This is a genomic window from Kitasatospora sp. NPDC001527, assembly GCF_040298605.1.
Lineage (GTDB): Bacteria > Actinomycetota > Actinomycetes > Streptomycetales > Streptomycetaceae > Kitasatospora.
Genome location: NZ_JBEPAM010000010.1, coordinates 111,481 through 226,309, shown reverse-complemented (window position 1 = coordinate 226,309; position 114,829 = coordinate 111,481). Strand labels below are relative to the sequence as shown.

Sequence of the window (114,829 nt, the reverse complement as noted above, 5' to 3'; positions counted from 1 at the left end):
TGGGCGACGGCCGGGACGGGTAGGCCGAGCGCGGCCCGTACGACCGGATCATCGCCACCTGCTCCGTGCTGGAGATTCCTCCGGCTTGGCTGGAGCAGGCAGCCCCGGGCGCGGTGATCGTCGCCCCGTTCGGCACCGAGTACGGCGGCGAGCAGATCGTCCGTGACGACGTGCGGGGGCAGGCCGAGCCGGATCTGCGTAGGAAGTCGGCCAGGCCGACTTCCTGCTCCGGTGTTCCTCCGCCCTTTCCTGTAGTGGAAAGCGGATGCCCTTGCCTGCCGGCGGGGCGAGCCTGAAGTATCGACCTCGACAACGGAACGAGGAGGACCAGTGGCTCTGCGCAAACTGTCCGGTGACTCGAACTGCAAGAGCGGCACCTGCCCGACGCTGTGGGGAACGGAGGACGAGACCGCCTTTCTCGTGCAGGGCTACGTGGTCACCGACCCCGAACAGCTCGCCCAGATCGGCCTGCCCGAAGGTGAGACCGTCGTCCGTGTGCCCGTGAACATCCTGGAGGACTACTTCCGTGCTCGACGGAACTGAATTCGGCCGACTCTTCGAGAGCTTCCAGCACACCGCGTTCCGACTGGAGACGCTGGACCTCTACGACGTCGAGGAGGAGCGGGAGGAGTTCGAGGCCTTCCTCGCCGGCGACCCCACGCCGCCCGAGTGGACCGACAACCCGTGGGTCCGGTCCATGACGGACCACGGCAAGACGGTGGCCCGTGTCCACGTCCTCACCTCGCCGCTGAAGTTCATCGGAGCCGCGAAGCTCCCCGCAGAGGCCACCCCCGAGTACCTCCGCTACCGGGAGATCGCCGAGTTCCATGCCGTCCCCTTTGCCGAGTACTGGCAGCAGCCACGGCTGTGACCCTGCCTCGACCCGATTTCGCGTTGTCGCAACAGCAGCCCCTTGCCGCACCATGGTTGGGATCGGGAAGATTGACGCCGTCCGCAAACGAGGGAGCTTCAGTGAAACTGACACTGCTCGACAGCTCGTGCGACCACGGGCCGTGCCCCACTGTCTATTCCACCGACACCGGCGAGCTCGTGGTGCAGGGGTTCAAGGTGGACGATCCCGAGGCGCTGGCCGCCATGAGCCTGCCGGAGACCGAGACGGCGGTTCGCATTCCGATCGACCTGCTGGTGAGGGTTGCCCGTGACCATCTCTCCTGACGCCTTCGGCGCCTTGTTCGACAGCTTCCAGCGGGAGGCCTTCCGCCTCGAAATGCTGGACGACTACAGCGGCTCCGGCAACTTCGACGCCTACCGCGCCTTTCTCGCGGGCGAACCTCAGCCGCAGGACTACAACGCCCCCTGGCTGGAGCAGGTCCGGCGGAACACGTCCGCCGGACGGCGCATGTACCGCGTGCACGTCCTCTCGCGGCCGCTCACTCCGTACCTCCGGTTCGAACTCGGGTGGGGCTACCGGAAGAACGCCACCGCCGGCGAGGAGTTCTTCATCCTGGATGTCACCGACAAGCCGAACCCGCTGGCCGGTACGCCGGACTTCTGGATGTTCGACGAGTCGTCCGTCGTCTCGATGGCGTACGCCGACGGCGGTGTGTTCACCGGGGCCGAGGAGGAGCCCGGCCCTGAGAAGTGGATCGCCCTCAGGGATACGGCTCTGAGCCATGCCGAGCCGTTCGAGTCCTGGTGGGAGCGGCACGGGAGCGCGTGAGAAGCGACATCGGCAGCACGCTGCGGGAACTGCGACAGGCCGCCGGAAAGGAGGCCAAAGCAGTCGCCCGCAGCGCAGCCATGTCTCCCTCCAAACTGAGCAGGATCGAGACGGGCAAGGCCAAGCCGACCACCATCGACGTCGACCGGATCCTCACCGCCATCGGCGTTCCCGACGCCGTGCGGTCCGACCTGGTCGAGATAGCCCGCCGCGAGGCGACTGAGGTCGTGGCCTGGCGCTTCCTCCGGCGAACGGGACTTCACCATCACCAGGACAGCATCCGGGCCGTCGAGGCGGAGACGGCGATCCAGCGTGTCTTCCAGCCGTCCTGCGTCCCCGGGCTCTGTCAGACTCCGGAATACGTGCGGGCCGTCCTGAGCCCCAAGGGGCTCACCCCCGATGTCCTGTCGCGCACGATAGCCGCGCGGCTCGAACGGCAGGCGGTGCTGTTCGATCCCGAGAAGCGCTTTCACTACCTGATCACGGAGTCGGTCCTTCGTTGGCTGATCGTCTCGCCCGTGGAAATGGCACTCCAGATCGACAGGATCGTCACGCTGTCCCGACTTCCGAACGTGCGCATCGGAATCGTCCCACTGTCGGCGCGGATGACCGAGGTCAGCTCGTCATCCTTCATCGTCTATGACAACCGGCTGGTCATCGTGGAGATCCCACACGCCGAGGTCTCCACCACGGACCCCAAGGATCTGGACCTCTACCTGGCGCGGTTCGGGAGATTTGAGCAGCTTTCCCTTGAAGGCGAGCCCATGCGGGAGATGCTCGCCACCATCCGGGACGAGTTCTTGCGGCAACGTGAAACCTCCTGACTTCCCATCGGATTCGGCTCTACCTTGAATCCCGCTCGCCCTGTGCGGTGAGCAGAAGGTGAGGGAGATCCATGTCCACCGCGACATTGCCGGTGCTGGACGAAGTGGGCGGGGCGGAGAGGCTGTTCGCGTTCCGTTTCCTGAGCGGGGTCACGGGGAGCGGGGGCGTCCTGGCCTCCGAGGTCGTGTACGACGAGGAGACGCAGACGTGCAGCTATGCCGGCATGCCGCCCGGCGTCTACATGACCAGCAATCCGCCCAAGACGTACGGGCCGACGCAGCCGTCCGGGCAGATGGACGCGCCGGACGACCCCGGAAGCAGCAACGACTGACATGCCCGACTCCGGCACCGTCCTCGTCGTCACGGGGACGTTCGATCCGACCGCCGATCTGGTGATCGAGGAACTCAACCGGCGTGCGGTGCCGGTCTTCCGGGCGGACACGGCATGGTTCCCGTCGAGGCTCGCCGTGGCGGCGAGCCTCGACGGCGGGTCCGGCTGGCGCGGGGCGCTCGCCACCGACCGGCGTTCTCTCGACCTGGCCGCCGTCCGCTCGGTCTACTACCGCCGCCCCACGCCGAGCGAGTTCCCGCCCGAACTTGTCCCGGAGGCCCGGGCGGTGGCGGCCGCCGAAGCCCGACGGGGCTTCGGCGGCCTGCTGTCGGCGCTCCCGGCCCGCTGGCTGCCGCCGCCGGGCCGGGCCGCAGACGCCGAGTCCAAGCCGCTCCAGCTCCGGGTAGCGGCCGAGTGCGGGCTGCGGGTCCCGCGGACGCTGATCACCAACCGGCCCGGGGCCGCGCGGGAGTTCGCGAACCGGATCCGCGGGCCCGTCGTCTACAAGCCGTTCACGCCGATCCGGGGGACGGTCGGCGGCGAGTCCGCGGCGGTCTACGCGAGCGTCCTCCGGCCGGAGGACGTCGGGCACCCGTCCATCGCCGCCACGGCGCACCTGTTCCAGGAGTGGGTGCCCAAGGCGTACGAGGTCCGGCTCACGGCGGTGGGCGGGCGGCTGTTCGCCGCCGAGATCCACGCGGAGTCGGACGCCGCGAGGACGGACTGGCGCAGCGACTACGACAGCCTCCGCTACCGCGTGTGCGAGCCCCCGGCCGAGGTGTCCGCCGGCGTGCACCGCGTGCTCGCGCGACTCGGCCTGCCCTACGGGGCGTTCGACTTCGTCGTGACGCCGTCCGGGACCTGGGTGTTCCTGGAGGTCAACCCCAACGGGCAGTACGGGTTCGTCGAACAGGCGACGGGGCTGCCCATCACCGCCGCCATCTGTGACTACTTGGAAGAGGACGAGGGATGACCACGGAACTCGACGCGAGGATCCGGCTGGCGCGGGACATCGAGCGGGGGGCCTCCGTGCTGTCCTCGCGGGTGGTCGAGGCTTTCCTGAACGTGCCGAGGCATCCGTTCGTACCGGCCTTCTACCGGCCCGAGGGCACGGTCCACCGGCCCTGGCGGAGCGGTGACGAGGCGTGGATGCGGGCTGTGTACGCGGACGAGGTGCTGGTCACCGAAGTGGACGGGGTGCACGCGGAGGACGCCCCGGGTGCCGGGGTGGGCGGGGTGGCGACGTCGTCGTCCACCGCGCCCGGGCTGATGGCGGAGATGCTGGACGCGCTCGATGTCCGGCCCGGGGACCGGGTGTTGGAGGTCGGTACGGGGAGCGGGTACAACGCCGCGCTGCTCTGCCACCTGGCCGGCGCCGGAAACGTCACCACGGTCGACCGCACCGGGCGCCTGGCGGACGCGGCGCGGGAACGGCTGGGCGCGGCGGGGTTCGGGGCGGCCGTCGTCGTGCGGGCGGACGGCGCGGTCGGCTGCCCGGGCGGCGGGCCGTTCGACCGGATCATCGCGACCTGTTCCGTCCGCCGCCTCCCACCGGCCTGGCTGGACCAGTGCGTGACCGGTGGGCTGATCGTCGCGCCGATCGGCAACGCCCTCGGCGGCGGCGCGGTCGTCTGCCTCACCAAGCTGCCCGACGGCGGTGCGGCGGGCCGGTTCCTGCACCGACCCGCCGCGTTCATGCCCCTGCGGTCGGACGGCGGCGCGGCCGCGGTCCGCGAGGTTCCCGCCACTGGCCGGCGGCGGACGAGCGTCGTCGGCGCCCGCGTGTTGGACGACCACGGCTTCTCCTTCTGGGCGGGCCTGCAGCTGCCCCTGGCCGTCGTCAGGGTCGGCGGCGGCACACTCCACGACCCGGCGGACGGCTCGACCGCCCAGGCCGAGGACCACCCGGGCCGCCCGTCCACCGTGACCACCAGCGGGCCGCGCGACCTCTGGAAGATCGTCGAATCCGCCTACACCACCTGGCGCCGCCACCACCGCCCCCGCCGCGAGTGGTTCACCCTCACCGCCGTCCCGGGCGGCCCCCAACTGGTCACCTACACCACCCCGGGCGGCGGGACGACGTCCTGGACCCTCTGACGTGTGGGGGCCCACCGGCACGGGAACGCGGCAGCCACCGTGCGTCCTTGCCTGCCGCGGCATTCGGAAGCGTCACGTCGTCCCCGAACCGGATGCAGTCGGTCACGGGCCCGGACATCAGGTCGCCCGCCCGGCCCCGCGGTTCGGGGCCGGGCGGGCCGGACCCCGAGGAACCCCGGATGGCCGACCTCTGGAAGCACCTACCGGATGCCTTGCGCATCGGCATCGAAGGGCTGACCGGTGCGGTGACCGCCGCCGTTCCCCCAGCGGGGGGAACGGTGTCCGACTTCGCCGCCACGCTGGAGACGGCCGGCGGGCCGGTGTTCTGCAAGGCCGTGCGCGAGGACAACCCGAAGGCGTGGATGCACCGCCTGGAGTCCGTCGTGAACCCCGTGCTCCCGCCGGGCATCGCTCCCCGCCTGCTCTGGAAGGTCGAGGCCGGCGGGTGGTTCGCCCTGGGGTTCGAGCACGCTCCCGGCAAGCACGCGGACCTTTCCCCGGGGTCCGCCGATCTGCCGTTGGTCGCGCGGACCTTGGAGGAGCTCGCCGGAGCGCTGACCCCGCCGCCGCCGCTGCGTGCCTTCAGCCTGGCCGATCGATGGTCGGGGCAGGACTTCTGGCACGACCTCGGGAGCCGGCACCGGGAGCGGCTCGACCCGTGGACCGTGGCACGGCTGGAGACGCTGGTCCTGGCCGAACGGGCAGCACCCGAGCTGATCGACGGCAGGACCCTGGTCCACACCGACCTGACCGGCCCGAACCTGCTGGTGGACGGCGAGACGGTCCGCGTCGTCGACTGGGCGTTCCCCGCCCCGGGTGCTGCCTGGGCCGATACTGCTTACATGGTCGTCCGGCTGATCGGGGCCGGACACAGTCCCGAGCGCGCGGAGCGCTGGGCCGAGAGCGTGTCCCTGTGGCGCGCCGCGCCCGACCGCTCCGTCACGGCCTTCGGCGCGATCCTGACCGGTCTGTGGACCCTCCGCGCCGCCGAGACACCCGGCCGTTACTGGGACGGGCTGAGTGCCCATGGAATCGCCTGGCTTCGTCACCGGCTCGGGTAGCGGCGCGGGCTGCGGTCCACGACCTCACCTGCGCCACCGTCCCCAGGACGAGCGGCAGCGCGACGGGGACGGCCAACACGCCCTGAGCGGTCGCGGCGACGGGCAGTCGGAGGCGAAGCAGGGCCACACCCGTTCCGGCGAGGAAGGCCACGAAGGCCACCGGCCAAGCGCCGACGAGGCGCGGCGGCACGGGCCTGCGCTCGCCGCGCATCACCTCCCAGCCGCCCCGGAAGAACCACACCACGGCGGCCACCCCCTCGGCCACCACGAGCGGCACCGTCAGCATCAGGTCGAGCGACCACGTCGGCATCCGGGCATCCTCCCAAGGCCGCCCGTGGCCGGTCATGAGTACGCGACCTCATCTGGGGCGCCGATTCCGTCCGGTCCCGAAATCCCTTGGTCCCGACGGGCGGTGCGGGTGATACTCCGGCCATGGACGAGGTCTTCCTGCGCACCGCCGAGCCCGGCGAGGCCGGCGTGCTCACGGCGCTGACGCGGCGGTCGAAGGGGTACTGGGGCTATCCGCGGGCGATGCTGGACCGGATGGCGGAGGTGCTGTCGATCAGCTCCGCCGCCATCCGGGACGGGCACGTCGTCGTCGCGGAGCGGGGCGGTGCGGTGGTGGGGTACTACCGGCTCACGGGCGAACCGCCGCACGGCGAGCTGGCGGACCTGTTCCTCGACCCCGAGGTGATCGGCACCGGCCTGGGGCGGACGCTCTGGGAGCACGCCGTCGCCGCCGCCCGCGGCGCCGGCTTCCGCACCCTGACCCTGGAGTCCGACCCGCACGCCGAGGGCTTCTACCGGCGCATGGGCGCCGTGCGCGTCGCCGAACGCGAGGTCGCCCCGGGCCGCTCGCTCCCGGTGCTGCGGGTCACCCTCGATCGTGGTCTCCGGCCGTCCGGGAACGCCTCGCGGATCAGGGGTGGACGAGCTTGAACCTGACGAACTCCTCGTTGACGACGAAGATCTCCTCCTCGGCCGACAGCCACCGCTTGCGGTCCGCCAGCTTGCTGGTCTCGATCTTCTTCTTCGTCCCCGCCAGCTTGAGGTAGAACTCGTCGCCGCCCAGGTCCTCGACCTGCCAGCGGGTGCGGCAACTGCTCTTCTCCAGCCTGATGTCGGCCCCGTAGAGGCACCAGGTCCGGTACTCGCCCCAGTTGCCGGACGTCGACTCGATGCTGTAGGTGAGGTCGTCGGCGTGCAGGGTGAAGACCACGGCGGTGCCGTTGCCCGGCTGGTTCGTCAGGAGCGCGTAGTCCCAGCCCGCGTAGACCTCGAACGTCGCTCCCCGGCCCGAGTCGGCCTGGACGAGGTAGACGGGGTCATAGACGGTTTCCCGCTTCGAGGGCGCGGGGTGGGCGAGGTTCGCGGGGAGCCGGTGACCGGCGCCGTCCGTGGCGGCCTGCGCGGTCGACGCCGGGGTGGCGCCCGCCAGCAGGGCGAGGCAGCCGGCGGCGGCGACCGCCGTCCGTCGCAGCGATCGGCGTAGCGGTAGTGACTTCCACACGGGAGTGCTCCTCGGCGTTCGGTCCGGCCGGTGTCCGGCTCGGCGGCCATCCTCGCCGTCCGGGTCACGGACTTCCACGGACGGTTCCGGGCGGCCGGGGAGTTCACACGGACGAGGGGGAAGCGGGGCGCGGATTCCCGAAAGCCCGGGCGATCGGGCTCCATGAGGTCGACGGTCGAGGGCAGCCGCGCGTGCGTCCCACCGGGTCCGCTGTGGGGAGTTGACGGATCGTCGCCGGTTGCCGACTCGGGCCCGTCGATCTAGTATCCATTCATTATGAATGACGTACATAACTCTCGGGAGTTGTCCCGCGACAGCGACGGCTCCCTCTACGACCCCGGCGTCCGGGCCTCCATGCGGGCCTTCGCCGCAGGTGACACCACCCTCACCCTGGAAGCGGCCGCGGCCGTCCGCTCGGCCGCGCAGGCGCTCGACCGGCTGCGCTCGCTCGGGGCCGGCGGGCGCGGTCTCAGCGCGGGGGCGCTCGACCTCCTCGCGCGGCTGGGCACCGCCTCGGAGGACGGGCTCAGCATCGGCGAACTGGCCCGCGCGGCCGGCGTCAGCTCGCGCAACGTCACGGGCCTGGTCGACACCCTGGAGCGTGACGACCTGGTCGAGCGGGTGCAGGACCCCCGTGACCGCCGCTCGGTCCGGGCCCGGATCACCCCGGCCGGGCAGGACTGGCTGGAGGCCTTCCGGGAGCCGACGCAGCGCGCCCTGTCCGCCGTCTTCCAGGGCTTCGGCGAGGCCGAGCTCGCCCGACTCCGCCACCTCTGCCTGCGCCTGATCGACAACCAGCGCCGGATCGAGCAGCACCTGAACGCCGGCGCCGGTCCGGATCCGCGGCGCACCCCATGACCACGCGGGCCCGGCGCGGGCCCGCGGGACACGGCGCCCGGCCGTCCCCCGATCGGCGGACGGCCGTGGGGTGTGCGGGTGTCCTCCCCGTCCGGGGCGGGGCGCGCTGGTAGCTGTACCGCCATGTCCCATCACCTCAGCGGACCGAACCTCCGCTCACCGCGCGGCGACGCCCGGCTCGACCTCACCGACCTGTTCGTCTTCCCGTCCGCCGACGCCCCCGGCCGGACCGTCCTCATCATGAACGTGAACCCGTACGCCCCCACCGGCGGTGCGGAGTTCCACCCGGACGCCGTCTACCGGATCAACATCGACAACGACGGCGACAACCGCGCCGACGTCGCCTACTCGTTCACCTTCTCCGACCCCACCGGCGGGGCGCAGAGCGTCACCGTCCGCCGGGCGACCGGCGAGGCGGCGCAGAAGCACGAGGCCTCGGGCGACGTCCTTTTCGCCGACGCGCCGGTGGCCTTCGGCGCCGCGCCGGCCGTCGTCCCGTCCCCCTACGGCGGGTACCGGCTCTCGGTCGGGCTGCGCAGTGACCCCTTCTTCGCCGACCTCGAAGGGATCGTCGACAACTTCACCTGGACCGGCAAGGACGCGATGGCGCAGGCGAACGTCTTCGGCATCGCCCTGGAGGTGCCGGACGCCGACCTCGGCGCGGAGCCGGCGATCGGCGTGTGGGCGCGGGTCAGCCTCCACGTGGACGGGCAGCTCGTCTCCGTCGACCGCGGCGCCCATCCCTCCCTCACCGCGTACTTCAACGCGGAGGAGGTCAAGGACGCGTACAACGCGGGGGAGCCGGCCGACGACTGGGAGAAGTACCGCGAGCCGTGGACGGCCGTCCTCCAGCACACCGGCGACTACACCAACGACGCCGCCACCGAGACGCTGAAGCTCGTCCTGCCCGACATCCTGCGCTACGACCGCTCCCGCCCCGCCGCCTACCCCAACGGCCGCACCCTCACCGACGACGTGACCTCGGCCCGGCTCGCCATGGTCTCCGGCGGCAAGATCCCCACCGACCACATCCCCCCGCACACCGACCTCCTCCCCACCTTCCCCCACCTCGGCCACCCCCACTAGGGTCCGTCCCGGCCCGCGCGGGAGCAGGAAGTCGGCCCCGCCGACTTCCTGCTCCCGGGGTCAGCCCGGCAGGAGGCACTGGGACTGCGGGTCGTAGCAATTGAGGCCCATCGAGGCGGCGACCTGGGCGGCGTACACGGCGGCCTCCTGCGCCATGCTCCAGCGGATGGGGAAGTGGATCAGCGGGCCGCTCGCCTCGTCGATCAGCGGGCCCGTCGACCACGGCGAGGTGTCGTCCACGTCCTCGGTCAGATCGGGCCACCGGGCCAGGAGCGCGGCGACGTACGCGGCGATCCGTTCGGTCGGCGGGACCTCCGGCCCGTCGGCGTCCATGTACTGCTCGTACAACTCGTCGAAGCGCAGGGCCGCGGCGGCGTCGTCCGCGGGGCGCTCGCCCTCCCAGACAGCAAGGTCGAAACTCATGGGGTGCAGCCTGCCATCCGGCACCGACACCCGGGCCCGTCGGGTGCGCCGCGCACGCCACGGGCCCGGGCGGTCAGTGGCGGGGCATCGGGCGGCGTTCGCCGTAGCGGGCGGTGAACTCGTCGTCGGTGAGGGCGGCCAGCTGCTCGCCGGTGACCCGGCCGGCCATCAGGTCGGCGAGGAAGGCGGGCAGGGGGGTGGCGCGCAGGGCGTCGGTCATGGCGCCCGGGACGATGTGGACCTCGGTGTCGACGCGGCCGTCGGGGTGGAGCCGGTAGGTGCGGTAGCCCGGGCCCTCCAGGGCCTGGTTGGGCTGGTCGATGCTCATGAAGGTGGACGGGCAGACGTAGACCGGGCGGCCCTCGAACTCGCCGGAGAGGTCGCCGTGCAGGTGGCCCGCGCCGATGGCCCGGATCTTGGGGAAGTCGCGCACCAGCAGCGCGAGTTCGCTGTCGCCCTGGGCGACCGGGGCGGTCGCGGCCAGCGGCGGCTGGTGGAGCCAGAGGAACACGTGCTCGGCCCGGGTGGCGGTCAGGATCGCGCGGGCGCGCCGCTCCTCGACCGGGGTGAGGCCCGGCTGGGCGGCGGCGTGCACCCGGTCGTCCCGGTCGCGGTAGGTGCCGTCGCCCACGGCTTCGCGCCCGCGGGCGTTGCTGTCGACGAACAGCATCAGCCAGTTGCCGACCTGCACGGCCGGTTCGAGGTGCACGGTGGGGCGGGGCAGGCAGGCCTCCAGCGCGTCCTGCTTGTCGTGGTTGCCGGCCAGGCAGTAGACGGGGGCGGGAACCGCCTCCAGGGCCTCGGCCAGCCGCTCGTACGCCTCGGGCTCGCCGAGGTCCGCCAGGTCGCCGGTGGCGACCACCAGCGCGGCGTCCCCGACCGGGCCCGCCGCGTGGGCGAGCGCGGCCGCGAGGCCTTCGTCGGGCTGGTGGCCGACGAACGAGCGGGCGGCGGAGCCGGTGCGGAAGTGCAGGTCGGAGATCTGGACGATGCCGATGGTGTCGTGCGTCATGGGTGGCCCTCACGCTCGGTGCGGCCCGGCCGCGGGTCCGCGGCCGGGCCCCACCGACATTAGGAAAGTGGCAGAACTGCCATATGGCAGTTGTGTGAATTCCCGCCGACCACTTCCTTGCGGTCAGGCTTGGGCCAGGCTTGGGTCGGGCTCGCGGTCGGGCGGCCCGGCCGGCCGGCTCAGCCCATGGAGGGCGCCGTCTCCCACGGCACTTCGGCGGCGAAGCTCGTGCCGAGCAGCCGTACCAGGTTCCAGTAGTCGTCCTCGCCCGCCTCCAGCCCGTCGACCAGCAGCCGGGCGGGAGGGAACGGCCGGCCGGTCCGCAGCCGCGACAGCTCGACCAGCCGGGCGCGGCCCGCGGCCGCCTCCGCCCCGCCGTCCAGGCAGGCCAGCGCGGTGCGCAGGGCGGGCTGGAAGGTGTCCTCCTCCTCCCACACCGCCTCGATCTCGTCGAGCTCGATCGTCACGAAGCCGCCCGGCGCCCGCTCGACGGCCTGCCGCAGCAGGGCGGCGTGGGCGTCCAGCGCGCCCTCGGCGGCGAAGAGCGCGTTCAGCGCCGGCAGCGCCGCGTCGAGCTGCGCGAGCGCCCGCTCCTTCGCCACCAGCGGCGCGGTGGCCTCCACCGCCCCGTCCTCGTCGTCCTCGTCCTCGTCCTCGACGGTGAACACCCCGGTCACGAGGTCCGCCGGACGGAACAGGGCGAGCCAGAGCAGCGGGACGCCGGAGACGTCGTGCGCGACGACCCCGCCCTGCGGATCGAAGCCCTCCACCTGGCTGGAGGGGTAGAGGGACGCGACGTCCGTGGAACACAGATACGAAGAATTCGCCATGCCCGGAGGCTAGCCGCCCCGACCGACGGCGGTCCTTCAGCTCGGGGCTCCCTCGTGGCAGGAGGCGATGAACCCCAGCAGGCGGTCGTTGACCAGGTCGGGGCGTTCCAGGGTGAGGCCGTGGCCCGCCCGGTCCACGATCTCGGCGTGGACGCCCGGGATCAGCGCGGTGATCCGCCGCAGGGCCTGGCGGGGGCGGAGCAGGGCGCTGCGCCGGCCGACCAGGGCGAGGACGGGCAGGCGGATCGAGCGCAGTTCCTCGTCGGTGAACGGCCGGGCCGGCGGGCGGGTGGCGGGCTTGTAGGCCCGCATGGCGAGCAGCATCGGCGCGATCATCTCGGGCGGGGAGCTGAGCGCGGGGTTGGCGAGCAGCCGGCCGATCGCGGGGCGCAGGCGGCGTGGCGCGAGCATGCCGAGCAGGCCGCCGACCATGTGGAGGTAGAAGCGCGCGGGGACCTTCTCGATGCCGCCCGGGTCCAGCGGGGCGACGGAGGCGAGGCGTTCGGGCGCGTGGATCGCCTGGTTGAGGGCCAGCCAGCCGCCGTAGGAGAGGCCGGCCAGGTGGATGCGGTCGAGGTCGAGCGCGGCGAAGACCTCGCCGAGCCAGGCGGCGTTCTCCCGCGAGCCGGCCGCGACGACGCGCTGCACGCTGCGGCCGGGGTCGTCGAGGGTGTCGATCGCGTAGACCGGGTGGTGCGCGCCCAGGGCGGCGACCTGCGGGTACCAGTTGGACGCGTGCCCGGCGTGGCCGTGCAGCAGGACGATCGGCTCGCCGGCGCGGGGGCCGTAGCGGTGGACGCGGACGGTCCCGTAGGAGGTCTCGACGTCCAGGTCCTCACGCGGCTCCGGCCACAGCTCCATCGCGCGGTCGTATGCCGCCATGAACGTGGTGCGGGCCTCGTCGCTGACGAAGTGGCCGACGGCGGTTCTGGTCATGGTCCCTCCCGGAGTGCGGACGCGTAGCAGCAGCACTTGATGGTATGTTTGTACCATAAAAGAATCCGAGAGGAACCGGAACCCGATGCCCAAGCTGGTGGACCACGAGGAACGACGCGCCCACATCATCGACGCGCTGCTGCGCGCGGCGGCGAGCGACGGCCTGCACGCCGTCACCATGCGGTCGGTGGCGATCGGGGCGGGCGTCTCGGTGCGGCTCGTGCAGTACTACTTCGACACCAAGGAGCAGCTGCTGCTCGCGGCGATGGAGCGGCTGGCCGTGCGCATGGGCGAGCGGGTGCGCCGGCGCGTCGGCGAGCGCGTCGGCGCGGCCGGCTCCTCGACGGCGCCGCGCCCGCGCGACGTCGTCGAGGCGGTCCTGCTCGAAGCCGTGCCGACGGACGAGGAGAGCCGCACCTTCCACCTCGTCTACACCGAGTACGCGGTGCTCTCCGTCACCGACCCGGCGCTCGCCGGGCAGCGGTTCCTCGCGGCGCCCGACGAGATGGAGGCCTTCCTGGTCGCCCAGCTGACCGCCGCCCGGGAGGCCGGCGACACCGACCCGCGGATGGACGCCCGCCAGGAGGCCGTCGTCCTGCTGGCCGCCTCCGCCGGCCTCGGCCTGAGCGTCCTGCTGGGCCAGCGCACGGCGGACGACGCGACGGCCGCCGTGCGCTACCACCTCGGCCGGCTCTTCCACCCGGCGCGGTGACCCGCCGGGGCCGGGCCGATCCGCCGGGGCGGGCGCCGCGGATCCCCGGCTGGAGGTCAGGCGCCCGCGAGGGGCTTGGCCATCACGATCTCGCGGCCGGCGCCGTCGGGGAGGAGGTCGCCGGGCTCGCCGGTGTCGGTGAAGCCGGTGCGCTCGTAGAGGGCGCGGGCGTGCGGGTTGTGCGGCATCACGGCGAGGCGCAGGGTGGCGAGGCCCCGCCGGGCCGCCCACCGCTCGATCTCGGCGATCAGGAGCGCGCCCACGCCCCGGCCGCGCGCCCGGGGGCCGACCCACATGGAGATCAGCTCGGCGGAGCCGTCGCCGGGCACACCGGTGGCCATCGCGGCGGGCTCGCCGTCCACGAGGGCGACGAGGTCGAGGGCGCCGGGGATCTCCAGCCGTGAGCGCCAGCGCTCCTCCCGGTCGCCCTCGCCCTGCCAGGCGGCGAGCGTGGAACCGAAGGCGTACGGCGCTTCGGCCAGGGCGGCCAGGCGCAGTTCGCGCCAGAGCGGCCAGTCGTCGGAGGTCAGTTCCCGCAGTTCGATCATGCCGAGACGATGCACCGCCGGGTCCCGCCATGACAAACGGATTATCCCGCGAGCGGGGGGTTGAGACGGGCGAAGGCCTCCTGGCGGCGGTACGGGAAGTAGGGGTACGGCGCGGTGCGCAGGCTCGCGGCGTCCAGGCGCGCGACCTGCTCCGCCGTCAGCTCCCAGCCCACGGCGCCGAGGTTCTGGCGCAGCTGCTCCTCGTTGCGCGCGCCGATGATCACCGAGGAGACGGTGGGGCGGCGCAGCAGCCAGTTGATCGCCACCTGGGGGACGGTGCGGCCGGTCTCCCCGGCGACCGCGTCCAGCGCGTCCACCACGTCGTACAGCAGCTCGTCGTCCACCGGCGGGCCGAAGGAGGCGGTGTCGTGCAGGCGGCTGCCGGCCGGGACCGGGCCGCCGCGGCGGATCCGCCCGGTGAGGCGGCCCCAGCCGAGCGGGCTCCAGACCAGGGCGCCGACGCCCTGGTCCCGGGCGAGCGGCATCAGCTCCCACTCGTAGTCGCGGCCGAGGAGGGAGTAGTAGACCTGGTGGGCGACGTAGCGGGGGCGGGCGTCGCGGTCGGCGGCGGCGAGGGACTTCATCAGCTGCCAGCCGGAGAAGTTGGAGACGCCGGTGTAGCGCACCTTCCCGGCGCGGACCAGGCCGTCGAGGGTGGCGAGCACCTCCTCGACGGGGGTGGCGGCATCGAAGGCGTGCAGCTGGAGGATGTCGATGTGGTCGGTGTCGAGGCGGCGCAGGGCGGCGTCGACCGAGGTGATCAGGCGGGCGCGGGAGGTGCCGGCGTCGGCTGGGCCGTCGCCGGTGGGCAGGCCGACCTTGGTGGAGATCAGCACCTGGTCCCGGCGGCCCTTGACGGCCTGCCCGAGGACCTCCTCGGACGCGCCGTCGGAGTAGACGTCGGCGGTGTCGAACAGGGTGACGCCGGCGTCGATCGCGATGTCGAGCAGGCGGCGGGCTTCCTCGGGGCCCGTGGTGCCCCAGGCGCCGAAGAGCGGGCCCCGGCCGCCGAAGGTGCCGGTGCCGAGGGAGAGGGCGGGGACGGTGAGGCCGGACGCGCCGAGGCGGCGGTGTTCCATGGGAGGTTCCCTTCGCTAACGGGACTGTTGTGCCGTTAAGATGAGTTCGACCCTAGCACTGTCGGCGACGCTAATGGAACAGGAATCCCGTTAATGACTTCACCGGAATCGGGCATGCGGCGGCCGGGCGGCCGGACGGCGCGGGTGCGCGCCGCCGTACTGAAGGCCGCCGAGGACGCCCTGGTCGAGGTCGGGTTCGCCGGGCTCGACCTCGGCGACGTCGCCCGGCGCGCGGAGGTCGGCCGCACCACCGTCTACCGGCGCTGGGGCTCGGTGAGCGCGCTGCTCGCCGACCTGCTCACCGACATGGCGGAGCAGTCCCTCCCGCGCACCCGCACCGGCTCCCTGCACGAGGACCTGCGGGCCGTCGCCCGGCTCATCCGGCGCACCCTCGCCGATCCGCGGCAGGGCGCCCTGTTCCGCGCCGTGCTGGTCGCCGCCACCTGCGACGCGGCGGCCGCCGAGGCCCTGCACCGCTTCTACCGCGTGCGTGTCGCCGAGTGGGCCCCGTGTGTGGCGGAGGCGGTCGAGCGCGGCGAACTCCCGCCCGGCACGGACCCCGAGGAGGTCATCCGCGCCGTCTCCGCGCCCCTCTACTACCGCATGCTCACCACCCCCGACCCGCTCGACGAAGCGACGGCCGACCGCGCCGCCGCGGCGGCGGAGGCGGCGGCGAAGACGGGTGCCTTCGGGTGATGTTCGCGCGGTTTCGGCGTGGCTCCCGGGCGGTGGGGGCGGCACCTCGGTAGATCTTTCCGCGGCCGGGGGCCCGTGGCGGGTCGTCCGCCTGGACCGGCCGTCAATTCCCCTGTGGATAAAAGGATTTGATCACCATGAAGCTGGCTGGACGGATCACTGCTGTCGCCGGCGGCCTCGGCCTCGCCCTGGGCACCGGCGTCGCACTCGCCCCCACGGCGAGCGCGACCGCCCAGGGCTGCTACTACCACGTCCTGGAGGACACGCCCAACGCGGGCAAGGAGATCGTGCAGGACGCCTGCACGATCGGCGCCGGTGGCGGCGAGGAGAACTTCCACACCTGTTACCACCTCCTGCGCGGCGACTACGTCCCCGCCGTCACCGCGGCCGACTCCTGCCGCCGCGCCCCGAAGTAGCGGCCCGCCGAAACCCACCGCGGCGCGGGAGGTCGGCCCGCCCGACTTCCCGCGCCGGCGTGATCCGAAGGAGACGGACCCTAGCGGCCGGCCTGGCCCAGGGGGGTGGTGCGGTGGGTGATGAAGGACTGGGCCTGGTCGGCGGTGAGGGGGTGGGCGAAGAGGTAGCCCTGGCCGAGCGGGCAGCCCATGGCGGCGAGGAGGTCGCGCTGTTCGGGGTGCTCGATGCCCTCGGCGATGACCTGGACGCCCAGGGTGTCGGCGATCCGGGTGATGCCCTCGACCAGGGCGTACTGCTGCTGGGAGAGGCCCAGGCCGTCGATGAAGGACTTGTCGATCTTCAGCACCGAGATCGGGAACTCGCGCAGGTAGGAGAGCGACGAGTAGCCGGTGCCGAAGTCGTCGATGGCGATGCCGACGCCGAGTTCGCCGAGGGTGTGCATGTCGGTGTGGACGCGCTCGTCGCGGCGCATCAGGACGGACTCGGTCAGCTCCAGGACCAGCGACTGCGGGGGGATGCCGGAGGAGCGCAGCGCGCCGCGGACCACGTCGACGAAGCCGGCGTCGCGGAACTGGCGGGCGGAGACGTTGACGTTGACCCGCAGCGGCGGCAGGCCGGCGGCGGCCCGGGCGGAGGTGCTGAGGGCGTGCCAGGCGGCCGCCTCCTGGGCGGCGCGTTCCAGGACCCAGGCGCCCAGCGGCACGATCTGGCCGCTCTCCTCGGCGAGGGCGATGAAGTCGTCGGGCAGTAGCATGCCGCGCCGCTCGGACGGCCACCGCACCAGGGCCTCGAAGGCGACCAGGTCCCCGGTCGCCAGATCGACGATCGGCTGGTAATACAGGCGGAACGCGGACTCGGCGATCGCGCTGTCCAGGTTCTCGTTCAGCTCGTGCCGCGCCATCAGCCCGGCCTGCAGCGCCGGCCGGTAGGGGCACCACTGCCGCTTGCCGGCCGCCTTCGCCGAGTACAGGGCCAGGTCGGCGTGGCTCAGCAGCTCGGTGGCGTCCACGCTGTCCTCCGTCGTCGCCACCCCGATCGACGCCGACACCCGCACCGCGCCCGCGCTCAGCCTGAACGGCTCGGTGAACGCCGTCAGCACGCCCTGCGCGAGCGCCCCGACGTCGGCCTGCTCCAGCGCGTCCTCCACCAGCACCGCGAACTCGTCGCCGCCGAGCCGGGCCGCCGTGTCGGAGGCGCGCAGCGCGGTGGAGATCCGCAGCGAGACGGCGACCAGCAGCTCGTCCCCGACCGCGTGCCCCTGGGTGTCGTTGACCACCTTGAAGTCGTCCAGGTCGATGAAGAGCACCCCGGTGACGGCGCCGCTGCGCTCGCCGCGGGAGAGCGCGTGGCCGACCCGGTCCAGGAAGAGCACCCGGTTGGCCAGGCCGGTGAGCGAGTCGTGGAAGGCCCGGTGGGTGAGTTCGCGCTCCATCTGCCGCTGCTCGGTGACGTCGCGCAGGGTGAGTACCAGCCCGCCGACCGTCGGGTCGTCGCGCAGGTCGTTGCACCGCACCTCGGCCTCGATCGGGGAGCCGTCGGCCCGCAGCAGCCGCCAGTGCTCACGCTGGGTGTCCAGGCCGGAGCGGCCGCCGCCGCCGACGGCGGGGCCGCGCATCCGGGCCAGCGCCTTGCCGACCGCCCGGCTGTCCTCGGTCGGGACGAGGTCGGTGAGCAGCGTGCCGTCCAGGCTGGGGTAGCCGAGGACCCGCTCGGCCGAGGAGGCCGAGGCGTAGCGCACCGAGTCGTCGCCGTTGAGGATGAGGATGACGTCGTTGGCGCTCTGCACCAGGGTGCGGAAGTAGGCCTCGCTGTCGCGCCGGGTGATCTCCTGGCTGAGCATGACGCGCTCGACGGCCAGGGCGGCCTGCGCGGCGAGGATCTCCAGCGAACCCCAGAGGCTGGTCAGCTCCTGTTCGGTGCCGGTGACGATGAGCGCGCCGATCAGCGGGTCGCCGGAGGGGCGCTCGGCGAGGGTGAGCGGGCACAGCAGGGCGTTCGGCATGCCGTCCAGCCGGGCGGCGAGGCCGCTGCCGATGTCCCCGACGGGCAGCAGCCGGGTCTCCCGGTAGGCGGCGAGGGCGAGCACCTCGTCGGAGTCGTGCCCGGCGCCCAGGCGGTGGCGGCCGGCGCCGCGTTCGGCGTGCCGCACGTGCAGCACGCCGCCCTCGGTGACGGCGAGCAGCGCGACGTGGCCGGCCTCGGCCGGCATCAGGGTGGAGGCGGCGGCCTGCACGGCGTCGGCGACCTCCTCGACGGTGACGGCCGCGGAGAGCGAGGAGCCGGCCTCGCGCAGCGCCCGCTCGCGGGCGACGGCCTGCCGGCGGGCGCGCACCACGACCGCGAGCCGGGCGAGCACGAGCAGGTAGAGGACGGCGGAGAAGGCGCCGATGACACCGGCGTTGCTGGTGTTGCCGTTGCTCGCCTCGACCATCAGGATGGTCGGCGCGATCAGCGAGGCGGCGGCCAGCAGGGCGAGCCGGCCGGGGCCGATGTCCGGCTGCTGGCTGGGGATGGGCCTGGTCAGCTCGACCATCGAGGGGTGCAGCGCGGCGGCGCCCCAGGCGGTGTAGAAGGCGGCCCAGCCGAGGTCCACGGGGGTGCCGATGTGCCAGTCGCCGTGCAGCAGGATCAGCCCGTACAGGATGTCGGAGACCAGCAGGCCGACGGTTCCGGCGGCGAGCAGCTGCAGCGAGCGGCTCACCCCTCCGCGTGGCACGATCAGGCGCAGCAGCAGGGCCAGCACGACGACGTCGCCGAGCGGGTAGGCGATCGAGACGGCCTTCTGGAGCCAGTCGAGCTCCGGGTTCCGGGCGTAGGGCAGGATCAGGTAGATCCAGGCGAGCAGCGCCAGGCCCATGGTGAGGATGAGCGCGTCCAGCAGGCTGGCCCGGTCCTGATGCGCCGTCCGCCAGCGGATGAAACCCAGCACGCCCGCCGCGTAGAGCAGGTACTCGGCGAGGTAGAAGCCGTCGGCGACGGACGGGAAGGGACTGCCCAGGTGCAGGAACTGCATCTGGACGACCTGCACCACCTCGCCCGCGGTGAAGCTGAGGTTGGCGAGCGCCAGCAGGTACCAGTAGACGGCGTGGGAGGGCCGGTTGAGGCGGACGCCGGCCACGATGGCGGCGACGCCGCCCAGGCCGATGCCCGTCCACCAGATGATCCGCTGGGAGGGGTTGGCGTAGTAGATGCCGGTGAGCAGCACCATCCACGCCAGGTAACAGACCATCAGGCGTTGGCGCCGACGTGTCAACGAGCTACCTCCTCCTCGGCATCACCACGTTCGCCCGCCGGGGCGGGCGGTGGGGTCCGGGCAGGGGCTCGCGAGCGTCCGGCCCGGGCCGGGAAGGTCCGGTCGGACGTTCGAAATGGGCCTTGAGTGCGTATAGTCGGAAATGTCGCACCTCCCAGCATTCTGCCGCCACAGCACGAGGTCAAGCCGGTGGACGACGCAGCAGAGAGCGCACGGGGAGCACGTCAGGGAGCGCATTCCGGACGTCACGCCGTGCTGGTCAACGAGGACGGTCAGTACACGATCTGGCCGGGGGACTTCACGGTGCCGGGCGGCTGGCGCACGGTGTTCGGTCCCGCCCCGCACCAGGAGTGCCGCCGGTACGTGGACCGCGCCTGGCATCCCCCCGGGCTCGGGCTCGGGGCCGGGGCCGCAGCGGGGGCCGGCGCGGGCCGGTCACCCGGACGGGTCACCCGGGCGGACCCGAACACCGCGGACGGGCGGCCCGGCACCGTGCACGGACTGGTCCGGGAGCGCGCCGCCCGCGACCCGCGCGCCCTCGCCGTGCTCACCGACGGCGAGGCGCTCGACTACGGCGGGCTGGACGCCCGCAGCGACCGGCTCGCCGCCGTCCTGCGCGGCCTGGGCACCGGGCCCGAGCGGATCGTCCCGGTCTGCCTGGAGCGCGGCACCGACCTGGTGACCGCCTGGCTCGCCGTGCTCAAGGCCGGCGGCGCCTTCCTGCCGCTGGACCCGGCCCACCCGCACCGGCGGCTGGCCGGGCTGGTGGCGGACTGCGGGGCGCGGCTGGTCGTGGCGGGGGAGGGGACGCGCTTCCCGGGCGTCCGGGTGGTGGCACCGGGAGAGGGGCCCCCGGGAGCCGTCGAGGTCCCGGACGTCAGCGCGCCGGACGACCTCGCCTACCTGATCTACACCTCGGGGACCACCGGTACCCCGAAAGGCGTACCGGTCACCCACCGCTCCCTGGTCTTCACCCTCGACCGGGTGATCGACGCCTACGGGCTCACCCCGCGCGACCGGGTGCTCCAGCTCGCCGCGCTGGGCTTCGACACCGCGCTGGAGCAGGTCTTCGCGTCCCTGGTCGCCGGGGCCACGCTCGTCCCCGGCGGCGCCCGCACCTGGGCCCCCACCGAGCTGGCCCACCGGATGCGCGAACTGCGGCTGACCGTCGCCGACCTCACCCCCGCGTACTGGCACCACCTGCTCACCCTCCTGCCGCCCGGAGGGCCCGCCCCCGAGGGGCTGCGGCTGATCGTGGTGGGCGGCGACACCGTGCACGAGGACGACTGCCGCGCCTGCCTGGAGCGGCTGCCGGGCGTGCGGCTGGTCAACGCCTACGGCGTCACCGAGGCGGCCGTCACCTCCACCCTCGGCGAGCTCACCGCGGAGGTGCTCGCCGCCCCCGGACCGCACGGACCCGCGGCGCCGGTGCCGATCGGACGGCCGCTGCCGGGGGTGCGGGTGCACGTGCTCGACCGGCGGCTCAGCCCGGTGCCCCCCGGCGAGAAGGGCGAGATCCACCTCGGCGGACCAGGCCTGGCCCGCGGCTACTGGAAGGCACCCGGACTCACCGCCGAGGCGTTCCTGCCCGACCCCTACGCCCCCGACCCCGGCGAGCGGATGTACCGCACCGGCGACGCCGGGCGCTGGCGGGCGGACGGCACCCTGGAGGTCCTCGGCCGCTCGGACGACCAGCTGAAGGTCCGCGGCCACCGCGTCGACCCCGCCGAGGTCGAGTCGGTGCTCGCCGCCCACCCCGACGTCCGGCAGGCCCGGGTCGCGGTGACCGAGGGCGACGACGGCACCCGGGTGTTCACCGCCTATTACACCCTCACCGACCGGGCCGCCTCCGGCCCCCGCGCCCGGCGCGGCCGGATCCGCGGCTACCTCGCCGAACGGCTGCCGGACTTCATGGTCCCGGCCGCGTTCGTGCTGCTCGACAGCATGCCGCTCACCCCGGCCGGGAAGATCGACCGCCGCCGGCTGCCGGACGCCCCGGCCCGGGTGCGCCGGCGCGGCGGCGGGCGGCCGGAGCGGCCGGAGCCTCCGGGACGGGCGGACCCGGGCGCGTCCCCGAACGGCTCCGGAAGCCTCGCCGGCCCCGCCGCCCCCGGCAACGGCTCCGCCGTCGAGGCGGGCGTGGCCCAGCTCTGGTCCGAACTGCTCGGTGTCGAGGAGGCCGGCCCCGGGGACGACTTCTTCGAACTCGGCGGCAACTCCCTGCTCGCCATGGAGATGCTCGCCCGCGCCCGCATCATGTTCGGCATCGACGTCACCCGGATCCGCTTGCTCACCCGCGCACTGCTGAGCGACGCCACCCTGCGCGCCTTCGCCGCCGCCACCCTCGCCGCCCGCACCGGCACCGGCACCACCGACGGCGAGAGCGCCGTCGACTGGACCGCCGAGGCCCGCCTCGACACCCCCCTGCGGCAGTCCTGGAGCCCCGCGCCCTCCCGCGCCGAACCCACCGAGATCCTGCTCACCGGCGCCACCGGCTTCTGCGGAGCCCACCTCCTGGACGCCCTGCTGCACACCACCGACGCCCGGATCCACTGCCTGGTCCGCGCCCCCGACGAGGAACACGCCCTCGAACGGCTGCGGGCCGCCCAGCAGCGCTACCTGCGCCACGACCTCGCCGACCGCCGCGTCGTCCCCCTCGTCGGCGACCTCGCCGAGCCGCTGCTCGGCCTCGGCCGACAGCGCTTCGACCGGCTGGCCGGCAGCCTCGACGCCATCCACCACCTCGGCGGCCAGGTCAACTTCATCTACCCCTACCACCAGCTGCGCGCCGCCAACGTCGCCGGCACCCGCGAGGTGGTCCGCCTCGCCGGACACTCCCGCGGCATCCCCGTCCACTACCTCTCCACCCTCGCCGTGCTGGCCGGCTTCGGCCCGGCGGGCGTGCGCGAGGTGGCCGAACGGACCCCGCTCGCCCACCCCGACCGGCTCGCCGTCGGCTACGTCGAGAGCAAGTGGGTCGCCGAACAGCTGCTCCACAACGCCGCCGCCGGCGGGCTGCCGGTCACCGTGCTGCGCACCAACGACGTCACCGGGGACCTGCGCACCGGCGTGATGAACACCGGTACCGAGATCTGCGCGCTCATCAAGTACATCGCCGAGAGCGGGAGCTGCCCGGACGTCCGGCTGCCGCTGGACTTCGTCCCGGCCGACCGGTTCGGCCGGGCGGTCTGCCACGTCGTCGCCCACGCCCCCGCCATCGGCGAGGTGTACCACCTGACCTCGCCGCACCCGGCCGACCTCGCCGACCTCGCCGGGCGGCTGCGCGCCCGGGGCCACCCCGTCGACCCCGTCCCCTACGCCCGGTGGGTGCGCGAGCTGGTCCGGTTCGCCGCCGGGCACCCGACCCACCCGATGACCCCGTTCGTCCCGCTCTTCGTCGACCGCGTGCCCGGCACCGACCTGTCCATCAGCGAGCTGTACTTCCGCCCCACCTTCCCGCGCTTCGACCGGGCCGACGCCGACCGGGCGCTGGCCGGAAGCGGCGTGGAACTGCCCGCCGTCGACGACGCCCTGCTCGACTTCTACCTCGACCGGCTGACCGCGGAGGGCTTCCTCGCCGCGCCGCGGCGGACCCCGTCGGGGCATACTTCGTCGCGGGGGACCGCGCCGCTGGAGGCACCACGATGACCGCCACCGCCCCCGAGGAGCTCTTCGCGGCGCTCGACGTCGCCCGGGCGCCCGCCGACGGCCCGGCCGCGTTCGGCGCCGACCTCGCCCCCGGCACGCTGCTCGCCGCCTACCGGCGCGGCCTGTTCCCGCTGCCCGCCGCCGACGCCTACGCGAGCGCCTTCAACGAGGCCCGCGCCGAACGGGCGGTGGCGGCCGGCGAGGTCGCCCTGCTGCCGGGCCCCGACCACGGCGCGGACCCGTACGCGCTCGCCTGGTGGTCGCCCGACCCCCGGCCGCTGCTCGCCCCCGACGGCGTCCAGCTCGGGCGCAAGCTCTCCCGGCTGCTGCGCAACCGCCTGGACTGGTGGACCACCGCCGACCAAGCCTTCGGCGCGGTGCTCGCCGCCTGCGCCGAGGGGCGCGAACCCCCGTGGCTCACCCCGGAGCTGCAGGAGGCGCTGACCGGGCTGCACCGGCTCGGCGCGGCCCACAGCGCGGAGGTGTGGGAGGACGGCGAGCTGGTCGGCGGGGTGTTCGGGATCGCCGTCGGGCCGGTGCTCAGCCTGGACTCGATGTTCCACCGCCGCCCGGACGCCGCCCGGGTCGCCGTCGCCGACCTCGCCGCCCGCTTCGCCGCCGCCGGGGGCCGGCTGATGGACGCCCAGTGGGACTCCCCGCACGTGCGCTCGCTCGGCGCCGCCCCGCAGCCCCGGGCCCGCTACCTCGCGGCGCTCGCCGAGGACGCCGCGCCGGTCGCCCCGCTGGACACCACCCGCCGACCCGCCGCCCGGCTCGCCCCCGAGCGGCCACGCGACCCGCGCCCGCACGGCCGCTCGCGCGCCCACCGCCACCCCTACCGCAACACCCGGCGGACCAGCGAAACCTGACGGTCCGTCACCCGATCGGCGCCGGGCCGACGGTGACCCGGGCGGTGGACGTGCGGACCGGGCCGGTCGGGCCGCCGGCGGTGAGCGTCGCGGTGTAGGTGCCGGCGGCCGGGTAGTCGTGGTCGACGAACCCGTACCCGGGGTCGACCGCGCGCGGCGCGCTGCCGTCCCCGAAGTCCAGCGTCGCGGTGCCCGGCGCCCAGCCGGTCGTGTACCCGGCCGCGAACCGCGCGTTGAGCGGGTGGCCCGTCCGGGGGTGGTGGCGGGCGCTCAGGCGCACGCGCAGCGGGTCCTGGAGTTCGATGGCGCCGCGGTCCCGGTAGCCCCAGGCGGTGGAGCCGGGGAAGCGCGGGTGGTCGGCCGGCTCGGCGCCGAGGAGGTCGGTGGCCAGGGTGCCGAGGGCGGTCGGGTCGGCGGCGTCCGTCACGCCCGTCACGGCGGCCGGGGTGTAGTCCTCGCGGTCGGCGGCGAATCCCGGGTCGACGGCGTTGTCGCTCGCGCCCTGCCCGACGGCCCGGAAGGCCTCGGGGGTGGCGAACGGGGTGTCGCCCCAGGAGTAGGCGTACGGGCCCCACGGCACGACGGTGTTGTAGTCGACCCTGGTGCTCCGGACGGATCCGGCCGACACCACCAGCGGGACCGCGGTGGGCGGCGTGCCGCCGCAGCGCGGGGCGGGCCGCTTGGCCAGGATGTTGTTCTCGGCCACCGACCCGGTGGAGTTCCCGGCGAACTCCAGGTCGCTCCCGCAGTTGCGGCCGAAGGTGTTGCCCACCACGATCGTGCCGGGCGCGTCGGTGACCAGCACGCCCCGGCCGGCGCCCCCGGTGATCAGGTTGGTGGTGACCACCACGCCGGAGGTCCCGGCGTCGACCGCGACGCCGCTCACGGGCGCGGCGGAGATCCGGTTGCGGCTCACCGTGACGTACGAGCCCGCTCCGGTGATCCGGACGCTCGGGGTCGCCGCCGGGAAGGCCCGCACGCCGCCGCGGACCGGGTCGCCGGCCTCGACGTCGTTGTGGTCCACGGCGATCCGGGTGGAGTCCTTGACGAGCACGCCCTCCTGCGGGGCGTCCAGGCGCAGGCCGGTGACGGTGACGTCGTGCACGCCCTCGAACACGAAGGCGTGCGGAGCGGGGGCCGACCCCCGGGCCCAGTGGCGCGTCCCCACGGAGGTGTCCGGCGCGTGGACGGTCGGCTCGGCGCCCTGGAAGACGATCGGCCGGCCGGGCTCGCCGGAGCGCCTGACGGTGACCTGGCCGGTGAACCGGCGGCCCGGCGCGAGCTGGACGGTCTGCCCGGGTCCGGCCACGTCGGCGGCGGCCTGGACGGTGCAGAACGGCCGCTCCCGGGTGCCGCTCCCGGAGTCCGAGCAGTTCGAGCGGGGGCCGTTGTCGACGTGGAGCACGGTGCTCTCGGTGGATGCGACGCTCTCGGTGGACGCGGTGCTCTCGGCGTACGCGGTGAACGGGAGCGCGGTCCCGGCGACCGCGGAGCCCGCGATCGCGAGGGCGAGGCCGGCGCGACGGGGTACTGGCATGGGCGGGATCCTCCTGGAGTGGCGCGGCGCGGCGGGATTCGACTGACGTATCGACAGAAACCTTGCGTGAACGGACGGATGCGGGAGTCGCCATGAGTATCCACGGCCCCGCGCGCCACCTCAACCGGAAGCGGTCGGTGCCCCGCATCGGTTTGGGCCGCGGCGTGCGGGGGGACGGGAGCCGACATGTTGTCAGTTGTGGTGGCCCCCTGGGGCGATGAGCCGGTGTTCGAGCGGAACGGGGACGTGGCGCACGACGCCGCGAGCACGATGAAGGTGGCGGTCCTGGCCGCGCTGCACCGCGCGGGGGCGGACCTCGGCGCGCCGGTGCCGGTGGTGAACACCTTCACCTCCCGGGCGGGCGGGGAGTTCGGCAACGATCCGGACCGGGACAGCGATCCGGTGCCGTGGACGCTGCTGGGCGCCACCGTGCCGCTGGGGCTGCTCGCCGAGCGGATGATCACCCACTCCTCCAACCTCGCCACCAACCTGTGCCTGGCCCGGGCCGGGCACGAGGCGGTGGACGAGGTCTGGCACCGGGCGGGGGCCACCCGCAGCGCCAGCCCGCGCGGCATCGAGGACTACCGGGCGCGCGACGCGGGGGTGCACAACCGGGTGACGGCGCGGGACCTGGTCCGGCTGCTGCAGTCCCTGGACGGCGAGCCGCAGGTGCTCGCACTGCTGGAGCGCAACGCCTTCCGGGTCGACCTCGCGGCCGGGCTTCCGCCGGGGACCAGGGTGGCCTTCAAGAACGGCTGGTTCCCCGGCGTGCGGCACTGCGTCGGCCTGGTCACCCCCGAGGACTGCCCCCCGTACCTGCTGGCCGTCTGCTACACCGGCCCGCTCGCCTCGGGCGCCGACGAGGCCGCCGCCGATCCGGCCGCCCGCCTGCTGGCCAGGGTCTCGGCGGCGGTGTGGGAGCGGCGGCACGCGATCAGCGCCGTCGGTGCCGGTTCATCCGTGCTGCCCTAGTTCCTCCAGGCCCGCCAGCGCCGCCTCGTTGAGCAGGTTGATCCGTACGAAGCCCGGGCGGCCGGGGAGTTCGAAGTGGCGGCCGTCGAGGGCGAGCAGCCGTTCGGCCGGGGCGTGCGGGCGGGCGAACAGGAAGTAGCCGGTGTCGATCCGGTCCTGCTCGGCCAGCGCCCCGGCGGCGGTGAGGCGTTGGTGGTTGGCACGGACGTGGTCGAGCAGCCGGTGGTTGCCCTCGATCAGCATCAGGTCGGCGGCCCGGTGGGCGAACAGCCGGTCGGCGAGGGCGACGTCGCCGTGCAGGTTGAGGTGCAGCTCGGCGAGCGGTTCTCGCAGCGGCTCCGGGACCAGCAGGTGGGCGCAGCGGTAGCCGTGGATGGACAGGTACTTGGTGGGGCAGACCATCCGCAGCGTGCGGCCGGCGGGCAGCGCGGCGGAGTCCTCGCGGCGTCCGCCGTCCCAGCGCATGTACTGGAAGGTGCCGTCGACGAACACCAGGGAGCCGGTGGCGCGCTGCCACTCGGCGATCTGCTTGAGCACCAGCTCGGGGACCCGCCGGCCGGTGTACCAGACCGGGTCGGTGAGCAGCAGGACCGTGTCCTCGTCCGGGAGCCGGAGGTCGAAGCCGGACTGGTGGGCGTGCGCCTCGGCGACCTTCACCGGGTCGATGCCGAACCGCCGGAAGAAGTAGGCGAACTTGTAGTGGACCGGCGGCAGGTAGTGGATCCGGGTGCGGCCGGTGAGGTGCAGCCAGGTGCAGAAGGTGCCGAGCAGTGCGCTGGAGCCGCCGGCCGGGACGACCCGGTCCGGGGAGCACGGCTCGGCGTCGTACCCCTCGTGCAGGCGGGCGATCTTGGCGCGCAGGGCGGGGTCCTCGTCGAGCGCCGAGTAGCGGGTGACGTCGCCCAGCCGGTAGGGCGGGGTGTGTGCGAGGTCGCCGAGGTAGTCGGCGACGAAGGGGTGGCCGCCGTTGTAGTCGGAGACGAACAGCCGTCCCTCCGGTCGCTGCCGGGCCCGTTCGACGGCCTCGTGCAGGTCGAGCATGCGGAACAAGGACGGCGTCATCCGTCACTCCTCGGGCGGCTGGCCACTTTGTCGGACGGGCGTCAAGTCTGTCCGGGGCCCGGCGCGGACACAAGTCCGCACCGGGCCCGGGTGGTTCGCGTGCGAGGGGACGGGACGGGTCAGTAGGGCTTGACGAGCACGTGTGCGGCGCCCGGGACGCCGACCTTCAGCAGCTCGTCCTCCTCCGGGGTGGTCGGCGTGCCGGTCTCCTGCTTGAGGACGGCCCGGGACAGCGCCTGCACCCACATGGCGCGCGGCCGGCGGCGCTCCTCCCAGGCGGTCAGCGCCTCGGGCACCGAGGCGGCGGCGTCCAGGCTCTGCGCCAGCACCAGGGCGTCCTCGACGGCCATCGCGGCGCCCTGCGCCAGGTGCGGGGTGGAGGCGTGCGCGGCGTCGCCGGCCAGCACCACCCGGCCGACGTGCCACGGCTCCTCGACGGTGACCTGCGAGATCCGCGAGTACACCACCGCCGCCGGGTCGGTGACCTGGTCCAGCGCCTCGGCGATCGGCCCGCCGAAGCCGGCCAGGCGCTCGCGCAGCTGCTCGTGGGCGCGCCGCGGGTCCGGGCGGAAGTCCTCGGCCTCGGCGAACACCGAGCCCAGGTACATGAGGTCCGCGCTGATCGGGGTCAGCAGCGCCTTCGCCTTCAGGTTGCCGGTGGACATCACCACGCCCTGCACCTCGGGCGAACGCGGCAGGGTGACGCGCCAGTTGGCGAAGCCGGTGTACTCGGGCGCGTACTTCTCGCCGTAGAGCCGCTTGCGCAGCGGCGAGCCGATGCCGTCGAAGCCGACCACCAGGTCGTAGCGGGCGCTGCTGCCGTCGGACAGGGTGACCGCCACCTCCCCGCCCTCGTCGGTGAGGTCGGCGATGGTGGTGCCGAAGCGCAGGGTCGCGCCTTCGGCGGTGGCGGCCTCGCCCAGCACCCGGGCCAGCGCCGGGCGGGGGATGCCGTTGTTGGACGGCGCGTCGTCCATCCGGGGCTGCGGGATCTTGGCGAGGACGCCGCCGGCCGGGTCGCAGATGGTGAGCACCTCCCACTCGAAGCCGACCGTCAGGCACTGCTCCAGCACGCCGATCTCGCGCATCACGTGCAGCGCGTTGGAGGGCTGGATGATGCCGACGCCGAGCGCCTCCAGGGCGTCGCGCAGCTCGACGACGTCGACCCGGTGGCCGCGGCCGGCGAGGGCGGTGGCGGCGGTCAGGCCGCCGATGCCGGCGCCGTGGACGAGGACGCGCAGGGGTGGGGTCATGGTGGTGGTACTCCAAGGGGAGGAGGAAAGGGAAAAACGTTTCAGCGGGCCGGGCCGGACCCCGGCGGACCGGGGCGCCGGCCCGCGGCTCCGTCAGGCGGCCGACAGCTCCATCAGGTGGTCGACCAGCGCGAGCAGCAGGTCCCGCCCGAAGGTCCGCACCCGCACGTCGCCGACCAGCATCGGCACCTGCGGGTCGAGGTCCAGGGCGGCCCGGACCTCCGCCACGCTGCGGGTGTTCTCGCCGTGGAAGCAGTTGATCGCCACCACGAACGGGATGCCCCGGCTCTCGAAGAAGTCGATCGAGGCGAAGCTGCTGTCCAGCCGGCGGGTGTCGGCGATCACGATGCCGCCGAGCGCGCCGTTCACCAGGTCGTTCCACATGAACCAGAAGCGCTCCTGGCCGGGCGTGCCGAACAGGTAGATCACCAGCTCCGGGCTGATGGTGATCCGTCCGAAATCCAGGGCGACCGTGGTGGTCTCCTTGTTGTCCACCCCGGACAGGTCGTCGACGCCCTCGCTGGCGCGGGTCAGGTACTCCTCGGTGCGCAGCGGCGCGACCTCGCTGACCGTGCCGACCAGGGTGGTCTTGCCGACCCCGAAGCCGCCGGCGATCAGGATCTTCAGGGCCGCCGGGGCGACGGGGGCGGTGCCGGAGGAGGGGGACGAGGGGGAGGAGGGGAGAGGTGCGGATCGTGCCATGGTTCAGAGCCTCCGGAGTCCTTCGCGTACGGCCGTCAGCAGCCCGAGGTCCAGGCCGCCGTCCCCCGAGGCCCGGGCCACCGAGATCGGTGCCCGGGCCCGCAGCAACCCCTGGGCGATGAGGTCGCCCAGGAGGATCTTGGTCACCGAGACCGGCAGGTCGAGCCCGGCCGCCACCTCGGCGACGGCGGCCGGCCGGCGGCACCGCTCCAGGATCAGGCGGTGCTCCGGCTGCAGTCCGCGGAGGCCGGACGACCGGGCGGCCAGGACCGGGTCCGCGAGCTCCTCGACCGTGGTCAGCAGCGTGATCAGGGTGAGGTGGTCGTGCTCCGGCGCCGTCCGGCCGCGGGTGATGGTGTACGGGCGCACCATGGTGCCGGCGCCGTACTCGTCGTCCTCGTCCTCGTCGGGCAGCTCGCTCCAGTGCGGCCTCACCGTGGCGTCACCCCCGGTTCCTGGCGGCGAAGGCGTCGAACTCGCTGCGGACCGGCGTGCTGAGCTTCTGGCCGACCTGCTGGACGAGCTGGTGCATGGCCACCGACATCACCTCGGCGTCCACCTCCTGGTCGGCGACCACCGCGAGGTGGGTGCCCCGGGCGGCGGCGATGACGAACAGCCAGAGCTCGGCCAGCTCGATGATCACCTGGTGCACCGGGCCGCCGTCGAACAGCTGGCCGATGCCCCGGGCGAGGCTCTGCTGGCCGGTGGCGACGGCCGCCAGGCGCTCGGCGTCGGCGCGGTCGATGGAGCGCGAGTGGCTGACCACCAGGCCGTCGTCGGAGAGCAGTACGGCGCTTCTCGTCCCGGGCACCGTGTCGACGAGTCCGTCCAGCAGCCAGTCGAGGTCCTGGTGGGTGGCGATGGTGCGGTTCATGACTGGTCTTCCGTCCTCGTGGTTCGGGGGTCCGCGGCCGGGAGGGCCCAGGGGGAGGGACCCGGCGCGGGAGTCGGGGGGTCGGCGACGGCCGCGGGGGAGGCCTGGCCGGGCGGCAGGCCGCGGTGCGCGGCGGCCTGGTCCGCGGCGGTGCGCTCGGGGCCGGCGGGGTCGGTGGGGTCGGTGGCGGGCGTGCTGCCGGGCTCGGCGGCGCCGAGGCCGCGGGCGGCCCGGGACTGGCGCTGGAAGGCGCCGACCGTGGCGCCCGAGCGGCGCGGCGGGCGCTGGAACGGGCCCGCGGTGGTTCCGGGGCTGGCGCCGCCGGTGCCGCCGGTGTCGGCGGGGTTCCCGGTGCTCCCGGGGTTCCCGGCGGTCCCGGCATAGGGGGGCCGGGGTGCCGGGGGGACGCGCAGCTCGGCGGCCAGGCTGGCCTGCCGGACCCGCTGCGGCAGCGGCGGCTGGGAGCCCGCCGGCGGTGCGGCCGGGGCCGCCGGGGCGGCGGCCGGCCGGTCCGCGGTGCCGTCCTCGCGCCGCCGCTCGGCCAGCCGGTAGTGGTCGGCGGGCCGGTACTGCTCGTCGGCGTACGGGGCCTCGGCGGGTGTCACCGTCGCGTAGGCGATGTCCGGGTAGGCGGGGTCGTCGTAGCCGGGCTGGGCGGGGCCGCCGTGCGCCGGGGGGACGTAGCCGTGGACCTCGCCGGGCGCGCCGTGCCCCGCGAGCGGGTACAGGTAGCCGTCCGCGTCGCCGTGGGCGAAGCCGTCGCCGAAGCCGCCGCCCCGGCCGTCGCGGAAGCCGTCACCGAAGTCGTCGCCGAACCCGTCGTCGAGGTGGTCGTCCTGACCGTCGCGGGGCGGTACCCCGAAGACCTCGTCGTCCGACGGCGGCACGTACTCGACGTGGGCGAAGGCCTGGGCCGGCGTCTGGTGGGTGCCGGGGGTGAACCAGTCGGCGCCCGCCGGGTCCGGGTCGGCCGCGGTCCCCGCGCGGGCCGCGCGCTCCTCGGCCTCGTCCACCGCGACGACCGGCGAGGACGCCGGGCCGGCCGCGGCCGAGGGCATCTCGGTCACCGAGGCGAGCGGCGCGGGCTCCTTGCGCTGCTCGGGCCGCTGGCGCCGGGCGAGCGGGATCGGGGTGACCGCGCCGCCGTCCGGCAGGCCGTCGCCGCCGCCCAGCACGTACTCGCCGGGGACGAGCACGACCACCCTGGTCCCGCCGAAGGCCGACGGGCGGAACTCGATCTGCAGGCCGATCGCGGCCGCCAGCCGGCCCACCACGTGGAAGCCGAGGCGGATGTCGTCGCCGCGCGCCAGCATGTCGGTGCGCGGCGGGTCGTCGGCGAGCGCGGCGGCCATCAGCGCGTTGGCCGCGTCGTACTGCTCCAGGTCCATGCCCAGGCCGCGGTCCTCGATCTCGATGGCGAGCCCGCGCCCGACGACGGCTGCCCGCACGTCGACCGGCGTGGGCGGCTTCGAGAAGCTCGCCGCGTTCTCCATCAGCTCGGCGACCACGTGGGCGACCGGTCCGACCGCCCGCTCGGAGAGCCACGGGTGGCCCTCGACGTCCAGCACGATCCGGCGGTACTCCTGCACCTCGCCCTGCGCCGAGCGCAGCACGTCCAGCAGCGGCACCGGCTTGCGCCACTTCCGCTGCGGCTGGCCGCCGGCCATGATGACCAGGTTCTCCTCGTAGCGGCGCAGACGGGCGGTCAGGTGGTCGAGGTCGAACAGACCCTCCAGCACCTCCGGGTCCTCGTGCCGGCGCTCCAGGGCGTCCAGCTTGCGCAGCTGCTGGCCGATCAGCAGCTGGGTGCGGCGGGCGATGCGCTGCAGCAGCCGCTCGAAGCCGCGGTGCTGCTCGGCCTGCCGGACGGCGGTCTCCAGCGCGGAGGTGCGGGCGAGGTTCATCGACTGCCCGAGCTGGGCGAGTTCGTCGCCGCCGCGGGCGTGCGCCCCGGCGGTGATCGCCCGGCTCTCCGCCTCGACGTCGACCTGCTCGCCGCGGGCGAGGCGCTCGACGACCTCCGGCAGGGTGCGCTCCAGCTCCTGCGCCTGGTTCTGCAGGTCCCTGATCCGGCGGCGCAGCGAGCGGGTCAGCCGCCAGCTGGTGACGACCACCGCGATCAGCGCGACCAGGCCGATCACGGCGGTCAGCGCGACCCGGGTGAGCAGCGAGAGGAACGAGCCCTTGCCGACCTCGACCACGCCGTCGGTGCGGGTCTCCAGGAGCTTCACCAGCTGCGGGTTGACCTGGTCGACGGCCTGGCGCCACTGGTCCTGCAGCTGCGGGAGCCGGACGGTGCCGGTCGCGTCGGCGGCGGCGGCCGGGCGGGTGAGGGCCTGCTCCACGGAGGCCTTGGCCTGCCACGCGGAGCCGCTCAGCAGCTCCGACCAGGCACCCCGTTCGCCCTCCGGCAGGTAGGGGACGACCTGGACGGTGAAGAGGTGGTCCTGGGCGCCGATCGCCTGCTGGACGAGCTGGTAGTCGGAGGCGCTGAGCTTGCCGGACGGCCAGCCGCGGGCGAGGATCGCGTCCTCGCGGGCCAGCATCTCCTTCGCCCAGAAGGAGTTGACCAGGGTCTTGGAGATCCAGGTGACCTCGCCGTTGTCGACGTGGCTGAGCGCGGTGAACAGCCGCAGGTCCACGGCGATCAGGTCGGTGTAGTACGTGTAGACGCTCTGCTGGTCGGCGGTGCCCTTGTCGACGGCGGCCCGCTGTTCGCCCAGGCGCTCCATCGCGCGCCGGGCCTCGGCGACGGCCGTGAGCACCTCGGCGGGCGCGCTGCCGGCGGTCTCCTTGGAGAGGGCCTGGAACTTCTGCACGGCCTCGTCGGTGAGCTTGCGCTGGCGTTGCAGCTGCTCGGTGACGGTGCCGGGCCGGGCGAGCGTCTCGGCGCTGAGCCGGCGCTCCTCCTGGAGGTTGTAGTAGACGATGTTGGACGGCTGTCCCGCCTTCTGGGCGAGCAGGCCCTGGTCCGCCTGACGCAGGAAGTCGAGGAAGGTCACACCGCTGGTGACCGCCCACAGGACGGCCAGCGCGATGCTGGGGACGAGGGCGAGGACGAGCAGTGCCGTCCGCAGTGACAGGCGCGGACGACGCCTGCGGGGGGCCTTCGGCGTCGGGGGCCGCCGATTCGCACGCGCGCGCAGAGCTGACTCCTTGGGGCTGGCGGCCGGCCCGGTGAGGGCCGCACCGACCGGGGCACGGGCTTTATGACGAGGCGATACTAGTCATACGGTGTGTTAGGAGTGAAAGCCCGTTCGATCTTCGGGCGGTGCACACACAGGTCCTTGACATCGCCGAAGCACGGGGTTCACGGCCCCGCCCCGGCGGCGCGCACGCCCCCGACGTGCGGCAGGATGGGGCGATGACCGACGACAGCACCCTGCCCGCCCGCAGCCGGGCGGTCGCCGACGCGCTCGCCGAGGCCGGCCTGCCCGGGGAGATCCGCGTCCTGCCCGACTCCGCCCGCACCGCCGCCGAGGCGGCCGCCGCCCTCGGCTGCGAGGCCGGCGCCATCGCCAGCAGCCTGGTCTTCGTCTGCGACGGCGCGCCCCTGCTCGTCATGACCAGCGGCGCCCACCGCGTCGACACCGGGCACCTCGCCCGGGAACTGGGCACCGGCCCGATCACCCGGGCGAGCGCCGCCCAGGTCCGCGAGGCCACCGGCCAGGCCATCGGCGGGGTCGCCCCCGTCGGTCACCCGGCCCCGCTGCGCACCGTCGTCGACACCGCCCTCGCCGGCCACGAGGTGCTGTGGGCCGCCGCCGGGCACCCGCACACCGTGGTGCCGATGACGTACGAGGAACTGCTCAAGCTGACCGGCGGGTCCCCCACGACGGTGGCCCCGCCGCAGGAGTAGCGGCGGGGCCGGTCCTCCCGGCGGCCGTGCGCCGCCGGGAGGACCCGCGGATGCTCGTGCGAGCGGCTACCAGAGCTTCTGGAACTCGAACAGGTCGGCCTTGAAGGAGGTCTGGACGACGTGGGATCCGGAGGTGGCGCCGTCCACCGAGAGCCAGCGGTTGCTGTGCCTGACCCAGACCGAACTCAGGTTGGTGCCCGGCATCTTCCGGATGAAGAACATCTCGCTCTGCGAGTAGTTGCACGGCTCGTCGAGCAGCCAGTTGCCGTCCTCGGCCATGCCGCGGTCGATGCCGAGGCACCAGTGGCGCGCGGCGGCGGGTCGGCCTGGGCGGGGGCGGCGGTGAGGCCCAGCCCGGCGACGGCGACGAGGGCGGCCGTCCCCGCGGTGAGGGCGGTGCGCCGGCGCGAGGGGGAAGGCGTCATGAGGAGGTCCCTCCGGTAGGGGGCGTGGTCCTGGCGTGACCACCGGAATCCTCGGGTGCGCCCCGGTGCCCTTTCCACCCCACGAATCTGGGGGGAGACCGGCGCCGGCGCTTGTTCTCGGCCGGGGCACCACCGGGGCGGCCCCCTCGGGGGTGCTCAGGGGCGCTGACGGGCGGCGCGGGCGACCAGCAGCAGGAACAGGCCGCAGGCCGTGACCACCAGCCAGCCCGGGCGGGAGGCCGCGGTGAGCCCGGCCGGGCCCGTGCCCGCGACCAGGCCGCCGGCGACCGCGATGCCGACGGCCGACCCGAGCTGGCGGGCCGTCGAGGTGATCGCCCCGGCCACCCCCGCGCGCTCGGCCGGCAGGCCGCCCACGGCGGTGTTGGTGATCGGCGCGTTGGCGAAGCCGAAACCGGTGCCGAGCAGGAGGTTGGCGGCCAGCAGCAGCGGCACGTCGGCCGCGCCGCCGGACAGGAAGGTGCGCAGCAGCAGGAGCGCGCCGCCGGCCGCGGTGGACCAGGCCGCGAGCAGCAGCGGCCGGCGCGGCCCGCCCCGGCTCACCAGCACCCCGGACAGCGGCGCGCACACCGTCGCCCCCAGTGCCATCGGCAGCGCGGCCAGCCCGGCGGCGAGCGGCGTCCACCCCCGGCCGTGCTGCAGCTGGAAGGTGGTGAGCAGCAGACTCACCGTCAGCGCGACGAACACCGCCACCGCGCCCAGCACGGCCGTGCCGAACACCGGCCGCCGGAAGAGCCCGAGGTCCATCAGCGGTTCGGCCCGGCGGCGCTCGGCCAGGACGAAGCCGGCGCCGGCCGCCGCCGCCAGCGCGCACCCGGCGAGCACCCACGGCGAGGCCCAGCCGAGCCGCGGTCCCTCGATCAGCACGGCCACCGCCGCCGCCACCGCCGCGATGAGCAGGACCTGGCCCGGCAGGTCGAGCCGGCGGGCGCGCGGCGCGCGGGACTCCGGCACGACCAGCGCGCTCAGCACCACGGCGAGAACCACCACCGGCACGTTCACCCAGAACACCGACCGCCAGCCGAACGCCGCGACCAGCGCCCCGCCGGTCACCGGCCCGGCCGCCATGCTCAGCCCGAACACCGACGCCCACACGCCGATCGCGCGGGCCCGCTCCCGGGGGTCGGGCATCGCGTTCACCACGATCGCCAGCGCCACCGGGCTGAGCATCGACGCGCCCACCCCCTGCAGGGCGCGCGCCGCGACCAGCACGCCCGTCGACGGCGCGAGCGCGCAGCCGAGGGAGGCGAGGCCGAACACCAGCAGGCCGCACTGGAAGACCCGGCGGCGCCCGAAGCGGTCGGCGAGCGCGCCGGCCGTGATCAGCAGGCCGGCGAGGACGACGGTGTAGGCGTCCACGATCCACTCCAGACCGCGGGTGCCCACGTGCAGGCCGCGTCCGATCGCGGGCAGGCCGACGTTGACGATCGTGGTGTCCAGGCCGACCAGGAACAGGCTCAGCGCGCAGACGGCGAGCACGGTCCAGCGCCGGCGGGCGTCGAGGAGGGGCGCGGGGGGCGGCGCGGTCGTCGCCGTCGCGGTGGTGCTGCTCATGGGGCGGCCTTCCGGTCGGTTCGTGGTCACGGCGCGCCCATGCTGGGGCCGGGCGGGGGCGGCGGCCCAGCGTCCTTGCGGAAACCGCAAACCGGTCGGCGGGAGGCAGAATCGGCCCCATGGACGCCGACCCCACCGCGACCGGGCCCGTCGCGAGCGACCCCACCGCGACCGAGCCCGTGACGACCGAGCCCGTGACGGCCGAGCCCGTCGGGCCCGACGACGTCGGGATCGACGACGTCGCGCGGACCATCGCCGCGATCGGGCCCCGGCTGCGCGCGCTGCGCCTGGGCCGCGGCCTCACCCTGGACGCCCTCGGCGCGGCGACCGGCATCTCGGTGAGCACCCTCTCCCGCCTGGAGTCCGGCCACCGCCGCCCCACCCTCGACCTGCTCATCCCGCTCGCCCGCGCCCACCGCGTCGCCCTGGACCACCTGATCGCCGCCCCCGCCACCGGCGACCCCCGCCTCCATCTGCGCCCCCGCCACCGCGACTCCGGCAGCGTGCTCGTCCCGCTCACCCAGTACCCGGGGCGGGTGCAGGTCTTCAAGCAGGTCCTCGCCCCGCGCGAACCCAGGCTCGTCAGCCACGCCGGCTACGAGTGGCTGTACGTCCTCGCGGGGGAGCTGCGCCTGCTCGTCGGGGACCGCGACCTCACCCTCCGCCCGGGCGAGGCCGCCGAGTTCGACACCGCCGAACCCCACTGGTTCGGCCCCGCCGGTGCCGAGGCCGTCGAGATCCTCCACCTCTACGGCCCCCACGGCGACCACGCCGTCCTGCGGACCGGCTCCGCCGGCGCGTAGCGGGGCGGGCCGTCGGCGCGTGGAGGCGTCGCGGGGCCGTTCAGCGGGCGGAGCCGGTGCGGGAGCGGGGGAGGCGGTGGGGGGAGTGGCGGGCGAGGGCGAGGGAGACGGCTTCGAGGGCGCTGGCGAAGGAGACCTCGCTCAGCACGCCCGGCGCGGCGACCTGGTCGCCGACGAGGTAGACGTCGTCGCCGCGGTCGACGGCCGGCCGGTCGCGCCAGGTGGTGCCGGGCCGGTCCACGGCGCCGGTGCGGCCGGCGGCCACGGCGCTGCGGCGCCACAGCACACGCTCGGCCCAGCCCGGGAAGCCCAGGTCCAGCAGGTGCTCCGCCCTGGCCAGCCCGGACTCCCTCGACTCCGCCGGAGCCAGCGGCAGTTGGGCCTGGACGAGCTGCTCGCCGGCCGGGGCCAGACTGTCGTCCTGGGTGGTGAAGCGCTCCACCCAGCCGGTGCGGTCGAGGTCCGAGACGAAGAAGGCGTCACCGCGCCGCGACCGCAGGGCCACGTCCAGCAGCAGCGTCCGGCCGCTCTCCCCGCACAGGGTCGGATCGCCGAGCAGCTGGCGCGCCGACTCCAGGGAGGTCGCGACGACGATCGGGTTGTTGCTCGGCGGCAGCGCCTCCAGCCGGGAGCCGGTCTCGATCCGCACGCCCAGCTCCCGGGCCCGGGCGGTCATCCGGTCGATCACCGACTGCCAGCCGCCCACCGGGTACACCGCCTCCGGCGGCAGGCTCGCGGCCCGGCGCAACCGCTCCTGGGTGAACGCCGCCGACAGCAGCCCCGGATCGTGGTGGAAGGTCGCGACGGCCGCGAAGCTGGCCGCCGCGCGGGCCGTGCGCTCGCCCGCCACCTCGCTCGCCCAGCCCAGGAAGGTCCGGCCGACCGGCGCGTCCCGGCGGGCCGCCAGCCGGGACAGCGCCAGCGGCGGCAGGGCGCGCGGGCGGTCGTCGAGGAGGTAGCGGGTGCGCAGCAGCGCGCCCAGCGGGATCCGGGCGAGCGGGCCGACCAGCCCGCGCTGCCGCAGCCACGCCCAGTGCGGGCCGCGCCGGTAGAAGGCGTGCGGCCCCTCGTTGGCCCGGTACGGCGCCCGCGTGGTGCGGGCCCGGCCGCCGAGCCGCCGGTGCGCCTCGTGGAGCGTCACCTCGGCGCCGGCCTCGGCCGCCGAGATCGCCGCCGTCAGACCGCCGAAGCCCCCGCCGATGATGGTGAGCCGTCGCGCCATGTCCGGGTCCTCCCTGTTCGTCCGTCCACGGCCGGGCCGGCCGCGAACGCTGTCGACAGGGAGACGACGCGGCCCGCCCGGATGTGACAGCCCTCCACCGCGCCCCCGCTGACCAGGACGTTCCACGAGGTGTTGCCGTCGCGCCGTGCGGCGGCCACGGAGTACGGCCCCGGGCTGCCCACCGTGCCGGGCCAGAGCGGGAGGCCGCGTTGCCGCAACCGGGACGGCCTGGTTCGATCGGGCGCATGGACCAGGACGCCAACCCCGAGATCGCCGCCACCCTGCGCCAGATCGGCCCCCGGCTGCGCCGCCTGCGCGAGCGCAAGGACATGTCCCTGGCCGACCTCGGCCAGGCCACCGGCATCTCCAAGAGCACGCTGTCGCGGCTGGAGTCCGAGCAGCGCAAGCCCAGCCTGGAACTCCTGCTGCCGATCGCCGCTGCCCTCGGCGTCCCGCTGGACGAGATCGTCGCCGCCCCGCGCGTGCAGGACCCGCGCGTCCACCAGCACCCGGGGCGGGCCGACGGGCGGGTCTTCGTCCCGCTCTCCCGCCACCGCACCGAGCCCCGGGCGTTCAAGATCACCATCCCGGCGGCCCAGCAGACCCCCTCGCTCGCCACCCACACCGGCCACGAGTGGCTCTACGTGCTCTCCGGTCGTCTGCGGCTGCTGCTCGGCGAGCACGACGTCGTCCTCGCCCCGGGCGAGGCGGCCGAGTTCGACTGCCAGAACCCGCACTGGTTCGGCTCCACCGGCGCGGGGGACGTCGAGGTCCTCAGCCTCTTCGGCAAGCAGGGCGAGCGCCTCCACCTGCGTGCCCGCAGCCGCCCGAAGAGCGCGAAGGGGGAGGGGGAGGCGTGAGGGCGGGTCCGTCGGTGAAGCGGTGGCGGCGCGTGGCGGCGGCCCTCCGGGCGGCGCCGGAGGTGGCCGGGGCGCCGTGACGCTCCTGCTCGGCGGCGGGCGGGACGACCCGCCGACCGGTCCTCGCCCGGCCCGGTGATTCCGGCCGCGCGGTTCTCGCCCCACCTGCCCGAGCCGTGCGCCCGCCCGGGCCCCCTCTGCGCCGTCGCCACCGCCGCCCGCCCCTGAGGGCACGGGGCGCCGCACGCGGGGCGGTCGCGGGTCAGGAGGCGGCGTGCAGGGCGGCGGCCGGGTGCGCGGTGGAGGGCAGGCCGGCGCGGTGGGCGAGGGCCGCGGCCTCGCCCCGGGAGGCGACGCCGAGCTTGGCCAGGATGTTGGCGACGTGGAACTTCACCGTGGACTCGCTGATGTGCAGGGCGTGGGCGATCTCGCGGTTGCGCCGGCCCCGGGCGAGCTGGTCCAGGACCTCCAGCTCCCGCGGGTGCAGGCCCTCCAGCGGGTCGGCCGGGCCCGCGCCGTCCGTCTCGGGGGCGGCCAGCGGCAGGTCGACGGTCACCGTGGTGCCCCAGCCCGGGACGGCGTCGACCGTCAGGGCGCCGGCCAGGGCGGCGATCCGGTCGGCGGTGCGGTGGACGGCCAGCGCGTCGGCGCCCAGCAGGCCGGGGCCGTCGTCCCGGACGACCGCGCGCAGGCCGTTGCCGATGAACTGCCAGCGCACGTGCAGCCGGCCCAGGCCGTCCTGCTCCAGCATGGCGAGCACGGCGGAGCGCACGGCGGCGCGGGCGGCGTGCGCGGTGTCGGCGGGCACCGAGCGGTCCCCCTCGGCCGGGGCCAGCAGGTCCAGCCGGACCGGGCTGTGCCGCAGCAGCGGCCGGAGCGCGTCGGCGAGCCGGGCGAAGGCGGTGGCGGCCGGTTCCTCGCTCAGCTCGCGGTCGAGGTCGGCGGCGCCGCGCAGGTCGAGCAGCGCGGTCACGGCCAGCTCGGTGGCGGTGCGCCGGGCGGTGGCGTCGTCCAGGGCGGCGGAGCGCAGCGGCGCGAGGATCGCGGAGAGGGCGGAGGCGTGGGCGCCGCCGAGTTCGGCGATGGCCCGCGCCCGGGCGCTCGCCGAGGCGCGCGAGGCGGCGGCCTGCGCCGGTGCGGCGTCCACGGCCCGGTGGTGGGAGTGCGTGGCCAGCAGCTCCCAGAGCTGTTGCAGCACGCGCAGCGGCCGCTCGGGCAGCGGCGCCGGGGGACGGCCCGGCCCCGCCACGGTCCGCGCCCGGACCAGCACCAGCAGCGCGCCGTCGGTGCCGGGCGGCGCCGCCGCCACGGCGACCGCCGGGCGCGGGCGCCCGCCGAGCACCGCCTCGCCCTGCCAGGGGCGGCCGGGCGTCACCTCCCTCGCGAGCCGGGCCAGTTCGGCGCCGGTGATCCGCGCGGACAGCTCCTCGGCGCCGGAGGCGCTCGCGGGGGTGTGCGTGCAGATCCCGCTCAGCTGGGCCAGCGCGATGTGCGGGACGAGTCCGGCGAGCACCTCGGAGATCCTCGGCATCAGCCTCGCCCGGGGTGTGCGCAGCACCTCGGCGGTGAGGGCCAGGGCACCCTCCGGGTCGTCCCAGGACCACCCGCCGGGCCCCGCCGGCCCGTCGCCGGCGCCGTCCCTGTCGTTGGCGCCGTTCCCGTCGTCGCCGCGCGGCCGCTCCGTCATGGCGACCAGCGTAGTGTGCGCCGCTCCCCGCCGGCCTGGCCGAACGGCCGGGTGGAACCGTCCGAACGGCTGGGCGCCCGACCCCGCCGCCGGTACCAGGCTGGAGCCGTCACCGGGAGCGCGGCGGTCGCCGAACTCCCCCGGAACGAAGGAACGGTGGGCATTCCCATGAGCAACCCCTCGGACACCCGCACCCTCCCGGCCAAGGCGATCGGCTTCTCCGAGTTCGGCGGGGTGGACGTCCTGCGGCCGATCGGGATCGAACTGCCCGCGCCCGGCCCCGGGCAGGTGCGGATCACCGTGCGCGCCGTCGGCGTCAACCCGCTCGACCACAAGGTGCGGTCCGGCTCGCTGACCGCGCTGTTCCCGGTCGCCTTCCCCGCCGTCCCCGGCTACGAGGTCGCGGGCGTGGTGGAGTCGGTCGGCCCGGACGTCACCGAGTGGCGGGCCGGCGACGAGGTGCTCGGCGCGGTGCACGGCGGCGGGTACGCGGAGTACGTCCTGGCGCGGGCGGACCGGCTGGTCCGCAAGCCGGCCGCGCTCGGCTGGGCGCAGGCCGCGGCGGTCCCGGCGGCCGCCGAGACCGCCTGGCGCTCGCTGGACCTGCTGGGCGCCGAGCCCGGCCACACGCTGCTGGTGCACGGGGCGGCGGGCGGCGTCGGCACGCTGCTGCTGCAGTTCGCGCGGGCCCGGGGGATCCGGGTGATCGGCACCGCGAGCGAGGCCAACCACGCGTACCTGCGCGAGCTGGGTGCCGTGCCGGTGACGTACGGCGCGGGGCTGGCCGAGCGGGTCCGCGCCCTCGCGCCCGGGGGCGTGGACCGGGTGCTGGACGCGGCCGGGACCGGCGTCCTGCCGCTGTCGGTCGAGCTGGCGGGCGGCGCCGAGCGGGTGCTGACCATCGCCGACTGGCAGGGCGCCGAGCAGCACGGGGTCCGTTTCACCGGCGGCGAGGCGACCGCCACCTACGACCGTCCGGCGCTGCACGGCGCGCTCGGCCTGTTCGCGGCGGGCGCTCTGACGCTGCCGCTGCACCGGGTTCTGCCGCTGGCTCAGGCCGCCGAGGCGCAGGCCGAGAGCGCGCGCGGCCACCTGAGGGGCAAGATCGTCCTGATCGTGAACTAAGAGCCGATTGGTCCGATTTTCACTCCTTTGGAATACTTCAACGCTCGGAACCCCCGTGATCACGGGGATCACCCGGTCGGTCGACCCTGCGCCCGCTCCCGCGGACGCTGGGCCGACCGGGTGTGCGGGCGGCGCCAGGCCGTCCGTACGGACGAGGTCTGGAGGACCCGGATGGACAGGCTGGACAGGCGCGCGGTGGTCGGCGAATTCCTCGGAACGCTGTTGCTGGTGCTGCTGGCGGTGGGCGCGGCGGTACTGGCGGGGGACGCCATCGGCTCGGTGGGCATCGCGCTCGCGTTCGGCTTCGTGCTCCTCGCGCTCGCCTACGCGCTCGGGCCGATCTCCGGCTGCCACGTGAACCCGGCGGTGACGCTCGGCTTCCTGCTCGCCCGCCGGATCGACGGCCGCACCGCGGTGTCGTACTGGGTCGCCCAGGTGCTCGGCGGCATAGCGGGCGCGGCCCTGGTGCTGCTGCTCGCCAAGCAGGTCCCGGGCCTGGAGACGCACGGCAAGCTCGGCACCAACGGCTGGGGTGACCGCTCCGCGGTCCACATCAACGCCGGCGGCGCCTTCCTCACCGAGGTCGTGCTGACCTTCCTGCTGGTCTACGTCGTCCTCGCCGTCACCCACCGGCTCGCCGTCACCGGCTTCGACGGCCTGCCGATCGGCATGGCGCTGGTCGTCGTCCACCTGGTCGGCATCCCGCTCACCGGCACCTCGGTGAACCCGGCCCGCAGCCTGGGCCCGGCCCTGTTCGCGGGCGGCCCGGCGCTCTCCCAGCTGTGGCTGTTCCTGCTCGCCCCGCTGATCGGCGGCGCCCTGGCGGCCGGCATGCACCTGCTGACCCACCCCCAGCCCAACCTCCCCGTCGCCGAGGCGCTCGCCACGGACGCGCGGGCGCTGTAGGGGCCGGTCCCCGGGGGGTGAGGGTCCGCGGCAGGCGCCACGAAGCCTGCCGCGGACCCTTCTGTCGTCGAGCGGCCCGCCCCGCGCCGGGGAGGCGATCACCGCGGCGCGTCCGGGGGTGTTCCCGTCTCGGCGGGCTCCCCGGAGAAGGTGAGCTCGCCGCGGTGCAGGACGTGCACGGCGGCCGCGGGGGCGAGAGCGGGCGGGAGGGTCTGCGCGGTCAGCACCACGGTCCGGCCGGTGGCGGCGGACGAGGACAGCAGGTGCGCGTGCAGCCGGGCGGCGACGGCCGGGGCCAGCCCCCGGTCCGGCTCGTCGAGCAGCAGCAGGGTCGGTGCGGTGGTCAACGCCCTGGCCACGGCGACGAGTTGCTGCTGGCCGCCGGAGAGCGTGCCGGCCGGGCGGGGCAGCAGCGCGGCGAGTTCGGGGAACAGCGCCAGCGCCTCGCGCGCCGGGCCGCCCCGCGCCGGGCCGCCCCGGGTGGGGGCGGCGAGGGCGAGGTGCTCGGCGACGGTGAGCGAGGGGAACACGGCGCGCTCGGCCGGCACCAGCGCGAGGCCGAGCCGCACCCGCTGGTGCACGCCGAGCGCGGTGACGTCCCGCCCCCGCCACACCACCCGCCCGGCGGCCGGGCGCACCAGCCCCGCCAGCGCGTGCAGCACGCTGGTGCGGCCGGAGCCGTTGCGGCCGAGCAGCACCGTCACCCCGCCGGACGGCACGGCCAGGTCCACCCCGTGCAGGGCCTCCAGCGGGCCGTAGCGCACCCGCACGGCCAGCAGGGCGACTTCGGCGGACATGGGCGTCCTCACCGGCCCCAGGCCCGGACCACCCGCGGGTCGGCCAGCACCGCCGCCGTCGGGCCGGCGGCGACCACCCGGCCGTCGGCCATCGCGTAGACGGTGTCGGCGAGTTCGGAGACCAGGTCGGGATCGTGCTCGACCAGCACCAGGGCCATGCCGTCGTCGGCCAAGCCGCGCAGAACGGTGAGCAGCCGGGCGGTCTGCGCGGTGTCCAGGCCCGCCGCCGGCTCGTCCAGCAGCAGGACGCGCGGCCCGCCGGCCAGCGCCCGCGCCAGCTCGACCAGCCGCAGCACGCCCGTCGGCTGCCCGCCGGCCGGCTCCGCCGCCACCGCCTCCAGCCCGAACACGGCGAGCGCGCGGGCCGTACGGTCCCCGGCCCTGCCGGGCCGCTGCTCGGCGCCGACCCGCACGTTGTCCGCCACCGACAGCGTCGGGAACACGGCGATCTGCTGGAACGTGCGGGCCAGCCCGAGCCGCACCCGCGCGTGCACCGGCAGGCGGGTGACGTCCCGGCCGCCGAGCAGCACCCGGCCCGCGTCCGGGCGGGCGGTCCCGGCGAGGCAGTCGAACAGCGTGCTCTTCCCCGCGCCGTTCGGCCCGATCAGCCCCGTCACCCGCCCCGGCGCCGCGACCAGGTCGACCCCGGCCACCGCCTCGATCCCGCCGTAGCGGCGCACCACCCCGCGCGCCGTCAGCCGGGCGGCCGGCGGTGCGGAGCGCGGACGGGGCCCGGTCACGGCCCGGCCTGCCCGCCGGACGCCCGGCGGGCGGCGATCAGCGCCCGCACCCGCCGCCCCGCCGGGGTCAGCCGGCCGGTGGGCCCGGCCGACGAGGGCGGCGGCGGTGGCGTGGGCGGCGGGGCGCCGGCCCGGGCCGCCCCGGCCGTGGCGAGGCCGGCCAGACCACCCGGCAGCCGCCCGATCGCGGCCGCCAGCGCACCGACCGCGACCGCCGACACCCCCGCCACCGTGCCCGCGTCCAGTCCGGTGATCAGCGCCGCCGCCAGCACGGCGGCGAGCGCGCTGTCGGCACCCGCGACGACCACGGCCGCGAACCAGAGCAGCCCGCGCACCGGGTCGAACGCCGCCGGGTCGAAGGCGCGACCGGCCATGCCCATCAGACCGCCGCCGAGCGCCGCCAGCGCCGCGCCCGCCACGAAGGCGAACAGCTTGAGCCCCGGCACGTTCACCCCCGCCGCCGCGGCCCCCGGCTCGTGGTCGCGCAGCGCGCTCAGCGCCCGGCCGGTGCGCCCGCCGTGCAGCGCCCGCACCACGGCCGCGCCCAGACCGAGCAGCAGCAGTTCGGCGAGGTAGAAGGCGCGGTCGCCGGCCAGGAACGCCGGCCGGTCCAGGACCAGCCCGGTGGTGGCGTACGGCTGCTGGAAGACGAAGCGGCTCAGCGTCGTCCCGACCGCGAAGGTCACCAGCGCCAGCGCCAGGCCGCGCCGCCGGATGGCCGGCCAGCCGGTGAGCAGCCCGAGCGGCGCGGTGACCAGCACGGCGAACAGCAGCGCCGGCGCGGCCGGCAGGGCGGGCAGACCGGGGACCCGCCCCGACATCAGCAGCGCCGTCCCGAGCGCCCCCAGCCCCGCGTACCCGGCCTGGCCGAGCGAGATCTGCCCGCCGTACCCCGTCACCACCACGATCGACAGCAGCACCAGCGCCAGCGCCGGCACCAGCAGCGCGCCGCGCAGGTCGTTGCCGCGAAAGCCCAGCGGCAGCAGGAGCAGCACCAGGCAGACCGCCCGCGCCGCCCGGCCGCCCCGCCCGCCGCGGGCCCGCGCCGGCGGGACGTCCACGCCGCCGCGCCCGCCGGTGAGCCCGGGGCCGGCCAGCAGCGCGGCGACCAGCAGCGCCACCACGAACAGGTTCGCCTGCACCGCCTGCACCAGCGGCAGCAGCTGCCCGGCCGGCCGGAACCGGGTCAGCTCCGCCTGCAGCACGCCCAGCCCCAGCCCGGTCACCACCGCGACCGGGATGCTGCGCAGCCGGGCCGCCACCGCGACGGCCATCGTCTCCATCACCAGCAGCGGCAGCCCGTACGGGTCGAGCAGCAGGTACGGCGCGAGCGCGATGCCGACCAGCCCGGCGGTGAACGAGCCGAACGCCCACCCGGCCGCCGACACCCGGTCGGCGTCCACCCCGGCCAGCTCGGCGAGCCGCCGGTCGTCCACCACCGCCCGCAGCCGCAGGCCGAACGGCGTGAACCGGGTGGTCGCCCCGACCGTCAGGGCGAGCACCAGGATCGCGGCCAACTGCGCCACCGTGTCCGGGCGCAGCGTGTGCCCGCCGGGCAGCACGAGCGGCCCCCCGCCGAACGGCGAGGGCGCCCCGCCCACCGGCGCGGCGCCCCACACCAGCACCACCACCCCGATGAGCAGCACGAACACGCCGAGTCCGGCCACCATCGTCTCGGCCGCTCCCGCGCCGCGCCGCTGCAGCGGCCGGTACACCAGCACGTCCAGCAGCACCCCGAGCGCGGGCGCCACCAGCAGCAGGCAGCACGCGACGGCCGGCCAGACGGGCCACTGCCGCTCGACGACCAGGTCCCGCAGCAGGTAGGCGACCAGCATGGCCTGCGCGCCCTGGGCGAGGTTGAGCACGCCGGTGGCGCGGTGGCAGACGACAAGGCCGATGCCGCTGAGCGCGGCGGCGCTGCCGACGGTCAGCCCGGCGAGGGCGAGGTCGACGGTGAGGCCGGCCGAGTCGAGGCCGACGGAGTGGAGGGCGGCGGGGTGGAGGCCGACGGAGTGGAGGGCGGCGGCGTGGAGGGTGCTCATGGGCCGGCCGCCTCAGCCGGTCGGCGGGCGGGGATCGCCCGGACGGGTGGTGGGGCCGGCGGGGTTGCCGCCGGGCGGATCCGGGTCGCAGAGCCGGCAGGGGGTGAGCCCGCGGTCCCGGACGGCGGCCGCGTCGACCGGGGCGGCGGCGGGCTTGCCCGCCACCAGCGGGCAGTCCGGGCGGTGGTAGAGCGTGCCCCCGGGGACGGCCAGCGGGGGGCCGGCGGGCTCTTCGCCGTCCGCCGTGACCGCGCTGCCCTCGGCGTCGGCGGTGCCGGCGGTGCCCTCGGTGTCGGCGGGCTCGACGAGCAGGGCGTACAGGTGCGCGATCCGGCGGTCCGTGGGCGTGGGCGTGGGTGTGGGCGTGCGCGTTCGCCCGGGCGGGCGCAGGGCGGCCAGGACGGCGCCCGCCACGATCAGCGCCGCACCCGGGACGGTCGCCGAGGCCAGGTACGGGACCTGCTGCTCGACGAAGCGCTCGCCGGACACGCCGTACCAGCCCAGCACGCAGAGCACCGCGCCCACCGCGACCAGCGCCCAGCCGGCCCACCCGCCGCCCTCCCGCGCCGAGCGCAGCGCGCGGGCCACCGCGCCCTTCGCGCGGTTCGCGGTGCTCCGTCGCCCGGATTGCGATTCGTCCATGGATCCGCCTTGATGGTGTCACCTGCGACGTTTCCAGGAACGGCCTGGAACAGCATCCGGAGCGAGGGACACCATGCACGTGAGCCAGAGCGGTACCCGTCGGCTCGGCGGCCCCGTCCCGCGGTCGGCGGGCGCCCTGCTCGCGCTGCTGCTGGTGGTGGGCACGGTGGCGGCCTGCGGCAGCAGCGGGTCGGAGTCCTCGACGGCGAGCCCCTCGCCGCCCGCCGCGACCACGACGGCCACGGCGACCGGCACCGCGACCACGACCGCCACCACGACCGCGACCGCGACGGCCACGGAGACCGGGACCCCGAGCCCCGGGGCGACCGCGCCCGCCGACCCGGCGGCGGCCACCACCGCGGTCACCGACAACTGGCAGAAGTTCTTCGACCCGACCACCCCGATCCCCGAGAAGGCCTCGCTGCTCCAGAACGGTGACGTGCTGCTCCCCGTCCTGGAGGGCTTCGCCCAGGACCCGCGGGTCGGCCAGGTGAAGGCCAGGGTCACGAACGTGGCGTTCACCTCCCCGACCGAGGCCACCGTCACCTACGAGCTGTCCCTCCAGGGCAGCGTGGTCGAGCCCGCCGCGACCGGCCGGGCGGTGCTGGAGAACGGCACCTGGAAGGTCTCCCGCTCGACCCTCTGCGGCCTGCTGGTCCAGGCCGGCGGTGCCACCGGCACCCCGGTCCCCGGATGCGGCTGACCCCCGCCACCGCCGTCCGGGCGCTCGCCCTCGCCCTCGCCCTCGCGCTGCTCGCCGCGGCGGCCGGTTGCGGGAGCCGGCTGCCGCCGAGCGCCTTCGGCGCCCGCCCCACCACGGCGGGCGCCACCGGGGCGGGGAACGGCAACCCGGCCTCCGACACCGGAGTCACCCCGACCGAGATCCGGATCGGCATCGTCACCTCGCTGACCAGCCCGGTCGGCAGCGAGGTGTTCAGCGGACCCCGCTACGGAGCCCAGGCCTTCTTCCAGTCCCTCAACGACCACGGCGGCCTGCACGGCCGCACCGTCAAGCTCGTCACCTGCGACGACGGCGGCAGCGGCATCGGCAACCAGGACTGCGTGCACCGGCTGATCGACCAGTCGCACGTCTTCGCCCTCGTCTCCGGCAGCGTCCTCGACTACGCGGGCGCCCCCTACGTCAGCGGCAGGGCGGTGCCCGACGTCGGCGGCCAGCCGATCGGCACCGCGTACGACCGCTGGCCGCACCTGTACGGCATCTACGGCAGCGCCGCGCCGCGCGACGGGCACGCCGTCGGCTGGAACGGCACGCTCTACCAGTCCACCGAGGTGTTCCGCTTCTTCAAGGAGCGGCTGGGCGCGACCAGCGCCGCCGTGGTCGCCTACAACCAGGCCGACTCCGCCCGCTACGCCGCCCAGCTGCGCACCGGCCTGGAGGCCGAGGGCTACCGGGTGCTCACCCAGACGGTGGACTTCGCGCTGCCGAACTTCCAGGCGGTGGCCGCGGCCGTCCGGGCGGACGGCTCACAGCTGCTGTTCGACGCCATGGACACCCGGGGCAACGCGGCGCTCTGCCGCTCCCTGGACGAGGCCGGCGTGCGCGTCACGGCCAAGGTGACCAATGTGCAGAACTGGTCGGAGTCCGTGCGCACCGACTACCAGGCCTCGCCCACCTGCCGCAACGCGCTCTGGGCCACCTCGTCCTCGCTCAACTACGAGGACGTCGGCCACCCGGCGGTGGCCGACTTCCGCGCGGCGATGGCCCGCTCCTACCCGGACCGCGAGCCGCTGCTGTCGGCCTGGGAACTGGAGGGCTGGGCGGGCGCGCAGTGGCTCGCCGACGCGATGGACTCCTGCGGCGCGGAGCTCACCCGGGCCTGCGTGGAACGGTTCATGAACCGCCCCGAGCCCTACGACGCGCACGGGCTGCTGCTGCCCGCCGACTTCGTCCCGAGGCCGCCGCCGACCGGGCCCACCCGGGCCTGCCTGAACGCGGCCCGCTGGCAGGACTCGGCCGAGGGCGGGCGCGGCGGCTGGGTCACCCAGGTGGAGTCCATGACCACCACCTGCTTCGACGTGCCGCAGCTGCCCTACAAGCCGTGAGCCCGCCCTGAGGGCCTCTGCCGGCCTCTGCCGGCCCCCGTCGGCCTCCGCCGGGCTCAGCCGAGGCGTTCCACCACGACCATGGCCGCGTCGTCGTCCAGCCGTCCGCCGACGTACGCGACCAGGTCGCGGCGCAGGTGCTGCAGCAGGGCGGCCGGGCGCTCGGCGGGGTGGGCGGCGGCCCGTTCGGCGACCCGCTCGGCCAGGGGGTAGAACCGCCGTCCGGCGTCACGGGCCTCGATCACGCCGTCGGTGTAGACCAGCAGCCGGTCGCCGGGCAGGAGCGGGAACTCCTCCACCGTGTACGGCCCCGGGGCCAGTTCGCCGAGGCCGAGCGGGGGCGCGGTGCGGCCGGGCTCCAGGGTGGAGACCACGTCCCCGTGCAGCAGCAGCGGCGGCGGGTGGCCGCAGTCGACCAGCCGGACCACCGCCTCGTCGTCCGGGATGTCCAGGACGAGGGCGGTGATGAACGACTCGCCGCTGTCGTCCGGGTCCGTGTCGCCCGCTTCGGCGGGGGCGGCGGCGCCGATGGCCGGCGTCCCGTCGAGCGGCGGCGGGCGCGGGCCCGGCCGCAGCCGGGACGGCAGTGGGAGGGGGAGCGGGAGCGGGAGGGGGAGCGGGAGGGGGAGCCGGGGCTGCTCCCGGGCCCGCTGCTCGGCCTGCTGTTGGGCGAGCTGGGCGAGGTCCCAGGCGATGCTGCCGTCGAGGTAGCCGACCAGGCCGGGCAGGTCGGCGTGCAGGTGCGCGGCGGCCCGGAACGCGCCCAGCAGCAGCGCGGCGTCCCCGAGCGAGGCCAGGCCCTTGCCGCGCACGTCGCCGATCAGCAGCCGGGTGCCGGCGGTGGTGCGGGCCGCCGCGTAGAGGTCGCCGCCGACCTGCGCCTCGGCCTCGGCGGCCAGGTAGACGGAGGCGAGGTGCAGCGGGCCGATCCGGTCGGGCAGCGGGCGCAGCAGCACGCGCTGCGCCGCCTCGGAGACCGAGCGGACCTGCGCGAGTTCGCGTTCGTGGCGGTCGCGCAGCGCGCGCAGGCCGACGATGAGGGCCGAGACGGCGAGCAGGGCGCCGAGCTGGGTCTCGTGGTTGGCCGTGGTGACGCCGTCGCGCAGGACGCCGATGACGGTCAGCGCGGCGATCGACAGCAGGGCGACGGCGGCGGTGGCGCGGGCGCCGGCGAGGGAGGCGGTGAGGGCGGGGGCGACGATCAGCAGCGGGCCCAGGTGGATGTCCGGCGGGGCGAGCACGTCGACCACCGTGATCAGCACGATCAGCGCGAGCGGTACCGCCGTCAGCGCCCGGCGGTCGGGCCGCCGGGAACGACGGCGGTCGGGGGAACGCCGGTCGTCGGGGTGCCCCGCGCGGGGGTGCCGCGGGCGGGGAGGCTGCCGAAGTGGCACCTCTCCTCTGTACACCGTCCGGGTGGCCCGCCGCACCCCGGGGCGGGCGGGCTTCGGCGGGGTGGGGCTTCGAGGCAGGTGGGGCTTCGGCGCGGCCGGGCGGTGCGGCGGTCAGCCCTCCGCGCCGTAGCGGGCCAGGTAGTCGGCGAACCGGGAGACGTCCTCGTCCGACCAGTCGGTGAACCGGGCGGTGAAGGAGAGCCGCCGCTGCTGGTTGGCCTCGCGCAGCAGGGTCAGCCCGGCGTCGGTGGCGAGCAGGATCTGCCCGCGCTGGTCCTCCGGGTCGGTCTCGCGGCGCAGCAGCCCGAGCTTCTCCAGGGCGGTGACCTGGCGGCTGACCGTGGACTTGTCGAGCATGAAGTACGCGGCGACATCGGCGGCCCGGCAGCCGCCGCGCTCGGTGATGAGGTCCAGGATGCTGTAGGTGACCAGCGAGAGGTCCGGGTGCAGCTGGGACGCCTTGTGGCGGGCGCGGCGGGCGAAGGCGGTCAGCTCGCGCTGGATGGTGTCGATCGACGTCTCGCGGTCGGACACGGCGACCCACCTCCTCGGGGCCTCGGGGTTTCGTGGACTATCGTTGCACTATACAACGACTTCGGGTGCAGTGGGACGGCGGGGCCGCCAGGCGCGGGCGGCGGCGATCCGGCGGGTGGCGCTCGGGTGGGTGGCGAACAGCAGCTCCAGCAGCCGCGGCGGGTCGACGTCGGACACGTTGGTCACCGCCAGCCTGCGCTGCATCGCGATGAACTGCTCGGTGTCCCCGGTCAGTTCGAGGGCGTGCCGGTCCGCGCGGGTCTCCACCCGGCGGCTCACCGCGCACTGCAGCGGGCCGGACAGCGCGCCCAGCAGCGCGGCGCCGGCCGCCAGCAGCGGCATCGACCGAGGATCGGCCGCGTCCGTCGCGCCCGCCGCCGACAGCAGGGCGTCCCAGCCCGAGAGCAGGCCCAGCAGCGCCACCACGACGGCCGCGCCCACCGCGCCCAGCACCGTGCCGGTCAGTACGTCCCGGTGCTTGACGTGCCCCAGCTCGTGCGCCACCACCAGCTCCACCTCGCGCGGAGCGGCCGTGGACAGCAGCGTGTCGTAGGCGACGATCCGCCGCGTCGCGCCCAGGCCCGACACGTACGCGTTGAGCGCCGTCGTGCGGCGCGAGGCGTCCGCGACCAGGACGTCCCGCACCCGGACGCCGTCCCGGTCGGCCAGCTCCAGCAGGGCCTCGCGCAGCGGGCCCGGCTCCATCGGCGTGAAGCGGTTGAAGACCGGCTCGACCAGCAGCGGGTAGAGGAAGGAGAGCGCGGCGGTCAGCAGCGCGGCCGCGCCCGCCGCCGGCAGCCACCAGTACTCCGGCGAGCGGTCGGTGAGCGCGTACAGGCCGAAGGCCACCGGCAGGGCGAGGACCAGCGTCAGCGCCAGCCCGCGCAGGGCGTCCAGCGCCCAGCCGGCCCAGCCCTGGGTGACCAGGCCGAACCGGGCCCGCACGGACCGGGCACCCGCCCCGAAGGGCAGTTGCGCCAGCTGCCCGAGCAGCACCAGCGCGGCGGCCCCGGCGAGCACCTCCGCCGTCCGCGAGCCGCCGAACCGGCCGCCGGCCGCCGACACCAGCCCGGCGCCGGCCGGCGTCAGGCCGAGGACCAGGGTCAGCGCCAGGCCGGTGAGCCGTCCGCCGAGCGCCCACGGGAGCTGGGCGCGGCGCAGCGCGCGGCCGCGGGCGCGCTGGGCGGGGGTGAAGTCGGGTGCGGGGGCCGGGTGGGGGCCCGGAGTTGGGCTGACAGAATCTGTCATCTGTTATCCGTCATCTGTTATCTGAAATCTGTCAGCTGTCAGCTGTCAGGCGTCGGCCGGGGCAGTCGATCGTGGAAGGTCGATCGTCATCCTGTCCTCCGGTCGTCAGGATGTCACTCCTCCGCCGGCCCCGTGGCCCCGTGGATGCCCGCGCGGAGCAGTTGGTGGCCGAGGTCGATCAGGGCCCGGCCGACCGCGAACTCGTCGCCCACCACCGGCGCCGGGGGGTCGTTCGGGTTGCGGCGGGCGAGGGCGTCGCTGTGCAGCACGGCGCCGTCGGCGTCGAGCACCGCGTGCACCCGGGTGGTGTCGCCGTCCTCGACCACGTGCAGGCTCAGCTGCCAGTCCTTGGTGCGGACGACCGGCTCCCCGCGGCCGGCCGCCGTGCCGCCGGTCGTCGTCGTTCCGGTCGCCCGGGCCGCCGTGCCCGCCGTACTCGCCGCGCGTGCTTCGGGTGTGAGCGTGCTGCCGTCCGCCCGGACGATCACCACCGGGCACGACCCGTGCACGGCGCAGCGCGCGCTCACCGACCCCAGCAGTGTCCGGGCGAAGGTCCCGCGCCCCCGGTGGCCGACCACCAGCAGGTCGGCGTCCCCGGACGCCTCCAGCAGCACCTCGGCCGCGTGCCCCAGTACCAGGCTCTCCTCGACCGGCACCGGCCGCTGCGCGCCGATCACCTCGTTCACCTCGGCCGTCAGCGTCCGGCGCGCCGACTGCTCGAAGCCGTCGTCCACCATCGGCGCGAACCACCCGTACAGCGACGGGTACTCCCACGCGGCCACCGCGTGCACCGTCGCCCCGGTCAGCACCGCCTGCCCGACCGCCCAGCGCAGCGCCGCCTTCGAGGGCGCCGAGCCGTCGATCCCGACCACGATCCGCCGTTCGGCGCCCTTGGTCCCGTTGCCCGTCATGGCCCACACCGCCCGCCTGCGTCGCCGCCCCGCGCGCTCGCGGAGACCTCCACCCTTCCCACGCTGCGCGCCGTCCGGGCGCCGCGCCAGGGACGGGACGGCCAGGAGGGGCCGCCGGGTAGGGACGGGCGGGCCGAAACGGGGCCGGCCGGAGCCGCCCCCGGCCGGCCCGCGGGCGGTCGAACGCCCGGCGACGGACCGGTGTTGTTCGCGGCCACGAGGCGAAGAGGCGGCGGGGGAGTGGCGTAGGCTGACCGCTTCCGGATCGACCTTGGGGGAACACACATGCGCCGTGCCCCGGCCGCCGTCGCACTGCTGCTCGGGCTGATACCCGTGGCCGCCTGCGGGCCGGACGACCCCGATCCGGCCGCCGTGAAGGCCTCCAGGTCCGCCGAGGCCGCCGCCGACGCGGCCGCCGCGAAGGCCTCGCCCGGCGACGGCTCCGCCACCCCCGGGGGCGAGGCGTCCGGCGACGGCGCGGCGCCGCGCCCCGACGGCAGCATCACCGTGGCGTTCGCCGGGGACGTCCACTTCGAGGGCCGCACCGAGGCCCGGCTCGCCGTGCAGCCGCCCGAGGCCGCGCTCGGCCCGATCGCCAAGACCCTCTCCGCCGCCGACCTGGCCGTGCTCAACCTGGAGACCGCGATCACCGGACGCGGCGCCCCCGAGCCGAAGACGTACACCTTCCGCACCTCGCCCAAGGCGCTCACCGCGCTCAAGGACTCCGGCGTCGACGTCGTCTCGCTCGCCAACAACCACGCCGTCGACTTCGGCGCCGACGGCCTGGCCGACACCCTGGCCGCGAAGGCCTCCTCGCCCGTCCCCGTCGTCGGCTTCGGCCGCAACTCCGAGGAGGCGTACGCCCCGTACGTCACCACCGTGCGCGGCGTGAAGGTCGCGCTGGTCGCGGCCAGCCAGGTCGAGGACCTCACCAACCAGAAGTGGCGGGCCGGCGCGAACAAGCCCGGCATCGCCTCGGCGCTGGACACCGCCGCCCTGCTCAAGGCGGTCGGGGAGGCGAAGCGGCAGGCGCCGGTGGTGCTCGTCTACCTGCACTGGGGCGACGAGGGCAAGGCCTGCCCGACCGGCGCGCAGACCGCCGTCGCCAAGAAGCTCGCCGCCGCGGGCGCGACCGCCGTGGTCGGCACCCACGCGCACACCATGCTCGGCGCGGGCATGCTCGGGGACACCTACATCGGGTACGGCTTCGGCAACTTCCTCTGGTACGGCACCTCCAACTACGCCAACTCCAACGAGACCGGGGTCACCACGCTGACCGTCAGCCCGGCCGGCAAGGTGCTCGGCGAGACGTTCGCCCCGGCGACCATCGACGACAAGGGCGTGCCGGTGCCGCAGTCCGGGGCCGCCGCCACGGCCGCCCTCAAGCGCCGCGACGGCCTGCGCGGCTGCACCGGCCTCGCCCCCGTCCCGGGCGCCGCCGCCGCTTCGGGCACTGCCTCCGCTCCGGGCACCGCGTCGGGGGCGGGCGCCGCGCGGACCCCGGCCGGCGCGTCCAAGGCCCCCGGTGCCCCCGAAGCCTCGGCCTCGGCCGCCGCTTCGCGCTGAGCGTGGCCCGTGGCACAGTGGGCGGTGCGCGGGCGGCGAGGAAGGGGCGCGCGGTGATCGAGGCGGAACTGAAGGCGCTCGTGCGCGAACCGGACGCCCTGTTGCGCCGTTTGGAGCGTGCGTACGGCCCGGGCCGCGCCGAGCTGTACCGGGACACCTACTACGACACGCCCGACCATCAACTTGCCCTCGACGACTGCGAGTTGCGGATCCGCGAGGTGACCGGTGCGGACGGCGGCCGTACCGTGCTGCTGACGTACAAGGACGCCCGGGTGGACGAGGCGTCCGGCTCCAAGCCGGAGTACGAGACGCGGGTGGCCGACGCCGAGGCCGCGCACGCGATCGTGCGCGGCCTCGGCCACCGGCCCGTCCTCGCCTTCGAGAAGCGCTGCCGGAACTACGGCTTCGTGCGCGAGGGCCGCCGGATGCTCGCCACCCTGGTGCGGGTGGCGGAGCTCGACGGGGCGTTCCTGGAGGTCGAGACGGCCGCGGCCGACGAGCGCGAGCTGCCCGCCGCACTCGCCGCCGTCCGCGCGGTGCTGGCCGGTCTCGGAGTGCCGGAAGGCGATCTGACCACCGAGCTGTACACCACCGCCGTCGCGGCAGCTCGCCTTCGCGACGGCCGGAGTTGACGGCCAGTCATGCCTTGTGGTCGGCCTCGCCCTGCTTCCAGTACCCCTTGCTGTGGACGCGCTCGCGCGGCAGCGCCCAGTCGGTGAGCAGATGGCGGCGGACGGTGGCCACGGCGTTCGCCTCGCCCGCCAGCCAGGCCGTGGTGCCGGTCGGCAGGTCGGTGGCGAGCAGAGTGTCGGCGAGCGTGCGGCCCTTCGGCAGCTCCGGGCGGCGGGGCAGCCAGTGCCCGGTCAGGCCGGCCCGCTCGGGCAGCGGCAGGGCGGCCCCGGTGGCGTCGCCGACCTCGACGAACAGGGAGACCGGGACGGCCGGCGGCAGGTCGTCGAGGATGGTGAGCGCGGCGGGCAGGGCGCTCTCGTCGGCGGCGAGCAGCACGTGGCCGGCGCCCTCGAAGGAGGGGCGGCGGCCGCGCGGTCCGGCCAGCCGGGCGGGATCGCCCACCCGGGCGACCTCGGCCCAGCGGGAGAGCGGGCCGTTGCCGTGCAGCACGACGTCGATGTCCACCTCGCGCTCGGCGGGCCGGTGGAAGCGGATGGTGTAGGCCCGGGAGTGGCCCTCGGGAAGGTCCAACTTCACCCACTGGGTGGGGTGTTCGATCGCGAGGGCGTCCAGGGTGGGGCCGGCGAAGGTGAGCCGGACGAGGGCGGGGGTGAGCGGGGTGACGGCGATGACCCGAACGTCGTGGGTCGGCCGGGGGCGACGGAACACGGTGACTCCTGGCGGGATGCGGTGGCGCCGGCGGAGGGCCCGGAGGACGGCACGGGCCGCGGGCGGCGCGGCGGGAAAGGGGGTGTCAGCGCGGCAGGTGCTGGTCGAGCAGCGCGTCGACGAACGCGGCGTCCAGCGGGCGGCGCAGCACCAGGGCGCGGTGGTAGAGCGGGGCGAGCAGGGCGTCCAGCAGCACGGCGGCCCGGTCGGTGCCGTCCTCGTCGGCGGGCAGCCCGAGGCAGGCACGGGTGTGCGCGACATCCCGGGCGCGCAGCTCGTCGAGGAATCCGCCGTGCAGCAACTCGGCGGTCCGGGCGTCCAGTTGGGCGTGACCGAGGAGGGCCTGGAGGACCTTTCCGGCCGGTTCGGCGCCGAGGAAGGCCGCGAACCGGTGGACGTAGGCGCGCAGGTCGGCCGGGTCGGCGGGGTTCTCCGCGGGCCAGGCCAGGGCGGTGGCGCCGTCCAGGACGAGGTTGTCGAAGAGGATGTCGACCTTGGACTTCCACCACCGGTAGATGGTCTGCTTGGCGACCCCGGCGGCGGCCGCGATGCCCTCGATGGTGAGGCCCTCGAAGCCCACCTCCACCAGGAGGTCGTCGGCGGCGTTCAGCACCGCCAGGCGCGCGGTCTCGCTGCGCCGGCCGCTGCCGCCGCCCGCCGCGGCAGCGGCGTTCGCCCGGCCGCCGACGGCACGGCTTCCGGTGGCGGGGCGGGGCTGGGCGGCGATGGTGTCCTGGTCCTTGTCCGGGGGCGGCTGATGGCCGGTGGCGACGGTCACGGCCATCCTCTCACGCCTCCTCGGGGCGGGAGGAGGCCGCCCGCCGCACCGCCGGTCGGCGGACCAGGCCGGCCGCGATCGCCAGCGCCAGGACGGCGACGGCGGCGCTGAAGGCGACCCCGCCGGTGCGCAGGTCGGTCGCCCGGATGAGCACGCCGACGCCGATCACCGGCAGCGAGAGCATGGTGAACAGCACCGCGAAGAACGCCGAGACCGTCTCGCCGCGCTGCCGCGGCGCCACCCCGCCGTTGATGGTGCCGAGCCCGGTGCCGATCGCCGTGCCGGTGGCGAGGCCGTTGACGCAGGCGCCGAGCAGCAGCGGCGGCAGCGTCCCGCCGAGCAGCGCGGCGATCACCAGGGCGGCGGCCAGCACCAGCCCGGCGCAGGCCAGCGGCAGCGCGCGGGCCTGCGGCAGGACGCGCACGAGGAGCTGGCCGACGGCGATGGAGAGGAACGCCAGTGCGACGACCAGCCCGGTGAGGGCGTGGTGGCGCAGGCCGAGCACGGTGGCCAGGAAGAGGCCGCTGACCGCCGTCAGCACGCCGGTGACGGCGAATCCGGCGCCGCCGGCGAGCGCGGCGCGCAGGAAGGCGGGGCGGATCGCGGGCGGGACGTGCGGCGGCTGGAGGCGCAGCCGGAACCGGGAGGCGGCGCGGACCTCGGCGGGCACCGTCTCGGGGACGGCGAGCAGGCCGAGCAGGGCGGCGCCGGTGAGCACGAGCGTCACCGTCCAGGGCAGCCGCAGCGGCGAGCCGGCCCACTCGGCGAGGATGCCGGCGAACAGGGTGCCGCCGGCCAGACCGCCCATGTTGGCGCCGAGGGCCACGGTCTGGGCGCGCAGCCGGTGCTCCGGCGCGGCGAGGTCGAGCAGTGCGGCGGTGGCGGCGCCGGTGACCAGGGCGGCGCCGAAGCCGGACAGCACGCGGGCGGCGAGCAGCCAGGGCAGCGAGTCGGCGGCCTCGAACAGCCCGGCGGCGGCCGCGGCGAGCAGCAGGGCGGTGAGCAGGACGGGCCGGCGGCCGACCTGGTCGGAGAGCCGGCCGAGGGCGAGCAGTCCGGCGACGACGCCGAGCGCGTAGACGGCGAAGATCACCGTGACGGTGAACGTCGAGAAGCCGAAGGCGTGCTGGTAGAGCGGGTAGAGCGGGGTCGGGACGGTCGTGCCGGCCATGGTGACCCAGAAGGCGAGGGCGACGGCGGCCGGGGCGAGCCGGCCGGAGGGGCGCCGGGGCGGGGCTGTGGACATGGGTGTTCCTCGGGTGGAGGCGGGTGGGAGGCGGGCGCCGCGGCAGGGTGCGCGGCCGCGCGGCGGTCGGCGCGGCGCGAGGTGCGCGGTAGGTGTGCCGCAGGTGCGAAACTGGACGCAACGTTGCGTCTCGACTTGACCGTAACATTGGACGCAACGTTGCGTCCACCTTCGGAGGGCGCGGGGGTCGGTGCCCCCGATCCGTCGCTCGGCGCACCCCCGGCTGTTGCCGCGCCCGCAGTTGACGACCCCGCAGGGAGCTCGTCCGCCCCCCGCGACCCCTCGGCGGGTCCGAACAATTGTGTTAGGTTAGCCTTGCCTAATGTCGCTGGTCGGAGGGGATTTTCCTGTGCAGCAGTCCGAACTCGCCGGCGCCGTCGCGATCGTCACCGGTGCCGGACAGGGCATCGGCGCGGCCGTGACGCGCGCGCTCGTCGCCGCCGGCGCGGTCGTCGCGGCGGTCGACCGCAACCCCGGTCCGCTCACCGTGCTCGCGGACGAGGTGGCGGGCGAAGCGGGAGGCCCGGCCGCTAGCGGCCCCGTCCACCCCTACCTGCTGGACGTCTCCGACGCGGCCGCCGTGGAGTCCACCGTCGCCCTGATCGAGGATCAACTCGGCCCGGTCGGGATCCTGGTGAACGTCGCCGGCATCCTGCGCGCCGCCCCCGTGGTCGAACTGACCGACCAGGACTGGGCCGACACCTTCGCCGTCAACACCACCGGGGTCTTCCACGCCTCCCGCGCGGTCGGGCGGCGGATGGCCGAGCGCGGCGGCGGCGCCATCGTCACCGTCGGCTCCAACGCCGCGGGCGTGCCGCGCACCGGCATGGCCGCCTACGCGGCCTCCAAGGCGGCGGCCACCATGTTCACCCGCTGTCTCGGCCTGGAACTCGGCCGCTCCGGGGTGCGCTGCAACATCGTCTCGCCCGGCTCCACCGACACCGAGATGCAACGCGCGCTCTGGCACGACGACGCGGCCGCCGCCGAGCAGCGCGTCATCGACGGCGACCCCGCCAGCTACCGGGTCGGCATCCCGCTCGGCCGGATCGCCCAACCCGCCGACATCGCCGAGGCGGTGGCCTTCCTGGTCTCCGACCGGGCCCGCCACATCACCATGCACGACCTCTACGTCGACGGCGGCGCCACCCTGCGGGCCTGACACCGCGGCAGTCCGGGCGGCCGGACGCCCGCGCGGGCCGCGACCCGGGACGAGCAGCGCCCGGACCACGCCGCCCCACCGGGACCGCCGCCCGCCACCGGGACCGCGCCCCCACCGGGGCGCCCACCCCCGAACCACACCACCCGCCGGCCGCCGCGACGCGCGACGCCGGCGACCACTCGCAGACTGGGAGAATCCAGGTGACCACGGTGCACCACGCCCCCGCCGGGACGGACCACACCGTCATCGGCGCGGCCAGCGGGCTGCTGGGCCAGTATCGGGCCGCGCCCGACGAGGCGTTCTTCGCCTCCCCGACCCGCACGCTGCTCGCCGAGGGCGTGCACACCCGGGTCCCCCAGGACGGGCGCCCGCTGGCCGAACGGGTCGCCGACACCCTCGCCCTGGCCCGCCGCGACGGCGTCGAACACCCGCTGGTGGTGGGCGCGGTGGCGTTCGACCACGACAGCCGGGCCGAACTCGCCGTCCCCGCCCGGCTGCGCGTCTGCGGCGCGCTGCGCGACGACCCGCTGATCGCGCTGCCCGCCCCCGCCGCCGACCGGATCGACTGGGACGTCCGCCCGGTGCCCGCCCCCGAGGCGTACGGCGCCGGCGTCGCCGAGGCCGTCCAGCGGCTCCGGGGCGGCGAGTTGAGCAAGGTCGTGCTCGCCCGCACCCTGGAGCTGCGCGCCGACCGCCCGCTCGACCTGCCCGCCATCCTCCAGCGCCTCGCCCGCCGCGACCCCGGCGGCTACACCTTCGGCGTCCCGGCCGGTGGCGGCCGCACCCTCGTCGGCGCCAGCCCCGAACTCCTGCTCTCCCGCCGCGGCACCGCCGTCGTCGCCAACCCGCTGGCCGGCTCGGTACCGCGCAGTGCCGACCTCGGCGAGGACGTCCGGCGCGCCGCCGCACTGCTGGAGTCCCCCAAGGACCTGCACGAGCACGCCTTCGTGGTGGACGCCATCCGCACCGCGCTCGCCCCGTACTGCCGCACCCTGGACGTGCCGGAGCGGCCCACCCTGGTGCGCACCGCCGCCATGTGGCACCTGGCCACCACCATCACCGCCGAACTGGCCGACCCGGCGGTCTCCGCCCTGGAGCTGGCCGTCGCGCTGCACCCGACCCCGGCGGTCTGCGGCAGCCCGACCCCGCTCGCCCGCGAGGCGATCCGCGAGATCGAGCCCTTCGACCGGGGCCTGTACGCGGGCATGGTCGGCTGGGGCGACGCGGACGGCGACGGCGAGTGGGTGGTCACCCTGCGCTGCGCCGAGGCCGACGAGCGGACCCTGCGGGTGTTCGCCGGCGCGGGCGTGGTCGCCGAGTCCCGGCCGGAGGCCGAACTCGCCGAGACCAGCGCCAAGTTCCGAACCTTCCTGGACGCCGCGGGAGTGCCGCGGTGAGCAAGCCGACCACCCCGGGGGACTCCATGACCGAACCGCACGATCTCCGACCGCTCGACGCCGGTCCGATGGAGCGGGTGCTCGCCGGATTCACGCCGTACCCGGCGGAGTTCGCCGAGCGCTACCGGGCCGCCGGCCACTGGCGCGGCGAGACCTTCGGCTCGATGCTGCGTGAGCGCGCCGCCGCCCACCCCGACCGGATCGCGATCGTCGACCCGGCCGGCGGCACCGGTGAGGACCCGGCCCGCCGCTGGACGTACGCCGAACTCGACCGGCGGGCCGACCGGATGGCCGCCGGGCTGCGCGCCCTGGGCATCGTCCGGGGCGACCGGGTGGTGGTCCAGCTCCCCAACACCGCCGAGTTCTTCGAGGTCGTCTTCGGGCTGTTCCGGATCGGCGCGCTGCCGGTCTTCGCGCTGCCCGCGCACCGCTACACCGAGATCTCCTACTTCTGCGCCTTCACCGGTGCCGTCGGCTATGTGATCCCCGCCGTCGAGGGCGGCTTCGACTACCGCGAACTCGCCGACCGGGTACGGGCGGAGACGCCGTCGCTGCGGCACGTCCTGGTCGTCGGCGCGGACGCCGGCGGGCACACCGCGCTGGCCGACGTCCCGGTGGAGCCGGCCGTCGCCGGGGGAGCGTCCGGCGCCGAGGTCCCGGAGCCGCAGCCCGGGGACGTCGCCTTCCTCCAGCTGTCCGGCGGCAGCACCGGGGTGCCCAAGCTCATCCCGCGCACCCACGACGACTACATCTATTCGCTGCGCGGCTCGGTCGAGCTCTGCGGCCAGGACGAGCGCAGCGTCTACCTCGTGGTGCTGCCCGCCGCGCACAACTTCCCGCTCAGCTCGCCGGGTTCGCTCGGCACCCTGTACGCGGGCGGCCGGGTGGTGCTCTGTCCGCAGCCCAGCCCCGAGACGGCGTTCCCGCTGATCGAGCGCGAGGGGGTGACCATCACCGGCCTGGTGCCGCCGCTGGCGCTGCTCTGGCTGGAGGCCGCCGAGCGCCGCCGGGAGGCGGGCGGGCCGACCGGGCTGGAGAGCCTGGAGGTGCTGCTGGTCGGCGGCGCCAAGTTCAGCGAGGAGGCGGCCCGCCGGGTGCGCCCGGTGCTGGGCTGCACCCTCCAGCAGGTGTTCGGGATGGCCGAGGGCCTGGTGAACTACACCCGGCTGGACGACCCGGAGGAGGTCGTCGTCACCACCCAGGGCCGGCCGATCTCCCCGGACGACGAGGTGCGGGTGGTCGACGACCAGGACGACGACCTGCCCGACGGTGCCACCGGCCACCTGCTCACCCGCGGCCCGTACACCATCCGCGGCTACTGGAACGCGCCCGGGCACAACGCCGCCTCCTTCACCGCGGACGGCTTCTACCGCACCGGCGACCTGGTCCGGCGCACCGCCACCGGCCACCTGGTGGTCGAGGGTCGGGCCAAGGACCAGATCAACCGGGGCGGCGAGAAGGTCGCCGCCGAGGAGATCGAGAACCACCTGCTGGCCCACCCGGCGGTGCACGACGCGGCCGTGGTCTCGATGCCCGACCCCTACCTCGGCGAGCGCACCTGCGCCTACGTCGTGCTGCGCGAGGAGCACCGCGCGCGGCCGCCGAAGTCCGTCGAGCTGAAGCGCTTCGTGCGCGGGCGCGGGCTGGCCGACTTCAAGGTGCCGGACCGCGTCGAGTTCGTCGACGCCTTCCCCTCCACCGGCATCGGCAAGGTCAGCAAGAAGGACCTGCGCGCCGCCATCGCCGCCACCCTCACCACCCCCTGAGCCTCCCCTTCCGAACTCCCGTACTCCCCGAACTCCCCGAACCCGCCGACCGTTTCGGCGTCTCCGACACAGCTAAGGACGCACCGCCGTGGGCCTGCCCCGCATCCCCTCCTATCCGATGCCCGCCGCCGCCGAGCTGCCGGCCAACCGGGTCGACTGGACGGTCGACCCGTCCCGGGCCGTGCTGCTGGTGCACGACCTGCAGAACCACTTCCTGAACGCCTTCGACACGGCGGCCGAGCCGGTCACCGAGCTGTTCGCCAACATCAACCGGCTGCGTGCCTGGGCCGCCGAGCACGGCGTGCCGGTCGTCTACTCGGCGCAGCCGGGCGGCCAGACCCCCGAACAGCGCGGCCTGCAGCAGGACTTCTGGGGCCCGGGCATCCCGGACGACCCGCGTGCGGCGGCCATCGCCGACGCGGTCGCCCCGGCCGAGGGCGACCGCCTGCTCACCAAGTGGAAGTACAGCGCCTTCGTCCGCACCGACCTGGACGAGCTGCTGCGCGAGCAGGGCCGCGACGAACTGGTGATCACCGGCGTGTACGCGCACATCGGCGTGCAGGCGACCGCCTGCGACGCCTGGATGCGCGACGTGCGGGCCTTCGTGGTGGCCGACGCGGTCGCCGACTTCGGCGCGGAGGAGCACCGCGCCGCGCTCACCTGGGTGGCCGGACGCTGCGGCGTGGTCACCGCCACCGACGCCGTTCTGGCCGTACTGGAAGGGAAGTGACGGGCATGGCCTTCACCGTGGAGCGGATCCGGGCCGAGGTCGCCGACCTGCTCGGCGAGGACCCGGCGGACATCCCGCTGGACGAGAACCTGGCCGACTGGGGCCTGGACTCGGTGCGGCTGATGGCGCTGGCCGAGCGCTGGCGCGCGGAGGGTGCCGACGTGGCCTTTCTGCAGCTGGCCGAGCGCCCGGCCGTCGAGGCCTGGGCCGAGCTGCTCGGCGCGTCCTGATGGAGCCCGGCACGGGGGCGGACCGGACCGCGCGGACGCGGCGGTGGCCGGCCACCACGGCGATCGGCCCGTTCGAGGCGCAGGCCGCCCGGATGCCGGACGCCCCGGCGCTGCTGCCGGTCGGCGCGGCACCGGTGCGCTACGGCGAGCTGAACGCCGCGGCCAACCGGATGGCGCGCTGCCTGGCGGACCGCGGCGCCCGCCCCGGGACGGTCGTCGGCCTCGCACTCACCCGCCCGGCCGACCTCGTGCCGGCGCTGCTGGCGGTCGCCAAGTCGGGGGCGGCGTACCTGCCACTGGACCCGGACGACGCGCCGGGGCGGCTGGCGTGGCTGCTGGCGGACGCGGCGCCGGTGTGCGTGCTGGGGGAGGGGGTGCCGGCCGCGGAACGGCCGGCCGCCGCCGAACTGGCCGGCCGGGCGGCCACCGACCCGCCGCGGGCGCTCACCCCGCAGCACCCGCTCTGCCGGGCCTACGGGCCGGGCGGGCGGCCGGCGGGGGTGTGGACGACGCACGCCGAGGTGGACCGCCGGGTGCGCGAGCTGCAGGCCGCGTACGGGTTGGGACCGGGCGACCGGGTGCTCCAACTGGGGCTCCCGCTGTGGGAGTTCCTCTGGCCGCTGCGGACCGGGGCGGCGCTGGTGCTGGCCGATCCGGACCGCCCGGGCGAAGTGGGGGAGCTGGTCCGCGAGGCCGGGGTGACGGCCCTGCGGGCCGCGCCGTCGGTCCTCGGCGAACGGCTGTCCGAGCCGGGGCCGGTGCACCTGGTGCCGGAGCGCGGCTGACGGCCGACGGCTGACAACTGACAGATTTCAGATGACAGATAACAGATGACAGATTCTGAAATCTGTCGTCTGTTATCTGTCAGTTGTCGGCCCGCAGGACCGCAGGACCGCAGGCCCGCAGGTCCGCACGTTCGCGGACCCCGCCCCCGCTACCCGCGGGCCGCCGCGAAGTCCGCCGCCGTCCACGCCATGGCGAGGGCGCCCTCCACGACGGCCCGGTCCGCCTCCGGCGAGACGGCGGCCTCGGCGAACGCCGCCTCGTGCGGTCCGCAGGCGCCGCCGGTGATGTCCAGCACCGGGTGGATGGCCGGAACCGCGTGCGAGACGTTGCCCATGTCGGTGCAGGCGAACGGCCCGCTCTCGACCGGCTCCGGGCGCCCCACCGCCGCCGCGTTGGCCCGCCACAGCGCGAGCAGCCCGGCGTCGCTGCGGAAGTCCAGGTAGTCCGGCTCGGGCCGGGTCAGCTCGACCTCGCACCCGGTGGCCAGCGCACCCGCCCGGAAGCAGTCCTCGACCCGGGCGCGCAGCTCCGCGAGGTCCTCGGCCGCCGAGGCACGGATCTCGTACTCGGCGGTCGCGCTGTCGGGGATCAGGTTGGGCGCCGTCCCGGCCGCCGTGGTGATGCCGTGCACCCGCCAGTGCGGCGGCAGTTGCTGGCGCAGCAGTCCGAGCGCGACCTGGGCGACGGTGAGCGCGTCGGCGGCGTTGCGTCCCTCGTGCGGGTTGAGGCTCGGGTGGGCGGCGCGGCCGGTGTAGCGCACCGAGAGGGTGCCGAGCGCGAAGGAGTGGAAGTCGGCCACCTCCACCGGGCACGGATGGACCATCATCGCCGCGTCCACACCGTCGAAGGCGCCCGCGTCCAGCAGCAGCGCCTTGCCGGCCCCGCGCTCCTCGGCGGGTGCGCCGATCACCCGCACGGTGAGCCCGAGCCGCTCGGCGTGGGGGGCGAGGCCGAGCGCGGCGCCGAGGCCGGCGGCGGCGATGAGGTTGTGGCCGCAGGCGTGGCCGAGCCCGGGCAGCGCGTCGTACTCGCAGACCACGGCGACGGTGACCGGTCCGGAGCCGAGGCGCGCGTCAAAGGCGGTCGGCAGGCCGTACGCGCCCGGCGTGACGGCGTAGCCGTGGGCGCGCAGCAGTTCGGCGCACCACTCGGCGGCCCGGTGTTCCTCGAACGCGGTCTCCGGGTGGGCGTGGATGCGGCGGCTGAGCGCGAGCAGTTCGTCGCGGTGGGCGAGCACGCGCTCGCGCACCGCCTCCCTCACGCGGGGGTCGGCCGAGGCCGGTCCGCTCGCCGCCGGCGTGCTCACGGTCGGCTCGCTCGCGTTCAGGGGGGACATCGGTGCCTCCGGGGGCGTCAGGGCCCGCCTCTCGGCGGGCTGTTGACCAGACAATATGCAGATAGCTTAGGCTAACCTAAGTAGGTAGCAGGCGTTCCGTTGCGCCGGACCCGAGGAGCTCTCAGAACCATGCGTCGCCACCAGGCCGCGTCCGACCCCGTCGCCGTCCCCGCCGCAGCCGACGTGCCGCTGCTCGCCACCCAGGCGGCGATCTGGTACGCCCAGGCGCTCGACCCCGACAGCCCGGTCTACAACACCGGTGACGCCGTCGAGATCACCGGCCCGCTCGACGCCGCGCTCTTCGAGACCGCCCTGCGCCGGGCCGTCGACGAGGCCGACGCGCTCGGCGCCGTCGTCGTCACCGACGGCGGCCGCGACGACGCCCCGCACCAGCGCCTCACCCCCGGCCGCCCCTGGCCCCTGCACCACCTCGACCTGCGCGCCGACGCCGACCCCGAGGCCACCGCCGAGGCCTGGATGCGCGCCGACCTCGCCCGCCCCGTCGACCTCACCGAGGGCCCGCTGTTCACCCAGGCCCTCATCCGCCTCGCCGACGGGCGCCACTGGTGGTACCAGCGCGTCCACCACCTCGCCGTCGACGCCTACGCGCTCACCCTCCTCACCGGCCGGGTCGCCGAGCTCTACACCGCGCTCACCGCCGGCACCCGCCCCACCGACCGCGGCTTCGCCACCCCCGCCGAGGTCGCCGCCGAGGAGGCCGCCTACCGGGCGAGCCGGGACCACGCCGCCGACCGCGAGTTCTGGCGCACCCGGCTGGCCGGCACCGACGCCCCCGCCACCCTCCCCGGCGGCACCCCCGCCGGCCCCGCCGGACTGCCGCGCCTCGCCGCCGAACTGCCCGCCGGCACCCTGCCCCGCCTGGAGGCCGCCGCCAAGGCCGCCCGCGCCACCTGGGCCGAACTCGTCATCGCCGCCACCGCCGGCTATCTGCACCGCCTCGCCGGCACCGAGGACGTCGTGCTCGGCCTGCCGCTCGCCAACCGCCGCGGCCCCGCCGCCCTGCGCACCCCGATCGCCACCGCCAACGTCCTGCCGCTGCGCCTCGCCGTGCACCCCCGCGACACCGCCGCCGACCTGCTGCGCCGCGTCGTCCTGGAGGTCCGCGAGGTCCGCCGCCACCAGCGCTACCCGCTGGAGGACCTGCGCCGCGACCTCGCCCAGACCGGCACCCGCCGCGCCCTGTTCGGACCGATGGTCAACATCAAGGCCTTCGAGGGCGACCTCGACCTCGCCGGCCTGCCCGCCACTGTCCGCAACCTCGCCGCCGGCCCCGTCGACGACCTCGCCCTCGCCGTCTCGCCCGGCCCCGACGGCGCCCTGCGGATCGGCCTGGAGGCCCACCCCGACCACTACGGCGCCGACGCGCTCGCCGCCCACCGCGACGGCCTGCTGCGCTACCTCGACGGCCTCGCCGCCCTGCTGCTCGACGACCCGCGGACCCCGATCGCCCGGATCGACCTGCTGGACGAGGACGCCCTGCGCCGCGCCACCTCCGGCCGTACCGAGCCCCCCGCCACCCGTACCGTGCCCGAACTGCTCGCCGAGCAGGCCGCCCGCACCCCGGACGCGGTCGCCCTGCGCAGCGGCGCCACCGCCCTCACCTTCGCCGAACTCGACGCCGCCGCCACCCGCCTGGCGCACCGCCTCGCCGCCCTCGGCGTCCGCGCCGGCACCCCGGTCGCCCTCGCCATGCCGCGCGGCGCCGACACGCTGGTCGCCATGTTCGCCGTGCTCAGGGCCGGCGGCGCCTGCCTCTCCCTCGACCTCGCCCACCCGCGGCAGCGGATCGCCGACATCCTCGACGACACCCGCCCGGTCTGCGCCGTCGGCACCACCGAGGCTCTCGCCGGCCTCCCGGGCGCCGCCGACCGCCCCGCCGTCGCCCTCGACGACCCCGCCGTCCGCGCCGGACTCGCCGCGGAATCCGAGCGGTCGACGCTGCCCGCGCCCGACCCGGCGCACACCGCCTACCTGCTGCACACCTCCGGCTCCACCGGCCGCCCCAAGGGCGTCGTGGTCACCCACGCCTCGCTGGCCAACCTGCACGCCGGCCACGGCGAGGACCACATCGCCCCCGCCGTCGCCCGCACCGGCCGCGAGCGGCTGCGCGTCGCCCACAGCGCCTCCTTCGCCTTCGACGCCTCCTGGGACCCGGTGCTGTGGATGCTCCACGGCCACGAACTCCACCTGCTCGACGACGACACCTACCGCGACCCGGCCGCCCTCGCCGCCCACGTCCACCGCGAGCGCATCGACTACCTCGACGTCACCCCCTCCTACCTCGACGTCCTGCTCGCCGAGGACCTGCTGGCCGAGGACCGCCACCGCCCCGCCGTGATCGCGGTCGGCGGCGAGGCCACCCCCGACCCGCTCTGGCGCCGCCTCACCGCCGTCGACGGCCTCGCCCCCGTCAACCTCTACGGCCCCACCGAGACCACCGTCGACGCCTACTCCTGGACCCCCGGCCCGGACGGCGCCCCCGTCGGGCGCGTCGTGCGCGGCTCGCGCGCCTACGTCCTCGACGGCTCGCTGCGCCCCGCCCCCGACGGCGCCACCGGCGAACTGTACGTGGCCGGCGCCTGCCTGGCCCGCGGCTACCTCGGCCGCCCCGACCTCACCGCCGAACGCTTCCTCGCCGACCCCTACGGCCCGCCCGGCAGCCGGATGTACCGCACCGGCGACCTCGCCCGCCGCCGCGCCGACGGCACCCTGGAGTTCCTCGGCCGCGCCGACGACCAGGTGAAGATCCGCGGCTTCCGGATCGAGCCCGGCGAGATCGCCTCCGTCCTCGGCGAACTGCCCGGCGTCGACCGGGCCGCGGTCATCGCCCGCCCCGGCCCGAACGGCAAGCGCCTGCTCGGCTACGCCGTTCCCGCCGCCGGCGCCGTCCTCGACCCGGCCGCGCTGCGCTCCGCGCTCGCCGCCCGGCTGCCCGAGCACATGGTGCCCGCCGCCGTCCTCGTCCTCGACGACCTGCCGCGCACCGGCAACGACAAGCTCGACCACCGCGCCCTGCCCGAGCCCGAGGCCGCCGGGCAGGAGAGCGGTGCCGCGCCCGCCACCCCGCAGGAGGAGATCATCGGCGGACTGTTCGCCGACCTCCTGGAGCGGAGCGAACTCCCCTCCCGCGACGCCGACTTCTTCGATCTCGGCGGCCACTCCCTGCTGGCCGGCCGGCTCGCCGCCCGGCTGCGCGAGAGCCTCGGCGCCGCCGTCGGCTTCGCCGACGTCTTCCGCAACCCCACCCCGGCCGCCCTCGCCGCCCTGCTGCGCGAGCGCACCGCCCCCGAACCGCGCCCCGCCCTGGTCCCGGTCGCGCGCACCGAACGCCTCCCGCTCTCCCCGGCCCAGCGCGGCCTCTGGTTCCACTACCGGCTCGAAGGCCCCAGCCCGACCTACAACATCCCGCTCGCCCTCACCCTCACCGGCCCGCTCGACCGCGCCGCCCTCGCGCTCGCCGTCACCGACCTCGCGGCCCGGCACGAGACCCTGCGCACCGTCTACGGCGAATCCGCCGACGGCGAGCCGTACCAGCGGATCCTGCCGCCCGCCCCGGTCGAACTGCACACCGGCACCGGCCCGCTCGCCGAGGCCGTCCGGTACGCCTTCGACCTCGGCGCCGAACCCCCGCTGCGGGCCACCCTGTTCGACAACCCGGACGGCACCCGCACCCTGCTCCTGCTGCTCCACCACATCGCCGGCGACGGCGCCTCCACCACCCCGCTTGCCCGCGACCTCGCCACCGCCTACACCGCCCGCCTGGCCGGACGCGCCCCCGAACTCGCGCCGCTCGACGTGCAGTTCGCCGACCACGTGGCCTGGCAGGCGCGGCTGCTCGGCACCGCCGACGCCCCCAGCCCGCTGGCCGTCCGCCAACTCGACCACTGGCGCAAGACCCTGGCCGGCCTGCCCGACCAGCTCGACCTGCCCACCGACCGCCCCCGGCCCGCCGTCGCCGCCCACCGCGGCGCCACCGTGCCGTTCCGCCTGGACGCCGACGCCCACGCCGCCCTGGCCGCGCTCGCCCGCACCACCGGCGCCAGCGTGTTCACCGCCGTCCAGGCCGGCCTCGCCGCCCTGCTCACCCGGCACGGCTGCGGCACCGACATCCCGATCGGCACACCCGTCGCCGGCCGCGACTCCGACGAGACCGCCGCCCTGGTCGGCTACTTCGTCAACTCCGTGGTCCTGCGCACCGACACGTCCGGCGAGCCGACCTTCCGCGAACTGCTCGGCCGCGCCCGCACCGCCGTGCTCGGCGCCCACGACCACGCCGACCTGCCCTTCGACCGCCTGGTCGAGGAGCTCAACCCGCCCCGCTCGCTCGCCCGGCACCCGCTGTTCCAGGTCATGCTCGCCTGGCAGTCCGTCCCCGACCGCGCGTTCGCGCTCGGCGGCGGCCTCACCGCCGCCGTCGCCGCCATGCCCTCCGGCACCGCCAAGTTCGACCTCACCCTCAACGCGGGCGAACTGCGCGAGGGCGGCATCGCGGGTTTCCTGGAGTACCGCACCGACCTCTTCGACGAGGCCACCGTCCAGGCCCTCGCCGAGCGGCTGACCCGGCTGCTCACCGCCGCCGCCACCGCGCCCGACACCGCCATCGGCCGCCTCCCGCTGATCAGCGCGGAGGAGCGGCACCGCGCCCTCGTCGAGTGGAACGGCGCCCCCGTCGCCTCGGCGCCCGGGGCGACCCTGCCCGAACTCTTCGAGGCCGCCGCCCTCGCCCACCCGGAAGCCGTCGCCGCCGGCTACGACGGCCACACCCTCACCTACCGCGAACTCGGCGCCCGCGCCGACCGGGTGGCCCGCCTGCTGGCCGCCCGCGGCATCGGCCCCGGCACCATCGTCGCGCTCGCCCTGCCGCGCTCCCTCGACCTGGTCGTCGGCCTGCTCGCGGTCGCCAAGTCCGGCGCCGCCTACCTGCCGCTCGACCCCGAGTACCCGGCCGACCGGCTCGCCTACATGCTCGCCGACGCCGCACCCGCCGCGCTGATCACCGACCGCGCCACCGCGCCCCGGATGCCCGAGCACCAGGTGCCGCAACTCCTCGTCGACGGCGGCGAGTCGGACGGCTACCCGGCCGTCCCGCTGGCCCAGCACGAGCGCACCCGGCCGCTGCGCGCCGAGGACACCGCCTACGTCATCTACACCTCCGGCTCCACCGGACGGCCCAAGGGCGTGCCGGTCACCCACCACAACGTGGTCCGGCTGTTCTCCGCCACCGACCACTGGTTCGGCTTCGGCGCCGACGACGTCTGGACCCTCTTCCACTCCTACGCCTTCGACTTCTCGGTCTGGGAGCTGTGGGGCGCCCTGCTGCACGGCGGGCGGCTGGTCGTCGTCCCGCACCTGGTCAGCCGCGACCCGGCGGCCTTCCTCGACCTGCTCGCCCGCGAGCGGGTGACCGTCCTCAACCAGACGCCGTCCGCCTTCTACCAGCTCAGCGCCGCCGACCGGGAACGCCCCGGCAGCGAACTCGCCCTGCGCTACGTGGTGTTCGGCGGCGAGGCACTCGAACTCGGCCGCCTCGACGACTGGTACGAGCGGCACGCCGACGACGCGCCCACCCTGGTCAACATGTACGGCATCACCGAGACCACCGTGCACGTCTCCTACATCGCCCTCGACCGGGCGAGCGCCGCCGCCGGCACCGGCAGCACCATCGGCGTCAACATCCCGGACCTGCGGGTCTACGTCCTCGACCGGTACCTGCAGCCCGTCCCGCCCGGCGTCACCGGCGAGATGTACGTGGCCGGCGCCGGCCTCGCCCGCGGTTACCTCGGCCGCCCCGCGCTCAGCTCCGAGCGCTTCGTCGCCGATCCGCACGCCGTACTGTTCGGCGAGCGCGGCACCCGGATGTACCGCTCCGGCGACCTCGCCCGCCGCCGGGCCGACGGCGTTCTGGAGTACTTCGGCCGCGCCGACCAGCAGGTGAAGATCCGCGGCTTCCGGATCGAACTCGGCGAGATCGAGGCCGTGCTGGCCGCCCACCCCGCCGTCGCCGACGCCGCCGTGATCGTCCGCGAGGACGTGCCCGGCGACAAGCGCCTGGTCGGCTACGCCGTCCTCGCCCCCGGCGCCGAGCGGGTGACCGCCGAGGAACTGCGCACCCGCACCGCCGCCGACCTGCCCGTCCACATGGTCCCGTCCGCCGTCGTCCTGCTGGAGCGCCTCCCGCTCACCGCCAACGGCAAGCTCGACCGGCGCGTCCTGCCCGCCCCCGACGCGCCCGCGGCCGGCGCCGGGCGGCCCCCGCGCAACCCCCGCGAGCAGCAGCTCTGCGAGCTGTTCGCCGAGGTCCTGGGCGTGCCGGCGGTCGGCGTCGACGACGACTTCTTCGCCCTCGGCGGCCACTCCCTGCTGGTCGTCCGGCTCGCCGGACGGATCCGCGCCGTGCTCGGCCTGGAGGTCGGCATCGGCACGCTGTTCCAGGCGCCCACCGTCGCCGCACTGGACACCGCGCTCGCCGCCGACACCCCCGGCGCCGACGCGCTGGATGTCCTGCTGCCGCTGCGGCCCACCGCCCCCGGGCGGCGCGCCCCGCTGTTCGCCGTCCACCCGGCCGGCGGGCTCAGCTGGTGCTACACCGGCCTGATCCGCAACCTGCCCGCCGATGTGCCGATCTACGGCCTCCAGGCGCAGGGCGTCGGCGCCGCCACCTCCGGTGAGCCGCTGCCCGCGACCATGGAGGAGCTGGCCGCCCACTACGTCGACCGGCTGCGCGAGGTCCAGCCCGAGGGGCCGTACCGGCTGCTCGGCTGGTCCACCGGCGGCATCATCGCCCACGCCATGGCCGCCCGGCTGCAGGAACTCGGCTGCGCCGTTGAGCTGTTGGCCGTGCTCGACGCCTACCCGGCCGAGGGATTCCGCGACCTGCCCGTGCCGGACCAGGCCGAGGCGCTGGAGGCGCTGCTCACCATGGGCGGCTACGGCCCGGCGGACCTCGACGGCCGGCCGCTCGAACTCGCCCACGTCACCGAGCTGCTGCGCCGCGAGGGCAGCCCGCTGGCCGGACTGGACGACGCCACCGTCGAGGCGCTGAACCGGATCTACCTGCACATCAACCACCTGGTGCGCGGCTACGACCACCGCCGCTTCGAGGGCGACGTGCTGTTCTTCCGCGCCGTCGTCGACACCATCGACGACACCCTGGTGCCCGAGCTGTGGACGCCGTACGTGGCCGGGCGGATCGACAACACCGAGGTCGCCTGCTCGCACAAGGACATGACCCTGCCCGAGCCGATCGCGCACATCGCGTCCGTCGTCGCGGAGCGGCTCGCCGCACTCGACTCCCGTGCCGACAGCGGACAGCCGAGCGCTGACCGCTGACAAATGACAACTGACAGATATCAGATAACAGATAACAGATTCTGAAATCTGTCAGCCGTCACCCGCCGCCCGCCACCCCACACGACCAGACCGTCTGGAGAACCCACCCCATGAGTGACGCCCCCGCCAGCCCCTTCGACGGCGACGGCGAGTTCCTCGCGCTCGTCAACGACGAGGGCCAGCACTCGCTCTGGCCGGCCTTCGCCGCCGTCCCGGACGGCTGGACCGTCGCCCACGGGCCGTGCGAGCGCTCCGCCGCCCTCGACTGGATCACCGCCCACTGGACCGACCTCGACCCGGCCCGATGAGCCAGGCGGACACCCAGCCCGGCCCCGGCCCCACCTCCGGCCCCGGCCCCACCCCCACCCCCGGCAGCGCCACCTCCGCCCCCGGCGAGGCCGCCGCCCCGGCACGCCCGCTGTTCGCCGGGCGCCTCGCCGTCGTGCTCGTCTACACGGCCGCGATGTGCATGAACGGCCTGGACTCGACGATCGTCAACCCGGCGCTGTTCACCATCGCCGGGGACTTCGGCCGCCCGGTCTCCGCCGCCAACGCCGTGGAGACCGCCTTCCTGGTCGGCCTCGCCGTCGGCCTCCCGGCGGCCGGCTGGCTCGGCGACCGGTTCGGCGTGCGCCGGGTCTTCCTCGGCTCGCTCGCCGTGTTCACCCTGGCCAGCGCGCTCTGCGCGGCCGCGCCCGGCCTCGGCGCGCTCACCGCCGCCCGCGCGGTCCAGGGCGTGGCGGGCGGCCTGCTCACCCCGGTCGGCATGACCCTGCTGTTCCGGGCCTTCGAACCGCACGAGCGGGCAGGCCTCGGCAAGGTGCTGATCGTGCCGACCGCGCTGATGCCCGCGCTCGGCCCGCCGCTCGGCGGCTTCCTCACCGAGCACCTCTCCTGGCACTGGCTGTTCCTGGTCAACGTGCCGATCGGGGTAGCGGCCGTGCTCACCGGCCTGTTCGCGCTGCGCGACCAGGAGGAGCCGCCGGCCGGCCGCTTCGACACCACCGGCTTCCTGCTCGCCACCCCCGGCCTCGGCCTGCTCACCTACGCGCTCGGCTTCGGCCCCGCGCACGGCTGGACCTCCCCGGCGGTGGCGGCCTCCGGAGTGCTCGGCGTGCTGCTGCTCGCGCTCGCCGTCCGCCACCAACTGCGCGCCGAGGAGCCGCTGGTGGACCTCCGGCTGCTCGCCGACCGGTCCTTCGGCGCGGCCAGCTGGCTGGCCCTGCTGACCGCCGCCGGACTGATGGGCGCGCTGTTCGCCTTCCCGCTGCTCCACCAGGCGGCGTTCGGCGGCTCGGCGCTGGACGCGGGCCTGAGCGTCTTCCCGGAGGCGATCGGCCTGATGGCCGCCTCCCAGGTGGTCGACCGGCTGCTGCCGAAGCTCGGCCCGCGCCTGCTGGCGCTGCCGGCCCTGCTGCTGGCGGCCCTGGTACTGGCCGCGCTGGCCGTGCCCGGCGTGGGCGAGAACGCCTGGGCCGTGCGGGCGCTGATGTTCGGCGTGGGCCTGATCCTGGGCACCGCCGTGCTGACCGTGCAGATCGCCGGGTTCGCGGACGTGCCGCCCCCCGCGATGGGCCGCGCGATGGGCCTGTTCACCATCGTGCGCACGCTCGGCGGCGCGTTCGGCATCGCCGGCGCGGCGGCCCTCATCGGCGTCCTCTCGGAGGACGGCGCGCACGGCACCGAGCCGGGGCCCTACCGGGCCGCCCTGCTGGCCACGGCCGTCGCCGTCGCCCTCGGCGCCCTGGTCGCGGCCCGCCTCCCCAAGGAGCCCCCGGGCCCGCCGCCGATGGACTGACTCAGCCGGACTGCCGGGCTGCCGGACAGCCGACGGCCCGCCACCCTGCCGGGGGCGGGCCGTCGCGCTGCGCTCCTTCGAAGCCGACCTCATGTGCCTCGCGGCAGTTCGATCTTCTCCCGCTTGTTCGCGCCGATCACCTCGATGCCCCTGGTGCCCGTGATCCCGTCCAGCGGCAGCGCCTCGGTGTACGGGGCGGTGACGGGCAGCAGGAAGCCGGAGGGCAGCGTGCCGGTCACCTCGATGCCCCAGTACTCGGGCTGTCTGACGTAGACCAGCGGGATGAGGCGGACCGTCATGCTCTCGTAGGGCTTCTCCCCGCTGACGACGAGGATGAAGGTGCCCGGAACGATTCCCGGGACGACCTTCGCTTCCTCGAAGTCGATCAGGCGCACGGACTCCGGTGCCGGCCGCTGAGTGAAGTCGTCCGTCATGGTGACTCCTTTCGTCGCAGAGTGTCATGATGTGATCACCCGTCGACGCAGAGTAGTCGAGGGTCGCCCGCGAACCAGGTCTCCAACACGCCGCCGCTCGGGGTCCGAGCCGCTCTCAGAACTCCTTGACCAGCCGCCGGTGGCCCGGCCCCCAGCGGTACCCCAGGGCGGTGTTCACCGCGACCATCGGCACGTTGCCGGCCTCGACCTCGGTGTGCGCGGTCCGCACGCCGTGGCCGGCCAGGTGCCGGGCGGCGTGCAGCTTGAGCGCCCGGGCCAGCCCGCGGCCCCGCCACGGGCGCAGCACCCCGGTGTAGTCGATCCGGCAGGCCTGCGGATCGGACACGGCGTGCACGACGGTCGCGCCGACGATCCGCCCCATGCTCTCGGCGGTGAACACCCAGTCGGGCCGCCCGCCGGGTCCGTCCAGGGCCTCGGCACGCCACGGCTCGAAATCCGGGAGGGCGTCGGCGAATCCCGGGTTGTCGCGCAGGGTCTCCCGGTAGAGGTGGTGGAGCTGCCGCTCGGGCTCGGGCGCGGTGGTGTCGGCGAGGGTGTCCAGGTGCAGGCCGGGCGGCGCCTGCGGAGCGGGCAGGTGCGCCCCGATGGAGGCGACGGCCGACCGGACGTGCGCGTCCACCCGGTAGCCCCGGCCGAGCAGCAGGCCGGTCAGGTCCGACGGGCACGTCCCGCGGGTGTGCCCCGACCTCCCCTCCCCGTCCGGGAGTTCGCCGAGCATCCGGGAGGCGCCGGCCCCGCGCGCCCAGCGCTCCAGCCCGTCGTAGAGCGGCAGCAGCCAGGCCGGCGCTCGCCCGGGTGCGCTGACCACGAGCGAGGCGAGGTCGCCGGGCGGCGTCCACGGCGCCCGCCAGGCGGTGGCGAAGGCGAGCAGGTCGCCGGAGGGGCCGGGCTGGACCAGCCGGACCCGGCCGTGCCCGGTGAGCCGCCCCCGATGATCGATGAGGAACTCGTCCGTACCCGGCAACGCCGCGTCCCGCTCCAGGAGTTCGGTCGCCGTCACGGTCGCGGGCCCCTCGGCCGACAGCAGTTCGGCCAGTGCCGGATAGTCGACGGCGGGCAGGAACGGGCGGATCACCCGTGACCGCCGTGAAGAGATAAGAGCGTCACATGTGAAACCTTACTAGCGTTCCCGCTCGCCCGGCCGGCATATTTCCGAGCGGCTTCGTGGGGCCCTGTTCAAGTGGCTCCGTGCGGTGGTCCGGGCTCCCCGCTCCGAATGGGTCCGTTTCGGGTCCGGCACGGCATGCCGGACCCGAAACGGACCGGTATGAGTGCCCGTCCGCCGCACTCCTCGTCTCGCGGGGTTGTGCCGGGCCCGGCTGTCGGGCGAAGTCGTCCGGTGGGTCTGCCGGCGTGCGCGACCCGCCCGTGGTGGGCGTGCGGCCACTCCGGGAATCGGCTGTGCGGTGACGGAACACGGTGCGCCAGGCCTAGGACTGCACTTTCGGCACGCCGCCCTTGCGGCCGATGGAGAATGCGATCCGGTAGACATCCGGGAGATCGATTCTGCCGTCCTTGCGGCGGCGCATGACGCCAAGGGCGATCAGCTCGTCGATAAGCCGCAGATAGTCGTCCGGATAGCGCGGTCCAGTTCGGACTTCTGCTCCGTTCCCGCCCGCGTTGGCGCGGGCTGCTTCCCTGCCGAGGGTGGCTGCCAGGTCCGATGCCGCCCAGAGGTCCAGGACGAGTCCTTGGTCGATCGGCACTTGCTGGCCGGCCAGGGGTTCGATGACCGTCCGGACCCACGGCATGTCCTCGCGGATCTCGTTGACGCGAGTCTGCGACGCCGATTGGACGCCCTTTCGGATTCCCTCGTGGTAGATGGCAAAGGGATGGCTCGCGTATTTCCCTCGCGTCTCGTCCACGGCCATGCTCAGCGCGTTGAGGAAGCTGCGAGGGCTCACCTGTTCGACGCCGTCCATGAGGTGGTTCGGAAGCCAGGTGTAGGTGATGCCCTTCCGGTAGTTCGCCCCCATGTAGGGTCCGGCGAGCTGGCTGAAGACGGATGCCTGCACCTGCTCGTCACCCAGCAGTGTCGAGGGAGGGAGGTGCCGCCCGGCATGCTCGGTCCAACTCCCGGTCCAGGAGCGGAACCTCGTGGATTCGGCGCTGTCGTGGTTGCCGAGGTAGTGGAAGAACAGGCCGTACAGGTTGGTGGTCGTCCACTGGAGGCTGGCAGCGTTGGAGGTCAGCTTCGATGCGTCCGGGAAGTGGAGGAGCGCGCCGTCGAACATGTCGGGGCGGATGAAGATCTTGCACCGGATGTTCTTGGTGCTGAGCCGCATCTCCAGGGCGAGCTGAAGGATGCCGGCGACCAGCCGGTCGGCCTGGGTCCGGTCGCGGTGGAGGTGCTCCAGTGCGTCGAAGAGGATCAGCTGCGTGGTTCTGGCCACCTGCGCTTCGGCATCCGCCCGCGCGATGGTGCGGTCGCGTGCTCCTGGATTGGCCCGGACCCAGGCAATACGGTCCTTCCATTCCATGCTTCCCCGGAGCTCCGGCTGCCCGAGCGTCACCAGCAGCACGGCGTTCCACAAGTCGTAGGCGCGGATGCCGTGGTCCACCAGACTCGCCAGCTCGCCGGCCCCGGGGTAGAGGTCGGGCTGCAGCATCGCGCTGTATCCGGGGGAGACCTTCAGGTTCCGGAGCCGGTCAATGCGATACTCCTCCGCCGCGACGTCTCGAAGTTGGTCGTCGAGCAGCGAGCGGCACCAGAAGGTCTTGCCGACTCCGCGGCCGCCGCGGACCACGGTGGTGTCGACATGGAGTGCGAGGCGGTGGGTGTCGGGGGTGAAGAGGTTGAGGAGCGTGGGTACGACGGTGTCCGCGTCCTGGGCGGGAGGCAGCGCGGAAACCAGCAGGTTCCGGTAGTCCTCGGCTTCAAGCGGGGCGGTCATCGCGGTCCCTCGATCATCAGGCAATGAGCGCCTGCTCGTGCAGGGCGAGAATCAGTTCCGAGGCCGCACGGCGGGCTCGGACATCAGCCTCGAGGATGGAAGAACCGTCACTGTAGCGATCATGCACGCTCCAGGTGGAGAACGGTGTCGAAGCCGTCAGGATCGAGGCGAGGGCGCTTCCGGTGCGCCCGTGAAGAAGGAGCGTCGCATCGGATATGACGTCGCCCGTGTCGGACCAGGCTTCGGGAAGATGCCCGATCTGCTTCTGCTTGCCGTTCTGCTGCGGGATGTACGGTTTGCCGGCCGGCCGTCCGCCGGGTCGGAGCGGATCCATCGATACCCGGGTGTACCTGAGCATGAGGCTCTTCAGCGCGCATTCCACGGCAAAGCCGAAATGATGGTCGGCGTTGGGCAGTCGGCCGTCATCGTGCAAGTAGACCGCGTCGTTGTGGTGACGCAACGCGGCGTCCGCGTAGTGGTCTTCCTTCGAAGTCTGTGACACGGCCTGATCCTAGGGGGACTTCTCCCGGATCCTCCAGCCTCGAAGGTCCCCGAACCCCCGAGGTGGCGGCGCCGGTCCCCGGGCGAGAGCAGTTGTTCGCCGTGCTGTCGGCGAGGTACGGGACGGAGGCCGCCCCGAGGACGGTGGTCCTGAGCGTGCCGTGGAGGTCGACGGTGTGCGACGCCGTGTCGAAGACATCCGGGGTGACGGTTGCCGGACGCGGTGCGGGTCGTGGCGTCCATGACATGACCGGCGGGGGTGGTCACCCGGTGGGGTGGAGAATGGCGGATTCGCGGGCGGGCGGGGCGTGGTGGGCAGTACGGTGCCCGCATGACCGTGCTCGTCCGCCGTCGTCACATCGACTTCGGCCGCGTCCACTCCACCGGCTGTCCGGTCATCGTCTGATCGTCCGACCACCCGGCCCGTCCGGCCGTGCCGCCCCGTGCGGGCGCCGCCGGGGCCGTCGTCCGCCCGTGCCGGGCGCGGCACTCGATCCGCGCGCATCTGTGTGCACTCGCGCGCACTCCCGCGCGCCCCCGTGTCCCGGCAGACCACGATCCGACCGCACCGAAGGGACGTCAGTCCGCCATGACCGACACCGCCACCGACCACTACCTGCGCAACAACGCCGACTACGCCACGGCCTTCGACGGGCCGCTCCCGCTCCCGCCGGCCCGACGCACGGCCGTCCTGGCCTGCATGGACGCCCGGCTCAACGTCTACGGCGCGCTCGGCCTCGCCGAGGGCGACTCGCACGTGATCCGCAACGCCGGCGGGGTGGCGACCGACGACGCCATCCGCTCGCTGGCGATCAGCCAGCGGCTGCTCGGGACGCGGGAGATCATCCTCGTCCACCACACCGACTGCGGCATGCTGACCTTCGCCGACGACGCGTTCCGCGAGTCGATCCGGGAGGAGACCGGCATCAAGCCCCCGTGGGCCGCCGAGGCCTTCGCCGACCTGGAGACGGACGTCCGGCAGTCGGCCGCCCGGATCCGCACCAGCCCGTTCGTCCCGCACACGAGCGACGTGCGCGGTTTCGTCTTCGACGTCGCGACCGGGCTCCTGAAGGAGGTCGAGCTCTGACCGACGGCGCCGACCGACGGCGCCGACCGACGGCGCCGACCGGCGGCCGGAACCGCCGGTCAGCGCCCGCCCGGTCCGCCCGGGCCCAGCAGGTGGACCAGGCCGTCGGCCAGGCCACCGCGCCAGCAGGCGTAGTCGTGCCCGCCGTTGAACTCGCGGTAGGCGAGGTCGTAGCCGCGGGCGGTCAGCACGTCGCGCAGGTGGCGGTTCTGGGCGAGCAGCATCCACTCCTGGAGGCCGACCTCGATCCAGAACCGGGCGCCGACGCGCTCGGTGGCCGCGAACCGACGGGTCAGCCACTCGCTGCCGCCGTCGAACTCGGTGCCGTCCGGCCACCAGAACGAGCCGGACTGCGAAAGCGCGTTGCCGAACCGGGCCGGGCGGCGGAAGGCGGCGAACGCGGCGGTCAGGCCGCCCGCGCTCTGCCCGGCGATCACGGTGCGGGCCGGGTCGGCGGTGGCCCGGTGCTCGGCGGCGGCCCAGGGCAGGATCCGGTCGGCGAGCAGGTCGACGAAGTCCGGGTTGCAGCTGAGGTCCTCCGGCCGGCCGGGGCCCATGGTGTGGACGAACAGGGCGACGGTCGGCGGCAGCAGGCCCTCGGCGGTCAGGTTGTCCAGGGTGTCGCCGAACGACAGCACCTCGCCCCACATCTCGCCGTCCAGCAGCACCAGCACCGGGTACGGGCCGGCGTCGGCGCGGTGCCCGGCGGGCAGGTGCACGTCGATCCGCCGCCCGGCGACCTCGGCGCGCACGGTGCGCCCGCGCGGCACGTCCCGGCGCCGCCGCGCGTAGGGCTGGGCGGGCGCCCCGGGCAGGGCGAGCACCGAGGAGGGGTGGCGCCCGTCGCGGGCGGGCAGGTGCTCGCCGGCGCAGAGCGGGTCGGGGCGGGCGCCGTCCAGCACCCGCAGCCAGTCGGCCCGCCGGGTGCCGGGGACGGCGCCGCGCACGGGGTACAGCTGGTAGGAGGCCCGGTGGTCGGCGCGCAGCCGGTAGGTGCGCGACCAGCCGCCGGCCCGGCGCTCCATCAGGTGCGGGGTGAGGTCGCCGGCGTGCCGGTCCTTGTCGGTCACGGTGTGGACGAGCGCGAGCACGGCGTCGTACGGCTCCTCGCCCGGCTCGTCGCGCAGGACGAAGGTGACCCGCCGGTAGGCCGGGTCCTCGGGGTCGGGGTCGACCAGCGGCGCGCCCTCGGCGGCCACCCGGGCCCAGAACCCGTCCCCGGTGTCCGGCTGTTCACTCTGCACGGAAAGAACTCCTCGATGGTCGAACGGGGTGGGGCGGTCGGGGTCGATCGGTCATGCGGTTCGGTCAGGCCGGGGTGCCCTTGCGGCCGAGCAGCACCCAGAGCAGGAAGGGCCCGCCGAGCACCGTGGTGACGATGCCCACCGGGATCTCGACGCCGGAGACCAGCACCCGGCCGAGGGTGTCGGCCAGCACGATCAGCACCGCGCCGACCAGCGCCGAGCCGAGCACCGGGACGCGGGCCGGGCCGGCCAGCCGTCCGGCGATCACCGGTGCGGCCAGCGCGACGAAGCCGACCGGTCCGCAGACCCCGACGGCGAGGCCGGCCAGCGCGACGGCGAGCAGCAGGCAGGCGAGCCGGACCCGGCCGGGGTCGACGCCGAGCGAGGAGGCCACGTTGTCGTCGAAGCGCAGCACGGCCAGCCGGCGGGCCACCACCAGGGCGAGCGGCACCAGCACGGCGAGGCCGATCAGCACCGGCGTGGCCACCTCGTAGTCGCGGCCGTTGAGGCTGCCGGAGGTCCACACGTACAGCGAGGAGGCCGAGCTGAGCGAGCGCCGGGCCATCGCCACCTGGATGACGGCGGAGGCGAGCGCCGACATGGCCAGGCCCACCACCAGCACCCGGTAGCCGCGCGCGCCGAGGCCGCCGGAGACGGTGGTGACCACGGCGACGGCGACCAGCGCGCCGATCGGCCCGGCCCACCAGGCGCCGAACGCGCCCGAGGCGGTGACCGAGATCAGCACGGCGGCGGTGGCGCCGTCGTTGACGCCGAGCAGTTCGGGGGTGGCGAGCCGGTTGCGGGCCAGCGTCTGGGTGAGGCAGCCGGCCAGGCCGAGCGCGGCGCCGGCGGCCAGGCCCGCGACGATCCGGCCGAGCCGGAACTTCTGCACCAGCAGCACGTCGAGGCGCTCGCCGTAGCCGAAGACGGCCCGGAAGGTGCGGCCGAGGCCGAGTTCGCTCTGCCCGGCGTGCGCGGAGACCACCACGGCGGCCAGCAGGACGGCGGCGAGGCCGAGCGCGGCGAGTGCGTTGCGGCGGGGGAGCAGGACGGACAGCGCGCCGCGCCGGATCACCAGGTCGGGCCGGGGTGCCTTCTCCTCGTCGTGGCCGGCGCGGCCGGAGGGCGCGTCGGGGGCGGTGTCGGCCATGCCGAGCGCGGCCGACTTCCGGGAGCGGACGATGGCGATCAGGGTGGGCGCGCCGATCAGCGCGACGATCACCGAGACCGGCGCCTCGAACGGGCGGGCCACCACCCGGGCGAGCACGTCGGCGCCGGTGAGCACGGCCGCGCCGACGAGTCCGGCGAGCAGGGTGAGCCGGCCGACCCGGGGGCCGGCGGCGGCGCGGGCCAGGAAGCCGGCGAGCAGGCCGAGGAAGGAGATCGGCCCGGCGAGCGCGACGGCGGAGGCGGTGAGAAGGGTGACGGCGAGCGCGACCGCGGCGCGGGTGGCACCGGGCCGGTGGCCGAGGCCCCGGGCGAGGTCGTCGCCGAGCGCGAGCGCGGACAGCGGCCGGGTGGTGAACAGGGCGACCAGGAAGCCGGCGCCGAGCACCGGGGCGAGCTGGCGCAGCGTCGTCCAGCCCTCCACGCCGGCCAGCGAGCCGAGCACCCAGACCCGGTAGCGGTCGTACGCCTCGGGGGAGTTGACGATCAGCACGCCGGTCAGGCCGCCGAAGGTGGCGCCGACGGCGGAGCCGCCGAGGACCAGGCGCATCGGGGAGCCGCCGCCCCGGCTGCCGGCGATCGCCAGCACCAGCCCGCTGGCCAGCACGGCGCCGCCGAAGGCGGCGGCGAGGTAGCCGTAGGAGGTCTGCACGCCGAGGACGGCGATGCCGAGCACGACGCCGAGCGAGGCGCCGGCGTTGACGCCGAGCAGGCCGGTCTCGGCGAGCGGATTGCGGGTGACGGCCTGCAGTTGGGCGCCGGCCACGCCGAGGGCGGCGCCGACCAGCAGGGCGGTCAGGGTGCGGGGCAGCCGCAGGTCGCCGACGACCAGGGCGAGCCGGCTGTCGGAGCGGGCGCCGTCGGTGTCCAGCAGGTAGTCCAGCACCCGGCCCGGGCCGACCTCGCCCGCGCCGACGGACAGGGAGAGCGCGGTGAGCGCGAGCAGGGCGGCCAGGATGCCGCCGGCGACGGCCCAGGAGGTGCGGCGGGACCGTTCGGCCGCCGGCGGGGCGGGGACGGGGGGATCCGCGTCGGCCGCCTCGGCGGTACCCACTTGCGACAATGTCATAAGGTAAGGCTAACCTAATGGTCATCGCGGTCGGGCAGGTGTCCGACCCGGCGTCGGATCCGTCCGGACCGCCCCTGGTTCGCGGCACCGCGCCACCGTTCCACCGCTCACCGACCGCACCGCCCGTCTGCAACACCCTTGCCCGGAGGCCTCCATGTCGACCCGCCAGAGCCCGCTCCACCCCGCCCGCCGCCGTGCGGTCCAGGCGCTGGCCGCCACCGGAGCGGCCACGCTCCTGCTCGTCGGCTGCGGCTCCTCGGGCTCCTCCGACAAGGGTTCCGCGGAGGGCTCGCCCTCCGCCGCCTCCAGCACCGCCGCGGGCGGCCCGGCGGCCGACGCGGCCGGCGGCAAGCGGACCGTCAAGGACGCCACCGGCACCGCCGTCGAGATCCCCGCCGAGCCCAAGCGCATCGTCACCCTCACCCAGGAGGACCTCGACGCGGTGCTCGCCCTCGGCCTCAAGCCGGCCGGCATCACCAACGGACAGGGCCTCAACGAGCCGCCGGCGTACCTGAAGGACAAGGTCCAGGGCATCCCGGTGGTCGGCAACCTGCTCCAGCCCGTCATGGACAAGGTGATCGCCGCCAAGCCCGACCTGATCCTGGCCGGCGACATGCAGGACCAGCAGGTGCTCAAGCAGCTGCGCGAGATCACCCCGGCCACCCTGGTCACCATGGCCCCGACCGACGACTGGAAGCTGTCCTTCCGCGGCATCGGAAACGCCGTCAACAAGCTCGACCAGGCCAACAAGGTCATCGCCGACTACGACGCCAAGGCCGCCAAGGCCGGCGGCGAGCTGGGCGAGAACAAGGGCAAGGCCGTCTCCATCGTCCGCTGGAACCCGACCGGCCCCAGCTGGATGGAGAAGAAGCAGTTCGCCAGCGGCGTCGCCCTCGACATGGGCCTGACCCGCCCGCAGGCCCAGGACAAGGACGGCAACGCCCACACCCCGGCGCTGAGCCTGGAGAAGATCAACGAGATCGACGGCGACTGGCTGTTCCTCTCCACCCTCACCGACGACGGCAAGGCCGCGCTCAAGGACGTCCAGTCCAAGCCCGCCTACCAGGAGCTGAACGCGGTGAAGAACAACCACACCGTGACCGTGGACGGCTCGGTCTGGTCCACCCGCGGCGGCCCGCTCGCGGCCGACGTCGTGATCGGCGACATCGGCAAGGCGCTCGGCGCCAAGTGACCGCCGGCGGCGGGCGCCCCCTCACCGGGCGTCCGCCGCCCGGCTCGTTCTCCCCTCCCCAGCGCATCCCGAGCGAAGGAACCCGCCATGGAGTTGACGGTCGAGGGCCTCAGGGCCGGATACGGCCCCGGACGCCCGGTGCTGGGCGGCGTGGACCTCACCGTGCCCGGCGGGCAGGTGGTCGCGATCGTCGGCCCCAACGGCTGCGGCAAGTCCACCCTGCTGCGCTCGATCGCCCGCCTCCACCGGCCGGACTCCGGGCGGGTGCTGGTCGGCGGCGAGGACGTCTGGAAGCTGCGCCCCCGGCAGGCCGCCCACCGGGTGGCGCTGCTGCCGCAGAGCCCGCAGGCGCCGGAGGCGGTCACCGTGGCCGGGCTGGTCCGCTACGGCCGCCACCCGCACCAGGGCCTGTTCCGGCAGTGGTCCGCCGACGACGAGCGGCTCACCGCCGAGGCGCTGCGGGCCACCGGCGTCGAGGAGTTCGCCGAGCGCCGCCTCGACCGGCTCTCCGGCGGCCAGCGGCAGCGCTGCTGGCTCGCCATGGTGCTCGCCCAGGACGCCCCCGTGGTGCTGCTCGACGAGCCGACCAGCGCGCTGGACCTCGGGCACGCCGTGGAGGTGCTGGAGCTGGTCCGCGAGGTCGCGGCGGGCGGGCGCACCGTCGTCATGGTGCTGCACGACCTCGCGGCGGCGGCGCGCTACGCCGATCTGCTGGTGGCGATGCGCGGCGGCGAGGTGGTCGCCTGCGGGGCGCCGCGCGCGGTGGTCGACGCGCCGCTGGTGCGGGCGCTGTACGACGTCGACAGCGACGTGCTCGCGGCCCCCGGGGACGGCGCGCCGGTGATCGTGCCGCGCGCGGGGAAGCGGGCGGCGGCCTCCCCGGTCGGCTGACGGCCGCCGCCCGGGGTCCCCCGGACGGCCGGGCGGGCGCGGCGGGGTTCGGCCGGTCCCGGTCCCGGGTGTGGTCTGCTGGACGGGCGTCCACCGGACGTCCGTGCCGCCGCCGCGCCCGCGTCCCCGGGAGGGGTCACCGATGCTCCGTCGCTCCGCCGCCCTGTTCGTCGCCCTCGTCCTCGGCTCGGCCACCGCCGCCGGCTGCTCCTCGGCCGCCGCGCCCGGGCACGCCATGGTGCCGCCCACGACGTCCGGCGCGTCCGGCGCCTCCGAGCCCGCGCCGACCACGTCCGCGCCGACGAGCCCGGCCCCGACCGCGCAGACTCCGACGCCGACCCCGACTCCCGCGCCGGGCGCTCCCGTCTCGGTGGACGTCGTGGGCACCGTCACCGACGGTCTCTCCTCGCCCTGGGGCCTGGCCGTGCTGCCCGACGGCGACCTGCTGGTCTCCGAGCGCGACGACGCCCGGATCGTGCGCGTCTCGGCGAAGGACGGCAGCCGGACCGAGGCCGGCACCGTCCCCGGCGTCACCGCCGGTGGCGAGGGCGGCCTGCTCGGCCTCGCCCTGTCGCCCGGCTTCGCCACCGACCACCGCGTCTACGCCTACTTCTCCACCGCCTCCGACAACCGGATCGCCCGCCTCGACTACGACCCGGCGCGTCCGGCCGGCTCCCAACTGGGCGATCCGGCCGTGCTGCTGAGCGGGATCCCGCACGGCTCCCGGCACAACGGCGGCCGGATCGCCTTCGGTCCGGACGGCTTCCTGTACGCCGGCACCGGCGACGCCAACGAGCGCCCGCTCTCCCAGGACCGCGACTCCCTGGGCGGCAAGGTGCTGCGGCTGACCCCGGACGGCGCCCCCGCCCCCGGCAACCCGTTCCCCGGCTCGCCGGTGTACTCGCTCGGCCACCGCAACGTCCAGGGCCTGGCCTGGGACCCGCAGGGGCGGCTCTGGGCCTCGGAGTTCGGCCAGGACACCTGGGACGAGCTGAACCTGATCACCTCCGGCGGCAACTACGGCTGGCCGACCGTCGAGGGCGCCGCCGGCCGCCCGGGGTTCACCGACCCGGTCGCCCAGTGGCACACCGCCGACGCCTCGCCGAGCGGCATCGCCCACGCCGCCGGGGGCGTCTGGATGGCCGCGCTGCGCGGCGGGAGGCTCTGGCGGATCCCATTGGACGGCGAGCGCCCCGCCGCCCCGCCGCAGGACTTCCTCTCCGGGGTGTACGGCCGTCTGCGCACCGTGGTGGCCGACCGGGACGGCACCCTGCTGCTGCTCACCGACAACACCGACGGCCGGGGCGAGCCTCGCCCCGGCGACGACCGGATCCTGCGGCTGACCGTCACCACCGGCGGCTGACCGTCGATTCCGGGTGACCGCGAGCGGTACTGGATCACCTGTTCGAGCGGTTTGAACGTGGTTCGACCCGGGATGCGACGCTTCCTACCGGTCAGTACCCCTCCCTGCCGGTTCGGTTGTCAGTGTGCCCCGTTACGTTCCTCCCATCACTGACCGACTGGGAGGAGCGCGGCCGTGGCGTGGGTGGAAACGGGAACGGGCGGATACCAAGTCGCCTTCGACGAGGAGGGCAAGGTGGTCTGCCGCAACGCGGCCGGCCGTCAGCTGAAAGCCGTCCCGCCGAAGCTGAACGACGATCCGGTGGTCGTCGGGCTCAAGCAGCTCACCGAGTGGCTGGAGGCGCACCGGCGCGGCTGCCGGGAGAGCGTCGAGCGGTGGATGGTCCGCTCGCTGCCCGTGCCCGCCGCCGTCGTCACCGCCGTCTGGGCGGACGAGGCGTGGCAGGAGGTACTGCGCGACCTGGTGGTCACCGGGCCGGACGGCGCCGTCGCCGGCTTCCTGCGCGGCGCCGACGCCGAGCGCGGCCTCGGCCTGGTCGACCTCGACGGCGACACCGTCCGCCTCACCGACGGCGAACTGCGGATACCCCACCCCGTCCTGCTCGAGGACCTCGACGAGCTGCGCGAGTTCGCCGTCGAACTCGGCGTCTCCCAGCAGGTCCAGCAGCTGTACCGGGAGGTCTGGCACCGGCCCGCGGACACCGCCGGCACCGAGGTCACCACCTACGCCGGCGGGCACTACGCCGCGCTGCGCGACCTGCTCGGCCGCTGCGCCCGGCTCGGCTACCGGGTCCGCGGCGGACACGCCGTGCTGCCCGTCGTCGAGGACGGCCGCGACCTGGAGGCCCGGGTCTGGGTCGGCGACTACTACGAGTACGACGAGTGCGAGACGGGCGCGCTCAGCTGGACCGGCCCGGACGGCAAGGTCCTGCCGCTGGCCGAGGTCGGACCGGTCGCCTGGTCCGAGGGGATGCGGATGGCCGCCGCACTGTACGCCGGCCGCACGATCGAAGGGGAGGAAGCCGCATGAGCACGACCACCGGACCCGACCGCACCACCGGTGCGCCCGGCGACAGAGCCCGTCACGAGCGCCTGCTGGAGGCCGGGGCGGTCCTCGCCCCCGGCACCCTGCCCGGCGCCGGCGCCCCCGACAGCGCCGCCGACGTCCTCACCGCCCGCACCTACGCCCACCCCGCCCTCGACGGGCGCCGCGTCGTGCGCCTGGTCCCCGGCGCGCTCGGCCCCGCCGAGGACGCCGCCGTCGACTTCCTCGGGCTCGCCCCCGCGGTGGAGCCGGTCGAGGTCGGCCAGGTCCGCCAGGAGGCGCTCGGCTTCCCCGCCTGGGCGCTGGTCCACGACCCGGCCAACGGCCACCACGCGCTCGCCCTGGTCAAGGAGATGGAGCGGCTCGCCCGCCAGGCCAAGTCCAAGCCCGGCCACGCCAAGGACGGCTTCGACGAGCTGGCCGTGCGGCTCGGCCGCGCCGTTCCGCACTTCCTGCCCACCTACTGCGAGCAGGTCGGCCGGATCTTCCTGGAACAGGGCAACCAGACCTACGCCAGCACCTTCTTCGGCAAGGCCCGCGAGGCCGAGCGCACCCACAGCCTCGCCGTCGACGAGGAGCGGCTGCGCGCCGTGTTCCTGGAGTTCGCCCTGGCCGGCGCGCTCAGCGTCAAGGCGCTGCGCCAGTACGTCAAGGAGCTGAGCACCCGGCTCGACCCGCTGACCGCCTGGCAGCGGTTCCGCCAGCTGTGCGCCGAGCGCTCCGCCGCCGGCATGGCCCCCTACGCCGGGGTCGCCGAGGACGCCCGCGCTCTGCTCAAGGCCGCCGGCCTGGACCGCGAGGAGCACGAGCGCGACCTGCTCGCCGAGCTGCTCGCCTCACCCGCCGTCAACCGGGCGCCCGGCACGTTCTGGAAGGTCTGGCACGACGCCGTCGTCGCCCTCGGGCAGCGCGACGACGCCGTCCGCGCCCGCCTCCTGCAACTGCTGCCCACCCCGTCCGGCAACGAGGACGCCGACGTCCAGGACACCGCCTGGCTCACCCTGCTCGCCGAGAGCGGCGCCGAGCGGCTGCTCACCGACCCGGCCGCCGCCACCGGCACGGGTGCCACGGGTGCCGGCGCGGACGCGGCCGGGGACCCCGAGCCGGCCGCCGCCTGGCTGCAGCGCTGGACCAACCACCTCGGCCGCGGCTGGCGCGACCGGGGCCTGAACACCGAGACCATCGGCCTGGTCACCCGCATGCTGGAGCGGCTGCGCGCCGAGGCCGTCCCGGTCGACCTCTTCACCGGGGTGCGCCGCAGCGCCACCCAGCTCGAACTCCTCGACCTGCTGCTCGCCGAGGGCGTTCCGGTCGCCGACCCGGCCGACAACCACACCTTCCTCCTCCAGCACTGGGTCGCCGCCTCCTCGGCCGACGGCCGCACCCTGGCCGCCATCGCCGCCGACCCCCGCTTCCGGCCCGCCCTGCGCGCCGCCGTCCCCGCCGTCTGGGAGACCGTCGACAGGCGGGGCCTGGCCGCCCGGCCGGTACTGCGCGAACTGTTCGTCGAGTGGTCCGACGCCCGGGCCGACGAGCTGGAGACCGTCCGCGGCCTGGAGAGCGCCGCCGCGATGCTGCGCGGGCTGAGCCCCCACCGCACCGGCATCCGTGACGAGAACCCGGCCGCCGCCCGGCGGATCGCCGGCCTCGACGTGGCCGGGCTGCTCGCCCGCGCCCTGCGGGGCGGCATCCTCGACGAGCTCGCCTGGCCGGCCCTGGAGGAGGCGCTCGTCCGGCTCGGCGCCGGCGAGGGCGACACCCCCGGCTTCGGCAGCGGCCGCAGCCTGCCCGACGGGCTGGTGCTGCAGGAGGCCTGGCCGCACCTGGTGCTCGGCCGCGGCAACCAGGTCGTGGTGGCCGGACCGCAGGGCATCGTGCTCGAACACACCCTGCGCATCCCGCACAAGCTGGAGAGCCACCAGCACGCCCACTTCCGCTTCACCGACGGCGAACTGCTGGTCGCCTGGTACCACGACGGCAAGCAGCACGCCTACTGGTCCGGCCGGCCCACCGAGACCTTCGAACTCGGCGGCGAGAACATCGCCCGTTACTACGGCGGCAGCGACGAGATCAACACGGCGTCCATCCCGCTGCCCGGCGGAGGGCGCACCGGCGGCCACCGCCCGCTGCACGTCGGCGACACCCAGGTGCCCGACCAGGACCACGTCCTCTCCGACGGCACCGGCCACTGGGCCGGCCGCTGGAACCGCGGCTACGTCCTGCACGAACTCGACGCCGCCACCGGCACCGTCGGCCGCGTCTCCGAGCCGCCGCGGATCGCCGCCGGCGCCGCGGCGGGCCGCCTCGAACTCAACCGCACCAGGATGCTGCCGCTCCAGCCCGGTCTGGAGGACACCCCGCTCGGCACCGACGGCACCGTCCTCGGCCACTGGGTGCGGATCGACGGTTCCCGGGTCACCACCGGAACCGCCGACGGGACCACGCTCGTCCTCGACAACTCCGGCGGCCGGATCCACCCGTGCGCCCGGCTCGCCCTGCCCGGTGGTGGGCGCCCGCTGGTTCAGGAAGGCCACCAGCACCACCTCGTCCTCGGCCTGCCCACCGAGGACTCCGCGACCGAGGGCACCGTCACCGCCGACCCGACCGGCCGCACCGCCGATGTCGAACCCGGCCGCCCCGGCGGCCTGGACGCGGCCGGCACCGCCGTCGTGCCGCCGCTCGCCCACTGGCACGCCCTGCGCCCGCGCGACGAGCAGGCCTCCACGGCGCTGCGCACCGTCACCGACGAGCAGGCCGCCCGGCTCATCGACGCCGCCTGGCCGGCCGACGCCGAGCCGGTCGCCGCCGCCGATCAGCGCTGGATCACCGTCCAGGGCGTGCGCCGGCCCGTGGTCAGCAGCGGCAAGGCCGCCGAGGACCTCCCGCTCGACGCCGTCGCGCAGGCCCTGCCGGGCATCACCCACCGGCGCGTGCTGGCCGGCGTCACCGGCCTCGCCCGCGCCGCCGCCAACCTGCTCGACACGGTCGCCCGCTACCTCCCGCAGCCCGAGGACGCCCCCCGCACCACCGGCTCCTCCGGCGCCCCGAGGTACGCCTACCGGCCCGAGCACGGCACCGACTACGAGCTCGGCGAGGCCGCCACCCTGCTGCTGCCCGGGATCGGGGGCTTCGGCCGCTCCTGGGACCGCAGCGTCAACTACCGCGTGCTCAACAACCTCCGGACGGTCACCGCCGTCCTCGCCGAGCCCCCCGCGGCCGACGGCGACGGCTGGAGCACCCCGCAGCAGCTCGATCTGCACGGCGACGAGACCCACCACGGCTGGCTGCACGCACTCGGCCAGGTCGGCGTCCTCGCCTACGCGGCCGCCGCCCCGCTCACCTCCGACGAGCACCGGGCCTCGCTCGTGCTGCTGCTCGCCGAGCTCACCGCCGGGCCGCTCGCCGACCGCGGTGCCACCCTGCGCCAGATCCGGCTCACCGAGCCGCTCACCGAGGGGCTGAGCAAGGAGGACAGGCACGAGCGCCGGGCCGGCCAGGTCTGGCGGCACGGCGAGCGCACCGTGATCATCCTCGGCTGCAGCCACCACATCGACGACCAGGTCTTCTGGCTCGCCGCCGACCACGACCCGAGCGGCGAGTTCGGCCCGGTCGCCCACTTCGGCACCGCCTTCGAGCGCACCACGGAGGAGAGCGTCACCGCCGCCTGGGTCGCCCGCTTCACCGCCCTCCTCGCCGAGCGCGGCGCCATCACCCACCGTGCCGACCGCGCCGCCGACTTCGGCGAGCGCACCGGCATCGGCGCCGTCCGCTCCACCCTGCTGTTCAGCCCCACCGACGCGCTCATCCAGTGGTACGGCGCCGGGCTGCCCGCCGAGGCGCTCAAGGAGTACGGCCTCAAGGCCGCCGAGGCCAAGGCCGCCCGCAACTGGCTGCGCGGGCACGAGCGGTCCGTCCTCGCCGAGACCTGGGCCGCCCTGCTGCCCGAGGACCCGGAGGAGCTCTGGACCACCGGCCCGGACAGCGCCGCCGGAGCCGCCCGCTGGATCCAGCGCCTCGGACGGATCGTCACCCTGTCCGACCAGGACCAGGCCGCCGTCAGCGGTGCGAGCGTCCAGCGGATCGAGGAGATCCTGAACGCCGCGACCACCCCCTGGCTGAGCCGCACCACCCGCCAGCGGCTGACCCCCGTGGGGGACGCCGGCAAGCTCAGCCTGCTGCCCGAGGACGCGGACGCCCTCCCGGACTACAGCACCCTGTCCGAGTTCGCCGACGCCCTCGCCTGGCTCGCCTACCGGCTGTCCTGGAACAGCCCGCTGCGGGCCCTGCTCGCCCCGGCCGTCCGGGCGCTGCGCACCCGCCTGGCCGACCCGGGGCTGCTGCTCGCCTTCGACCTGCGCCGCAACAGCAAGGGCGAGCCGCTGGCCGCCGTGCTGCGCACCCGCTTCGGCCTGCCCGCCGAGGGCGGCGCCGACGCCGACGGACTGGTCCGCTGCGGCGAGGCCGTGGTGCTGTCGCCCGGCCACGACGAGGCGGAGTACATCTGGTGGCGCCCCGCGGGCGTCAGCGGGCCGCAGGACCCGGCACTGGAACTGCTCACCGGCCTGGCCGAAAGCCACTGGCTCGCCCGCCAGCGGTCCGTGCTCGCCGCCCTCCTGGACGGCGGCCTGGACCGGCTGGCCGCCCTGCCGGACCTCCCCGGGACGGCCGACGCCGGCGACACCGGCGCCGGGGCCGACGTCGGGGCCGGAGCCGACGCCGGGGCCGAGGTCTGGGCGCACCACCCGCTGCTCACCGTGCCGGAGCTGGTCACCGAGGTCGCCAAGACCCACGAGCTGGGCGAGGACGCCGCCGTCGTCTACCTCCAGCTGCTGGCCCTGCCCGACCCCACCGACCGCAACGTCGCCCGCTGGACGGGCTGGAAGCCGGCCCGGCTGAAGAAGGCACGCGCCGAACTCCTCGCCTCCGGGCTGGTCGTGGAGGCCAAGCGGGCCCGCGCCGGGCGCACCCTCTTCCTCCCCGGCGGCTGGCAGGAGGCCAAGGCCCCCGGCCTGCCCGTCGAGACCTGGAAGGCCGGCCTCTACCCGCTGCCCACCCACCACGCGGCACTGCCGAAGCTGCCCGTCCCGGAGCTGTTCACCCGGGCCTGGCAGCGCGTCACCGACGGGGACGCCCCCGGCTTCGAACAGCTCCAGACCGGCAAGCGCAGGAAGGCCCGCCGATGACCACCACCACGTCCACCTCCACCGCTGCGCCGGGGTCCGCCGCCCGGCAGGTCGTCCTGCCGGAGGAGCGCTACGCCGCCGAACTGGAGTTCCTCGCCGCGTACGACTCCGGCCCGCGCCCGCCCGGCTGGCGGCTCACCCCGCGCGCCGTCGTCACCTTCGTGATGGGCAGCGGCGGCGAGAAGCTCAAGGCCGGCCGCAAGAGCCTGGCGATCGAGCAGAAGTTCGTCGGCGAGCGGGCCCTGGTCGAACGCTGCGTCGTCACCCTCGCCGGCGAGCGCGGTCTGCTGCTGGTCGGTGAGCCCGGCACGGCCAAGTCGATGCTCTCCGAGCTCCTCGCCGCCGCCGTCTGCGGCAGCAGCGCGCTCACCGTCCAGGGCACCGCCGGCACCACCGAGGACCAGCTCAAGTACGGCTGGAACTACGCCCTGCTGCTCGCCAAGGGTCCCAGCCGCGACGCCCTGGTGCCCTCGCCGGTGCTCACCGCGATGACCACCGGCGCGGTCGCCCGCGTCGAGGAGGTGACCCGCTGCCTGCCCGAGGTCCAGGACGCCCTGGTCTCGCTGCTCTCCGAGCGGCGGGTCGCCGTCCCCGAACTCGCCGGCACCCCCGACGGCCAGCTGCACGCCGTCCCCGGCTTCACCCTGATCGCCACGGCCAACCTGCGCGACAAGGGCGTCAGCGAGATGTCCGCCGCCCTCAAGCGCCGGTTCAACTTCGAGACGGTCGGCCCGATCGGCAGCCTCGCCGCCGAGGTGGACCTGGTCCGCCGCCAGTCCACCGCCGCCGTCGCCCGCGCCGGCGCCGCCTACGCGGTGGACGACGCGGTGCTGGAGGCCCTGGTCACCGCCTTCCGCGACCTGCGCACCGGGCGCTCCACCGAGGGCTGGGACGTCGAGCGCCCCTCCACCGTGATGAGCACCGCCGAGGCCGTCTCGGTGGCGACCGCCCTCGGCGTCACCGCCGCCTACCTGCCCGACGGCGGCGACCTGCTCGGCCGGCTGCCCGGCCAGCTCATCGGCGTCGTCCGCAAGGACGACCCCGCCGACGCCGCCCGGCTGCTCGGCTACTGGGACGGCCCGGTCCGCCGCCGTGCCGAACAGGGCGCCGCCACCTGGCGCACCCTGTGGGACCTGCGCTCCGCCCTGGAGCACTGAGCCCCGGCCGGCCCGGCGCCCGCCGCGGCGCCGGGCCGGCCGCCCCGCACACCCGGACTCCTCCACACCCGAACTCCCGAACCCCTGAACTCCCACCGAGAGGTGAACACATGAGCAGCGCGGTGCCGCCCGGCGGAGCGGGCCCCGGCCTCGACGACCCGCGCGGGACGGTCGAGGCCCAGGCCACCCGACTGGCCGCGTCCGGCCTCGACACGCCCGGCCCCTACCTGATCGGGGTGCGCCACCACGCGCCCTCGCTCAGCGCCGTCGTGCCCGCCCTGCTCGACGCCGCCGCGCCCGAGGTGCTGCTGGTCGAGCTGCCCGCCGAGTTCCAGCCCTGGCTCGACCTGCTCGCCGACGAGGCCACCAAGGCCCCGGTCGCCCTCGCCGCCGCCCCCGCCGCCGACCGCTCGGACGGGAGCGCCGACGGGATCGGCGCCGAGGCCGGCCACGGCACCGGGCTCGCCTTCTACCCCTTCGCCGACTTCTCGCCCGAACTCGCCGCCCTGCGCTGGGCCCGCCGCCACGGCGTCGAGACCATCGCCTGCGACCTGCCCCTCGCCGTCCGCGACCGGTACGCCGAACGCGAGCACGCCCGCACCGGCCCCGATGCCCGCCCCGGCGTCGCCGACGCGCTGCGCCACCGCCTCACCGGGCGCGACGACGACGAGGACCTCTGGGACCGCCTGGTCGAGACCGCCGCCCCCGGCTCCACTCCGGAGGCCGTCCGGCGCGCCGCGCTGCTGGTCGGCTGGGCGCTGCGCCGCGACGCCGAGGACGGCCCCGGCGTCGACCCCTACGACCTGCGGCGCGAGGCCTGGATGCGGGAGCGTCTGCGGGAGGCGGGCACCGGCGGGCGCCGGGTCGCCGCCGTCATCGGCGCCTTCCACGCCCCCGCGCTCACCCCGGCCGAGACCGTTCCCGAGCCCGCCCCCGAGCCCGTTCCCGAGCCCGCCCCTGAACCGGCCCCGGACGCCCGTCACACCGTCTCCCTGATCCCGTACACCTACCCCCTCCTCGACGCCCGCTCCGGCTACCCGGCCGGCATCCGCGACCCCGAGTGGCAGCACACCGTGCTCGACGCCGCCGGCGACCCGGACCGCCTCACCGAGGCACTCGTCCGCACCGCCGTCCGGATCTGCGAGGCCCTGCGCGCCCAGGACCACCCCTCCGGCCCGGCCGACGCCCGCGAGATCGTCCGGCTCGCCGGCGACCTCGCCCGGCTGCGCGCCCTCGCGGCCCCCGGGCGCGGCGAACTCGTCGAGGCGGTGCAGACCGTCCTCGCCCAGGGCGAACCCCTCGGCCGGGGCCGGGCGGTGGCCCGCGCGCTGGAGAAGGTCCTGGTCGGCACCCGCACCGGCGAGCCCACCCCGGCCGCCCCGCGCAGTGGCCTCGCCCCCGCCGTCGAGCAGCTGCTCGCCGACCTCGGCCTGCCCGGCCCCGGCGACAACGCCGAGCCCGCCCCCCGCGAACTGCGGCTCGACCCGCTGCGCTCACCCCTCGACCGGCGCCGCGAACTCCTCCTCCACCGCCTCACCGCCTGCGGCGTCCCCTACGCGGAACCCGTCGAGACCACCGGCGCGGGCGGCACCGAGACCCTCACCACGCGCTGGCGCGTCCGCTGGACCCCGGCCGTCGCCGCCATGCTCACCGTCGCCGGCACCCGCGGCGTCACTCCGGCCCAGGCCGCCGAGGGCGCGCTGCGCGAACGGCTCCGCCGCGAACAGCAGGCGGACGGCCCCACCGCCCGCGAGGTCCTCCAGGGCCTCGCCGACGCCGCCGCCTGCGGCCTCCCCGCCCTCACCGACACCCGCCTCACCCAGCTCACCGCCGTCCTCCCCACCAGCGGCACCCTCCCCGACCTCCTCAACGCCCTCGCCCTCCTCGACCGCCTCACCGCCACCCACCAGCCCCCGGCCCCCGTGCCCGGGTCGCCCGATGCCGTCCCGGCGTCCGTGGCCGCCCTGCCGGTGGCGGGGTCGGAACCTGCGGCTACTTCGCCGGCCGCACCGGCCGGGACGGCTGGGGGCGGCCTCGTGGACGCTGGGCCGACCGGTGGGGCCGTCGGATCTGCGGGCGCCTCGCCTGCGGGTGATCCGGGGGTTCCTGGACTGGTGCTTGGTGGGCCGGCGGTGGCCGTGTCGCCTGGCGGTGCGGCTGATGTCGGCGCATCGGTGGTGGAGACCGGGGGCGTGACCGCATCCGGTGGGGGCTCCCCGGCCGCGTCGACCGGCGGTTCGGGGGATCCGGTTCTCGCCGCGCTGGCGGCGGCGGCCGATGTGCTGACCGTGGCGGCGGTGCGGCAGTTGGAGGGGCTCGGCGGGTCGGACGAGGCGGACGACGCCCGGGCGCTGGTGGAGCTGGCGCGACGGGCGGACCTCTCCGGGGGCGTCCGGCTCCGGCACGCGCTGGCCGAACTCGCGGACGCCGGAAGCCCCCTGGTGCGCGGTGCGGCCGGGGCGGTGCGCGTGCTGCTCCGGCAGGAGGAGCCTGCGGTGTTCGGCGACCGGGCCGCCTCCTGGGTCGACGGCGCCACCGGACCCGATGCCCGGCACACTCTCGAACGGTCCCTGGTCGGACTCCTCACGGCCGCCGAAGGGCTGTTCTCGACCGCCCCCGGAGTGCTCGAACCAGTACTCGAACGGGTGGTCACCCTCCCCGACAACGCCTTCCTGGACCGCCTGCCCGCGTTGCGCGGCGGATTCGACACGCTCAGCCCGGCCGCCCGGGACCGGCTGCTGGACATCGTCGAGGAAGGCCTGGGCACCCGTCTGGACACGCTGCCCGCGGAGGTGCCGCCCGCGCTGCTCGCCGACTGGTCGCGCGCCGACCTGGCAGCCCGCGCCGCGCTCGCCCGTCGCGGGCTGCTCCCCGCCCTCCTCCCGGTGCCCACCTCCGAGGCACCGGCACCGGCACCGACACCGACACCGACACCGGCGACGGCACCGGTGACGGCGACGGAATCGGCAGCAACACCGGCCGCCACCCACGCCCTCGCCCCGGCCGAGCGCTGGCGGCTGCTGCTCGGCCGACCGGGCAGCGGCGGCCTCGGCGGCCGGGCCGCCCGCCTCGCGACCGCGCTCGACGAGCTGTACGGCACCGGACACGGCGAGGGCTCCGGCCCCGGCCTGGACGGCCGCGGCGGCGCGGGCGGCAACCGGGGCGGGCGCGAGGCGCCCTACCCGGGAGTGCGCGAGTGGTCCGAGGAACTGACCGCCCTGTTCGGTCCGGGCCTTCGCGAGGAGGTGCTGGCGGCCGCCGTCGCCCGGGGCCGCGGCGACGCGCTGGAGGCGATCGACCCGGGCGCCGTCCGCCCGTCGGTCGACCTGCTGCGCACCGTCCTGGAGCACGCGGGCGGCCTGCCCGAGGCCCGGCTGGCCGGGCTGCGACCGCTGGTCCGCCGCCTGGTCGACGAGCTGAGCCGGGAGCTGGCGACCAGGCTGCGCCCCGCCCTCACCGGGATCAGCGTGCCGCGCCCGAGCCGCCGCCCCGGCGGCGGACTGGACCTGCACCGGACCATTCGGGCCAATCTCGCCACCGCCCGCCCGGCCGACCCCGCCGGAGGGCCGTCCGGCGGCGAACCCGGTGGCGAACCCGGCGCCATGGTGATCGTCCCGGAGCGCCCGGTCTTCCGGACCAGGGCCCGCCAGGCGTCCGACTGGCGGCTGATCCTGGTCGTGGACGTGTCCGGCTCGATGGAGGCGTCGACCGTCTGGGCGGCGCTGACCGCGTCGATCCTGGCCGGAGTGCCCTCGCTGAGCACCCACTTCGTCGCCTTCTCCACCGAGGTGGTCGACCTGACCGACCAGGTGACGGACCCGCTGGGCCTGCTCCTGGAGGTCCGGATCGGCGGCGGCACGCACATCGCGGCCGGCCTGAAGTACGCGCGGGGTCTGGTGACCGTGCCGTCCCGCACGCTGATCGCGGTGGTCAGCGACTTCGAGGAGGGCGGCCCGGTCGGCGGGCTGCTCGCGCAGACCCGGGCGCTGGTCGACTCCGGCTGCCACCTGCTGGGCTGCGCCGCACTGGACGACACCGGGGCGGCCCGGTACTCGAAGGCGGTCGCGGGCCAGCTGGTCGCGGCCGGGATGCCGGTGGCGGCGCTCAGCCCGCTGGAACTGGCCCGCTGGGTGGGGGAGAAGGTCCGATGACGGAGATGGCAGGGGCAGTGGCGGGAACGGAGAGCGGGACGGACGTGCCGTGGCCGGCGGTCCGGCCCGAGGTGGTCGCCGAGGTGGTCTCCGGGCTGTCGGCGCGGCTGCAGAAGCGCCTGGACGGCGCGGCGGCCAAGCTGGCCGAGCGGCCGGTGGAGCGGACGGGCGAGGACTGGCGGATCGCCGTGGACGAGGAGACGGTGCTCGTCCTGCACGCACCGGGAGGGGTGGTCGCCGACCAGGCGGACGTGCGCTGCGGCTGCCTGCTGGCGCCCGCCTGCGTGCACCGGGCCGCGGCGGTCACGGTCTGCCCGCTCGCCGACGACGAGCCGCTCGCCGACGGGAACGGCGAGACCACCGGGACCCCGCCGTCCGACCGACTCGACCGGTCCGACCAGCCGGACCAGCCCGACCAGCCGGACCAGCCCGACCGGGCAGGACGGACGGACCGGGCCGCCCCGACCTCCCCGCCCGGGCCCGCCGAGCCCGCCGAGGCCCTCACCATCGCCGAGCGGACCGCCGCCGCGCATCTGCACCGGGTGAGCGCCGCCGTGCTGGCGGCGGGCACCGGCGGCGCGGGCGCGGTGCTCCAGGCGGAGCTGTTGCGCGCGGCCCACCGGGCCCGGCTGGCCGGTCTGCACCGACCGGCCGCTTCGGCGGTGGCGGTGGTCACCCGGATCCGCGCCGCCCGGTCGGGCGCGCCGGACCACCGGCTCGCCGACCTCACGGCCGGCCTGCGCGAACTCCTCGGCCTCAGCACCGCCCTGGCCCTCGCCGCCACGCCGGAAGCGACGCCGACGGAAGCAGCGCCGACGGGAGCAACACCGGTCCCGCCGGCCCCATCGGCCGCGCCGGGCGTCGCGGAGCTGCGCGGAACGGCCCGCCAGGCCTATGCGCCTGCGGGCGGCCTGCGGCTCTACGGCCTGTTCGCCGAGCCGGTGCTGACGGCCACCCACGCGGGCGTGCTCACCTGGGCGGTGGACGCGGGCGGCGGGCTGCACACGATGGCGGAGGTCATGCCGCACAGCGACGCCTCCGGGGCGGCGCCACAGGCGGTCGGGGCCGGGAACCGGGCGGTGCGGCTGGGGGACGCGATGCTCAGCCACCGCGAGTTCACCCGGGCCGGGCTGGCCGTGCAGGGGGCGACCAGGTCGGCGGCCGGACGGCTCGGGGCGGGCGCCTCGGTCCGCGCGGTCCGCGCGGCGGGCGCGGCCTGGACGGCGGAGCCGCTCGCCGGGCTCTGGGGCGAGCCGCCGGCCGCCCAGGTGGCGAGGGCGCTCGCCGCGGCGGCGGTGCCGGCGGAGGTCAGGCCGGCCGGGAGCGAGCTGCTGTTCCTGGACGTGACGCTGCTCGGCGCGGTGCCGTACGGGGCGGGCGGGGAGCAGCGGCTGCTGGCGGAGTGCGACGGCGTGGTGGTGGCGCTGCGCGCCGCGCACGACCACCCGGGGCTGGCGTACCGGGGGAACCTGGCGCTGCTCGCCACCGCCCCCGGCCTGCGGCTGCGGGTGATCGGCCAGCTGGAGCGCGCGGCCCGCCCGGAGCTGCGGCTGCTGGCCGTCGGCCTGCCGCCCACGGCGGGCGCCGACGCTGCCGCCGCGTCGGCGTCCCCGGGCGGCGGGCCGGCAGGCGGCGAGCCCGCGCTCGCGCTGCCCGCCGACCGGGCGGGCCGGGTCAACCTGGGCCTGGAGCGGCTCCAGACGGCCGACCTCGCCCTCCCGCCCGCCGGCCCGGCCGGGTCCGCTGCGCCCGCACCGTTCGGTGCGCCCGGTCTCGCGGACGAACCGGCCACCCCCGTGCACCTGCTGGCCCGCCGGGTGGGGCAGGCGGTGACCGGCGGCCGGGCGGCGCTGGCGCTCGGCGGCACCCGGGTGGTCGGCGGCGACCGGGCCCGGATGCGGTCGGCGGGGCTGGCCACCGGTGCGGCGCTGCTGGACGGGCTGCTCGCGGCGGCGGTGGACCAGCCGCGTGACGTCTTCGGCCGGGTGGTGGCGGACGATCACGGCGCCTTCGCGGCCGCCTGGCTGGCGGCGGCCTGGTACGAGGAGGAGCTGGCCTCGGCGCTCTGCGCGACCGCCTGGTCCGCTCCGCCGCAGGCGGCCCCGGCCGGGGCCGCCCCGGTCCGGCCATAAGGAGAACTATTTGCACAAGCAGGTAAGCCGCGCAGAATGGCATAATTGGGCGGGGGAGGGCGTTTCCCCCGCAAGCACACCCGAGCACACCGAGCACGACCAGAGCAGGACCCGAGCAGAGAGGGGCGAGCCATGGGGATCCAGGACGACGCCGCCGAGATCCGCGCCGGCGGCTGGCGGACGCTCGCCGCACTGCACGGGCTGATCGACTCGGCGCTGGAGAAGGCGCTGCAGGCGGAGCACCGGCTGTCGGTGGTCGAGTACACGGTGCTGGAGGCGCTGTCGCGGCAGGACGGCTGGCACATGCGGATGCAGCAGCTGGCCCGCGCGGCGGCGCTGAGCAGCAGCGCGACCACCCGGCTGGTGAGCCGGCTGGAGGACCGCGGGCTGCTCAGCCGCTACCTCTGCGCGGACGACCGGCGCGGCATCTACACCGAGCTGACCCCGCAGGGGCGCGAACTGCTCGCGGCGGCCCGCCCGTTGCACGACGCGACCCTGGAGGCGACGCTCACCGAGGCCGCCGACCTCCCCGAACTGGCGCCGCTGGTCCGGGCCCTGCACGACCTGGAGCTGATCCCGGCGGCCCAGGCCAAGGCCTGACGCCCCGGCCGGGCCTCACCGGTGCGCGGCGAGCGCGTTCCGGTGGACCCGGTCGAGGAGGGCGAGCAGCAGTTCCTTGCTGGACGCGCGCTCCCGGACGTCGCAGAGCAGCACGGGCACGTCCGGGTCGAGGTCCAGCGCGCGGCGGACGTCCTCGGGGGCGCACTCACGGCGCCCGTAGAAGCAGTTGACGCCGACGGCGAAGGGGATGCCGCGCTGCTCGAAGAAGTCGACGGCGGCGAAGCTGGACTCCAGCCGCCGGGTGTCGGCCAGCACGATGGCGCCGAGCGCGCCGAGCGCCAGGTCGTCCCACATGAACCAGAAGCGGAACTGGCCCGGCGTGCCGAACAGGTAGAGCACCAGGTCCTCGCGGACGGTGATCCGCCCGAAGTCCATCGCGACGGTGGTCGTCGCCTTGTCCTGGACGCCGTCGAGGCTGTCGATCCCGATGCTGGCGCGGGTCATCCGTTCCTCGGTCTGCAGCGGTTCGATCTCGCTGACCGAGCCGACCATGGTGGTCTTGCCGACGCCGAAGCCGCCGGCGACGAGGATCTTGACCGCGCCCGGCACCAGGCTCTGGGTCGTCACGTCGGATCTCCTGGAAGGGGAACGGGGGAGAGGTGGGAGGCGGGGCGGACGAGCGGCCGGAGCGGCGGACCACCGGTCAGAGCCGGCGGACGCCCTCGATCACGGCCTGGATCAACGCGATGTCCGGTGCCTCGGCGAGCTCGACGGGCGCCCGGGTGAGGATCATCCGGGCCTCCGCGAGGTCGTCCAGCAGCACCTTGACCACGCTCACCGGGAGGTCCAGGACGGCCGCGATCTCGGCGACCGCGAGCGGCCGCTCACGGCAGAGGTCCAGGATCGCGGCCGGTTCGGGCGTCATCCGGCTGGTGTCCGCGAGGGGGTCCGCGGTGACCACCAGGGTGATCAGCGCGAAGCCCTCACGGACCGGACCGGTGCGCCCGTTGGTGATGGCGTAGGGGCGGACCAGGTGGCCGGCCTCCTTGTCGAAGAACCAGGCCTCGGCGGCGTCGACGGTCACGCACCGCCACCCGCATCCGGTTGGCCTGCGTCGCTGCGCGGCGCTGCGGTGAGGTACTGGCCGACCTGCTTGACCAGCATGTTGATCTCGTAGGCCATCAGTCCGGCGTCGACCGCCTCGCTGGTGAGCACGGCGAGCCGGGCGCCCTGGCCCGCGGTGGTGACGAAGAGGAACAGCTGGTCCATCTCGATCACGGTCTGCCGCACCCGCCCACCGCCGAACCGCTGGCCGGCGCCGCGGGCGAGGCTCTGCAGGCCGGACGCGATGGCCGACAGGTGCTCGGCGTCGGCCCGGTCGAGTCCCTGGGAGAGCCCGACCAGCAGACCGTCCTCGGACAGGACGATGGCGTGCCGGGTCTCCGGGACCCGGGCCACCAGCTGGTCCAGCAGCCAGTTGAGGTCGCGCTCGGTCTCGGTGTGCTGCGTCATCACTGCTGTTCCTTAGCTGGGGGAGGCACGTCCGGGTGTGGGGTGGCGGCACGGGCGGTGCGGGTGCCGTGCTGGATGGCGGCCATCGTGGCCCGCGAACGCTGCGGCGAGGGGTCGTCGGCGGGCCGGGCGGAGGGGCCGGGCGGCCCGCCGTGGGGCGGGGGCGGCCCGTACGGGGCGGTGAGGGGCGCGTGGGCCTCGCGCAGCTGTTCGGCGAGGCTGGCGTTGCGGACCCGCCGGGGCAGGACGCGCGGTGTGCGCAGCTCGCCCTCGGGCCCGTACTCCGCGCGGACCTCCTCGGGGCGCTGGTGCGTGGGCGCCGCGGACACGGCCGGCGGCCCGTCGCCGCCTTCCCGCGTCTCGGAACCGGAGCCGTACGCGTCGGTGCCGTACACGTCGGAGCCGAACGCCTCGGAGCCGAACACGTCCGCGCCGGGCCCGCCCGTCGGGTCCTGGTACGGCTGGGGCCGGCTGGGCCGGGGCACGACCACCGCGCCCGGCAGCCCGGGGATCGAGGAGCCCACCGGCAGGCCGCCGTTGACCGTCGGATCGCCCGGGGCCGGCGGGGCACCGCCCCCGGGGTAGTGGGCGAGCAGCTCGCCGATCACCACACCCCCGTCGCCGACCGGTGCGCCGTCCGGCACGCCGCCCGTGGCGGCATCCGCCTCGAACTCCGCCTCGGCATCCGCTCCGGCCCCCGGACCGTGCCCGGCCACCGGCCCGTGGCCCAGCAATCCGTCGAGGACCCCGGCGAGCGCCCCCGACAGGTCCTGGCCGTTCCCGCCGACACCGACACCGACCCCGCCACCGGCACCCACGCCGGCACCGACCCCGCCATCAGCACCGACCCCGCCACCGACGCCGAGGCCGTCGCCGAAACCGAAGCCGATCCCGCCACCCGCGCTGACGTCCGCGCCCGCGCCGGTGTCCGCACCCGCCTCGCCACCGGCGTCCGCGCCGACATCCGCGCCCGGGAGCGCCCCCGCGGCCGGCCGCAGGTCGGGCGCCGGGGACCGGGTGACCCGGGCCCCCGCCGGCAGACCGGTGACGGCGGACGGCGCCTCGGCCTGGTGCAGCAGCGCCGACGGCACCAGCACCACGGCCCGGGTCCCGCCGTAGGGGGACGGCCGCAGGGTGACCTGCACGTCGTGCCGGGCGGCCAGCCGGGCGACCACGAAGAGCCCGAGCCGCAGGTCGTCGCCGAGCGCGGAGACGTCCAGCTCGGGCGGGTTGGCCAGGTAGTCGTTGAGCCGCTGGTACTCCTCCTCGACCATGCCGAGACCGCGGTCCTCGACCTCCACCACCAGGCCCTTCGGCACCTCCTGCGCCGAGACCTGCACCTGGGTGTAGGGCGGGGAGAAGGTGGTGCCGTTCTCGATCAGCTCGGCGACGAGGTGGATCACGTCGGCGACCGCCTGGCCGCTGAGCGAGGTGCGCGGCACGCCCTGGACCACGACCCGGGAGTAGTTCTCGGTCTCGGACACGGCGCTGCGCAGCACGTTGACCATGGGCACGGCGTTGCGCCAGCGCCGGGCGGGCAGCGCACCGCCGAGGATGACCAGGTTCTCCGCGTTGCGCCGCATCCGGGTGGCCAGGTGGTCGACGGCGAACAGCTCGCGCAGCAGCTCCGGTTCCTCGTGCTCGCGCTCCAGCGCGTCCAGCATGCTGATCTGACGATGGATCAGGATCTGCGTGCGGCGCGCGATGTTGAGGAAGACCTTCTTCGTCCCCTCGCGCCCCTGGGCCTGGTGGACGATGGCGGCGACGGCGGCCTGCCGGACGGTGGCGAGGCCGTCGGCGGCCTGCTGGAGCTCGTCGCCGGCCCGCCGGGACGAGGGCCGGGCGGGCGGCGTCGGGACGGACTCGCCGGCCCGCAGGCGGCCGACGACCTGCGGGATCTCGTGCTGGGCGAGCGCCAGGGCGTCGGTGTGCAACGCGGTGATCCGGGCCGGCAGGGTGCGGGCGACGCGCAGTCCGCGTGCCAGGCTGCCGAGCAGGACGACGCCGACGACCGCGCTGCCGGCCAGCAGGGCGGTGCGCTCTCCGGCGTCGCGCAGCAGGTAGACGGCGTAGCCCCAGGCCGCGGCGAGGCCGAGGCAGGGGATCAGCACGAGGGCGAGGAGCGAGCTGCGTAGGGAGCCGGACCGGCCGGCGCGGTGGCCCGTCCGGGGGGCCGATATGCCTGGCATCTGATTCCTTGTAGCAGGGCCGAACGGCGGGTGTCCGTGTGCGGTCCGACCGGGACCGCTGGGCGCCACGGCCGGAGGTGCCCGGAGGGTTGCCGGATGTGGTGACCCGTGGGGTCACCGTCCGGACACAAGCAGCACGGCCGCCGACTGCAGGCACGCTACCAGCCCCGGGTGCCCTTCGGGCAACATCAACTGACCATATGTGAACGGTTGATGACAGCGCGTCGGATCGCTTGACGATCCTTTGGCCGGGTATTCGCACTGGTCAGCGAAGCTCCGGGGGAGCGGTGGGCGGCTTTCCGGCGGCCGGGGTGCGGTCGCCGGAAAGCCGTCAGGGACAGGTCAAGGCGGGGTAGGGTGGACGGCCTTGCCGACCGCGCCGGCGGTTCCCGCTCTGCCCGCCGCGCCCGCCGTGCCCGCCGTTTCGGCCCGCGCGGTCACCCCGCCAGCGGCATCCGCAGCACCGCCGCCGCACCGGGCTGGACCTCCGCCTCCGCGCGCGCCTCGCGCTCGGCCGCCTCGCTCCACGCCCAGCCGGCCAGGTCCGCCAGTTCGGCCGACCACTGCTTGCCGTAGGTGCCCGAGGCCACCTGGCCGAGCCGCAGCCGCTGGATGTCCGAGGTGCCGGCCGGCGGGTAGGTGTGGGTGGCGTCGCGCAGGTAGCGCTCGATGTGGAACTCCGCCTGCAGCCCGCGGGCGGCGTGGATCTCCATCGCGTTGCGCGCCGAGTCCAGCGCGTACTCGGTGTTGATCAGCTTGGCGTTCATCAGTTCGGCGTCGCAGGCCTTGCCGTGGTCGAGCAGGTGCGAGGCGTGGTACGCGGCCAGCTTGGCGGTCATCAGCCGCGACTGCATCTCGCCCAGCTTCAGTGCGATGTTGGGCAGTTGGGCCAGCGGTTTGCCGTAGAGCACGCGCGTCTCGGCGAACCGCACGGTGTCCTCGACGATCGCCACGTGGATGCCGAGGGCGACCGCCGCCAGGTTCAGCCGCCCGTACAGCGTCGAGGAGGAGTAGGCCACGTCCAGCCCCTGTCCCTCCCGGCCGACCCGGTTGGTGGCCGGGATCCGGCAGTCCTCGAAGACGAGCTCGCCGAAGCTGAAGCCGTGCAGCCCGCTCTGCGAGCCGAGCGCCCCGGTGCGGAACCCGGGCCGGTCGCTCTCCACCAGGAACGCGGAGAGCCCCCGGCTGCCCTGGCCGGTGCGCAGCACCACGCCGTGCACGTCGCCGATGTGCGAGTTCCCCACGAACCACTTGCGGCCGTTGAGCACGTACTCGTTGCCCTCGCGCCGGGCGGTGCCGCTCATGCCGAGCACATGGCCGCCGGACTCCGGTTCGGTGACGGCGATGGTGGGCAGCGCCGCCCCGGAGGCGAACCTCGGCAGCCAGTACCGGCGTTGGGCGTCGTCGCCGAAGTGGATGACCTTGGCGACGCCGAGCTGCGAGGCCTGCGCCATCGCCCCCATGGCGCCGCTGACCCGTGACAGCTCCTCCACGATGACGGTCTTGGCGAGATGCCCCAGACCGAGCCCGCCGAACTCCCGCGGGATGGTGACTCCGATCCAGCCCCGGCGGGAGATCTCCCGCGCGAGTGCGAACTCGACCTGGCGCTCGGCCTCCATTCTGGCCACCTGCGGGCGCACTTCCTTCTCCGCGAACTCGCGCACCTCCGCACGGAGGCTCTCGTGTCGTTCGTCGGTGAAGTAGTCCATCGCCATGCCCCGGTCCTCTCGGGTTCTGTTCGTTCGGTGGATGTGCCTCCGTCCGTGCAGCCGATCCGCGTCGGCCGCCGAGGGCGTGGGGGATGTGACGGTGGCGGCCGGATGCCCCGGTGCAGCCGGTGCAGCCGGTGCGTGCGGAAGTGCCGGCGGTGGCCCACGCTGCCCCTGGGGACCGCCGATTTTCGGCAGGGCTCATTGTCATATGCGCACCCGAAGCCCTCTACGGAGGATCTTGGATTGGCGCGATCAGGTCGTTCGGGGGCGGTGGAGGATTAAAACTCCGGACGGCGGGGATACATGCTCCCCCCGTTGCCCGGGGCGGATGAATCCGGCGGTTCCGCTTCCGGTTCCCTCCTCGTTCCCGGGCCGAGGCCCACCCGTCTTCTCCTTGTCCGACACGCGGCTTTGACGGAGCATCAGCAAGTGGGACGGCGCGGGCCGAGAGCGCCGAAGCCGCCGGATGTCTGATTACATGTGCGCCATGACTGATGTGATGAGCACTCAAGGCCAGTTCCCGGGTGCCGCCGGGGAGTCGGATCGGACCCGCAGGCTCCGCAGCCTGGGTCTCGACGAACCCACCGCGGACGAGGCCTTCGACCGCTTCGCCCACCTGGCCGCCAGCATCACCCGCGCCCCCATCGCGATGGTCAACTTCATCAACGACGAGCGCCAGATGTTCCGGGGGCTCTACATTCCGCCAACCTCCCGCGACATTCCGGCCGACGAAGGCTCCTCCTGGGCCGACCGCGGCATCGCCTTCGACCTTCCGACCCGGCAGATGCCGCTGAGTCACGGCTTCTGCCCCCACGTCGTCGCCCAGCGCTCCCCCCTCGCCCTGGACGACATCCTCGCCTACCCCCGGTTCGCCGGGAACCCGGTCGTCGACGAACTGGGCGTGCGCGCCTACCTCGGCGCCCCGCTCGTCGACGACACCAACACCGTCATCGGCACCGTCTGCGTCCTCGACCGCGAACCCCGCCAGTGGGGCCGCGAGCGCCTGCGCGACATCCAGCACCTCGCCGAGGCCCTGCTCTCCGAGATCCGGCTGCGCGACAACCTGCTCGCCCAGCAGCAGGAGATGTTCGCCGCCTTCGACGGCTCGCCCTTCCCGATCATGCTCACCGACGGCGCCGGCCAGGAGATCCGCTACGCCAACGCCCAGCACGCCGATGTCTTCGGCGCCCCGGCGGCGTACGGCAACATCGGCCAGGCCTACCCCCAGCTCGGCGCCGCCGGCCTCCAGCAGGCGGTCTCCGAGGCCTACCGCACCGGCCGCGCCACCGTCCTCAACGACGTGCGCATCCAGGCCCTGCGCCCCGACGCCCAGCGCGGCCAGCAGGTCTTCAGCTTCACCTGCAGCCCGCTGCGCGCCGTGCGCACCGGTCAGGTCAGCGGCGTGCTGACGGTCGGCATGGACGTCACGGCGCAGTCCCGCACCGAGGAGGAACTCGGCACCCTGGCCGCGCTCCTGGTCGACCGCCTCCAGCAGAGCGGCACCGCCCCCGTCAACCGCCCGGGCGGCGCCGCGGGCGAGACCGGGCTCATCCTGCCGGCCTGAACGGCGAAGGCCCGGATCCTCCCGTCCGCGGCCGCACCGTCGAGTACCGTCCCGCACCTTCCCGCACCACCAGGGCACCACGCCGGCCGTCCGCCCGGCTTCGCCGCGTCCGCCGCGGCGGGGCGCCTCTCACCCCCGAGGAGAGGCCCCCCGCCACGGTGCCGTCCCGATGAACGCCGGGCGGTCGCACGCCGTCCGGATGAACGGCCGTCCGGGTGAACCGCCCTGCGGCCGCGCGCCGTCCGGGTGAACCGCCGACCGGGTGAACCGCCGCCCGCCCGCCCCGCCGCGCGCCCCCGCGCGGCGGCCGCCGGGTGGTAGGCATGGGCCGCATGCAGTGGTTCGCCGCCCCCGAGTACTGGCTCAGCAGACTGCTCGTGCAACGGATGCTGGCCGCCCTCTACCTCACCGGCTTCCTGGCCGCCGCGCTCCAGTTCCGCGCCCTCATCGGCAGCCGCGGCATGCTCCCCGTCCCCCGTTTCACCGCCCGGATCCCGTTCCGGCACGCGCCCGGTCTCTTCCACCTCCACTACAGCGACCGCTTCTTCGCCGCCGTCGCCTGGAGCGGCGCCGCCCTCTCCGCCGCCCTCGTCGCCGGCCTCGGCGACCTCGTCCCGCTGTGGACCTCGATGCTCTGCTGGGCGGCGCTGTGGGCCCTCTACCTCTCGATCGTCAACGTCGGCCAGACCTGGTACTCGTTCGGCTGGGAGTCCCTGCTGCTGGAGGCGGGCTTCCTGGCCGTCTTCCTCGGCAACGCCGACACCGCCCCGCCCGCCCCCGTGCTGTGGCTGCTGCGCTGGCTGGTCTTCCGGGTCGAGTTCGGCGCAGGGCTGATCAAACTGCGCGGCGACAGCTGCTGGCGCGACCTCACGTGCCTGCGCTTCCATCACGAGACCCAGCCCATGCCCGGACCGCTCAGCTGGTTCTTCCACCACCTGCCCGACCCGCTGCACCGCGTCGAGGCGGCGGCCAACCACGTCACCCAACTCGTCGTCCCCGTCGGCCTGCTCCTTCCGCAGCCGGTCGCCACCTACGCCGCCTGCGTCGTCGTCGCCACCCAGCTGTGGCTGGTCGCCTCCGGCAACTTCGCCTGGCTCAACTGGCTCACCATCACGCTCGCCCTCGCCGCCGTCGACCCCGCCCGCCTTGGCCTGCTCGTCCACCCGCGCGCGTACGGCGGCGCGCCCGTCTGGTTCGAGGCCCTCGCGCTCGCCCTCGCCGCCGCCGTCCTCGTCCTCAGCTACTGGCCGGTCCGCAACATGGTCTCCCGCCGTCAGGTGATGAACCGCTCCTTCAACCGCCTCCACCTGGTCAACACCTACGGCGCGTTCGGCAGCGTCAACCGGATCCGGCAGGAGGTCGTCGTCGAGGGCACCGACGACCCGGTGGTGACCCGGCACACCGTGTGGAAGGAGTACGGCTTCAAGGGCAAGCCCGGCGACGTCCGCCGCGTCCCGCGCCAGTACGCCCCCTACCACCTGCGGCTCGACTGGCTGATGTGGTTCGCCGGCATCTCGCCCGGCTACGCCCGGCCGTGGTTCCTGCCGTTCGCCGTCCGCCTGCTGGTCAACGACCCGGACACGCTGCGGCTGCTGCGCCACAACCCCTTTCCGGACGCTCCGCCGACCCACGTCCGGGCGACCCTCCACCTCTACCGGTTCACCGATTGGCGCGAACTGCGGCAGACCGGCGCGTGGTGGCACCGCACGGCGCTCCACGAGTACCTCGCGCCGGTCGACCTCGCCGCGCTCGCCCGGGCCGGCCACCGCCCGCCGCCCGCGCGGTAGGCGGACGGCGGGCGCGCCGGGCCCCGACGGGGGCCGGGCGGGGGGCGGACTCCGGGGCACGGGCGACCACCCGACCGGCCCTCCCGGGTGGCGTCCGGCCGGGCGGTATGGCACGCCACACCCGCCCGAGGGGCGGTGGGTGCGTGCATGGCTCGAACGGGCACCCGTATTCTTGGCCTCCGACCGGTAGCCCGACCGCGCGCCCCCCGGCCCCTCGCTCCGAGGCCCACCGCGCACCCGGACCGCCGCCCCCTCGCCGCCCGTCCACGCCCCCGCCGCAGCCGCCCAGAACCGGACCTCACATGACAGTGCTTCACTCCCGCAACGCCGACGCGGCCGACGCAGCCGGCTCCGCAGACGCAGACGTCAAGGACACCACGGACACGAAGGCCGCCACGGACACCGCCGACACCATGGACACGACGGACAGCACGGACACGACCGACACGACCGACACCGCGGGCGCCGAGGCCGGTGCGGCCACGGCCGGCACCGACCCGCGCGAGGACCTCGGCCGCTACGCCGAGCTGGGCGCGTTCACGCTCACCGCCGAGGCGCACCCCTGGTACGCGGCCGTCGACACCGTCGCCACTCCCGAGGACGCCCGCGCCGCGTCCACCGTCCTCGCCGAACTGCGCGGCCACGACCTCCAGCAGGTCTGGGACGACGTCACCGCGCTCGCCGCCGACGTCAAGCTCGACGCGCCGGACACCGTCGGCAAGACCGCGGTGCTCGTCGAGATGCTGCAGCTCGTCCGCCGCACCTCGGCCGTCCTCCTCCCCGCCGCGTACGACACCGACCTCGAATCGCTGGTCGCCGCCACCGCGGACCGGACCTGGCGGCGCGAGCGCGGCGTCAAGCTCTCCTGGCTGCGTGGCCGCTCGCTGCGCAAGCAGGCCGCCGCCCTCGCCGCCACCGGGACCGGCCGCCCCCGGACGCAGGACCTGCACGAGGCGCTGGCCTCCGCCGAGGTCGAGCGCCGCGCCTGGGCCGCCCTGGCCCCCGTCGGCACCCTGCCCACCGCGCCGTCGGACGCCGCCCTGGCCGACCGTACGGCGCAGACCTTCGAGGCCATCGGCACCGGCGTGCGCGAGCTCGCCCGGCTGCTGCCCGGCCAGGACCTCGACGCGCTGTCCTTCCCGGACCTCGTCGACCTGGTCGACCGCCTCGCCGCCGACGAGGGCACCCTCTACCGCCTGCCCACCATCCGCGGCCTGCGCACCGGCCTGGAGGAGGCCGGCCTCGCCGACCTGCTCACCGAACTCGCCGCCACCCGCGCCGACCGCCGCGCCGCCGAGGCCGCCTACGCCGCCCGCCAGGCCCTGGCGGGCGGCCAGCGCGACGGCCTGACGCCGGAGGCGGAGGAGGCGGCCACCGCCGAGGACACCGAAGCGGCCGCCGTCGAGGCTACGGCCGAGGTTACGGCCGAGGCCGCGGCCGAGCCCGAGGCGGCGGACGCGGAGGCGACGGCAGAGGAGGCGGCGGAGGCTCCGGTCGACGAGCAGCCGCTCACCGTCACCCTCCCCGCCCCCTCCCCGGCCGCCGACGACCTGGTCGGCGTCACCACCGCCCCGCCGGCCCAGCCCTCCGCCCCCGACGCCGAGACCATCGACCCCGCCACCCCCGACACCGAGCCGGTTGCGGAGACCGTGGTGGAGGAGGCGTCCGAGCCGGCGGCCGTTGCCGATCGGGAGTCGGAGGACGTTGCGGTGGCTCCGGTCGAGGAGGCCGCTGTCGAGGCTGAGGCGGTCACCGAGGCCCCGGTCGAGCCGGTGTCCGAGCCTGCGGCGGACGTCGCGGCCGAGACCGTGGCTGAGCCGGTGGCCGAGGTGTCGGTCGAGGCCGAGCCGGTTGCGGAGACCGTGGTCGAGGTGTCCGAGCCGGCGGTCGTGGCCGATGGGGAGTCGGAGGCCGCTGCGGTGGCTCCGGTCGAGGAGCCTGTCACCGGGCCGGTCACCGAGGCAGCTGCCGAGGTTGAGGCGGTCACCGAGGCTCCGGCCGAGCCGGTGTCCGTGCCGGCGTCCGAGCCGGTGGCGGACGTCGCGGTCGAGACCGTGGCGGTCGAGGAGGCTGTGGCCGAGCCGGTTGTGGAGACGCCGGTTGAGGTTGAGGCGGTCACCGAGGTTGTCGAGGAAGCGCCGGTTGAGGCTGAGTCGGCCGTTGAGGCTGCGGCCGACGAGGTTGCCGAGCCGGTCGTCACGACCACGACCGAGCCCGAGGCCGCCGTCGAGGCTGAGCCGGTGGCGGAGGTCGCGGTCGAGGCCGAGGTCGCCGAGGAGGTTGCCGTCGAGCCGGTGGCCGAGGTGGCGGTCGAGGTTGAGGCGGTCGCTGAGGTTGTCGAGGCCGAGCCGGCCGTTGAGGCTGCGGCCGACGAGGTTGCCGAGCCGGTCGTCACGACCACGACCGAGTCCGAGGCCGCCGTCGAGGCTGAGCCGGTGGCGGAGGTCGCGGTCGAGACCGAGGCCGCCGACGAGGTCACCGAGGCCGTGGCCGAGCCGGTCGCGGAGGGGCCCGAGGCCGAGCCCGTGGCCGAGGCCGGTGGGCGGCCGGAGAAGCCGGACTTCACGCCCGGGCGGCCGGTGACGGCGTACTCGGCGGAGGAACTGCTCGCGATCGTGCGCTGGGTCGACGGCGACGGGGTCGAGCGGAGCGACGAGGAGCTGCTGCGGGCGGCGATGAAGGAGCTGGGCTTCGCCCGCCTCGGGCCGCGGATCAAGGAGGCGCTGGGCGCCGCCGTCACCGCCGCGCGCGGCTGACGAATCACGGGGAAGGCCCCGGGGCACGGTCACCGACCGTGCCCCGGGGCCTTTTCCGTGTCCACGCACCGATATTCGATTGCCGGACGTCCGGGGGCTGTTGAGACTCGGCGACGGTCGGACAACCCGATCGACGCCAACCGAGCGGAGCCCGCCCGTGCCCTCCACGCCCGACGTCCTGCGCCCCCGCGCCCTCGCCCCGGGCGACCTCGTCGCCGTCGCGGCACCCTCAGGTCCGCTGGAGGCCGAGGCCGCGCCGCTGCTGGAACGCGGGGTCGCCACACTCACCGCCATGGGCTTCCGGGTGCGCCGCACACCGCTGACCGAGCCGGGACGGCGGCGCTGGTGGGCGGCGGCCGGGCCCGACGCGCAGGCCGAGGAGTTCAACCGGCTGCTGCGCGACCCCGAGGTCCGGGCGATCGTCGCGCACAGCGGCGGGCAGGCCACCGCCGGGTGGCTGGACCGGCTGGACGTCGACGCCGTCCGCGCCGACCCCAAGCCGGTCCTGGGGTGCAGCGACGTCTCGCTGCTCCTGCTCGCGCTGCACGCCCGCACCGGCCTGGCCGGCCTCCACGGCGACATAGCGACCTACGGACTCGGCGACTCCTGGCACACCGCCGCCGTGCCGACCGCCGGAACGCCCGCCGACACGCCCGCCGACACGCTGGCCGACCTCTACCGCCGTGCCCTGACCGACCCGGCGACGCCGCTCGGACCGCTGCCCGAGCTGCGGACGTCCGGCGGCTGGGAGTGCTGGCGCCCGGGCCGGGCCGCCGGACCGCTGCTCGGCGGCCTGCTCAAGCGGCTGGTGCCGCTCCAGGCGACGCCCTACGCGCTGCCCGCCGAGCGCTTCGACGGGGCGGTGCTGTTCTGGGAGGACGTGGACCGGCCGCTGTCGGCGGTCTGGCAGGACCTCCACCTGCTCCGGCTGTCCGGCGTGCTCGACCGGATCGCCGCGATGGTCGTCGGCGTGCCGCACCGGCTCACGGCGGTCGGCTGCGCGGACGACGCCCCGGTGCCGTCGCTGCGCGAGGTCGTGCTCGACGTGCTCGGCGACCGGCCGCTGCCGGTGCTCGGGCAGGTGGACCTCGGCCACGCCGGCCCCAACCTGCCCCTGCCGCTCGGCGTCCGCGCCACCGTCGACGCCACCGCCCGCGCCCTGAGCCTGGACGAACCGGCCGTCGGCCCGCGCTGAGCGAGGAAGCCGTGGGATGCCGCAGCCGGGCCCGGATACGGTGGCGGGCATGGCGACGGTCCTGCGGCATCCCCGGCCCGGCATCGCGTGGGACTGGTGGGCGGTGGACACCGAGGGCTTCCCCGTGCGGTTCAGCTGCGATCCGGCCCCCGAACACCTCTTGGCCCACGTGGACCGTGTCGACGCCGCGGCCGCCTGGGCGGAGGACAACTGTCCGGCCTGGTCCGGTCCCGGCCCCCGGCTGCCGCCGCACGCCTTCGACGGCAACGGCCGGGTGGGAACCTGCGCGCGGCACGGTCTCCCGGACGCACCGCTGCGGCCGTCCGACGCTCCGGCAGCCGTCGCGGCCGTGGCCGCCCCGGTCGAACCGAAGCGGTCCGTGGGAGACACCTGGACCATCCACCTCGACGAGGGATGGCTCCAGGCCGCCGAGTGAGACGGGCTAGACCGCCCGGGCCAGCTGCTCCGCCAGGACGGCCGGGGCCTCCGTCAGGGACGGGCCGTACCAGGTGAGGTGTCGGCCGCTCACCAGGGCCGCCGGGATGCCGGGGAAGGCCTCGGGGCCGTCGTCGGCGGTGAAGCGGTAGGGCTCGTCGGGCAGTACCACCAGGTCGGGGCGGGTGGCGAGCAGTTCGGGGAGGGGGACGGCGGGGTAGCGCTCGGGGCGGTCCGGGTCCTCGGCGTGCGGGAGGTGTAGGCCGAGGCGGTGCAGCAGGTCGCCGGCGAAGGTGTCGTGGCCGAGCACCATCCAAGGGCGGCGCCAGATCGGGACCACCGCCCGGCGGCCCGCTCCCGGCAGCGGGCGGACCTCGGCCAAGGAGGCCCAGGCCGCTTCGGCGGCGTCCAGCCACGGCGGCCGGGGCAGCCCGCAGCCGACGGTGAGCAGCCGGTCCAGTGAGTGGAGCGCCTGGTCGAGGGTGCGGATGTCGGTGACCCAGACCGGCAGGCCCGCCGCCCGCAGGGCGTCCAGGTCGGGGCGGCGGTTCTCCTCGTCGTTGGCGATCACGAGGTCCGGGGCGAGCGCCACGACCCGGGCCACGTCGGGGTTCTTGGTGCCGCCGATCCGGGGAACGTCCAGGTCGGCGGGGTGGCTGCACCAGTCGGTGACCCCGGCCAGCAGCCCGGCCGCGGACGCGGCGACCGCCTCGGTGAGCGAGGGCACCAGCGACACCACCCGCCGCACCGGCCCCGCCCCGAGCGGCACCACGAGCCCGAGGTCGTCGACCACGGGCGCGGCACCGGGCACACCACCGGCAGCGTCACCGGGAGCGTCACCGGGAGCGGGAAAGGGCATCATTCCCTCACCCTAGCCACCCGGCCGCGCATCGTTCGGGGCCCGGAGGGGCAAAATCCCGGGAACCGCCCGGGCGCAACGGCCGACTACCTGGTCCGGGTTCACAGGACGAACCCGAGCACAACCATTGACCAGGAGAGTTT

At 75.4% G+C, this 114,829-nt stretch carries 94 protein-coding genes and 1 pseudogene; 52 read left to right on the top strand and 43 right to left on the bottom strand.

Annotated features, from left to right (window positions below; genetic code table 11):
- Positions 1-38: 38 nt before the first annotated feature.
- The 11 genes and pseudogenes from ABT238_RS13990 to ABT238_RS13940 all read left to right on the top strand — a co-directional run.
- Positions 39-296: pseudogene (locus tag ABT238_RS13990) on the top strand (hypothetical protein); the annotation flags it as partial.
- 34 nt (positions 297-330) lie between these two features.
- On the top strand, positions 331-543 hold the full coding sequence (locus ABT238_RS13985; RefSeq protein ID WP_350572361.1) for a hypothetical protein: 213 nt from the start codon (positions 331-333) through the stop codon (positions 541-543).
- Positions 527-871, top strand: coding sequence for a DUF6879 family protein (locus ABT238_RS13980; protein WP_350572360.1), 345 nt, complete (start codon positions 527-529; stop codon positions 869-871). Before ABT238_RS13985 ends, ABT238_RS13980 begins: the two co-directional genes overlap by 17 nt.
- 101 nt (positions 872-972) lie before the next feature.
- Positions 973-1,176: a hypothetical protein gene (locus ABT238_RS13975; RefSeq protein WP_350572359.1), complete on the top strand. Its 204-nt coding sequence runs from the start codon at positions 973-975 to the stop codon at positions 1,174-1,176.
- Positions 1,160-1,681, top strand: a complete 522-nt coding sequence (locus tag ABT238_RS13970; RefSeq protein ID WP_350572358.1) for a DUF6879 family protein — start codon at positions 1,160-1,162, stop codon at positions 1,679-1,681. Before ABT238_RS13975 ends, ABT238_RS13970 begins: the two co-directional genes overlap by 17 nt.
- On the top strand, positions 1,678-2,505 hold the full coding sequence (locus ABT238_RS13965; protein ID WP_350757495.1) for a helix-turn-helix domain-containing protein: 828 nt from the start codon (positions 1,678-1,680) through the stop codon (positions 2,503-2,505). The genes ABT238_RS13970 and ABT238_RS13965 overlap by 4 nt, the downstream gene beginning before the upstream one ends.
- Positions 2,506-2,576: 71 nt before the next feature.
- Positions 2,577-2,837 (top strand): hypothetical protein, encoded by a 261-nt coding sequence (locus ABT238_RS13960; RefSeq protein WP_350572356.1) that lies wholly within the window; start codon positions 2,577-2,579, stop codon positions 2,835-2,837.
- A 1-nt stretch (position 2,838) separates the two neighbouring features.
- Positions 2,839-3,810 (top strand): ATP-grasp ribosomal peptide maturase, encoded by a 972-nt coding sequence (gene tgmB, locus ABT238_RS13955; protein WP_350757492.1) that lies wholly within the window; start codon positions 2,839-2,841, stop codon positions 3,808-3,810.
- On the top strand, positions 3,807-4,934 hold the full coding sequence (locus ABT238_RS13950; protein ID WP_350757488.1) for a methyltransferase domain-containing protein: 1,128 nt from the start codon (positions 3,807-3,809) through the stop codon (positions 4,932-4,934). The genes tgmB and ABT238_RS13950 overlap by 4 nt, the downstream gene beginning before the upstream one ends.
- A 179-nt stretch (positions 4,935-5,113) precedes the next feature.
- The gene (locus tag ABT238_RS13945) at positions 5,114-5,995 is read left to right on the top strand and encodes a phosphotransferase family protein (protein WP_350569884.1); all 882 of its coding nucleotides are present in this window, start codon (positions 5,114-5,116) and stop codon (positions 5,993-5,995) included.
- Positions 5,996-6,427: 432 nt separating this feature from the next.
- Entirely contained in the window at positions 6,428-6,934 is a 507-nt protein-coding gene (locus ABT238_RS13940) for a GNAT family N-acetyltransferase (RefSeq protein ID WP_350569883.1), read from the top strand.
- Here the strand turns inward: ABT238_RS13940 and ABT238_RS13935 are convergent.
- Positions 6,915-7,505 carry a hypothetical protein gene (locus ABT238_RS13935; protein ID WP_350569882.1) on the bottom strand — a complete coding sequence of 197 codons (591 nt, stop codon included), beginning with the start codon at positions 7,503-7,505 and terminating at the stop codon, positions 6,915-6,917. The two genes, ABT238_RS13940 and ABT238_RS13935, sit on opposite strands and share 20 nt — an antisense overlap.
- A gap of 303 nt (positions 7,506-7,808) precedes the next feature.
- On the opposite strand from ABT238_RS13935, the gene ABT238_RS13930 reads away from it, so the two are divergent.
- Positions 7,809-8,363 (top strand): MarR family winged helix-turn-helix transcriptional regulator, encoded by a 555-nt coding sequence (locus ABT238_RS13930; RefSeq protein WP_350757485.1) that lies wholly within the window; start codon positions 7,809-7,811, stop codon positions 8,361-8,363.
- Between the two features lie 123 nt (positions 8,364-8,486).
- The gene (locus ABT238_RS13925; protein WP_350569878.1) at positions 8,487-9,449 is read left to right on the top strand and encodes a DUF4331 family protein; all 963 of its coding nucleotides are present in this window, start codon (positions 8,487-8,489) and stop codon (positions 9,447-9,449) included.
- 60 nt (positions 9,450-9,509) lie between these two features.
- Here the strand turns inward: ABT238_RS13925 and ABT238_RS13920 are convergent, their stop codons facing one another.
- The 4 genes from ABT238_RS13920 to ABT238_RS13905 all read right to left on the bottom strand — a co-directional run bounded on the left by ABT238_RS13920 (position 9,510) and on the right by ABT238_RS13905 (position 12,650).
- Positions 9,510-9,872 (bottom strand): hypothetical protein, encoded by a 363-nt coding sequence (locus ABT238_RS13920; RefSeq protein ID WP_350569877.1) that lies wholly within the window; start codon positions 9,870-9,872, stop codon positions 9,510-9,512.
- 73 nt (positions 9,873-9,945) lie between these two features.
- Entirely contained in the window at positions 9,946-10,884 is a 939-nt protein-coding gene (locus ABT238_RS13915; protein WP_350569876.1) for a metallophosphoesterase, read from the bottom strand.
- Between the two features lie 179 nt (positions 10,885-11,063).
- Complete coding sequence (locus ABT238_RS13910; RefSeq protein WP_350569875.1) at positions 11,064-11,714, bottom strand: hypothetical protein; 651 nt, start codon at positions 11,712-11,714, stop codon at positions 11,064-11,066.
- A 36-nt stretch (positions 11,715-11,750) separates the two neighbouring features.
- Positions 11,751-12,650 carry an alpha/beta fold hydrolase gene (locus ABT238_RS13905; protein WP_350569873.1) on the bottom strand — a complete coding sequence of 300 codons (900 nt, stop codon included), beginning with the start codon at positions 12,648-12,650 and terminating at the stop codon, positions 11,751-11,753.
- 85 nt (positions 12,651-12,735) lie between these two features.
- Here ABT238_RS13905 and ABT238_RS13900 point away from each other — a divergent pair, with 85 nt between their 5' ends.
- Entirely contained in the window at positions 12,736-13,362 is a 627-nt protein-coding gene (locus ABT238_RS13900; protein WP_350569872.1) for a TetR/AcrR family transcriptional regulator, read from the top strand.
- 56 nt (positions 13,363-13,418) lie between these two features.
- Here ABT238_RS13900 and ABT238_RS13895 read toward each other — a convergent pair whose 3' ends face one another.
- Positions 13,419-13,910, bottom strand: a complete 492-nt coding sequence (locus ABT238_RS13895; RefSeq protein ID WP_350757482.1) for a GNAT family N-acetyltransferase — start codon at positions 13,908-13,910, stop codon at positions 13,419-13,421.
- 41 nt (positions 13,911-13,951) lie between these two features.
- Entirely contained in the window at positions 13,952-14,989 is a 1,038-nt protein-coding gene (locus tag ABT238_RS13890; protein WP_350757479.1) for an aldo/keto reductase, read from the bottom strand.
- A gap of 93 nt (positions 14,990-15,082) precedes the next feature.
- Here ABT238_RS13890 and ABT238_RS13885 point away from each other — a divergent pair, with 93 nt between their 5' ends.
- Both ABT238_RS13885 and ABT238_RS13880 read left to right on the top strand, forming a co-directional pair.
- Positions 15,083-15,685 (top strand): TetR/AcrR family transcriptional regulator, encoded by a 603-nt coding sequence (locus ABT238_RS13885; protein WP_350757476.1) that lies wholly within the window; start codon positions 15,083-15,085, stop codon positions 15,683-15,685.
- 137 nt (positions 15,686-15,822) lie between these two features.
- A complete protein-coding gene (locus ABT238_RS13880) occupies positions 15,823-16,101 on the top strand; it encodes a hypothetical protein (RefSeq protein ID WP_350569865.1) in 279 nt (92 codons plus the stop codon).
- A gap of 80 nt (positions 16,102-16,181) precedes the next feature.
- On the opposite strand, the gene ABT238_RS13875 is transcribed toward ABT238_RS13880, so the two are convergent.
- Entirely contained in the window at positions 16,182-19,355 is a 3,174-nt protein-coding gene (locus ABT238_RS13875; RefSeq protein WP_350757472.1) for a putative bifunctional diguanylate cyclase/phosphodiesterase, read from the bottom strand.
- Between the two features lie 126 nt (positions 19,356-19,481).
- On the opposite strand from ABT238_RS13875, the gene ABT238_RS13870 reads away from it, so the two are divergent.
- The gene (locus ABT238_RS13870; RefSeq protein WP_350569862.1) at positions 19,482-23,003 is read left to right on the top strand and encodes an amino acid adenylation domain-containing protein; all 3,522 of its coding nucleotides are present in this window, start codon (positions 19,482-19,484) and stop codon (positions 23,001-23,003) included.
- Positions 23,000-23,872, top strand: a complete 873-nt coding sequence (locus tag ABT238_RS13865; protein ID WP_350757469.1) for a leucyl/phenylalanyl-tRNA--protein transferase — start codon at positions 23,000-23,002, stop codon at positions 23,870-23,872. The genes ABT238_RS13870 and ABT238_RS13865 overlap by 4 nt, the downstream gene beginning before the upstream one ends.
- 7 nt (positions 23,873-23,879) lie before the next feature.
- On the opposite strand, the gene ABT238_RS13860 is transcribed toward ABT238_RS13865, so the two are convergent.
- On the bottom strand, positions 23,880-25,409 hold the full coding sequence (locus ABT238_RS13860; RefSeq protein ID WP_350757466.1) for a right-handed parallel beta-helix repeat-containing protein: 1,530 nt from the start codon (positions 25,407-25,409) through the stop codon (positions 23,880-23,882).
- A 186-nt stretch (positions 25,410-25,595) separates the two neighbouring features.
- On the opposite strand from ABT238_RS13860, the gene ABT238_RS13855 reads away from it, so the two are divergent.
- Positions 25,596-26,381, top strand: a complete 786-nt coding sequence (locus ABT238_RS13855; protein ID WP_350569857.1) for a serine hydrolase — start codon at positions 25,596-25,598, stop codon at positions 26,379-26,381.
- On the opposite strand, the gene ABT238_RS13850 is transcribed toward ABT238_RS13855, so the two are convergent.
- The 6 genes from ABT238_RS13850 to ABT238_RS13825 form a co-directional block, all read right to left on the bottom strand.
- The gene (locus ABT238_RS13850) at positions 26,364-27,443 is read right to left on the bottom strand and encodes an aminotransferase class I/II-fold pyridoxal phosphate-dependent enzyme (protein ID WP_350569856.1); all 1,080 of its coding nucleotides are present in this window, start codon (positions 27,441-27,443) and stop codon (positions 26,364-26,366) included. The genes ABT238_RS13855 and ABT238_RS13850 overlap by 18 nt on opposite strands.
- Positions 27,444-27,562: 119 nt before the next feature.
- On the bottom strand, positions 27,563-28,696 hold the full coding sequence (locus tag ABT238_RS13845; RefSeq protein ID WP_350757462.1) for an FAD-dependent monooxygenase: 1,134 nt from the start codon (positions 28,694-28,696) through the stop codon (positions 27,563-27,565).
- A gap of 93 nt (positions 28,697-28,789) precedes the next feature.
- Positions 28,790-29,398, bottom strand: coding sequence for a GTP-binding protein (locus tag ABT238_RS13840; protein WP_350569853.1), 609 nt, complete (start codon positions 29,396-29,398; stop codon positions 28,790-28,792).
- A gap of 3 nt (positions 29,399-29,401) precedes the next feature.
- A complete protein-coding gene (locus tag ABT238_RS13835) occupies positions 29,402-29,833 on the bottom strand; it encodes a DUF742 domain-containing protein (protein WP_502884347.1) in 432 nt (143 codons plus the stop codon).
- A gap of 7 nt (positions 29,834-29,840) precedes the next feature.
- Entirely contained in the window at positions 29,841-30,272 is a 432-nt protein-coding gene (locus tag ABT238_RS13830; RefSeq protein WP_350569851.1) for a roadblock/LC7 domain-containing protein, read from the bottom strand.
- Entirely contained in the window at positions 30,269-33,274 is a 3,006-nt protein-coding gene (locus ABT238_RS13825) for a sensor histidine kinase (protein ID WP_350757459.1), read from the bottom strand. Before ABT238_RS13825 ends, ABT238_RS13830 begins: the two co-directional genes overlap by 4 nt.
- Before the next feature lie 362 nt (positions 33,275-33,636).
- Between ABT238_RS13825 and ABT238_RS13820 the strand changes: the two genes are divergently transcribed.
- Positions 33,637-34,131, top strand: coding sequence for a YbaK/EbsC family protein (locus ABT238_RS13820; protein ID WP_350757456.1), 495 nt, complete (start codon positions 33,637-33,639; stop codon positions 34,129-34,131).
- 66 nt (positions 34,132-34,197) lie between these two features.
- Here ABT238_RS13820 and ABT238_RS13815 read toward each other — a convergent pair whose 3' ends face one another.
- Together ABT238_RS13815 and ABT238_RS13810 are read right to left on the bottom strand one after the other, a co-directional pair.
- Positions 34,198-34,410 (bottom strand): hypothetical protein, encoded by a 213-nt coding sequence (locus tag ABT238_RS13815; RefSeq protein WP_350569845.1) that lies wholly within the window; start codon positions 34,408-34,410, stop codon positions 34,198-34,200.
- Positions 34,411-34,712: 302 nt separating this feature from the next.
- The gene (locus ABT238_RS13810) at positions 34,713-36,128 is read right to left on the bottom strand and encodes an MFS transporter (RefSeq protein WP_350569843.1); all 1,416 of its coding nucleotides are present in this window, start codon (positions 36,126-36,128) and stop codon (positions 34,713-34,715) included.
- A 119-nt stretch (positions 36,129-36,247) separates the two neighbouring features.
- On the opposite strand from ABT238_RS13810, the gene ABT238_RS13805 reads away from it, so the two are divergent.
- The gene (locus ABT238_RS13805; protein ID WP_350757453.1) at positions 36,248-36,931 is read left to right on the top strand and encodes a helix-turn-helix domain-containing protein; all 684 of its coding nucleotides are present in this window, start codon (positions 36,248-36,250) and stop codon (positions 36,929-36,931) included.
- A gap of 40 nt (positions 36,932-36,971) precedes the next feature.
- Here ABT238_RS13805 and ABT238_RS13800 read toward each other — a convergent pair whose 3' ends face one another.
- Positions 36,972-38,153: an NAD(P)-binding protein gene (locus ABT238_RS13800; RefSeq protein WP_350569840.1), complete on the bottom strand. Its 1,182-nt coding sequence runs from the start codon at positions 38,151-38,153 to the stop codon at positions 36,972-36,974.
- Between the two features lie 245 nt (positions 38,154-38,398).
- Between ABT238_RS13800 and ABT238_RS13795 the strand changes: the two genes are divergently transcribed.
- On the top strand, positions 38,399-39,013 hold the full coding sequence (locus ABT238_RS13795) for a helix-turn-helix domain-containing protein (protein ID WP_350569838.1): 615 nt from the start codon (positions 38,399-38,401) through the stop codon (positions 39,011-39,013).
- Positions 39,014-39,275: 262 nt separating this feature from the next.
- Here the strand turns inward: ABT238_RS13795 and ABT238_RS13790 are convergent, their stop codons facing one another.
- Entirely contained in the window at positions 39,276-40,700 is a 1,425-nt protein-coding gene (locus ABT238_RS13790) for a LuxR C-terminal-related transcriptional regulator (RefSeq protein ID WP_350757450.1), read from the bottom strand.
- Between the two features lie 168 nt (positions 40,701-40,868).
- Here ABT238_RS13790 and ABT238_RS13785 point away from each other — a divergent pair, with 168 nt between their 5' ends.
- The gene (locus ABT238_RS13785) at positions 40,869-41,825 is read left to right on the top strand and encodes an NADP-dependent oxidoreductase (protein ID WP_350569835.1); all 957 of its coding nucleotides are present in this window, start codon (positions 40,869-40,871) and stop codon (positions 41,823-41,825) included.
- A gap of 171 nt (positions 41,826-41,996) precedes the next feature.
- Positions 41,997-42,731 (top strand): MIP family channel protein, encoded by a 735-nt coding sequence (locus ABT238_RS13780; RefSeq protein ID WP_350569833.1) that lies wholly within the window; start codon positions 41,997-41,999, stop codon positions 42,729-42,731.
- A gap of 98 nt (positions 42,732-42,829) precedes the next feature.
- Here the strand turns inward: ABT238_RS13780 and ABT238_RS13775 are convergent, their stop codons facing one another.
- Genes ABT238_RS13775 through ABT238_RS13760 form a run of 4 tightly spaced genes read right to left on the bottom strand, consistent with a single transcriptional unit; the run spans position 42,830 to position 46,952 of the window.
- On the bottom strand, positions 42,830-43,528 hold the full coding sequence (locus tag ABT238_RS13775) for an ATP-binding cassette domain-containing protein (RefSeq protein ID WP_350569831.1): 699 nt from the start codon (positions 43,526-43,528) through the stop codon (positions 42,830-42,832).
- Positions 43,529-43,536: 8 nt separating this feature from the next.
- Positions 43,537-44,268: an ABC transporter ATP-binding protein gene (locus ABT238_RS13770; protein WP_350757447.1), complete on the bottom strand. Its 732-nt coding sequence runs from the start codon at positions 44,266-44,268 to the stop codon at positions 43,537-43,539.
- The gene (locus tag ABT238_RS13765) at positions 44,265-46,310 is read right to left on the bottom strand and encodes an ABC transporter permease (protein WP_350757445.1); all 2,046 of its coding nucleotides are present in this window, start codon (positions 46,308-46,310) and stop codon (positions 44,265-44,267) included. Before ABT238_RS13765 ends, ABT238_RS13770 begins: the two co-directional genes overlap by 4 nt.
- Before the next feature lie 12 nt (positions 46,311-46,322).
- Positions 46,323-46,952, bottom strand: a complete 630-nt coding sequence (locus ABT238_RS13760; RefSeq protein WP_350569826.1) for a hypothetical protein — start codon at positions 46,950-46,952, stop codon at positions 46,323-46,325.
- A gap of 79 nt (positions 46,953-47,031) precedes the next feature.
- Here ABT238_RS13760 and ABT238_RS13755 point away from each other — a divergent pair, with 79 nt between their 5' ends.
- Together ABT238_RS13755 and ABT238_RS13750 are read left to right on the top strand one after the other, a co-directional pair.
- On the top strand, positions 47,032-47,655 hold the full coding sequence (locus tag ABT238_RS13755) for an MTB12 C-terminal domain-containing protein (protein ID WP_350757442.1): 624 nt from the start codon (positions 47,032-47,034) through the stop codon (positions 47,653-47,655).
- Positions 47,646-49,016, top strand: coding sequence for an ABC transporter substrate-binding protein (locus ABT238_RS13750; RefSeq protein WP_350569824.1), 1,371 nt, complete (start codon positions 47,646-47,648; stop codon positions 49,014-49,016). The genes ABT238_RS13755 and ABT238_RS13750 overlap by 10 nt, the downstream gene beginning before the upstream one ends.
- Before the next feature lie 56 nt (positions 49,017-49,072).
- On the opposite strand, the gene ABT238_RS13745 is transcribed toward ABT238_RS13750, so the two are convergent.
- From ABT238_RS13745 to ABT238_RS13730, 4 genes are all read right to left on the bottom strand, one after another.
- The gene (locus ABT238_RS13745; RefSeq protein WP_350569823.1) at positions 49,073-50,410 is read right to left on the bottom strand and encodes a PP2C family protein-serine/threonine phosphatase; all 1,338 of its coding nucleotides are present in this window, start codon (positions 50,408-50,410) and stop codon (positions 49,073-49,075) included.
- Positions 50,411-50,521: 111 nt separating this feature from the next.
- Entirely contained in the window at positions 50,522-50,944 is a 423-nt protein-coding gene (locus ABT238_RS13740) for a MarR family winged helix-turn-helix transcriptional regulator (protein WP_350569822.1), read from the bottom strand.
- 48 nt (positions 50,945-50,992) lie between these two features.
- Positions 50,993-52,192: a M48 family metalloprotease gene (locus tag ABT238_RS13735; RefSeq protein WP_350757439.1), complete on the bottom strand. Its 1,200-nt coding sequence runs from the start codon at positions 52,190-52,192 to the stop codon at positions 50,993-50,995.
- A 113-nt stretch (positions 52,193-52,305) separates the two neighbouring features.
- Positions 52,306-53,103, bottom strand: coding sequence for a universal stress protein (locus ABT238_RS13730; RefSeq protein ID WP_350569819.1), 798 nt, complete (start codon positions 53,101-53,103; stop codon positions 52,306-52,308).
- Between the two features lie 285 nt (positions 53,104-53,388).
- Between ABT238_RS13730 and ABT238_RS13725 the strand changes: the two genes are divergently transcribed.
- Both ABT238_RS13725 and cyaB read left to right on the top strand, forming a co-directional pair.
- A complete protein-coding gene (locus ABT238_RS13725; RefSeq protein ID WP_350757436.1) occupies positions 53,389-54,669 on the top strand; it encodes a CapA family protein in 1,281 nt (426 codons plus the stop codon).
- A gap of 53 nt (positions 54,670-54,722) precedes the next feature.
- Positions 54,723-55,301 carry a class IV adenylate cyclase gene (gene cyaB, locus ABT238_RS13720; RefSeq protein WP_350757433.1) on the top strand — a complete coding sequence of 193 codons (579 nt, stop codon included), beginning with the start codon at positions 54,723-54,725 and terminating at the stop codon, positions 55,299-55,301.
- A 7-nt stretch (positions 55,302-55,308) separates the two neighbouring features.
- Here cyaB and ABT238_RS13715 read toward each other — a convergent pair whose 3' ends face one another.
- From ABT238_RS13715 to ABT238_RS13705, 3 genes are all read right to left on the bottom strand, one after another.
- Positions 55,309-56,010 (bottom strand): siderophore-interacting protein, encoded by a 702-nt coding sequence (locus ABT238_RS13715; protein ID WP_350757430.1) that lies wholly within the window; start codon positions 56,008-56,010, stop codon positions 55,309-55,311.
- 85 nt (positions 56,011-56,095) lie between these two features.
- On the bottom strand, positions 56,096-56,794 hold the full coding sequence (locus ABT238_RS13710; RefSeq protein WP_350569813.1) for a TetR/AcrR family transcriptional regulator: 699 nt from the start codon (positions 56,792-56,794) through the stop codon (positions 56,096-56,098).
- A gap of 4 nt (positions 56,795-56,798) precedes the next feature.
- Positions 56,799-58,034 carry an MFS transporter gene (locus tag ABT238_RS13705; protein ID WP_350757427.1) on the bottom strand — a complete coding sequence of 412 codons (1,236 nt, stop codon included), beginning with the start codon at positions 58,032-58,034 and terminating at the stop codon, positions 56,799-56,801.
- Between the two features lie 349 nt (positions 58,035-58,383).
- Here ABT238_RS13705 and ABT238_RS13700 point away from each other — a divergent pair, with 349 nt between their 5' ends.
- From ABT238_RS13700 to ABT238_RS13675, 6 genes are all read left to right on the top strand, one after another.
- Positions 58,384-59,193, top strand: coding sequence for a 2,3-dihydro-2,3-dihydroxybenzoate dehydrogenase (locus ABT238_RS13700; RefSeq protein ID WP_350569811.1), 810 nt, complete (start codon positions 58,384-58,386; stop codon positions 59,191-59,193).
- Between the two features lie 194 nt (positions 59,194-59,387).
- Positions 59,388-60,590, top strand: a complete 1,203-nt coding sequence (gene dhbC, locus ABT238_RS13695) for an isochorismate synthase DhbC (RefSeq protein ID WP_350757544.1) — start codon at positions 59,388-59,390, stop codon at positions 60,588-60,590.
- Positions 60,591-60,658: 68 nt separating this feature from the next.
- On the top strand, positions 60,659-62,356 hold the full coding sequence (locus ABT238_RS13690) for a (2,3-dihydroxybenzoyl)adenylate synthase (protein ID WP_350569890.1): 1,698 nt from the start codon (positions 60,659-60,661) through the stop codon (positions 62,354-62,356).
- Positions 62,357-62,444: 88 nt separating this feature from the next.
- Positions 62,445-63,086: an isochorismatase family protein gene (locus ABT238_RS13685; RefSeq protein WP_350569808.1), complete on the top strand. Its 642-nt coding sequence runs from the start codon at positions 62,445-62,447 to the stop codon at positions 63,084-63,086.
- Between the two features lie 5 nt (positions 63,087-63,091).
- The gene (locus ABT238_RS13680) at positions 63,092-63,316 is read left to right on the top strand and encodes a phosphopantetheine-binding protein (RefSeq protein WP_350569807.1); all 225 of its coding nucleotides are present in this window, start codon (positions 63,092-63,094) and stop codon (positions 63,314-63,316) included.
- Entirely contained in the window at positions 63,316-64,101 is a 786-nt protein-coding gene (locus tag ABT238_RS13675) for an AMP-binding protein (protein ID WP_350757424.1), read from the top strand. The genes ABT238_RS13680 and ABT238_RS13675 overlap by 1 nt, the downstream gene beginning before the upstream one ends.
- Positions 64,102-64,250: 149 nt before the next feature.
- Here the strand turns inward: ABT238_RS13675 and ABT238_RS13670 are convergent, their stop codons facing one another.
- A complete protein-coding gene (locus ABT238_RS13670; protein ID WP_350569804.1) occupies positions 64,251-65,438 on the bottom strand; it encodes a M20 family metallopeptidase in 1,188 nt (395 codons plus the stop codon).
- A gap of 129 nt (positions 65,439-65,567) precedes the next feature.
- Between ABT238_RS13670 and ABT238_RS13665 the strand changes: the two genes are divergently transcribed.
- The 3 genes from ABT238_RS13665 (at position 65,568) to ABT238_RS13655 (ending at position 74,586) form a co-directional block, all read left to right on the top strand.
- Entirely contained in the window at positions 65,568-72,788 is a 7,221-nt protein-coding gene (locus tag ABT238_RS13665; RefSeq protein ID WP_350757421.1) for a non-ribosomal peptide synthetase, read from the top strand.
- A gap of 110 nt (positions 72,789-72,898) precedes the next feature.
- A complete protein-coding gene (locus tag ABT238_RS13660; protein WP_350569801.1) occupies positions 72,899-73,096 on the top strand; it encodes an MbtH family protein in 198 nt (65 codons plus the stop codon).
- Positions 73,093-74,586 (top strand): DHA2 family efflux MFS transporter permease subunit, encoded by a 1,494-nt coding sequence (locus tag ABT238_RS13655; protein ID WP_350757418.1) that lies wholly within the window; start codon positions 73,093-73,095, stop codon positions 74,584-74,586. Before ABT238_RS13660 ends, ABT238_RS13655 begins: the two co-directional genes overlap by 4 nt.
- A gap of 89 nt (positions 74,587-74,675) precedes the next feature.
- Here ABT238_RS13655 and ABT238_RS13650 read toward each other — a convergent pair whose 3' ends face one another.
- The 4 genes from ABT238_RS13650 to ABT238_RS13635 form a co-directional block, all read right to left on the bottom strand.
- Positions 74,676-75,020, bottom strand: a complete 345-nt coding sequence (locus tag ABT238_RS13650) for a hypothetical protein (RefSeq protein ID WP_350569798.1) — start codon at positions 75,018-75,020, stop codon at positions 74,676-74,678.
- Between the two features lie 115 nt (positions 75,021-75,135).
- On the bottom strand, positions 75,136-76,116 hold the full coding sequence (locus tag ABT238_RS13645; protein WP_350561121.1) for a GNAT family N-acetyltransferase: 981 nt from the start codon (positions 76,114-76,116) through the stop codon (positions 75,136-75,138).
- A 355-nt stretch (positions 76,117-76,471) separates the two neighbouring features.
- Positions 76,472-77,935 carry a hypothetical protein gene (locus tag ABT238_RS13640; RefSeq protein ID WP_350757414.1) on the bottom strand — a complete coding sequence of 488 codons (1,464 nt, stop codon included), beginning with the start codon at positions 77,933-77,935 and terminating at the stop codon, positions 76,472-76,474.
- Positions 77,936-77,951: 16 nt separating this feature from the next.
- Entirely contained in the window at positions 77,952-78,437 is a 486-nt protein-coding gene (locus ABT238_RS13635; RefSeq protein WP_350757411.1) for a hypothetical protein, read from the bottom strand.
- Positions 78,438-79,025: 588 nt separating this feature from the next.
- On the opposite strand from ABT238_RS13635, the gene ABT238_RS13630 reads away from it, so the two are divergent.
- On the top strand, positions 79,026-79,523 hold the full coding sequence (locus ABT238_RS13630; protein WP_350561113.1) for a beta-class carbonic anhydrase: 498 nt from the start codon (positions 79,026-79,028) through the stop codon (positions 79,521-79,523).
- 59 nt (positions 79,524-79,582) lie between these two features.
- On the opposite strand, the gene fes is transcribed toward ABT238_RS13630, so the two are convergent.
- Both fes and fhuB read right to left on the bottom strand, forming a co-directional pair.
- Positions 79,583-80,815, bottom strand: coding sequence for an enterochelin esterase (gene fes, locus ABT238_RS13625; protein WP_502891429.1), 1,233 nt, complete (start codon positions 80,813-80,815; stop codon positions 79,583-79,585).
- A gap of 16 nt (positions 80,816-80,831) precedes the next feature.
- Complete coding sequence (gene fhuB / locus ABT238_RS13620) at positions 80,832-83,003, bottom strand: Fe(3+)-hydroxamate ABC transporter permease FhuB (RefSeq protein WP_350561111.1); 2,172 nt, start codon at positions 83,001-83,003, stop codon at positions 80,832-80,834.
- 154 nt (positions 83,004-83,157) lie between these two features.
- On the opposite strand from fhuB, the gene ABT238_RS13615 reads away from it, so the two are divergent.
- The 9 genes from ABT238_RS13615 to ABT238_RS13575 all read left to right on the top strand — a co-directional run bounded on the left by ABT238_RS13615 (position 83,158) and on the right by ABT238_RS13575 (position 100,716).
- Positions 83,158-84,195: an ABC transporter substrate-binding protein gene (locus tag ABT238_RS13615; RefSeq protein WP_350757405.1), complete on the top strand. Its 1,038-nt coding sequence runs from the start codon at positions 83,158-83,160 to the stop codon at positions 84,193-84,195.
- 87 nt (positions 84,196-84,282) lie between these two features.
- Positions 84,283-85,086, top strand: coding sequence for an ABC transporter ATP-binding protein (locus ABT238_RS13610; RefSeq protein ID WP_350561108.1), 804 nt, complete (start codon positions 84,283-84,285; stop codon positions 85,084-85,086).
- 142 nt (positions 85,087-85,228) lie between these two features.
- Positions 85,229-86,449 (top strand): PQQ-dependent sugar dehydrogenase, encoded by a 1,221-nt coding sequence (locus tag ABT238_RS13605; RefSeq protein ID WP_350561106.1) that lies wholly within the window; start codon positions 85,229-85,231, stop codon positions 86,447-86,449.
- Positions 86,450-86,623: 174 nt separating this feature from the next.
- On the top strand, positions 86,624-87,478 hold the full coding sequence (locus tag ABT238_RS13600) for a DUF4132 domain-containing protein (protein ID WP_502884139.1): 855 nt from the start codon (positions 86,624-86,626) through the stop codon (positions 87,476-87,478).
- The gene (locus tag ABT238_RS13595; RefSeq protein WP_350561104.1) at positions 87,475-92,676 is read left to right on the top strand and encodes a hypothetical protein; all 5,202 of its coding nucleotides are present in this window, start codon (positions 87,475-87,477) and stop codon (positions 92,674-92,676) included. The genes ABT238_RS13600 and ABT238_RS13595 overlap by 4 nt, the downstream gene beginning before the upstream one ends.
- Complete coding sequence (locus tag ABT238_RS13590; RefSeq protein WP_350757402.1) at positions 92,673-93,833, top strand: ATP-binding protein; 1,161 nt, start codon at positions 92,673-92,675, stop codon at positions 93,831-93,833. The genes ABT238_RS13595 and ABT238_RS13590 overlap by 4 nt, the downstream gene beginning before the upstream one ends.
- A gap of 110 nt (positions 93,834-93,943) precedes the next feature.
- A complete protein-coding gene (locus ABT238_RS13585; RefSeq protein ID WP_350757399.1) occupies positions 93,944-97,984 on the top strand; it encodes a vWA domain-containing protein in 4,041 nt (1,346 codons plus the stop codon).
- A 5-nt stretch (positions 97,985-97,989) separates the two neighbouring features.
- The gene (locus tag ABT238_RS13580) at positions 97,990-100,116 is read left to right on the top strand and encodes a hypothetical protein (RefSeq protein WP_350757396.1); all 2,127 of its coding nucleotides are present in this window, start codon (positions 97,990-97,992) and stop codon (positions 100,114-100,116) included.
- Between the two features lie 132 nt (positions 100,117-100,248).
- A complete protein-coding gene (locus tag ABT238_RS13575; RefSeq protein ID WP_350561096.1) occupies positions 100,249-100,716 on the top strand; it encodes a MarR family winged helix-turn-helix transcriptional regulator in 468 nt (155 codons plus the stop codon).
- A 15-nt stretch (positions 100,717-100,731) separates the two neighbouring features.
- Here ABT238_RS13575 and ABT238_RS13570 read toward each other — a convergent pair whose 3' ends face one another.
- The 5 genes from ABT238_RS13570 to ABT238_RS13550 form a co-directional block, all read right to left on the bottom strand.
- A complete protein-coding gene (locus ABT238_RS13570) occupies positions 100,732-101,304 on the bottom strand; it encodes a GTP-binding protein (protein ID WP_350561094.1) in 573 nt (190 codons plus the stop codon).
- 76 nt (positions 101,305-101,380) lie between these two features.
- Positions 101,381-101,761 carry a DUF742 domain-containing protein gene (locus tag ABT238_RS13565; protein WP_350561092.1) on the bottom strand — a complete coding sequence of 127 codons (381 nt, stop codon included), beginning with the start codon at positions 101,759-101,761 and terminating at the stop codon, positions 101,381-101,383.
- Positions 101,758-102,189, bottom strand: coding sequence for a roadblock/LC7 domain-containing protein (locus ABT238_RS13560; protein WP_350561090.1), 432 nt, complete (start codon positions 102,187-102,189; stop codon positions 101,758-101,760). Before ABT238_RS13560 ends, ABT238_RS13565 begins: the two co-directional genes overlap by 4 nt.
- On the bottom strand, positions 102,189-104,378 hold the full coding sequence (locus ABT238_RS13555) for a sensor histidine kinase (protein ID WP_350757393.1): 2,190 nt from the start codon (positions 104,376-104,378) through the stop codon (positions 102,189-102,191). Before ABT238_RS13555 ends, ABT238_RS13560 begins: the two co-directional genes overlap by 1 nt.
- 437 nt (positions 104,379-104,815) lie before the next feature.
- Complete coding sequence (locus tag ABT238_RS13550) at positions 104,816-106,087, bottom strand: acyl-CoA dehydrogenase family protein (protein WP_350757541.1); 1,272 nt, start codon at positions 106,085-106,087, stop codon at positions 104,816-104,818.
- Positions 106,088-106,589: 502 nt separating this feature from the next.
- Here ABT238_RS13550 and ABT238_RS13545 point away from each other — a divergent pair.
- The 5 genes from ABT238_RS13545 (at position 106,590) to ABT238_RS13525 (ending at position 113,828) form a co-directional block, all read left to right on the top strand.
- Positions 106,590-107,654 (top strand): GAF domain-containing protein, encoded by a 1,065-nt coding sequence (locus ABT238_RS13545; RefSeq protein WP_350561086.1) that lies wholly within the window; start codon positions 106,590-106,592, stop codon positions 107,652-107,654.
- A 332-nt stretch (positions 107,655-107,986) separates the two neighbouring features.
- Positions 107,987-109,441 carry a lipase maturation factor family protein gene (locus ABT238_RS13540; RefSeq protein WP_350757538.1) on the top strand — a complete coding sequence of 485 codons (1,455 nt, stop codon included), beginning with the start codon at positions 107,987-107,989 and terminating at the stop codon, positions 109,439-109,441.
- Between the two features lie 302 nt (positions 109,442-109,743).
- The gene (locus ABT238_RS13535; RefSeq protein ID WP_350757391.1) at positions 109,744-112,197 is read left to right on the top strand and encodes a hypothetical protein; all 2,454 of its coding nucleotides are present in this window, start codon (positions 109,744-109,746) and stop codon (positions 112,195-112,197) included.
- Between the two features lie 157 nt (positions 112,198-112,354).
- The gene (locus tag ABT238_RS13530; protein WP_350757388.1) at positions 112,355-113,392 is read left to right on the top strand and encodes a S66 peptidase family protein; all 1,038 of its coding nucleotides are present in this window, start codon (positions 112,355-112,357) and stop codon (positions 113,390-113,392) included.
- Between the two features lie 49 nt (positions 113,393-113,441).
- Positions 113,442-113,828, top strand: coding sequence for a hypothetical protein (locus tag ABT238_RS13525; RefSeq protein WP_350757385.1), 387 nt, complete (start codon positions 113,442-113,444; stop codon positions 113,826-113,828).
- A 6-nt stretch (positions 113,829-113,834) separates the two neighbouring features.
- Here ABT238_RS13525 and ABT238_RS13520 read toward each other — a convergent pair whose 3' ends face one another.
- Complete coding sequence (locus ABT238_RS13520) at positions 113,835-114,620, bottom strand: helical backbone metal receptor (protein WP_350757382.1); 786 nt, start codon at positions 114,618-114,620, stop codon at positions 113,835-113,837.
- Positions 114,621-114,829 lie beyond the last annotated feature (209 nt).

Excerpts from the sequence above, each read along its gene's own strand:
- ABT238_RS13580 (WP_350757396.1), top strand. The coding sequence starts at position 97,990 with ATGGCAGGGGCAGTGGCGGGAACGGAGAGCGGGACGGACGTGCCGTGG.
- ABT238_RS13710 (WP_350569813.1), bottom strand. The coding sequence starts at position 56,794 with ATGGCCGTGACCGTCGCCACCGGCCATCAGCCGCCCCCGGACAAGGAC.
- ABT238_RS13810 (WP_350569843.1), bottom strand. The coding sequence starts at position 36,128 with ATGAGCAGCACCACCGCGACGGCGACGACCGCGCCGCCCCCCGCGCCC.
- ABT238_RS13640 (WP_350757414.1), bottom strand. The coding sequence starts at position 77,935 with ATGACCGCCCCGCTTGAAGCCGAGGACTACCGGAACCTGCTGGTTTCC.
- ABT238_RS13830 (WP_350569851.1), bottom strand. The coding sequence starts at position 30,272 with ATGAACCGCACCATCGCCACCCACCAGGACCTCGACTGGCTGCTGGAC.
- ABT238_RS13815 (WP_350569845.1), bottom strand. The coding sequence starts at position 34,410 with ATGGCCGAGGACGGCAACTGGCTGCTCGACGAGCCGTGCAACTACTCG.
- ABT238_RS13650 (WP_350569798.1), bottom strand. The coding sequence starts at position 75,020 with ATGACGGACGACTTCACTCAGCGGCCGGCACCGGAGTCCGTGCGCCTG.
- ABT238_RS13925 (WP_350569878.1), top strand. The coding sequence starts at position 8,487 with ATGTCCCATCACCTCAGCGGACCGAACCTCCGCTCACCGCGCGGCGAC.
- ABT238_RS13800 (WP_350569840.1), bottom strand. The coding sequence starts at position 38,153 with ATGGCGCGACGGCTCACCATCATCGGCGGGGGCTTCGGCGGTCTGACG.
- ABT238_RS13775 (WP_350569831.1), bottom strand. The coding sequence starts at position 43,528 with ATGTCCGCCGAAGTCGCCCTGCTGGCCGTGCGGGTGCGCTACGGCCCG.
- ABT238_RS13630 (WP_350561113.1), top strand. The coding sequence starts at position 79,026 with ATGACCGACACCGCCACCGACCACTACCTGCGCAACAACGCCGACTAC.
- ABT238_RS13690 (WP_350569890.1), top strand. The coding sequence starts at position 60,659 with ATGGAGCGGGTGCTCGCCGGATTCACGCCGTACCCGGCGGAGTTCGCC.
- ABT238_RS13545 (WP_350561086.1), top strand. The coding sequence starts at position 106,590 with ATGAGCACTCAAGGCCAGTTCCCGGGTGCCGCCGGGGAGTCGGATCGG.
- ABT238_RS13940 (WP_350569883.1), top strand. The coding sequence starts at position 6,428 with ATGGACGAGGTCTTCCTGCGCACCGCCGAGCCCGGCGAGGCCGGCGTG.
- ABT238_RS13680 (WP_350569807.1), top strand. The coding sequence starts at position 63,092 with ATGGCCTTCACCGTGGAGCGGATCCGGGCCGAGGTCGCCGACCTGCTC.
- ABT238_RS13905 (WP_350569873.1), bottom strand. The coding sequence starts at position 12,650 with ATGACCAGAACCGCCGTCGGCCACTTCGTCAGCGACGAGGCCCGCACC.
- ABT238_RS13665 (WP_350757421.1), top strand. The coding sequence starts at position 65,568 with ATGCGTCGCCACCAGGCCGCGTCCGACCCCGTCGCCGTCCCCGCCGCA.
- ABT238_RS13655 (WP_350757418.1), top strand. The coding sequence starts at position 73,093 with ATGAGCCAGGCGGACACCCAGCCCGGCCCCGGCCCCACCTCCGGCCCC.
- ABT238_RS13780 (WP_350569833.1), top strand. The coding sequence starts at position 41,997 with ATGGACAGGCTGGACAGGCGCGCGGTGGTCGGCGAATTCCTCGGAACG.
- ABT238_RS13845 (WP_350757462.1), bottom strand. The coding sequence starts at position 28,696 with ATGACCCCACCCCTGCGCGTCCTCGTCCACGGCGCCGGCATCGGCGGC.
- ABT238_RS13850 (WP_350569856.1), bottom strand. The coding sequence starts at position 27,443 with ATGACGCCGTCCTTGTTCCGCATGCTCGACCTGCACGAGGCCGTCGAA.
- ABT238_RS13675 (WP_350757424.1), top strand. The coding sequence starts at position 63,316 with ATGGAGCCCGGCACGGGGGCGGACCGGACCGCGCGGACGCGGCGGTGG.
- ABT238_RS13595 (WP_350561104.1), top strand. The coding sequence starts at position 87,475 with ATGAGCACGACCACCGGACCCGACCGCACCACCGGTGCGCCCGGCGAC.
- ABT238_RS13920 (WP_350569877.1), bottom strand. The coding sequence starts at position 9,872 with ATGAGTTTCGACCTTGCTGTCTGGGAGGGCGAGCGCCCCGCGGACGAC.
- ABT238_RS13525 (WP_350757385.1), top strand. The coding sequence starts at position 113,442 with ATGGCGACGGTCCTGCGGCATCCCCGGCCCGGCATCGCGTGGGACTGG.
- ABT238_RS13915 (WP_350569876.1), bottom strand. The coding sequence starts at position 10,884 with ATGACGCACGACACCATCGGCATCGTCCAGATCTCCGACCTGCACTTC.
- ABT238_RS13860 (WP_350757466.1), bottom strand. The coding sequence starts at position 25,409 with ATGCCAGTACCCCGTCGCGCCGGCCTCGCCCTCGCGATCGCGGGCTCC.
- ABT238_RS13865 (WP_350757469.1), top strand. The coding sequence starts at position 23,000 with ATGACCGCCACCGCCCCCGAGGAGCTCTTCGCGGCGCTCGACGTCGCC.
- ABT238_RS13900 (WP_350569872.1), top strand. The coding sequence starts at position 12,736 with ATGCCCAAGCTGGTGGACCACGAGGAACGACGCGCCCACATCATCGAC.
- ABT238_RS13730 (WP_350569819.1), bottom strand. The coding sequence starts at position 53,103 with ATGACGGGCAACGGGACCAAGGGCGCCGAACGGCGGATCGTGGTCGGG.
- ABT238_RS13555 (WP_350757393.1), bottom strand. The coding sequence starts at position 104,378 with ATGCCAGGCATATCGGCCCCCCGGACGGGCCACCGCGCCGGCCGGTCC.
- ABT238_RS13880 (WP_350569865.1), top strand. The coding sequence starts at position 15,823 with ATGAAGCTGGCTGGACGGATCACTGCTGTCGCCGGCGGCCTCGGCCTC.
- ABT238_RS13890 (WP_350757479.1), bottom strand. The coding sequence starts at position 14,989 with ATGGAACACCGCCGCCTCGGCGCGTCCGGCCTCACCGTCCCCGCCCTC.
- ABT238_RS13540 (WP_350757538.1), top strand. The coding sequence starts at position 107,987 with ATGCAGTGGTTCGCCGCCCCCGAGTACTGGCTCAGCAGACTGCTCGTG.
- ABT238_RS13795 (WP_350569838.1), top strand. The coding sequence starts at position 38,399 with ATGGACCAGGACGCCAACCCCGAGATCGCCGCCACCCTGCGCCAGATC.
- ABT238_RS13885 (WP_350757476.1), top strand. The coding sequence starts at position 15,083 with ATGACTTCACCGGAATCGGGCATGCGGCGGCCGGGCGGCCGGACGGCG.
- ABT238_RS13785 (WP_350569835.1), top strand. The coding sequence starts at position 40,869 with ATGAGCAACCCCTCGGACACCCGCACCCTCCCGGCCAAGGCGATCGGC.
- ABT238_RS13760 (WP_350569826.1), bottom strand. The coding sequence starts at position 46,952 with ATGGACGAATCGCAATCCGGGCGACGGAGCACCGCGAACCGCGCGAAG.
- ABT238_RS13575 (WP_350561096.1), top strand. The coding sequence starts at position 100,249 with ATGGGGATCCAGGACGACGCCGCCGAGATCCGCGCCGGCGGCTGGCGG.
- fhuB (WP_350561111.1), bottom strand. The coding sequence starts at position 83,003 with ATGACATTGTCGCAAGTGGGTACCGCCGAGGCGGCCGACGCGGATCCC.
- ABT238_RS13705 (WP_350757427.1), bottom strand. The coding sequence starts at position 58,034 with ATGTCCACAGCCCCGCCCCGGCGCCCCTCCGGCCGGCTCGCCCCGGCC.
- ABT238_RS13765 (WP_350757445.1), bottom strand. The coding sequence starts at position 46,310 with ATGAGCACCCTCCACGCCGCCGCCCTCCACTCCGTCGGCCTCCACCCC.
- ABT238_RS13670 (WP_350569804.1), bottom strand. The coding sequence starts at position 65,438 with ATGTCCCCCCTGAACGCGAGCGAGCCGACCGTGAGCACGCCGGCGGCG.
- ABT238_RS13790 (WP_350757450.1), bottom strand. The coding sequence starts at position 40,700 with ATGACGGAGCGGCCGCGCGGCGACGACGGGAACGGCGCCAACGACAGG.
- ABT238_RS13550 (WP_350757541.1), bottom strand. The coding sequence starts at position 106,087 with ATGGACTACTTCACCGACGAACGACACGAGAGCCTCCGTGCGGAGGTG.
- ABT238_RS13820 (WP_350757456.1), top strand. The coding sequence starts at position 33,637 with ATGACCGACGACAGCACCCTGCCCGCCCGCAGCCGGGCGGTCGCCGAC.
- ABT238_RS13945 (WP_350569884.1), top strand. The coding sequence starts at position 5,114 with ATGGCCGACCTCTGGAAGCACCTACCGGATGCCTTGCGCATCGGCATC.
- ABT238_RS13535 (WP_350757391.1), top strand. The coding sequence starts at position 109,744 with ATGACAGTGCTTCACTCCCGCAACGCCGACGCGGCCGACGCAGCCGGC.
- ABT238_RS13660 (WP_350569801.1), top strand. The coding sequence starts at position 72,899 with ATGAGTGACGCCCCCGCCAGCCCCTTCGACGGCGACGGCGAGTTCCTC.
- ABT238_RS13610 (WP_350561108.1), top strand. The coding sequence starts at position 84,283 with ATGGAGTTGACGGTCGAGGGCCTCAGGGCCGGATACGGCCCCGGACGC.
- ABT238_RS13750 (WP_350569824.1), top strand. The coding sequence starts at position 47,646 with ATGCGGCTGACCCCCGCCACCGCCGTCCGGGCGCTCGCCCTCGCCCTC.
- ABT238_RS13910 (WP_350569875.1), bottom strand. The coding sequence starts at position 11,714 with ATGGCGAATTCTTCGTATCTGTGTTCCACGGACGTCGCGTCCCTCTAC.
- ABT238_RS13615 (WP_350757405.1), top strand. The coding sequence starts at position 83,158 with ATGTCGACCCGCCAGAGCCCGCTCCACCCCGCCCGCCGCCGTGCGGTC.
- ABT238_RS13735 (WP_350757439.1), bottom strand. The coding sequence starts at position 52,192 with ATGACAGATTCTGTCAGCCCAACTCCGGGCCCCCACCCGGCCCCCGCA.
- ABT238_RS13960 (WP_350572356.1), top strand. The coding sequence starts at position 2,577 with ATGTCCACCGCGACATTGCCGGTGCTGGACGAAGTGGGCGGGGCGGAG.
- tgmB (WP_350757492.1), top strand. The coding sequence starts at position 2,839 with ATGCCCGACTCCGGCACCGTCCTCGTCGTCACGGGGACGTTCGATCCG.
- ABT238_RS13950 (WP_350757488.1), top strand. The coding sequence starts at position 3,807 with ATGACCACGGAACTCGACGCGAGGATCCGGCTGGCGCGGGACATCGAG.
- ABT238_RS13585 (WP_350757399.1), top strand. The coding sequence starts at position 93,944 with ATGAGCAGCGCGGTGCCGCCCGGCGGAGCGGGCCCCGGCCTCGACGAC.
- ABT238_RS13605 (WP_350561106.1), top strand. The coding sequence starts at position 85,229 with ATGCTCCGTCGCTCCGCCGCCCTGTTCGTCGCCCTCGTCCTCGGCTCG.
- ABT238_RS13895 (WP_350757482.1), bottom strand. The coding sequence starts at position 13,910 with ATGATCGAACTGCGGGAACTGACCTCCGACGACTGGCCGCTCTGGCGC.
- ABT238_RS13855 (WP_350569857.1), top strand. The coding sequence starts at position 25,596 with ATGTTGTCAGTTGTGGTGGCCCCCTGGGGCGATGAGCCGGTGTTCGAG.
- ABT238_RS13725 (WP_350757436.1), top strand. The coding sequence starts at position 53,389 with ATGCGCCGTGCCCCGGCCGCCGTCGCACTGCTGCTCGGGCTGATACCC.
- ABT238_RS13840 (WP_350569853.1), bottom strand. The coding sequence starts at position 29,398 with ATGGCACGATCCGCACCTCTCCCCTCCTCCCCCTCGTCCCCCTCCTCC.
- ABT238_RS13560 (WP_350561090.1), bottom strand. The coding sequence starts at position 102,189 with ATGACGCAGCACACCGAGACCGAGCGCGACCTCAACTGGCTGCTGGAC.
- ABT238_RS13805 (WP_350757453.1), top strand. The coding sequence starts at position 36,248 with ATGGACGCCGACCCCACCGCGACCGGGCCCGTCGCGAGCGACCCCACC.
- ABT238_RS13590 (WP_350757402.1), top strand. The coding sequence starts at position 92,673 with ATGACCACCACCACGTCCACCTCCACCGCTGCGCCGGGGTCCGCCGCC.